85 protein-coding genes and 2 pseudogenes (1 of these 87 running past the window's edge) are annotated in these 94,384 nt (G+C 74.4%); 57 read left to right on the forward strand and 30 right to left on the reverse strand.

Annotated elements, in window-relative coordinates; all coding sequences use genetic code 11:
* The 3 genes in view from IE287_RS26165 to IE287_RS26175 are tightly spaced (at most 47 nt apart) and all read right to left on the reverse strand, a layout consistent with a single transcriptional unit that may run on beyond the window.
* Positions 1–152: the 5' portion of an EF-hand domain-containing protein gene (locus IE287_RS26165; protein ID WP_189851655.1), read on the reverse strand. The gene continues 109 nt to the left of window position 1, outside the view; only the first 152 of its 261 coding nucleotides appear in the window; its start codon is at positions 150–152; the stop codon falls past the left edge of the window.
* Positions 153–199: 47 nt separating this feature from the next.
* Positions 200–394, reverse strand: coding sequence for a DUF397 domain-containing protein (locus tag IE287_RS26170; protein ID WP_189851656.1), 195 nt, complete (start codon positions 392–394; stop codon positions 200–202).
* The gene (locus IE287_RS26175; protein WP_189851657.1) at positions 391–1,230 is read right to left on the reverse strand and encodes a helix-turn-helix domain-containing protein; all 840 of its coding nucleotides are present in this window, start codon (positions 1,228–1,230) and stop codon (positions 391–393) included. Before IE287_RS26175 ends, IE287_RS26170 begins: the two co-directional genes overlap by 4 nt.
* A gap of 94 nt (positions 1,231–1,324) precedes the next feature.
* Here IE287_RS26175 and IE287_RS38750 point away from each other — a divergent pair, with 94 nt between their 5' ends.
* Positions 1,325–1,792, forward strand: coding sequence for a hypothetical protein (locus IE287_RS38750; protein ID WP_229883750.1), 468 nt, complete (start codon positions 1,325–1,327; stop codon positions 1,790–1,792).
* Positions 1,793–1,856: 64 nt separating this feature from the next.
* Here the strand turns inward: IE287_RS38750 and IE287_RS26185 are convergent, their stop codons facing one another.
* Positions 1,857–2,189, reverse strand: coding sequence for a hypothetical protein (locus tag IE287_RS26185; protein ID WP_189851658.1), 333 nt, complete (start codon positions 2,187–2,189; stop codon positions 1,857–1,859).
* Positions 2,190–2,589: 400 nt separating this feature from the next.
* Here IE287_RS26185 and IE287_RS26190 point away from each other — a divergent pair, with 400 nt between their 5' ends.
* A complete protein-coding gene (locus IE287_RS26190) occupies positions 2,590–3,072 on the forward strand; it encodes a hypothetical protein (protein ID WP_229883751.1) in 483 nt (160 codons plus the stop codon).
* Positions 3,073–3,163: 91 nt separating this feature from the next.
* Here IE287_RS26190 and yicI read toward each other — a convergent pair whose 3' ends face one another.
* Entirely contained in the window at positions 3,164–5,425 is a 2,262-nt protein-coding gene (yicI, locus tag IE287_RS26195; RefSeq protein WP_189851659.1) for an alpha-xylosidase, read from the reverse strand.
* Positions 5,426–5,813: 388 nt separating this feature from the next.
* Here yicI and IE287_RS26200 point away from each other — a divergent pair, with 388 nt between their 5' ends.
* The 12 genes from IE287_RS26200 (at position 5,814) to IE287_RS26255 (ending at position 19,627) form a co-directional block, all read left to right on the forward strand.
* Positions 5,814–6,491: a GntR family transcriptional regulator gene (locus IE287_RS26200; protein ID WP_189851660.1), complete on the forward strand. Its 678-nt coding sequence runs from the start codon at positions 5,814–5,816 to the stop codon at positions 6,489–6,491.
* A gap of 2 nt (positions 6,492–6,493) precedes the next feature.
* Positions 6,494–7,396 (forward strand): dihydrodipicolinate synthase family protein, encoded by a 903-nt coding sequence (locus IE287_RS26205; RefSeq protein ID WP_189851661.1) that lies wholly within the window; start codon positions 6,494–6,496, stop codon positions 7,394–7,396.
* On the forward strand, positions 7,393–9,195 hold the full coding sequence (gene araD, locus IE287_RS26210) for an L-arabinonate dehydratase (protein ID WP_189851662.1): 1,803 nt from the start codon (positions 7,393–7,395) through the stop codon (positions 9,193–9,195). Before IE287_RS26205 ends, araD begins: the two co-directional genes overlap by 4 nt.
* A gap of 128 nt (positions 9,196–9,323) precedes the next feature.
* Positions 9,324–10,262, forward strand: coding sequence for a carbohydrate ABC transporter permease (locus tag IE287_RS26215; protein ID WP_189851663.1), 939 nt, complete (start codon positions 9,324–9,326; stop codon positions 10,260–10,262).
* A complete protein-coding gene (locus IE287_RS26220; RefSeq protein ID WP_189851664.1) occupies positions 10,259–11,179 on the forward strand; it encodes a carbohydrate ABC transporter permease in 921 nt (306 codons plus the stop codon). Before IE287_RS26215 ends, IE287_RS26220 begins: the two co-directional genes overlap by 4 nt.
* A 5-nt stretch (positions 11,180–11,184) precedes the next feature.
* Entirely contained in the window at positions 11,185–12,345 is a 1,161-nt protein-coding gene (locus tag IE287_RS26225; RefSeq protein WP_229883752.1) for a Gfo/Idh/MocA family protein, read from the forward strand.
* Positions 12,342–13,250 carry a DUF6807 domain-containing protein gene (locus IE287_RS26230; protein WP_268254996.1) on the forward strand — a complete coding sequence of 303 codons (909 nt, stop codon included), beginning with the start codon at positions 12,342–12,344 and terminating at the stop codon, positions 13,248–13,250. The genes IE287_RS26225 and IE287_RS26230 overlap by 4 nt, the downstream gene beginning before the upstream one ends.
* Entirely contained in the window at positions 13,247–14,803 is a 1,557-nt protein-coding gene (locus IE287_RS26235; protein ID WP_229883753.1) for a glycoside hydrolase family 43 protein, read from the forward strand. Before IE287_RS26230 ends, IE287_RS26235 begins: the two co-directional genes overlap by 4 nt.
* An 86-nt stretch (positions 14,804–14,889) precedes the next feature.
* Positions 14,890–16,224 (forward strand): ABC transporter substrate-binding protein, encoded by a 1,335-nt coding sequence (locus IE287_RS26240; protein WP_189851666.1) that lies wholly within the window; start codon positions 14,890–14,892, stop codon positions 16,222–16,224.
* A complete protein-coding gene (locus IE287_RS26245) occupies positions 16,221–17,051 on the forward strand; it encodes a rhamnogalacturonan acetylesterase (RefSeq protein ID WP_189851727.1) in 831 nt (276 codons plus the stop codon). The genes IE287_RS26240 and IE287_RS26245 overlap by 4 nt, the downstream gene beginning before the upstream one ends.
* Positions 17,052–17,063: 12 nt before the next feature.
* The gene (locus IE287_RS26250; protein WP_189851667.1) at positions 17,064–18,359 is read left to right on the forward strand and encodes a pectate lyase family protein; all 1,296 of its coding nucleotides are present in this window, start codon (positions 17,064–17,066) and stop codon (positions 18,357–18,359) included.
* Between the two features lie 128 nt (positions 18,360–18,487).
* On the forward strand, positions 18,488–19,627 hold the full coding sequence (locus IE287_RS26255; protein WP_189851668.1) for a pectinesterase family protein: 1,140 nt from the start codon (positions 18,488–18,490) through the stop codon (positions 19,625–19,627).
* 6 nt (positions 19,628–19,633) lie between these two features.
* On the opposite strand, the gene IE287_RS26260 is transcribed toward IE287_RS26255, so the two are convergent.
* From IE287_RS26260 to IE287_RS26275, 4 genes are all read right to left on the reverse strand, one after another.
* A complete protein-coding gene (locus IE287_RS26260; protein ID WP_189851669.1) occupies positions 19,634–20,272 on the reverse strand; it encodes a hypothetical protein in 639 nt (212 codons plus the stop codon).
* On the reverse strand, positions 20,272–20,808 hold the full coding sequence (locus IE287_RS26265) for a SigE family RNA polymerase sigma factor (RefSeq protein ID WP_373307904.1): 537 nt from the start codon (positions 20,806–20,808) through the stop codon (positions 20,272–20,274). Before IE287_RS26265 ends, IE287_RS26260 begins: the two co-directional genes overlap by 1 nt.
* A complete protein-coding gene (locus IE287_RS26270) occupies positions 20,801–21,835 on the reverse strand; it encodes a LacI family DNA-binding transcriptional regulator (RefSeq protein ID WP_189851671.1) in 1,035 nt (344 codons plus the stop codon). Before IE287_RS26270 ends, IE287_RS26265 begins: the two co-directional genes overlap by 8 nt.
* A gap of 213 nt (positions 21,836–22,048) precedes the next feature.
* On the reverse strand, positions 22,049–24,964 hold the full coding sequence (locus IE287_RS26275; protein ID WP_189851672.1) for a glycoside hydrolase family 48 protein: 2,916 nt from the start codon (positions 24,962–24,964) through the stop codon (positions 22,049–22,051).
* A gap of 305 nt (positions 24,965–25,269) precedes the next feature.
* Between IE287_RS26275 and IE287_RS26280 the strand changes: the two genes are divergently transcribed.
* On the forward strand, positions 25,270–26,835 hold the full coding sequence (locus IE287_RS26280) for a cellulase family glycosylhydrolase (protein WP_189851673.1): 1,566 nt from the start codon (positions 25,270–25,272) through the stop codon (positions 26,833–26,835).
* An 80-nt stretch (positions 26,836–26,915) separates the two neighbouring features.
* Positions 26,916–28,661, forward strand: coding sequence for a glycoside hydrolase family 6 protein (locus IE287_RS26285; RefSeq protein WP_189851674.1), 1,746 nt, complete (start codon positions 26,916–26,918; stop codon positions 28,659–28,661).
* A gap of 355 nt (positions 28,662–29,016) precedes the next feature.
* Here the strand turns inward: IE287_RS26285 and IE287_RS26290 are convergent, their stop codons facing one another.
* Positions 29,017–30,039, reverse strand: a complete 1,023-nt coding sequence (locus IE287_RS26290; protein ID WP_189851675.1) for a LacI family DNA-binding transcriptional regulator — start codon at positions 30,037–30,039, stop codon at positions 29,017–29,019.
* Between the two features lie 424 nt (positions 30,040–30,463).
* Here IE287_RS26290 and IE287_RS26295 point away from each other — a divergent pair, with 424 nt between their 5' ends.
* The 4 genes from IE287_RS26295 (at position 30,464) to IE287_RS26310 (ending at position 35,372) form a co-directional block, all read left to right on the forward strand.
* A complete protein-coding gene (locus IE287_RS26295; RefSeq protein WP_189851676.1) occupies positions 30,464–31,804 on the forward strand; it encodes an ABC transporter substrate-binding protein in 1,341 nt (446 codons plus the stop codon).
* A gap of 90 nt (positions 31,805–31,894) precedes the next feature.
* Positions 31,895–32,905, forward strand: coding sequence for a carbohydrate ABC transporter permease (locus IE287_RS26300; RefSeq protein ID WP_189851677.1), 1,011 nt, complete (start codon positions 31,895–31,897; stop codon positions 32,903–32,905).
* Between the two features lie 2 nt (positions 32,906–32,907).
* Positions 32,908–33,822 carry a carbohydrate ABC transporter permease gene (locus IE287_RS26305; RefSeq protein ID WP_189851678.1) on the forward strand — a complete coding sequence of 305 codons (915 nt, stop codon included), beginning with the start codon at positions 32,908–32,910 and terminating at the stop codon, positions 33,820–33,822.
* 107 nt (positions 33,823–33,929) lie between these two features.
* Positions 33,930–35,372 carry a GH1 family beta-glucosidase gene (locus IE287_RS26310; protein WP_189851679.1) on the forward strand — a complete coding sequence of 481 codons (1,443 nt, stop codon included), beginning with the start codon at positions 33,930–33,932 and terminating at the stop codon, positions 35,370–35,372.
* An 80-nt stretch (positions 35,373–35,452) separates the two neighbouring features.
* Here IE287_RS26310 and IE287_RS26315 read toward each other — a convergent pair whose 3' ends face one another.
* The 5 genes from IE287_RS26315 to IE287_RS26335 all read right to left on the reverse strand — a co-directional run bounded on the left by IE287_RS26315 (position 35,453) and on the right by IE287_RS26335 (position 40,606).
* On the reverse strand, positions 35,453–35,923 hold the full coding sequence (locus IE287_RS26315) for a hypothetical protein (RefSeq protein WP_189851680.1): 471 nt from the start codon (positions 35,921–35,923) through the stop codon (positions 35,453–35,455).
* Positions 35,924–36,056: 133 nt separating this feature from the next.
* On the reverse strand, positions 36,057–36,785 hold the full coding sequence (locus tag IE287_RS26320; RefSeq protein ID WP_189851681.1) for an IclR family transcriptional regulator: 729 nt from the start codon (positions 36,783–36,785) through the stop codon (positions 36,057–36,059).
* A gap of 214 nt (positions 36,786–36,999) precedes the next feature.
* Positions 37,000–37,878, reverse strand: coding sequence for a geranyl diphosphate 2-C-methyltransferase (locus IE287_RS26325; RefSeq protein ID WP_189851682.1), 879 nt, complete (start codon positions 37,876–37,878; stop codon positions 37,000–37,002).
* Positions 37,879–37,907: 29 nt separating this feature from the next.
* Positions 37,908–39,140 carry a family 2 encapsulin nanocompartment cargo protein terpene cyclase gene (locus tag IE287_RS26330; RefSeq protein ID WP_189851683.1) on the reverse strand — a complete coding sequence of 411 codons (1,233 nt, stop codon included), beginning with the start codon at positions 39,138–39,140 and terminating at the stop codon, positions 37,908–37,910.
* A 56-nt stretch (positions 39,141–39,196) separates the two neighbouring features.
* The gene (locus tag IE287_RS26335) at positions 39,197–40,606 is read right to left on the reverse strand and encodes a family 2B encapsulin nanocompartment shell protein (protein WP_189851684.1); all 1,410 of its coding nucleotides are present in this window, start codon (positions 40,604–40,606) and stop codon (positions 39,197–39,199) included.
* A gap of 560 nt (positions 40,607–41,166) precedes the next feature.
* Here IE287_RS26335 and IE287_RS26340 point away from each other — a divergent pair.
* The 3 genes and pseudogenes from IE287_RS26340 (at position 41,167) to IE287_RS26345 (ending at position 43,122) form a co-directional block, all read left to right on the forward strand.
* Positions 41,167–41,583: an SLC5/6 family protein gene (locus IE287_RS26340; protein WP_189851685.1), complete on the forward strand. Its 417-nt coding sequence runs from the start codon at positions 41,167–41,169 to the stop codon at positions 41,581–41,583.
* 49 nt (positions 41,584–41,632) lie between these two features.
* Positions 41,633–42,022: pseudogene (locus tag IE287_RS39500) on the forward strand (cytosine permease); the annotation flags it as partial.
* 224 nt (positions 42,023–42,246) lie between these two features.
* Positions 42,247–43,122 (forward strand): alpha/beta hydrolase family protein, encoded by an 876-nt coding sequence (locus IE287_RS26345; protein WP_189851686.1) that lies wholly within the window; start codon positions 42,247–42,249, stop codon positions 43,120–43,122.
* A gap of 253 nt (positions 43,123–43,375) precedes the next feature.
* Here the strand turns inward: IE287_RS26345 and IE287_RS26350 are convergent, their stop codons facing one another.
* A complete protein-coding gene (locus IE287_RS26350; RefSeq protein WP_189851687.1) occupies positions 43,376–43,717 on the reverse strand; it encodes a GNAT family N-acetyltransferase in 342 nt (113 codons plus the stop codon).
* A gap of 353 nt (positions 43,718–44,070) precedes the next feature.
* On the opposite strand from IE287_RS26350, the gene IE287_RS26355 reads away from it, so the two are divergent.
* Positions 44,071–44,580 carry an NUDIX domain-containing protein gene (locus IE287_RS26355; protein ID WP_189851728.1) on the forward strand — a complete coding sequence of 170 codons (510 nt, stop codon included), beginning with the start codon at positions 44,071–44,073 and terminating at the stop codon, positions 44,578–44,580.
* Here the strand turns inward: IE287_RS26355 and IE287_RS26360 are convergent.
* On the reverse strand, positions 44,532–45,950 hold the full coding sequence (locus IE287_RS26360) for an MFS transporter (RefSeq protein ID WP_229883754.1): 1,419 nt from the start codon (positions 45,948–45,950) through the stop codon (positions 44,532–44,534). The genes IE287_RS26355 and IE287_RS26360 overlap by 49 nt on opposite strands.
* Positions 45,951–46,021: 71 nt before the next feature.
* Here IE287_RS26360 and IE287_RS26365 point away from each other — a divergent pair, with 71 nt between their 5' ends.
* The gene (locus IE287_RS26365; RefSeq protein WP_189851688.1) at positions 46,022–47,035 is read left to right on the forward strand and encodes a GlxA family transcriptional regulator; all 1,014 of its coding nucleotides are present in this window, start codon (positions 46,022–46,024) and stop codon (positions 47,033–47,035) included.
* A 73-nt stretch (positions 47,036–47,108) separates the two neighbouring features.
* Here IE287_RS26365 and IE287_RS26370 read toward each other — a convergent pair whose 3' ends face one another.
* Positions 47,109–49,349: a glycoside hydrolase family 9 protein gene (locus IE287_RS26370; protein WP_189851689.1), complete on the reverse strand. Its 2,241-nt coding sequence runs from the start codon at positions 49,347–49,349 to the stop codon at positions 47,109–47,111.
* Between the two features lie 449 nt (positions 49,350–49,798).
* On the opposite strand from IE287_RS26370, the gene IE287_RS39605 reads away from it, so the two are divergent.
* Complete coding sequence (locus IE287_RS39605; protein ID WP_308436884.1) at positions 49,799–51,520, forward strand: S8 family peptidase; 1,722 nt, start codon at positions 49,799–49,801, stop codon at positions 51,518–51,520.
* On the forward strand, positions 51,517–53,175 hold the full coding sequence (locus tag IE287_RS39610; protein ID WP_308436885.1) for a hypothetical protein: 1,659 nt from the start codon (positions 51,517–51,519) through the stop codon (positions 53,173–53,175). The genes IE287_RS39605 and IE287_RS39610 overlap by 4 nt, the downstream gene beginning before the upstream one ends.
* 91 nt (positions 53,176–53,266) lie before the next feature.
* On the opposite strand, the gene IE287_RS26380 is transcribed toward IE287_RS39610, so the two are convergent.
* Positions 53,267–54,184, reverse strand: coding sequence for a pirin family protein (locus IE287_RS26380; protein ID WP_189851690.1), 918 nt, complete (start codon positions 54,182–54,184; stop codon positions 53,267–53,269).
* Between the two features lie 129 nt (positions 54,185–54,313).
* Here IE287_RS26380 and IE287_RS26385 point away from each other — a divergent pair, with 129 nt between their 5' ends.
* The 5 genes from IE287_RS26385 (at position 54,314) to IE287_RS26405 (ending at position 57,061) form a co-directional block, all read left to right on the forward strand.
* The gene (locus IE287_RS26385; RefSeq protein WP_189851691.1) at positions 54,314–54,793 is read left to right on the forward strand and encodes a GNAT family N-acetyltransferase; all 480 of its coding nucleotides are present in this window, start codon (positions 54,314–54,316) and stop codon (positions 54,791–54,793) included.
* Between the two features lie 124 nt (positions 54,794–54,917).
* On the forward strand, positions 54,918–55,109 hold the full coding sequence (locus IE287_RS26390) for a hypothetical protein (RefSeq protein ID WP_189851692.1): 192 nt from the start codon (positions 54,918–54,920) through the stop codon (positions 55,107–55,109).
* 179 nt (positions 55,110–55,288) lie between these two features.
* A complete protein-coding gene (locus tag IE287_RS26395) occupies positions 55,289–55,735 on the forward strand; it encodes a hypothetical protein (protein ID WP_229883755.1) in 447 nt (148 codons plus the stop codon).
* An 84-nt stretch (positions 55,736–55,819) separates the two neighbouring features.
* The gene (locus IE287_RS26400; RefSeq protein ID WP_189851693.1) at positions 55,820–56,512 is read left to right on the forward strand and encodes a DUF6766 family protein; all 693 of its coding nucleotides are present in this window, start codon (positions 55,820–55,822) and stop codon (positions 56,510–56,512) included.
* A gap of 72 nt (positions 56,513–56,584) precedes the next feature.
* The gene (locus IE287_RS26405; RefSeq protein ID WP_189851694.1) at positions 56,585–57,061 is read left to right on the forward strand and encodes a hemerythrin domain-containing protein; all 477 of its coding nucleotides are present in this window, start codon (positions 56,585–56,587) and stop codon (positions 57,059–57,061) included.
* An 84-nt stretch (positions 57,062–57,145) separates the two neighbouring features.
* Here the strand turns inward: IE287_RS26405 and IE287_RS26410 are convergent, their stop codons facing one another.
* The 4 genes from IE287_RS26410 to IE287_RS26425 are packed head-to-tail and all read right to left on the reverse strand — an operon-like array spanning position 57,146 to position 59,619.
* Positions 57,146–57,973 (reverse strand): metallophosphoesterase family protein, encoded by an 828-nt coding sequence (locus tag IE287_RS26410; protein WP_189851695.1) that lies wholly within the window; start codon positions 57,971–57,973, stop codon positions 57,146–57,148.
* Positions 57,970–58,233, reverse strand: a complete 264-nt coding sequence (locus IE287_RS26415) for a BON domain-containing protein (RefSeq protein WP_189851696.1) — start codon at positions 58,231–58,233, stop codon at positions 57,970–57,972. Before IE287_RS26415 ends, IE287_RS26410 begins: the two co-directional genes overlap by 4 nt.
* On the reverse strand, positions 58,226–58,876 hold the full coding sequence (locus IE287_RS26420) for a nucleotidyltransferase family protein (RefSeq protein ID WP_189851697.1): 651 nt from the start codon (positions 58,874–58,876) through the stop codon (positions 58,226–58,228). The genes IE287_RS26415 and IE287_RS26420 overlap by 8 nt, the downstream gene beginning before the upstream one ends.
* Positions 58,873–59,619 carry an HAD family hydrolase gene (locus IE287_RS26425; protein ID WP_189851698.1) on the reverse strand — a complete coding sequence of 249 codons (747 nt, stop codon included), beginning with the start codon at positions 59,617–59,619 and terminating at the stop codon, positions 58,873–58,875. The genes IE287_RS26420 and IE287_RS26425 overlap by 4 nt, the downstream gene beginning before the upstream one ends.
* A 195-nt stretch (positions 59,620–59,814) precedes the next feature.
* Between IE287_RS26425 and IE287_RS26430 the strand changes: the two genes are divergently transcribed.
* The 3 genes from IE287_RS26430 to IE287_RS26440 all read left to right on the forward strand — a co-directional run bounded on the left by IE287_RS26430 (position 59,815) and on the right by IE287_RS26440 (position 61,827).
* Positions 59,815–60,402, forward strand: a complete 588-nt coding sequence (locus IE287_RS26430) for an SRPBCC family protein (protein ID WP_308436886.1) — start codon at positions 59,815–59,817, stop codon at positions 60,400–60,402.
* 16 nt (positions 60,403–60,418) lie between these two features.
* A complete protein-coding gene (locus tag IE287_RS26435; RefSeq protein ID WP_189851699.1) occupies positions 60,419–60,847 on the forward strand; it encodes a hypothetical protein in 429 nt (142 codons plus the stop codon).
* 158 nt (positions 60,848–61,005) lie between these two features.
* The gene (locus tag IE287_RS26440; RefSeq protein ID WP_189851700.1) at positions 61,006–61,827 is read left to right on the forward strand and encodes a class I SAM-dependent methyltransferase; all 822 of its coding nucleotides are present in this window, start codon (positions 61,006–61,008) and stop codon (positions 61,825–61,827) included.
* 54 nt (positions 61,828–61,881) lie between these two features.
* Here the strand turns inward: IE287_RS26440 and IE287_RS26445 are convergent, their stop codons facing one another.
* From IE287_RS26445 to IE287_RS26460, 4 genes are all read right to left on the reverse strand, one after another.
* Positions 61,882–63,087, reverse strand: a complete 1,206-nt coding sequence (locus IE287_RS26445; protein WP_189851701.1) for an MFS transporter — start codon at positions 63,085–63,087, stop codon at positions 61,882–61,884.
* Between the two features lie 135 nt (positions 63,088–63,222).
* Positions 63,223–63,510 (reverse strand): hypothetical protein, encoded by a 288-nt coding sequence (locus IE287_RS26450; RefSeq protein ID WP_189851702.1) that lies wholly within the window; start codon positions 63,508–63,510, stop codon positions 63,223–63,225.
* A gap of 132 nt (positions 63,511–63,642) precedes the next feature.
* Entirely contained in the window at positions 63,643–63,921 is a 279-nt protein-coding gene (locus IE287_RS26455) for a hypothetical protein (RefSeq protein WP_189851736.1), read from the reverse strand.
* Between the two features lie 218 nt (positions 63,922–64,139).
* Entirely contained in the window at positions 64,140–65,414 is a 1,275-nt protein-coding gene (locus IE287_RS26460) for an MDR family MFS transporter (protein ID WP_189851703.1), read from the reverse strand.
* Between the two features lie 572 nt (positions 65,415–65,986).
* Here IE287_RS26460 and IE287_RS26465 point away from each other — a divergent pair.
* The 13 genes from IE287_RS26465 to ectB all read left to right on the forward strand — a co-directional run bounded on the left by IE287_RS26465 (position 65,987) and on the right by ectB (position 80,806).
* A complete protein-coding gene (locus IE287_RS26465; protein ID WP_189851704.1) occupies positions 65,987–66,463 on the forward strand; it encodes a hypothetical protein in 477 nt (158 codons plus the stop codon).
* Positions 66,464–66,473: 10 nt separating this feature from the next.
* The gene (locus tag IE287_RS26470) at positions 66,474–66,947 is read left to right on the forward strand and encodes a GNAT family N-acetyltransferase (RefSeq protein WP_189851705.1); all 474 of its coding nucleotides are present in this window, start codon (positions 66,474–66,476) and stop codon (positions 66,945–66,947) included.
* Positions 66,944–68,602 carry an amino acid adenylation domain-containing protein gene (locus IE287_RS26475; protein ID WP_189851706.1) on the forward strand — a complete coding sequence of 553 codons (1,659 nt, stop codon included), beginning with the start codon at positions 66,944–66,946 and terminating at the stop codon, positions 68,600–68,602. Before IE287_RS26470 ends, IE287_RS26475 begins: the two co-directional genes overlap by 4 nt.
* The gene (locus IE287_RS26480; RefSeq protein ID WP_229883756.1) at positions 68,595–69,518 is read left to right on the forward strand and encodes an alpha/beta hydrolase fold domain-containing protein; all 924 of its coding nucleotides are present in this window, start codon (positions 68,595–68,597) and stop codon (positions 69,516–69,518) included. The genes IE287_RS26475 and IE287_RS26480 overlap by 8 nt, the downstream gene beginning before the upstream one ends.
* A complete protein-coding gene (locus IE287_RS26485; RefSeq protein WP_189851707.1) occupies positions 69,512–71,143 on the forward strand; it encodes an AMP-binding protein in 1,632 nt (543 codons plus the stop codon). Before IE287_RS26480 ends, IE287_RS26485 begins: the two co-directional genes overlap by 7 nt.
* The gene (locus IE287_RS38760; RefSeq protein ID WP_229883757.1) at positions 71,134–71,850 is read left to right on the forward strand and encodes a rhodanese-like domain-containing protein; all 717 of its coding nucleotides are present in this window, start codon (positions 71,134–71,136) and stop codon (positions 71,848–71,850) included. Before IE287_RS26485 ends, IE287_RS38760 begins: the two co-directional genes overlap by 10 nt.
* Positions 71,851–71,924: 74 nt before the next feature.
* Positions 71,925–73,181 carry an NAD(P)/FAD-dependent oxidoreductase gene (locus IE287_RS26495; RefSeq protein WP_189851708.1) on the forward strand — a complete coding sequence of 419 codons (1,257 nt, stop codon included), beginning with the start codon at positions 71,925–71,927 and terminating at the stop codon, positions 73,179–73,181.
* Between the two features lie 65 nt (positions 73,182–73,246).
* Entirely contained in the window at positions 73,247–73,798 is a 552-nt protein-coding gene (locus tag IE287_RS26500; protein ID WP_189851709.1) for a DUF3291 domain-containing protein, read from the forward strand.
* A 41-nt stretch (positions 73,799–73,839) separates the two neighbouring features.
* Positions 73,840–75,810, forward strand: coding sequence for a class I tRNA ligase family protein (locus IE287_RS26505; RefSeq protein ID WP_189851710.1), 1,971 nt, complete (start codon positions 73,840–73,842; stop codon positions 75,808–75,810).
* Positions 75,807–76,934, forward strand: coding sequence for an NAD(P)/FAD-dependent oxidoreductase (locus tag IE287_RS26510; protein ID WP_229883758.1), 1,128 nt, complete (start codon positions 75,807–75,809; stop codon positions 76,932–76,934). The genes IE287_RS26505 and IE287_RS26510 overlap by 4 nt, the downstream gene beginning before the upstream one ends.
* 96 nt (positions 76,935–77,030) lie before the next feature.
* A complete protein-coding gene (locus tag IE287_RS26515) occupies positions 77,031–78,314 on the forward strand; it encodes a lysine N(6)-hydroxylase/L-ornithine N(5)-oxygenase family protein (protein WP_189851711.1) in 1,284 nt (427 codons plus the stop codon).
* Positions 78,314–79,480, forward strand: coding sequence for an amino acid:polyamine antiporter (locus tag IE287_RS26520; RefSeq protein WP_229883760.1), 1,167 nt, complete (start codon positions 78,314–78,316; stop codon positions 79,478–79,480). The genes IE287_RS26515 and IE287_RS26520 overlap by 1 nt, the downstream gene beginning before the upstream one ends.
* A gap of 66 nt (positions 79,481–79,546) precedes the next feature.
* Positions 79,547–80,806, forward strand: coding sequence for a diaminobutyrate--2-oxoglutarate transaminase (gene ectB / locus IE287_RS26525; protein WP_189851712.1), 1,260 nt, complete (start codon positions 79,547–79,549; stop codon positions 80,804–80,806).
* 86 nt (positions 80,807–80,892) lie between these two features.
* Here ectB and IE287_RS26530 read toward each other — a convergent pair.
* A pseudogene (locus IE287_RS26530) lies at positions 80,893–81,258 on the reverse strand (winged helix-turn-helix transcriptional regulator); the annotation flags it as partial.
* An 89-nt stretch (positions 81,259–81,347) separates the two neighbouring features.
* On the opposite strand from IE287_RS26530, the gene IE287_RS26535 reads away from it, so the two are divergent.
* The 4 genes from IE287_RS26535 to IE287_RS26550 all read left to right on the forward strand — a co-directional run bounded on the left by IE287_RS26535 (position 81,348) and on the right by IE287_RS26550 (position 86,012).
* Positions 81,348–82,559: a pyridoxal phosphate-dependent aminotransferase gene (locus IE287_RS26535; protein WP_189851714.1), complete on the forward strand. Its 1,212-nt coding sequence runs from the start codon at positions 81,348–81,350 to the stop codon at positions 82,557–82,559.
* A gap of 158 nt (positions 82,560–82,717) precedes the next feature.
* Entirely contained in the window at positions 82,718–84,016 is a 1,299-nt protein-coding gene (locus IE287_RS26540; protein WP_189851715.1) for an ATP-grasp domain-containing protein, read from the forward strand.
* Between the two features lie 328 nt (positions 84,017–84,344).
* Entirely contained in the window at positions 84,345–85,532 is a 1,188-nt protein-coding gene (locus IE287_RS26545; protein WP_189851716.1) for an acetyl-CoA C-acyltransferase, read from the forward strand.
* Positions 85,533–85,658: 126 nt separating this feature from the next.
* Positions 85,659–86,012 carry a hypothetical protein gene (locus IE287_RS26550; RefSeq protein ID WP_229883761.1) on the forward strand — a complete coding sequence of 118 codons (354 nt, stop codon included), beginning with the start codon at positions 85,659–85,661 and terminating at the stop codon, positions 86,010–86,012.
* 7 nt (positions 86,013–86,019) lie between these two features.
* On the opposite strand, the gene IE287_RS26555 is transcribed toward IE287_RS26550, so the two are convergent.
* Both IE287_RS26555 and IE287_RS26560 read right to left on the reverse strand, forming a co-directional pair.
* Positions 86,020–87,861 (reverse strand): alkyl/aryl-sulfatase, encoded by a 1,842-nt coding sequence (locus IE287_RS26555; protein WP_189851717.1) that lies wholly within the window; start codon positions 87,859–87,861, stop codon positions 86,020–86,022.
* Between the two features lie 227 nt (positions 87,862–88,088).
* The gene (locus tag IE287_RS26560; protein WP_189851718.1) at positions 88,089–89,105 is read right to left on the reverse strand and encodes a peptidoglycan-binding domain-containing protein; all 1,017 of its coding nucleotides are present in this window, start codon (positions 89,103–89,105) and stop codon (positions 88,089–88,091) included.
* A 421-nt stretch (positions 89,106–89,526) separates the two neighbouring features.
* Between IE287_RS26560 and IE287_RS26565 the strand changes: the two genes are divergently transcribed.
* From IE287_RS26565 to IE287_RS26585, 5 genes are all read left to right on the forward strand, one after another.
* Positions 89,527–89,922 carry a peptidoglycan-binding domain-containing protein gene (locus IE287_RS26565; RefSeq protein WP_189851719.1) on the forward strand — a complete coding sequence of 132 codons (396 nt, stop codon included), beginning with the start codon at positions 89,527–89,529 and terminating at the stop codon, positions 89,920–89,922.
* 53 nt (positions 89,923–89,975) lie between these two features.
* Complete coding sequence (locus tag IE287_RS26570; protein ID WP_189851720.1) at positions 89,976–90,383, forward strand: peptidoglycan-binding domain-containing protein; 408 nt, start codon at positions 89,976–89,978, stop codon at positions 90,381–90,383.
* A gap of 199 nt (positions 90,384–90,582) precedes the next feature.
* Positions 90,583–92,478: a PhoX family protein gene (locus tag IE287_RS26575; RefSeq protein WP_189851721.1), complete on the forward strand. Its 1,896-nt coding sequence runs from the start codon at positions 90,583–90,585 to the stop codon at positions 92,476–92,478.
* An 85-nt stretch (positions 92,479–92,563) separates the two neighbouring features.
* Positions 92,564–92,866: a peptidoglycan-binding domain-containing protein gene (locus IE287_RS38765; RefSeq protein WP_229883762.1), complete on the forward strand. Its 303-nt coding sequence runs from the start codon at positions 92,564–92,566 to the stop codon at positions 92,864–92,866.
* A 148-nt stretch (positions 92,867–93,014) separates the two neighbouring features.
* Positions 93,015–94,046 (forward strand): DUF2690 domain-containing protein, encoded by a 1,032-nt coding sequence (locus IE287_RS26585; protein ID WP_229883764.1) that lies wholly within the window; start codon positions 93,015–93,017, stop codon positions 94,044–94,046.
* Positions 94,047–94,384: the final 338 nt, after the last annotated feature.

The following is a 94,384-nucleotide window of genomic DNA, read 5'->3' on the forward strand; positions in this document are numbered from 1 at the left end:
ACGATGGCCTGGATGGTCGGCTGGACGACCCGGCCGAAGCCCGCGCCGCCGTTCTCCAGGACGTGCTCCTCGGAGATGTGGTCGAACTGCTCGGGGGGCAGGGCGCCGGTCTGCTCGTCGATGCCTGCCTTGTCGGCGAAGAAGCCCCACATGCCCAGGTAGGCGTCGGTCAGCGCACGCGCGGCCGGGGTGCCGGGGGCTACCGGTCCTTGAGGGCGTCCACGAAGGCGGTGAAGGCGGCGGCGGAGACGGAGACCGTCGGAGCGGCCGGCGTCTTGGAGTCGCGGATGGGGACGACGCGGAGGGAAGGCACGAAGTTGTGAGCGACCTCGACGCACTGGCCGCCATCGGCACTGTAGGAAGACTTGAACCAGAGGGGGGACCCCGTCGTCACAAGATGCCCTTTCGTACTTCCTTGACCATGGCCACGGTGTCCGCCTGCGAGAGCGCCTCCACCGCAAGTTGATGGTAGCCCGTGAGCATGGACGTCACAGTTCCGTTCTTCCGCTCCAAGTGCCCCTGGGACTGGGACTCCGCATAGAACAGCACCGACCGGTCGGGCAGGGTCGCCAGGGTCACCGGCCGGTTGAAGGATCGGCGCTCCCCTATGGCGAACGGAGCCACTTGGAGAATCACGTGTGGGCGTGCCGCCAACTCCACGAGCCGATCGAGCTGCGCAGCCATGACCTCAGGACCACCCACCGATTGACGGATGCAGCTCTCATCCATCACGACGAACAAGATCGGCGGCTGCTCCCGCTCCAGGATCTGCTGCCGCTGGACGAGAACCCTTACCCGCTCGGCGGCGGACTTCACCGAGGTGGCTCCACGCGCGACCGAACCGGCCGCCACAGCCTGCGCGTACTCGGGCGTCTGAAGGAGTCCGGGAATGATCCCGATCTCGAACAGGCGGATCTCCACGGCCTTGCGCTCCTGGTGGACGTACTCCGGGAAGCCCTCCATGAGCACCCCATGCCTCAGCTGCTGACACTCGCGATCGAACGACTGGTCCGTTCCCACCAGCCCGAACGCCGCGTCGAGCGCTCCCGAGAATTTGAGAGTTGAGGATCGGTTACCGGTTTCCACGGCGGAGATGTGCTTGCTGGAGTACCTGGTCCGCTCGGCCAGATCCTCCTGCGTCCAGCCGCGCTCCTCACGCAACCTGCGCACACGCGCCCCGTACGCAGCCAGCGGCCCGCTGTCCGGCTCCAGCGACTTCCGATTGACCACAACTCTCCCTCGGTCACTCGTACGTTGAAGACGACTCGACTGTAGGTCACCCTGGGTGCTCCTGGTAGTGGAACCGCTACAGAGAGGAACCCCCGTGTGCGACGACAGCGGGTCCGTCCCCGACCTCGGGACCTACATGGCCGCCGACATCCCCGGCGCGAGCCCCCGGCTCGGCAGGGTGACCGCCTGGGACGGCGAGCTGGTCCATCTGGAACGGCCCGGCGGAGGTGCCGCCTGGACGGCCGTGCCCTCCGCGCTGCGCCGGCCGACCGGGGACGAGTCCGCGCTGATCCGGGTGCTCACGACACCCGTCGCGGCGGCGGGCCGCGCGCACCGGGCGCGTCCGGAACCGCCCGTGGTGCTCCCGGCGGAGCCGCTGCCGCCGGCCGTACCGACGCCCGGGTGTCCGACGTGCGAGTTCGCGGCGGCCTGGGAGCGGAACGCGCTGCGCAGGCACGACCATTCGAGGGCGGCGGACTTCCGGGTCGAGATGCGCAACCACCCGCACACCCGGCCGAAGCTGCCGCTCCCGGAGGACGCGCCGGCCGGCCGGCGGCCGTGAGGGCGGCCGCGGGCGGGGAAGGCAGTGGCCGTCGCGGCCACCGGCGCCACCCCGCCGGAACCGCTCATGCGGGCCGCGAGAGGCGCAGGTCCCCGGCCTCGACGGCCGGGCGGACCGTGTCGCCCAGGTGCGCGCGGCAGGCGGCCGCGTACGCGCCCTCCCGCTCGGAGACGGCCCTGGCGAACACCTCGACCAGGCCCCCGAGCCGCGCACGGCTCCGGCCGCCGGGGGTCCCATGGAGGACGCGGGCGACGTGCGCGCAGGCGTCCGCGACGCGCATCACCGCGTCCCGGCCCGCGACGTCCCGGCCCCGGAAGCCGGGCGGGAACACCGCGGCCCCGCACGCGGCGGCCCTGCGCGCGAGCGCGCCCCGCTCCTCCTCGTACACGTCGCGCATGGCGACGATCGTGTCGGCGGTCGCGCAGGCGGCCCGCCGGCGCCCGGTCCGGGCCGTCGCGGGTACGACACCGCGCCGCCCCCTCCCCCTTCTTCCACTCTCCACCGGGTGCGCCTCGAAGACAAGACTGCAATTTTTTCTCTCCATACCGGGACAATCGGGTCCGTGGCGGCCGTGCGTGCCGCCCGTTCACGGGGAGGACTCTTGTGGCCGAGGCCTGGGATCCGCACGGCAGCCTGCGCCGGATGCCGTGGAGCGGCGGGGCGCAGTGGGCGGGGAAGACGACGTCTCCGAACTCCTTTTCCTTGAGTACGGACTGACGGGGTATCACTACGATTTCCACGACGCACGGGGCCATCGGGACCGCCGGATCGCGCGGCGGGTGGCACGGGGCGAACCGGTGGCGGATCCGGGGCCCGAGCGGATGTGGACCGAGCGGGGCCCGGAGGAGAAGGCGGCCGAGACCCTGGCGGGGTTCCCGGAGCGGTTCGCCTGGGTCCTGGACGACCTGCGGGCCCTGTCGACCGGGCGGGCGGCCGTCGCCGAGGGGTGGGGGCTGCGGCCCGAACTGGTCGCCCCGCTGGTGGACTCGGTCCGGCGGATGGTGGTCCTCGTGCCCACCGAGGAGTTCCGGCGGCACCAGCTCCGGACCCTCCCCCGCGCGGGCGCCCTGGACGTGGCCGTCCGTGACCCGGCCCGCGCCCAGGCGCACCGGATCGCGCGCGACCGCCTGGTCGCCGAGGACGCCGTGCGCGGCGCCCGGCGGCTGGGCGTCCCCGTGATGGAGGTCGACGGGTCGCGGGGCGCGGCGGGCGCGGCGGCGCTGGTCGCCGAGCAGTTCGCCCCCTGGCCCGGGGCACCGGAGCGGGCCGGCCGGGGGTAGACCCCGTCCGGTCCGCCCGAGGGCCGCGGACGCCGGTCCGGTCGACCGGACCGGCCCGCGGACCCGGAACCCTCCGGGTCCGCGGGCGGGTTCACCCCCGCTCGTCCGCCTCCGCTCCGCCCGGGCCCAGCGTCCTCGCCGAGAAGGGCAGCTCCGTCCCCGTGGCCGTGGCCGTGGCCGTGGGGCCCGCCTCCCCGTGGGTGACGCCGTACACGGCCGCCGGGGCTCCCCGGTGGTCCGGCACCGTGACGGTGGTGGTCGCGCCGGGGGGCGCGCCGGGGGCGACGAGGAGGGTGAGGCCGTCCGGCCAGGTGCCGTCGGGACGGTCGGAGGGCGCGGCCAGTGGGAGGACGGCGCCGGGGCGGACGTACAGGGGGAGGCTGTCGAGGGCGTGGGTCTCGCGGCGCCAGCCGGGTCCGGTGACGGACTCGCCGGTGAGGAGGTGGGTCCAGGTGCCCTCGGGGACGTACACCTCGACCTCGCCGGACGGGTCCATGACGGGGGCGACGAGGAGGTCGGGGCCGAGCATGTACTGGCGGTCGAGGGTGCGGCAGGCGGGATCGGCGGGGAATTCGAGGAGCATGGGGCGCATGACGGGGACGCCGGTCGTGTGGGCCTCGACGGCGGCCGCGTACAGGTAGGGCATGAGGCGGTGCTTGAGGCGGGTGAAGCGGCGGGCCACCGCGACCGCCTCGTCGCCGAACTCCCAGGGCACCCGGTAGGAGTCGCTGCCGTGCAGGCGGCTGTGGGAGGAGAGCAGGCCGAAGGCGAGCCAGCGGGTGAAGACCTCGGGCGCGGGGGTGCCTTCGAAGCCGCCGATGTCGTGGCTCCAGAAGCCGAAGCCGCTGAGGGAGAGGGAGAGTCCGCCGCGCAGGGACTCGGCCATGGCCTCGAAGGAGGCCCAGCAGTCGCCGCCCCAGTGGACGGGGTACTGCTGGCCGCCGGCGGTGGCGGAGCGGGCGAAGAGGACGGCCTCGCCGGGGCCGCGCTCCTCCTCCAGGAGCTCGAAGACGGTGCGGTTGTAGAGGTGGGTGTAGTAGTTGTGCATCCGCTCGGGGTCGGAGCCGTCGTGCCAGACGACGTCGGTGGGGATCCGCTCGCCGAAGTCGGTCTTGAAGCAGTCGACGCCCTGGGCGAGCAGCGGGCGCAGCTTCTCCTGGAACCAGGCGCGGGCGTCCGCGCCGGTGAAGTCGACGAGGGCCATGCCGGGCTGCCAGAGGTCCCACTGCCAGACGTCGCCGTTCGGGCGCCTCACCAGGTGGCCGGCGGCGGCGGCCTCGTCGAAGAGCGCGGACTTCTGGGCGATGTAGGGGTTGATCCAGAGGCCGACGCGCAGGCCGCGGGCCTTGAGGCGGGCGAGCATGCCCTCGGGATCGGGGAAGGTCTCCGGGTCCCAGCGGAAGTCGGACCACTGGTACTCGCGCATCCAGAAGCAGTCGAAGTGGAAGACGGAGAGCGGGATGCCGCGGTCGGCCATGCCGTCGACGAAGGAGGTGACGGTGGCCTCGTCGTACGGGGTGGTGAAGGAGGTGGTGAGCCAGAGGCCGAAGGACCACGGCGGGGGGAGGGCGGGGCGGCCGGTGAGGGCGGTGTAGCGGCGCAGCACGTCCTTGGGGGTGGGGCCCGCGACGACGTGGTACTCCAGGGTCTGGTCCTCGACGCTGAACTGGACCTGCCCGACGGCCTCGGAGCCGACCTCGAAGGAGACGCGGCCGGGGTGGTTCACGAAGACGCCGTAGCCGCGCGAGGAGAGGTAGAAGGGGATGTTCTTGTAGGCCTGTTCGCTGCTGGTGCCGCCGTCGGCCTGCCAGACGTCGACGCTCTGGCCGTTCTTCACGAAGGGGGTGAAGCGCTCGCCGAGGCCGTAGACCTGCTCGCCGACGCCGAGGGCGAGCTGGACGGCCATGTGGTGGGCGCCGTCGGGGGTGGTGACGAAGGCGGTGCCCTTGCGGCCCGAGGAGGTCAGCGGGCGGCCGTCGGCGTCGAGGAAGTCCAGGGTCCAGGGGCGGTCGCGGTCGAGGCGCAGACGGAGCGCCCCGGCGTCGAGCTCGGCGGTCGCGCCGTCGTCGCGGACGGTGCCGGCCCCGGGGTCGGGGTCGGCGAGGACGAAGTCGGGACCCCGGCGGACCCGGCCGGCGTGGTGGGTGATCCGGACGGCGATCACGCCCTCGGCGGGCGCGTGGCACTCGACGGTGAGCAGCGCCGAGTTGAGGGTGTCGCCGCGGGTGCGGACCCGCTTGACGGAGGCGTGCGCGGTGAGGCGGCCGGGGGTCGCGCGGAGGTCGCGGACTTCGGTGGCGTACGAGGCCTGCACGCCCTCGCGCATCAGCCAGAAGCCGTCGGTGAACTTCATGCGGGTCCTTGGGGTGGGGTGGGAGGGGCTGCGCCCCCAATAGTTATCTCAGAAAACAAAACCGGGGAACAGTCCCGCCGGACTCTCGCCCGCACGCCCGCCGCCCCCGCCCCCGCACTTCCGCCCGCGCCCCCGCCGGACCCCCTCCGCACGCCCGCCGGATCCCCGTCCGCACGCCCGCCGGATCCCCCTCCGGGCCCGCGCCGGATCCCCCTGCGCGCACCCGTCGGACCCCTTCGCGAGGGCACGATAGAAAACGCTTTCCCCCAAGCGTGCGCGAAGCATTGACGAAACACCGGCGTCCCTTTAGCTTCATGCCCGTTGCACTTCGTACGTCATATATGAGACGCGATACACCAGACGCCATACGCGAGATCTGAGAGTGCTCATGACCTTCGCCCCCAGCCCCATCCCCTCCCGGACCCAGTACGTCCTGGAGGCGATCAAGCACGACATCCTCACCGGGGGGCTCAGACCCGGGCAGGCGCTCGTGGAGACCGAACTCGCCTCGCGCTTCGGGGTGTCCAAGACCCCGGTGCGCGAGGCGCTCAAGACCCTCGCGGGCAGCGGACTCGTGGTCATGAGCCAGTACAAGGGCGTCACCGTGCGGATGGTGGACGCGGACATGGCCAGGGCCGTGTACGACGTCCGGCTCCTCCTGGAGCCGGAGGCCGTCCGCCGGGCGGTCGCCTCGGGCGCCCCGCTCGACGCCGCCCACGAGGCGCTGGCCCGCGCGGCGGGCGCCGAGGACCCGGCCGAACGCTCCCTGGCCAACCGGGCGTTCCACCGCGCGCTCTACCTCCCCTGCGGCAACCCGCTGCTCGGGCGGATGCTCGACGAGGTGCGCGACCAGGCCGCGCTCGTCTCCACCGTCGCCTGGGCCGCCGTCCCCTCCTGGGAACGCGAGGCGGCCGAGCACGGGGAGATCCTGCGGCTCGCCGCCGCGGGCGACGCCGACGGGGCGCGCCGGGCGGTGCACGCCCACATCGCCTCGTTCGTGGAGCGCGCCTTCCCCGTGAACCCCCTGGAGCCCTCCGCGGGCTCCTCCCTTCTGGACAGCGAGTGACAATGACTCATCAGACCCTTCGGGCCGCCCTCGCCGACGTCGTGGCCATCCCGGTCACGCCGTTCGCCGAGGACGGCCGGGTGGACTCCGACGCCCACCGGGCCCTGCTGCGCCGGCTGCTCGACGGCGGGGTGCGCACCCTCACCCCCAACGGCAACACCGGCGAGTTCTACGCCCTCACCCCCGACGAGCGCCGCGCGATCACCGAGGCGACGGTCGACGAGGCGGCCGGCCGCGCGACGGTCCTGGTCGGCGTCGGGCACGACGTGCCGACCGCGGTCGAGGCGGCCCGGCACGCCCGGGACACCGGGGCGCACATGGTGATGGTCCACCAGCCGGTGCACCCGTACGTCTCCGAGAGCGGCTGGGTCGACTACCACCGGGCCATCGCCGAGGCGGTGCCGGAGCTGGGCGTCGTCCCCTACATCCGCAACCCGCTGCTGAGCGGGGCGCGCCTGGCCGAGCTGGGAGCCGCCTGCCCGAACGTCGTCGGCGTCAAGTACGCGGTGCCGGACGCGGCCCGGTTCGCCGGCTTCGCCCGGGACGCGGGCCTGGACCGTTTCGTGTGGGTGGCCGGGCTCGCCGAGCCGTACGCCCCCTCCTACTTCTCGGCCGGCGCCACCGGCTTCACCTCGGGCCTGGTCAACGTCTCCCCCGCGCTCTCCCTGGAGATGCTGGAGGCGCTGCGGACGGGCGACTACGGGACCGCGATGAAGGTCTGGGAGCGGATCCGCCGCTTCGAGGAGCTGCGCGCGGCCAACGGCAGCGCGGACAACGTGACGGTGGTGAAGGAGGCACTGGCCTCGCTCGGACTGTGCCGGCGCGCCATCCGGCCGCCGAGCCGGGAGCTCCCGGAGGACGAGCGGGCCGAGGTCGCGGCGATCGCGGGCGGGTGGCCGATATGACGGACGGACGGGAGCGGCGCCCCGGGGAGCGGGAGGCCGGCGGCCGCGAGGCGCGCCCCGGGGAGCCGCACGGCACCCGGGAGCGGCAGCCGCACGAGCTGCGCAGCCACCAGTGGTACGGCACCGACGGGCTGCGGTCGTTCAGCCACCGGGCCCGGACCCGGCAGCTCGGCTACCTGCCGGAGGAGCACCTCGGCAAGCCGGTCATCGCGGTCCTCAACACCTGGTCGGACATCAACCCCTGCCACGTGCACCTGCGCGACCGGGCACAGGCCGTGAAGCGCGGGGTGTGGCAGGCCGGCGGCTTCCCCCTCGAATTCCCGGTCTCCACCCTGTCGGAGACCTTCCAGAAGCCGACGCCGATGCTCTACCGCAACCTCCTCGCCATGGAGACGGAGGAGCTGCTGCGCTCGTACCCGGTGGACGGGGCCGTGCTGATGGGCGGCTGCGACAAGACGACGCCGGCGCTGCTGATGGGCGCCGCCTCGGTCGACCTGCCGACGGTCTTCGTGCCGGCCGGGCCGATGCTGCCGGGACACTGGCGCGGGGAGACCCTCGGCTCCGGCACCGACATGTGGAAGTACTGGGACGAGCGGCGGGCCGGCACCATCGGCGACTGCGAGATGGCCGAGCTGGAGAGCGGGCTGGCCCGCTCCCCCGGCCACTGCATGACGATGGGGACGGCGTCGACGCTGACGGCGGCGGCGGAGACCCTGGGCGTGACCGTGCCGGGCGCCTCCTCCGTGCCGGCGGTGGACTCGGGGCACGACCGGATGGCCGCCGCCTCGGGGATGCGGATCGTGGAGCTGGTCCGGCGCGACCTCAGGCTCTCCGCGCTGCTGACCCGGGAGGCGTACGAGGACGCGGTCGCCGCCGTCCTCGCGCTGGGCGGCTCGACCAACGCGGTGATCCACCTGATCGCGATGGCCGGCCGGTCGGGCGTGAGGCTGACGCTCGACGACTTCGACCGGATCGCGCGGACCGTGCCGGTCCTCGCGAACCTGCGGCCGGGCGGGAAGTACCTCATGGAGGACTTCCACTTCGCCGGCGGGATGCCGGGCTTCCTCTCCCGGATCGCGGACGTGCTCCACCTGGACCGGCCCACGGTCTCCCACGCCAGCCTGCGCGAACAGCTCGACGGGGCGCTCGTGCACGACGCCGAGGTGATCCGGGAGCGGGAGAGGCCGCTGGCCGCCGAGGGCGGACTCGCGGTGCTGCGGGGCAACCTGTGCCCCGACGGGGCGGTCGTCAAGCACGTCGCCATGGAGCAGCGCTTCATGAAGCACACCGGTCCCGCGGTCGTCTTCGACGACTACCGGACGATGCAGCGGACCATCGACGACCCGGCGCTCGGCATCACCGCCGACCACGTGCTGGTGCTGCGGGGCGCGGGGCCCAAGGGCGGTCCCGGCATGCCGGAGTACGGGATGCTGCCGATCCCCGCGTACCTGCTGGAACAGGGGGTGCGCGACATGGTGCGCATCTCGGACGCCCGGATGAGCGGGACGAGCTACGGGGCCTGCGTGCTGCACGTGGCGCCGGAATCGCACGTCGGCGGGCCCCTGGCCCTGGTCCGCACGGGCGACACGATCACCCTCGACGTCGCGGCCCGCTCCCTCCACCTGCACGTCGCGGACGAGGAGCTGGAACGCCGCCGGGCGGCGTGGACCCCGCCGCCGGCCCGGTACGAACGCGGCTACGGCGCGCTCTACATGGAGCAGATCTCCCAGGCCGACACCGGCTGCGACTTCGAGTTCCTGGCCCGGCCGGGCACGACCCCCGAACCCTACGCGGGCTGACTCCCCGCCGCGCTCGTCACCGCCCCTCCTGTTCGAGATACCGAACGCCGTTCGCGAAGCGCTTCGCCTCCCACCGGAAGCGCCCGCCGAACCCCTCGCACCGCCCGCCCGAGAACGGAGCCGCCGTCATGGCCACAGCTGTGACCGAACCGCCCCGAGACACCACGCCACGAGGGCGCCGCCGCACGGGAGCGACGCCCCGCCGGCTGCCGTACCTGCTCATCGCCCCCGCCGGCCTGCTGATGCTGGGCTTCATCGCCTACCCCGTGCTGAGCGTCTTCTACTACAGCCTCCAGCACTACAACCCGACCAAGCCCTGGCGGAACGGCTTCGCCGGGCTCGACAACTTCACCGAGATCTTCACGGCCGACCCGCACTTCTGGGGCACGCTCACCTTCAGCCTCAAGTGGGTCGTGGTGGAGGTGACGCTCCAGCTCCTCTTCGGGCTCGTGCTCGCCCTCATCGTCAACCAGACCTTCGCCGGCCGGGCGCTCGGCCGGGCCCTGGTCTTCTCGCCCTGGGCCGTCTCGGGCGTGCTCACCTCGGCGATCTGGGTGCTGCTCTACAACTCCCAGACCGGCATCACCCGTTACCTGGCGGACCTCGGCATCGGCGAGTACGGCACCTCGCTGCTCTCCGACACCGGCACCGTCTTCTGGGCGGCGATCGTCGCGGACCTCTGGCGCGGCGTGCCCTTCTTCGCCATCCTCATCCTCGCCGACCTCCAGTCCATCCCGCGCGACCTGTACGAGGCGGCGGAGGTCGACGGCGCCGGCCGGCTGCGCCAGTTCTTCCACATCACGCTCCCGCACATCCGGGACGCGATCGTCCTCTCCACGCTGCTGCGCGCGGTGTGGGAGTTCAACAACGTCGACCTGCTCTACACGCTGACCGGCGGCGGACCCGCGGGCGTCACCACGACCCTCCCGCTGTACATCGCCGAGACCAGCGTCGACGCCCACGACTTCGGCTACGCCTCCGCCCTCACCACGGTGGCGTTCGTGATCCTTCTCTTCTGCTCGATCGTCTATCTGCGCCTGAGCAAGTTCGGAGGCGACAGCAAGTGACCGCCGCTGCCACCCGCACCCGCACCGCGTCCGACGACGCGCCCGTCTCCCCGGCCGTACCGCCGGAGGGCGCGCCTCCCGCCCCCGCCCGCAAGCGGCACCGGGCCTGGGACGAGGTCCCCCGCTGGCAGATCTACCTGCCGCTCGGCATCTACCTCGTCTTCACCCTCGTCCCCTTCTACTGGATCCTCCTCTTCGCCGTCCGCCCGGCCGGATCGACCTCGCTGCTGCCCTGGCCGATGACGAGCGCGCACTTCGAGAAGGTGTGGACCGAGCGCAGCTTCGGGATCTTCTTCCAGAACAGCCTGCTCATCGGCGTCGCGGTGCTCATCAGCACCACCTTGGTGGCGCTGGCCGGCGGATACGCCCTCGCCCGCTTCGACTTCCGGTTCAAGAAGGGCTTCATGCTGGCCCTGCTCTGCTCGCAGTTCGTGCCGGGCGCCCTGCTCCTCGTGCCGCTCTTCCAGATCTTCGCCGAGCTGCGGATGATCAACTCGATCGGCAGCGTCATCATCGCCGAGACCGTCTTCCAGCTGCCGCTGTCGATGATCCTCATCAGCGGCTTCATCAGGAACGTGCCGCCCTCGCTGGAGGAGGCCGCCTGGGTCGACGGCTGCAACCGCTTCCGCGCCTTCCTGATCGTCGTGCTGCCGCTGCTGCGGCCCGGCCTCGTCGCCGTCGGCTCCTTCGCCTTCGTGCACGCCTGGAACCACTTCCTCTTCGCCCTGATGTTCCTCAGCAGCCAGAGCAAGCAGACCATCCCGGTCGGCCTCAACACCCTCATGGGCGCCGACAGCGTCGACCTCGGCGCCCTCGCCGCGGGCGGTGTCATCGCCGCCGTCCCCGTGGTGGTCGTCTTCGCCTTCATCCAGAAGTGGCTCGTCACCGGCTTCAGCGCCGGGGCGGTGAAGGGATGAGCCCCATGTCCGCACGTGACCCCCTGCCCGTCGTCCTCGCGGGCGCCCGCGGCCACGGCCGCAGCCACCTCCTCAACATCCACCGCCTGGAGCGGCTCGGTCTGGTCCGCCTCGCCGGCGTCTGCGAGCTGCGCCCGCTCGACGCGGCCGAGCTCGACGGCCTCGGCGACCCCGCCCAGTCCGACGACCTGGAGGCGCTGCTCGCCGCCACCGGCGCGAGGCTGGCGGTCCTCAGCACCCCCATCCAGACCCACGCCGACCTGGCGCTGACCGCCGCCCGGCACGGGGCCGACGTCCTCCTGGAGAAGCCGCCCGCCCCGTCCTACGCCGAGTTCCGCCGGATGGCCGACGGGGTCGCGGCGGCCGGCGCCGCCTGCCAGATCGGCTTCCAGTCGCTCGGCTCGCACGCCCTGCCCGCCGTCCGCGCCCTGATCGCCGAGGGAGCCGTCGGCGAGGTCCTGGGGGTCGGCGCGGCCGGCGCCTGGGTCCGCGACGCGGCCTACTTCCGGCGCGCCCCCTGGGCCGGGCGGCGCCGCCTCGACGGCCTCGACGTGGTCGACGGGGCGCTGACCAACCCGCTCGCCCACGCCGTCGCCACCGCCCTCGCCCTCGCCGGGACCACCCGCGCCGAGGACGTGACCGGCGTGGAGACCGAGCTCTTCCACGCCCACGCCATCGAGTCCGACGACACCTCCGCCGTGCGCGTCACCACCGCCGCCGGCCTCCCGGTCACCGTCGCGGCGACGCTCTGCGCCGAGCGGACCGCGGAGCCGTACGCGGTCGTGCACGGCAGCCGGGGGCGGATCACCTTCTGGTACCGCGAGGACCGGGTCCTGCTCCAGCGCGCCGGGCACGGCCCGGAGGAGACCGTGTACGGACGGACCGACCTCCTGGAGAACCTGGTCGCGCACGTCACGGACGGCACCCCGCTGCTGGTGCCGCCGGAGGCGACCGGCGCCTTCATGCGGGTCGTCGAGGCGGTCCGCACCTCGCCCGACCCCCGGCCGCTGCCCGCCGCCCACTGGCGCGCCGCACCCGGCGAGAGCTCCGAACGGCGGGTCGTGACGGGCGTGGAGGCGCTGGTCGACGCGAGCGCCGAACAGCTCCGGCTCTACTCCGAGCTCGGCGCCCCGTGGGCGGCACCGCTGCCGGCGGAGCTCCGGTGAGCGCCCCCGGCGCCACCACCGCCGCCCTGCGGGTCGCGGGCCGCGCGGTCGCCCACTGCGTGACCCGGCCGGCGCTGGCCGCCGACCACTCCCCGCGCCCCTACCTGCACCCGGTGACGACGCTCGCCGGGCGGGCCGTGACCGAGGTCCTGCCCGCGGACCACGTCCACCACCTGGGCGTCTCCGTCGCCGTCCCGGACGTCGCGGGGCACAACTTCTGGGGCGGGCGCACCTTCGTCCGCGACCGGGGGCCGGTCGCGCTCGACAACCACGGCGTCCAGCGGCACGACGGCTTCAAGCTGTGCGACCCGGACGGCTTCGTGGAGGAGCTGAGCTGGACCGCGGGCGGGGAGCGGCTGCTCGCCGAGCACCGCACGGTCGCCGCGGTCGCCCTCACCGACACGGCGTGGGCGCTCGACCTGACCTTCTCCGCGGTCAACGTCTCCGGCCGCGACCTGTCGATCGGCAGCCCGGCCACCAACGGGCGCCCCGGCGCCGCCTACGGCGGCTTCTTCTGGCGCGCCCCCAAGGAAGCGTCCGCACCGAGGGTGTTCGGCCCCGGCACGGACGGTTCCGGGACGGGTTCCGGCGCGGACGGTTCCGGCACGGACGGTTCCGGGACGGACGGCGAGGCGGCCGTGCACGGGGTCCGGGCCGACTGGGTGGCGATGGCCGGCGACGGCTGGACGCTGGTCTTCGCCGGGGCGACCCCGGCCACCCGGCGCGACCCGTGGTTCGTGCGGGCCGCCGAGTACCCCGGGGTCGGCTCCTCCCTCGCGCACGGGGAGCGGCTCGCGCTCCCGGCCGGCGAGACCCTGGTGCGCCGCGTGGTGACGGTCGTCGCCGACGGACGGCTCGACCGGGAGGGCGCCGCGGCCCTGGTCCACAGGGCGGTCGCCCCGTGACCGGGCCCGCCGTGCCCGAGGTCACGGGAGACCTGGGCGACGGCACGTACCGCAACCCGGTGCTGGCGGCGGACTGGTCCGACCCGGACGTGGTCCGGGTCGGCGAGGACTTCTACCTCACCGCCTCCAGCTTCGGCCGCGCCCCCGGGCTGCCGCTGCTGCACTCCCGCGACCTCGTCAACTGGACGCTCGTCGGACACGCGCTGGAACGGCTCGAACCGGAGGAGGCGTTCGCCGTCCCCCGGCACGACCGCGGGGTGTGGGCGCCGTCGCTGCGCCACCACGACGGACGGTTCTGGATCTTCTGGGGCGACCCCGACCACGGGATCTTCCAGGTCAACTCCCCGGCCGTCGAGGGCCCGTGGAGCCGTCCGCACCTGGTGAAGGAGGGCCGGGGACTGATCGACGCCTGCCCGCTGTGGGACGCGGAGACCGGCGAGGCCTACCTGGTGCACGGCTGGGCCAGGTCCCGGGCGGGCTTCAACAACCGGCTCACCGGCCACCGGATGCGCCCGGACGGGACCGGGGTACTCGACGAGGGCCGGACCCTCGTCGACGCCGACCTCCTGCCCGGCTGGTTCACCCTGGAGGGCCCGAAGCTGTACCGGCACGACGGACGGTTCTGGATCCTCGCCCCGGCCGGCGGCGTCGCCACCGGCTGGCAGGGGGCCTTCCGCTCCGACACCTTCTCCGGCCCGTACGAGGAGCGGATCGTCCTCTCCCAGGGCGACACCGACGTCAACGGCCCCCACCAGGGCGGCTGGGTCCGCACCGGCGCCGGGGAGGACTGGTTCCTGCACTTCCAGCAGACCGGCGCCCACGGCCGGCTCGTCCACCTCCAGCCGATGCGCTGGGACGCGGACGGCTGGCCGGTGCCGGGCGACGACGGCTCCCCCGTACGCGTCCACCGCAAGCCCGCCCTGCCCGAGGCGCCGGTCGCCCGGCCCGCCGTGGACGACTCCTTCCCCGGCGGCGTCCACGGACCGCAGTGGCAGTGGACGGCCAACCCCGGTCCCGGCTGGACGGACCCGCGCCCGGGGCCGGGACTGCGGCTCTCCTGCGTCCGCACCGGGCGGGCCGACGACCTGCGGACGGTGCCGCACGTGCTGACGCAGCGGCTGCCCGCCGGGGCCCGGACCGTCGAGGTCCGGCTGCGGCTGGAGTCCGGCGCGCCCGGGGCCCGGGCCGGACTGGTCGTGCTCGGCGACGCGTACGCCTGGATCGGCCTGGAACGGGCCGCCGACGGGCGGGTGCTGCTCGCCCACCGCTTCGCGCCCGGCAGCGCCGACCGCGAGCGGGAGGCGGACCGGCCCCGGCCGCTCGCCGGCGCCGAGGCCCTGCTGCGGATCGAGGTCACCGCCGACGCCCGCTGCCGCTTCTCCTACGACGCCGGCGAGGGACCCGTCCGGCTCGGCCCCGAGTTCGCGGCCACTCCCTGGCGGTGGGTGGGCGCCCTGCTCGGCCTGTTCGCCGCCGCGCCCGGAGGCGAGGGACACGCCGGGACGGGCGTGTTCACGGACTTCCGCACCCGCGCCACCGCCACCGCCCGCTGAACCCCGGCGGGCCCCCGTACTCCCCCCACACCGCACTCCCCTTCCCCGCACGACCCGAGCACCACCCCGAGAGAAGAGAGCCGACGATGACCATCTTCCCCGGACGGCGCAGAGCCGCCCTCGCCCTCGCCCTCTCCGGCGTCCTCGCGCTGACCGCCACCGCCTGCGGTGACGACGGCGGCGGCGCCGGCGGCGAGGGAACCGAGGGATCCGGCAAGGGCAAGATCACCTTCTGGGACAACAACGGCGGTGTCCGCACCGACGTGTGGAAGGAGATCATCGCCGACTTCGAGAAGGCCAACCCGGACATCGACGTCGAGTACGTCGGGATCGCCTCCAAGGAGGTGCAGTCCAAGTACGACACCGCCATCCAGGGCGGCGCCCTCCCGGACGTCGGCGGCGTCGGCGCGGCGATGCTCGCCGGGATCGCCGCGCAGAACGCGCTGGAGCCCCTGGACGAGCGGATCCAGAGCAGCGCCCTGCACGGCAAGCTGAACGCCGGCATGGTCGAGTCCGTCAAGGCGGCCGGCGGCCAGGACAAGCTCTTCACCGTCCCGACCTCCGCCAGCAACGGCGTCCTCTACTACCGCACCGACCTCTTCCGGGCGGCCGGCCTCCAGGAACCCTCCACCTGGTCGGCGTTCTACGCCGCCGCCGAGAAGCTCACCGACAGGGACAAGAACCGCTTCGGCTACACCATCCGCGGCGGCGCCGGCTCCATCGCCCAGGCCCTCGACGCCATGTACGGCCAGAGCGGCATCCAGAGCTTCTGGGAGGGCGACAGGACCACCGTCAACGACCCGAAGAACGTCGCCGCGCTGGAGAGGTACGCCGGCCTCTTCAAGAAGAACACCCCGGCCGCCGACGTCAACAACGACTTCACCAAGATGGTCGCCCAGTGGGACAGCGGCGAGATCGGGATGCTCAACCACAACCTCGGCTCGTACCAGGACCACGTGAAGGCCCTGGGCACCGAGAAGTTCCGCGGCATACCGAACCCGACGCTCGACGACGGCACCCGCGTGATGGTCTCCAACCCGGTCGACGGCCTCGGCCTCTTCTCCTCCAGCAAGAACAAGGCCGCGGCCTGGAAGTTCATCGAGTTCGCCGCCTCGCACTCCTCCAACTCCAAGTGGAACAAGTCCGCCGGCGCCATCCCCGCCAACACCGAGGCGGCGCAGGACCCGTGGCTCCAGGAGGCCGAGCCCACCAAGCTCGCCGCCGAGGTCCTCTTCAGCGGCAAGGCCACCATCGTCCAGCTGCCCTACTACCTGCCCGACTGGAACACCATCTCCAAGGCCGACAACGAGGCCGACTTCCAGAAGGTGCTGCTCGGTTCGATGACCGCCAAGGCCTTCGCCGACAGCCTGGCCGAGCAGCTGAACGAGGCCCAGGCCGAGTGGAAGTCGCAGAAGAAGTGACGGTCGGCCGCCGCGAGGCGGTCGTGGCCGGGGCGGGCCTGGTGCTCGCCCTGGCCGCCCGGCCGGCCGCCGCCCGCACCGGGGAGCCCGCCGCCGGCGGGCACCCCTCGCCCCGCCGCCGCACCCTCTTCCTCGCGGGGGACTCCACCGCCGCGCAGAAGTACGCCGACGCGGCCCCCGAGACCGGCTGGGGCATGGCCCTGCCGTTCTTCCTCCACCACGGACTCACGGTCGCCAACCACGCCGTCAACGGACGCTCCACCAAGAGCTTCCTCGACGAGGGCCGGCTCGAACCGATCGCGGCCGCCCTGCGCCCCGGTGACGTCCTGCTCGTCCAGTTCGGGCACAACGACCAGAAGACCACCGACCCCCTCCGTCACACCGACCCCTGGGGCTCCTACCGGGACAACCTGCGGGTCTTCGTGGAGACCGCCCGGTCCCGGGGCGCGGTGCCGGTGCTCGCGACCTCGGTGGAACGGCGGCGCTTCGACGCCGCCGGCACCGCCCAGCGGTCGCTCGGCGACTACCCGGCCGCCGCCAGGGAGACCGCCTCGGCCCTGGCCACGCCCCTCCTCGACGTCGAGGCGCTGTCCCTCGCGCTGTGGCAGCGGCTCGGCCCCGAGGCGACGAAGACGTACTTCAACTGGACCGCCACCGAGCAGGACAACACCCACTTCAATCCGCCCGGGGCGATCGAGGTGGCCCGGCTGGTGGCCCGCGAACTGCTCCGCACCCGGGTCCTCGCCCCGCGCGAGACCCGCCGGCTCGACGACGAGCTCCCCGCCCGGTGGATCACCTGGCCCCCCGCACCCCCTTCCGCATCCTGAGGAGAACCGCGCGTGAACAGAAGCACGAAGCTCGGAGCGGTGGCCGCCGCCGCCCTCGTCCTCACCGTCACCGCCCCCGCCGCCGGTGCCCACTCCGGCCACCGCCCGCCCGCCGACCCGGCCCGCGCCGTCCTGCCCGCCGGCGACGGCTGGGCCTCCGACGGCACCGGCACCACCGGCGGCGCCGCCGCCGACGCCTCCCGCGTCTTCACCGTCACCACCTGGGCCGGACTCCGGGAGGCGCTCGCCGCCCCCGGCACCGAGCCCCGCATCGTCAAGGTCGCCGGCACCCTGAACGCCACCGAGGCCGGCTGCGCCGCCTTCGAGGCCCCCGGCTACGACTTCGACCGGTACCTCGCCGACTACGACCCCGCGGTGTGGGGGTACGAGACCGAGGTCAGCGGCCCCCAGGAGGAACTGCGCGCCGCCTCGGCCACCGCCCAGGGCCAGGCCATCAAGGTCAAGGTGCCCGCCAACACCACCCTCGTCGGCGTCGGCCGGAACGCCACGATCCTCGGCGGCAGCCTCCAGGTCCAGGGCGTCGACAACGTGGTGATCCGCAACCTGACCCTGGAGAGCCCGCTCGACTGCTTCCCGCAGTGGGACCCGACGGACGGCGCCACCGGAGCCTGGAACTCGGAGTACGACAGCCTGGTCGTGTACGGCTCCACCCACGTGTGGATCGACCACAACACCTTCACCGACGGCCGCCACCCGGACAGTTCGCTGCCGGAGCACTACGGCGAGGTGTACCAGCAGCACGACGGCGAGCTCGACGTGGTGCGCGGCGCGGACCTCGTCACCGTCTCGTGGAACGTCTTCACCGACCACGACAAGACGCTGATGATCGGCAACAGCGACAGCGCGGGCGCCACCGACCGGGGCAGGCTGCGCGTCACCCTCCACCACAACCTCTTCGACGACGTGGTGGAGCGGGCGCCCCGGGTCCGCTTCGGCCAGGTCGACGCGTACAACAACCACTTCAAGGTGCCGGACACGAACTACGTGTACAGCCTGGGCATCGGCCAGGAGTCGCAGCTGTACGCGGAGAAGAACGCCTTCACGCTCTCCTCCGAGGTGCCCGCCGGGCAGATCCTCAAGAAGTGGAAGGACGCGCCGGTCACCACCACGGGCAACTACGTGAACGGCCGCCCGGTCGACCTGCTGGCCGTCCACAACGAGCAGTTCCCCGCCGAGGCCCTGCGCGGCGACGCGGGCTGGACGCCGGTCCTGCGCACCCGGGTGGACCACCCGCTGGCGGTCCCCCTCCTCGTCGGCCTCGGCGCCGGCGCCGGCCGCCTGCGCTGAGCGAGCCCCCCCCTGCCCCGGGCCGGGGCGGAGCGCGGCACCCCCGTCCCGTCGCGCCCGCCCCGGCCCGGCCCTTCTCCCCGTCCCTTTCCCCACTCCTCTGCCTCCGCCTCCGAAGGAGCGCCCGCATGCCCCCGCACCCGCCCCGCACCTCTCCCGGCCGCCGCGCCCTCCTCACCGGCGCGGGCGCGGCGCTCGCCGCCCTCGCCCTGCCGCCGGCGCCCGCCCTGGCGGCGGACCGCCCCGCCGGCCCCTTCGGGCGGTACGGCTCGCCGGCCGCCCGGCTCACCGGCCGGACGCTCTACGTCCACCCCGGCGGGCTCGGGGACCACACCTCCGTGCGGGCCGCGGTGGACGCGGCGGCCGGCACGGGCTGGACGCTGGTGCTCGCGCCCGGCACGTACCGGGAGACCGTCGCGGTGGGCGCGGCCCGGACCGGCATGACGTGGATCGGGGCGAGCGGGGACGCCCGGGACGTCGTGGTCGTGTACGACAACGCGGCGGGGACCCCGAAGCCGGACGGCTCCGGCACGTACGGCACCACGGGCTCGGCGACGGTGACCCTCCAGGCGGCGGACTTCACGGCGCACGCGATCACCTTCGCCAACGACTTCCTCCGCTCCGACCTGCCGGGCAATCCGGGCACCCAGGCGGTGGCGGTGAAGGCGCAGGGCGACCGCTCGGCCTTCTTCCACTGCCGGTTCCTGGGCCACCAGGACACCCTGTACGCGGACTCGACGTCGCTGTCGGCCTTCGCCCGCCAGTACTTCGCGCACTGCTACGTGGAGGGGGACGTGGACTTCGTCTTCGGGCGGGCCACGGCCGTCTTCGAGCGCTGCCACTTCCGGACGCTGGCCCGCACGGACCTGGCGGGCGCCCCGTACGGCTTCGTCTTCGCCCCGTCGACGGCCCGCGCCAATCCGCACGGCTTCCTCGCCTCCCGGTGCCGGGTCACCAGCGGGGCCCCGGACGGCTTCTACGAGCTGGCCCGGCCGTGGGTGCCCGGCTCGGACCCGACGGCGTGGCCGTCGCTGGTGGTCCGGGAGAGCGTGCTCGGGGCGGGCGTCGACGCGGTGGCACCGTACGCGGACATGCGGGCCGAGCACCCGTGGCAGGAGCAGCGCTTCGCGGAGTACCGCAACACGGGCCGGGGCGCGGCGGTCACCGTGCCGGCGAACCGTCCGCAGCTGACCCCCGCGCAGGCGGCGACGGCGACCCGGGCCGTGTACCTCGGCGACTGGAGGCCGGCCGCCGAGGTGTGCCCCTGAGCCGGGTCAGCCGGCGAAGCCGCCGCGCAGGGTGGTGCGGCCGCCGTCGCGGGCGGTGAGGACGACGGCGTACGTGTCGGCCGAGGCGTCCCGGACCCCCTCGGCGTGGTTGTACTGGGCGGCGAAGGTGTGCGGGCCGGGCGGGAGCTCGCGGCCCTCCTTCAGGGTCCAGCGGTAGACGAGGGCGCCGGACTCCTCGGCGACGGTGACGCGGAAGTCGTCGGCGGAGCGGGTCTGCCAGTGGCCGGTGCTCACGATCCCGCCGGTCAGGGCGACCCGCACCTCGACGGTCAGGGCGGTGGCCCCGGTGTCCGTGGTGACGGCGAGGTCGCTCTGCGCCCACCAGCGGTTGCTGCCGGGGTCGACGGTGCCGGCCGCGCGGGCCGCCGGGCCGGGCGCCGCGACGCCCGCCGGGGGCGCGGGCCGGTCCCGGAGCGTCGTCACGGCGAGCCCCCCGAGTCCGACGACGGCCGCGGCGGTCGCGGCGACGGCCACGGCCGCGGTCCACCGGCGGGCCGGCCGGAGGGTGCGGGCGGGCGGCGCCGCGGTCATGCCGCGCTCGACGCGGGCCAGCATCCGGGCGCGGTCGGGGCGGTGCGCGAGGGCCGCCTCGCGCAGTTCGCCGCGCAGGCGTGTCTCGTCCATCAGCGCCCTCCCGCGGCGAGTTCGGTGGCGGCCCGGGCGCCGAGCAGCCTCTGGAGTTCCGCCATGCCCTTGGCCGTCTGGCTCTTGACCGTGCCGACCGAGACGCCCAGGGCCCGGGCGGTGTCCCGCTCGGACAGGTCGAAGGCGTGCCGGAGGACGACGCAGGCGCGCTTGCGGAACGGCAGGGCGCGCAGGGCGGTCCGCACGTCGAGGACGGCGGGCACGTCGGGGTCCTCGGTGTGCTCGGGGCGGCGGTCCCAGAAGGCGGCGATCCGGCGGCGTTCGCGGACGGTGCCGCGGATGCGGGTGCGCACGAGGTTGGCGACGACGCCCCGGGCGTAGGCGGCGGGGTGCTCGGCGGCGCGGACCCGGTCCCAGCGGTGCCAGAGCGCCAGCATGGCGTCGGCGGCGAGGTCGTCGGCGGCGTCGGACTCGCCGGTCAGGAGGTGCGCCAGACGGGCGAGTTCGGCGTAGTGCCGGTCGAAGAACGCGCGGAACTCGGCGGCGGCCTCCCCCTCGTCCCGGGGTTCAGTCACGCCCACGGGCGTCCCCCGGCGCGGTGGGTGCCGGTCCCGAGCCGGCGCGGACGGTGAGGTGGGGGGCGAGGAGTTCGGGGCCCCTGGCGTCCTCGCCGCGCAGCCGGGCGACGAGCCGCTCGACGGCGATCCGGCCCAGGTCACGGGCGGGGACGGCGACGGCGGTGAGCGGGACGGAGGCGTGGGCGGCGACCTGGTCGGGGCAGAGCGCGACGACGGACACGTCCTCGGGGACCGCCCGGCCCTGGTGGCGCAGGACGGCGAGGAGGGGCTCGACGGCGGCCTCGTTCTGGACGACGAGGCCGGTGGTGCCGGGGCGTTCCTCGAAGATCCGGGTGACGGCGGCGGCGACGGCCCCGTAGGTGCCGTCGACGGGCCGGTGGAGCAGGTCGAGGCCGTGCGCGGCGGCGGCGGCGCGGATCCCGGCGAGGGTGCGCTCGGCGTAGCCGGTGCCGCGCGCGTAGACGGCGGGGGGTTCGCCGAGGACGGCGAGGCGGCGGTGGCCGAGGGAGGCGAGGTGCTCGACGCAGCGGGCGCCGGCGGCGGCGAAGTCGAGGTCGACGCAGTCCAGTCCGGTGGTGTCGGCGGGCAGTCCGACGAGGACGGCGGGCCGCTCGGCCTCCCGGAGCAGGGGCAGCCGGGGGTCGTCGAGCTCGACGTCCATGACGATCATGCCGTCGGCGAGGGCGCTTCCCTCGACGCGGCGGACGGCCTCGGGACCCTCCTCGCCGGTGAGCAGCAGCACGTCGTGGCCGTGGGCGCGGGCCGTGGTGGTGACGGCCATGGCGATCTCCATCATCACCGGCAGGTAGAGACCGGTGCGCAGCGGCATCATCAGGGCGAGGACGCTGGTCCGGCCGCCGGCGAGGGCGCGGGCGCCGGCGTGCGGGCGGTAGCCGAGCGCGTCGATGGAGTGCTGGATGCGCTCGCGGGTGGCGGTGGAGATGGAGCGCTTGCCGCTGAGGACGTAGCTGACGGTGCTGGCCGACACACCGGCGTGACGGGCGACGTCGGCGAGGGTGACCACGTGCGCGCTCCTCGGCTGGTCCGGACGTGTCTCCGGAAGGGGTGGGGGTGCCCGTCGACGACAGGGACCTCCGACCCTAGGCGCCCGCTCGGCGCACTGTCCAGGCGGGTCGGCGGTTCGCGGCGCGGGGGCGGACGTCCGGAGGCCGGGCGGGCCCCTGTCGGGGACCGCCCGGCCTCGTCGTACGCGGAGCCCCTCGCGCGGGGCGGGCTGTTATTCGAGCAGCTCCGCGTACGAGCCCATGGCCAGGGCGATGTCCGCCTGGGCCCAGAACCGGTGGTAGGTGAAGACGGGGGCGGCGCCGCCCGCCAGGTAGGCCTCGATCTTCGGCCAGGCCGGGTCGTCCTGGTAGAAGGAGCGGATGGAGGCGAAGGTGGAGGTGCCGTTCACCGTGTCGCCGTTCGGCATCGCGCCGGTCCAGCCGGTCGGCACGTACACCGGGTCGTCGAAGCGGTTGTAGTCGGCGCGGGTCTCCTCCACGGCGATGCCCAGCGGGTCCTGGTGGTGGTCCCACATGCCGTCGAGGAGGGCCTTGGCGACCCGCTTGGCCTCCGCGTGGCCGGACTTGGCCGCGTAGTAGGTGAGGGTCTTGGCGTAGGCGGCGGCGACGCCGACGTCGTTGGTGTAGTCGGCGACGGTGACGTGCAGGCCGGCGTTGGCGCCGGGGTTCGCCGCGTTCCAGGTGTCCGGGGCGCCGGACCACTGGAGGGTGGAGGGGATGCGGTAGGTGCCGTCGGGGTTGATCGTGGTCTTCGACAGCGCCCAGGAGACCCACTTGTCGAGGACGGTCTTCGCCTCGGCGTCACCGGTCTGCTGGTAGTACTCGGCGACCCGCTCCATCGACCAGGCCTGGAAGCCGAACCACTGGTTCGACGCCGGGTCGTGGTAGACGGGCTTCTCGTCGTAGTACATGCCGTGGAAGGTCGGCGTGCCGGCCGGCGGGGTGGCGTAGCGGCCCTGCCAGCTGTTGGTGGCGCCGCCCGCGATCGCGCCCTCGTCGGACTGGAGCCAGCGGTAGAACTCCAGCTGCCGGTCGAGGCTGGTGGCCCAGTCCGCCTGCCCGGTGGCCGACTTGGGCCGGAGCGGGGCGTAGGCGCTGAGCGCGTAGGCGGCGAGCGGGTTCTGGTAGCCGCCGTGGGCGTGGCTGGAGCCGATCCGCCAGGACCAGCCGGCCGAGGTGTCGACGGCGCCGCCCCAGGCGTAGTACCAGGACATCAGGTAGTGGGAGCTGTTCTTGCCGGTGCCGGCGGGGCAGGCCGCCGGGCCGACGCAGTCGCCGACCTTCTTGAAGTACTTGTCGAACATGGCGTACCGCAGGTAGTCGCCCATCTTGGCGGCCTTGCCGACGGTGGTGGAGACCTGCGCGCCCTTGCCCTGCTGCTTGGCCCAGAGGTCGGCCCAGTAGGCGGCCTGGACGGCGCGGGCGTCGGCGTCGGGGGCGTTGGTGTACTTCCACTGCTTGGCGTAGGAGGCGTCCCCGGTGAAGAGGTCGAGGTAGCCGTTCTTCCCGCCGTAGGAGAAGTTGTCGCAGGTCGGGTGGGTGACGGTCTCCCAGACGGACTCCTGCGGGCCGCGCTGGAAGGTGTTGATGTACGAGGGGCCGGTCGCCGTCGGTCCGGCGGAGCACTTCCCGGGCTCGTTGCCGAAGCCGTAGACGTTGTCGACGTCCTGGATCCAGTGCATGCCGTAGATGTCGTCGGTGCCGTAGGCGCTCTTCAGTTCGGCCGCGATCGGGTCGGAGCCGGAGGTGACGCCGGAGTCGAGCCGCGCCGGGTACTGCGAGGGGAGGTCCCACTCGGGGGCGTAGGTGGCCGGCTTCGAGGCGTTGTAGGAGGAGTTCGTCGGCTGGTCCGCGTGGGTCGGGATCATGTACCGCTCCATGATCTCCCACGCGCCGTTGAACCTGGTCCAGTCACCGGTGACCTTGCCGTACATGGCCTGGAGCCAGATCAGGTAGCTGTACGCCTCCGAGGTCGTCTCGTGGCCGTGGTCCGGGGCCTCGACGATCAGGGTCTCGACGGAGTGGTACGGGATGCCCTCGGGCGAGAAGTAGCCGTGGGCGGGGTTGGTGATCTTCCCGTACAGGTCGAGGAAGCGGGCGTCGTAGGTGGAGTCCGCGGCGAGCTGGGTGACCTGGATCTCCGCCGGGGCGTGGCCGGGGGCGGTGGCGGTGAGGACGGCCGTGCCGGTGCCGGTGGCGCCGGCGGTGACGGTCACCTTCTGGGCGGTGTTCCAGTTCGACGGGGTGAAGGTGAGGCTCGCCGGTGCGGCCGTGAGGTCGCTGTTCCCCGACGTACGCGCCACCGTGACGGTCACGTTCGCCGTCGGGGCCGTCGACAGCCGGAGGTCGAAGGTGCCGGTGGCGCCCTGGCGGACGGCCAGCTGCCCCGGGGAGGCGACGAGCGCGGGCCCGGCGGCGACGGTGATGCCCACCGGCGCGGACTCGGCGGAGGCGCCCTGGCTGTCGTACGCCTTCGCGTAGAGGGAGTGGGCGCCGGTGGCGAGGCCGGTGGCGCTGTGGGCGAAGGGCGCGGTGGTGTCGGTGCCGAGGAGGGTCGTGTCGCTGTAGAACTCGACCTTGTCGACGGTGGCCCCGTCGGCCGCGGCGGCCGTGGCGGCGAGCGGGACGGCGGCGCCCGCGGCGTAGACCGCCCCGGCGGCGGGGCTGGTGAGGACGGCGACCGGGGGCTGGTGGGCGCCGGTGCACGAGGTGCCGTTGACGGCGAAGTTCGCCGGGGCGGCGTTGGCGCCGCTGTAGGTGAACTGGCCGCCGGCCGTGACGGCCGCGCCGGCGGCGACGGTGCCGTTCCAGCCGGCGTTGGTGACCGTCACGTTCTTCCCGGACTGGGACCAGACGCCGTTCCAGCCGTTGGTGAGCTTCTGGTCACCGGCGTAGGAGTAGGTGAGCGTCCAGCCGTTCAGGGCGGCGGATCCCCGGTTGGTGAGGGTGAGTTCGGCGGTGAATCCCGAACCCCAGTCGTTGGTCTTGTAGTCGACGCTGCACTGCACGGCGGCGGCCTGCGCGGTGCCGGCGCCCGCCCCGGCGGCCAGCAGGCCGAGGGGGAGCGAGAGCGCGGCGGTCAGGGCGGTCAGGTGCCTGCGGGAGCGGGGTGGTCTCAGGCGTGGCATGCGGGTGGATCTCCTCGCGGCTCGGGAGGTCGGGTGGTGCGAAGAGCGGGGCCGTACGGGACGGGTCGAGCGGGCCGTACGGGAGGTGCGTGAACAAGCCGTGAACCAGTGGGAGCGCTCCCACTGTGCAAGCGTGACGCAACCACGTCAAGATGCGTGAAGAGTCGAAGGCAAACGACGAGGAATTTCCTCAACTCCTCTTTTGCTTGGCTTCCGTTGGCGCTACGGTCTGCCCCGACCAGTGGGAGCGATTCCATCCAGTCGGCACGCCGTAGGGGGCGTGCCCTCGCTGCGAGGACTCGCTCATGCGACATCCCCCACGTCTCACCGCGCTGCTCGCAGGAGCAGCCGTCATGGCGGCGAGCACCGCGCTCGCCGTCGTGGGTACGGCCACAGGAGCCGCGGCCGCACCCGTCTGCACCGTGGAGTACTCGGTCACCAACCAGTGGACCGGAGGCTTCCAGGGTGCCGTCACCGTCACCAACAACAGCACGGCGCTGAACGGCTGGAGCCTCGGCTTCTCCTTCCCGGCGGGCCAGCAGGTCAGCCAGGGCTGGGGCGGCAAGTGGTCCCAGTCCGGCACCGCCGTGACCGTCGCCCACGAGAGCTGGAACGCCCGGCTCGACGCCGGCGCGAAGGTGACGACGGGCTTCATCGCCTCGTGGACGGGGGCCAACACGGCCCCCACCGCGTTCACGCTCGGCGGTGCGGCCTGCACCACGGACGGGCCGACCACCCCGCCCACCGGCACTCCGCCGACCGATCCGCCCACGACTCCCCCGACCACTCCTCCGACCGACCCCCCGACCACTCCCCCGACCACCCCGCCCACCCTCCCGCCGCCGACCCCGGTCGCCGGAGCACCGGAACTCACGGTCACCGGGAACAAGTTCACCGACCAGAACGGCGCGGTCCGCCGGCTCCTCGGCGTCAACCGCTCCGGCGGCGAGTTCATGTGCGTCCAGGGCCACGGCATCTGGGACGGTCCGGCCGACGACGCCTCCGTGAAGGCGATCGCCGACTGGAAGGCCAACACGGTCCGCATCCCCCTCAACGAGGAGTGCTGGCTCGGCCTGGACAACGTCAAGCCCGAGTACCGGGGCGCGAACTACATCGACGCGGTGAAGGACCTGGTGACCAAGGTCCTGGCCCACGGGATGACCCCGGTGGTCGAACTGCACTGGACCCACGGCCAGTACACCGGCAACTCCTCGGGCTGCGCCGACGTGCACGCCACCTGCCAGAAGCCGATGCCCAACGCCCGGTACACCCCGGCGTTCTGGACCTCGGTCGCGAACACCTTCAAGAACGACAAGCGCGTCGTCCTCGACCTCTTCAACGAGCCCTATCCGGACCGGGCGACCTCCACCGCGACCCAGGCATGGACCTGCTGGCGCGACGGCGGCACCTGCCCCGGCATCGGGTACGAGGTCGCCGGCATGCAGGACCTGGTGGACGCGGTCCGCGCCACGGGGGCGAAGAACCTCGTCCTCGTGCCCGGCATCGCGTACTCCAACGACCTCAGCCAGTGGCTGACGTACCGCCCCACGGACCCGGCGCAGAATCTGGGCGCCGCCTGGCACGTCTACAACTTCAACACCTGCTCCACCGAGACGTGCTGGAACGACACCCTCGCCCCCGTAGCCGCGCAGGTACCCCTGCTGGCGGGCGAGATCGGTGAGAACACCTGCGGACACGCGTTCATCGACCGCGTCATGAAGTGGTTCGACGACCGCGGGCTCTCGTACCTGGGCTGGACCTGGAACACCTGGAACTGCAACTCCGGTCCCGCGCTGATCACCTCGTACGACGGCACGCCCACCGCGTTCGGCGTCGGACTGCGCGACCACCTGCGCGCGCTCGCCCCGTGACGTCCGCACCGCCGCACCACCCCGCACATCCCGTGCATCACGTGCATCCCGCACATCCCCCGAAAGGAATCCCCACCCCCATGAGCCGCACCAGCCGTACCGCCCTCCTGGCGGCCCTCGGCCTCGTGACCGCGACCGGAGCCACCGCCACGGTCTTCGGCGCCACCGCCGGCGCAGCCACCCCGGGCTGCAAGGTCGACTACAGCATCACCAACCAGTGGAACACCGGCTTCGGCGCCAACGTCGTCGTCACCAACACCGGTGACCCGACCACCGCGTGGACCCTGGAGTGGAGCTACGCCGGCAACCAGCAGGTCACCCAGGGCTGGAACGCCACCATCACCCAGTCCGGCACCGCCGTCACCGCCAAGAGCCTGTCCTACAACGGCACGCTCGCGACCGGCGGTTCGACCTCCTTCGGCTTCAACGGCTCCTACAGCGGCACCAACGCCGTGCCGGCCACGTTCAAGCTGAACGGCGTCACCTGCAACACCGCCACCCAGCCGACCGACCCGCCGACCACGCCGCCCACCACCCCGCCCACGACGCCGCCGACCACCCCGCCGCCGGCCGGATCGAAGGCGGACAACCCCTACGCCGGGGCGAAGGTGTACGTGAACCCCGAGTGGTCCGCCAAGGCGGCCGCCGAGCCGGGCGGCACCAGGATCTCCGGCCAGCCCACCGGCGTGTGGCTGGACCGCACCGCGGCCATCGCCGGCGCGAACGGCTCCATGGGCCTGCGCGCCCACCTCGACGAGGCCCTGAAGCAGAAGGGCACCGGCGAGCTCGTCGTCCAGCTGGTCATCTACAACCTGCCCGGCCGCGACTGTGCCGCGCTCGCCTCCAACGGCGAGCTGGGCCCGACGGAGATCGACAAGTACAAGACGCAGTACATCGACCCCATCGCGGCGATCCTGGCCGACCCGAAGTACGCGGGCCTGCGGATCGTCACGACCGTCGAGATCGACTCCCTGCCCAACCTCGTCACCAACGTGGCCGGGCGGCCCACCGAGACCGCCAACTGCAACGTGATGAAGGAGAACGGCAACTACATCAAGGGCGTCGGCTACGCGCTCAACAAGCTGGGCGCCATCGCCAACGTCTACAACTACGTCGACGCGGGCCACCACGGCTGGCTGGGCTGGGACTCCAACTTCGGCCCCTCCGCCGAACTCTTCAAGCAGGCCGCGACCGCCGAGGGCTCGACCGTCTCCAACGTCCACGGCTTCATCGTGAACACCGCCAACTACAGCGCGCTGAAGGAGGAGAACTTCAAGATCACCGACAGCGTCAACGGCACCTCGGTGCGCCAGTCGAAGTGGGTCGACTGGAACTGGTACACCGACGAGCTGTCCTACGCCCAGGGGATGCGCGACAAGCTGGTCTCCCTCGGCTTCGACAGCAAGCTCGGCATGCTGATCGACACCTCCCGCAACGGCTGGGGCGGCACCCAGCGGCCCACCGGCCCCGGCGCCCTGACCAGCGTCGACACCTACGTCAACGGCGGCCGCTACGACCGCCGCATCCACCTCGGCAACTGGTGCAACCAGTCCGGGGCGGGCCTCGGCGAGCGTCCCCAGGCGGCTCCCGCCGCCGGCATCGACGCGTACGTCTGGATGAAGCCCCCGGGCGAGTCCGACGGCGCCTCGAAGGAGATCCCGAACGACGAGGGCAAGGGCTTCGACCGCATGTGCGACCCGACCTACACGGGCAACGCCCGCAACGGGAACAGCATGTCCGGCTCCCTCCCCGACGCCCCGATCTCGGGCCAGTGGTTCTCGGCCCAGTTCCAGGAGCTCATGAAGAACGCGTACCCGGCGCTGTAGCGCGCCCAGGGGGTGCCGTCCCCGGCCCGGCGGGTCCGGGGACGGCACCCCGCGCAGACGCGACGAAGGCCGGACGGGCCCGGAGACCCCGTCCGGCCCGGTCGCGTTTCCCGTCGCGTCTCCCGCCGTCCCGCCGCGTTCCCCGCCGTCCCGCCGGACGGTCGGTCGCGTTTCCCGCCGCGTTCCCCGCCGTCCCACCGGACGCACGACCCGCCGGACGGCCGGTCGCGCGTCCCGCCGTCCGGCCGCACGCACGGCCGGCCGGACGGCGGGTCCCTCCTCCCGTCGTCCGGCCGGCCGCCCCGCCCGTCGCCGGACCCGTCGTCCGACCGCTCGCCCGCCCGTCACCGGGCCGTCAGCAGGAGCCCCGCACCACCAGCTCCGTCGGCAGGACGCGCTTCGGGGAGTGCTCCGGGGTGCCGGTGACGTCGTCGAGGAGCATGCGGGCCATGGTGCGGCCCATCTCCTCGATGGGCTGGCGGACCGTGGTGAGCGGGGGATCCATGAGGCGGGCGACCGGGGAGTCGTCGACGCCCACCAGGGCCACGTCCTCGGGGACGCGGCGGCCGGCCTCGCGGAGGGCGGCACGGGCGCCGGCCGCCATGACGTCGGAGGCGGCGAAGACGGCGTCCAGCTCCGGGCGCCGCTCCAGCAGGCCGCGCATGGCGGCGCGGCCGCCGTCCTCGGTGAAGTCGCCGGTCGCGACCAGGCCCTCGTCGGGGGCGTGGCCGGCCTCCGCCAGGCCCGCGCGGTAGCCGCCGAGGCGGGCCCTGGCCACGTACATGTCCAGCGGGCCGGTGACGGTGGCGATGCGCTGCCTGCCGCGGCCGACCAGGTGGGCGACGGCGGCGCGGCCGGCGCCGATGTTGTCGGAGTCGACGTACGGGACCGGTTCGGCCTCGGAGCGGCGTCCGTTCATGACGACCGGGATGCCGAGTTCGCGGATGCGGTCGGGGAGCGGGTCGTCGCCGTGGACGGAGGCCAGCAGGACGCCGTCGACGCGCTGGGCGGCGAGGTACTGCTCGAAGCGCTGCCGTTCCTGCTCGCTGCGGACCAGGGTCAGGAGGAGCTGCTTGTCGGCCTCGGCCAGCTCGGCGCTGACGCCGCGGATCAGGTCGAGGAAGTAGGGCTCCGCGAAGAGCCTCGCCTCGGCCTCGGGGATGACGAGGGCGACCGCGTCGGTGCGGCTGCCGGCGAGCGCGCGGGCGGCCTGGTTCGGCACGTAGCCCAGCTCGGCGACGGCCCGGGCCACGGCGGCCCGGGTGCTCTCGCTCACGCGCGGGGAGCCGTTGATGACCCGCGAGACGGTGCCCCGGCCGACTCCGGCGCGGGCCGCGACCTGCTCCAGGGTGGGTCTGCTGTGTTGCCGTCCGTTCACGCTCGCCGTGCTCCCCTCGTCGGACCTCGTGCCGCTCACCAGGGCCGCGGTGGGCGGAGCCTCGGGCGGGCGGCCGCGAGGACCGTGCCGGAGGAAGGGGCCCGCGGGGGGCCACACCGGGATGGGAGCGCTCCCACCCTAGAGCACCGCGCTCCCGCGGCGCCACGCGCGCGTTCAGGAGATGACGTGAAGACCCGGGCCCCGCCGCCCCGAAACCCGCCGAACACCTTCCGGTAACGAATCCGCGTTCATGTCTTGACACCCCCACCCCCCCGGCGGCAACCTTCCGGCAACGACGTGGGAGCGCTCCCATCATGGGATGCGACACAGCCTGCATCAGGTCCCGGCAGGGCCCGCCGAGCCGCGAGCAGCCGGCCGGACCTCATGGCGCACGAAGAGCACCACCTTGGACGAGGAGAGTGGAATGCGCACTTCCAGCAGCAGACGCGGACGCCGTACGACCGCCGCGGCGGTCGCCGCGGTGGTGACCGGCACGGTCCTGCTCACCGGTTGCGGAAGCGACGGGGACGACAAGGACGGGGGGAAGGCCGGCGGCACGATCACGCTGCGGGTCGGCACCTTCGGATCGTTCGGCTACGACAACAAGACCGGCGCCAAGCTGTACGCCGAGTACGAGCGGCTCCACCCGAACATCAAGATCGAGGAATCGAACGTCGCCGACGGCCAGAAGTACTGGGACACCCTGAAGCTGCGCCTCTCCCGGAACAGCGGCGTCGCCGACATCCAGGCGATCGAGGTCGGCTACATCGCCGAGGCCACCGGCGCGACCATGGCCGACAAGTGGCTGGACGTCGTCAAGGACGGCGGCGCCGACACCTCCAAGTTCCTGGACTGGAAGGTCAAGCAGGCCACCACCGCCGACGGCAAGGTCATCGGCCTCGGCACCGACATCGGCCCCATGGCGGTCTGCTACAACAAGGACCTCTTCGCCAAGGCCGGGCTGCCCACGGAGCGCGACGAGGTCGGCAAGCTGTGGAGCGGCGACTGGGCGAAGTTCCTCACGGTCGGCGAGACGTACAAGAAGAAGGCCCCCGCCGGCACCGCCTTCCACGACTCCGCCAGCGGCCTCTTCAACGCGGTGCTCTCCAGCGACCCCGTCCAGTACGCCGACTCCAGCGGGAAGCTGGACTGGGAGAACAGCCCCGGCGTGAAGAAGGCGTGGGAGCTCGGCGTGAAGGCCGCCGAGGGCGGACTCACCGCCAAGCTGCGCCAGTTCGACGAGGCGGGCACCTGGAACGCGGCCTTCAAGAACTCCAAGTTCGCCACCGTCGCCTGCCCGTCCTGGATGACCGGCATCATCAAGGACCAGGCCGGTCCCGCCAACCAGGGCAAGTGGGACATCGCCGCGCCGCCCGTCGCCGGAAACTGGGGCGGCGCCTTCCTCGCCGTGCCCAAGGCGGGCAAGCACACCAAGGAGGCCGCCGAGCTGGCCGCCTGGCTGACCGCGCCCGAGCAGCACGCCAAGGTCTTCGCGGTGAACGGCAACATCCCGTCCTCCAAGGACACCCTCATCTCCCCCGCGGTGCAGAACGCCAAGCTGCCGTACTTCGGCGACACCCCGGTCGGCAAGATCTTCTCCTCGGCGGCGGCCGGCATCACCCCCGCCGTCATCAGCCGTTACGACGGCCAGGTGAAGACCTTCCTCACCGACAACGGCATCCTCGACATCGAGCAGCGGGGAACCGACCCGGCCAAGGCCTGGGAGAACGTCAAGAAGCTGGTCGACGACAAGATCCAGCAGTAGCGGGGACCGTGCGCCGGCCCGCCGCCACCTGCCGGCGGCGGGCCGGCACCGTCCGCACCACCGCACGCATCGACCTGGAAGGACGCCCCCGTGGCCACCTCCGTACGGGCGACGCAGGACGGCACCCCGCCGCCCGCCGCACCGCCCTCCCCGCCCGCCCCGCGCGGCCGGCGCCGCCGCCCCGGCCCGGGCGGCTGGCGCAGCACCCTGTACCGCTGGGACGTCAAGGCGATCCCGTACGTCTTCATCGCCCCCTTCTTCCTCACCTTCGCCGCGTTCGGCCTCTTCCCGCTGATCTACACCGGGTGGCTGTCGCTGAACCGCGTCGAGCTCGGCGGCACCCCCGAATGGAAGGGCCTGGAGAACTACACCGACCTGGCGACCAGCGAGTTCTTCTGGAACGCGCTCCTCAACACCTTCACCATCGGTGTCATCTCCACCGTCCCGCAGCTGCTGATGGCCCTCGGCCTCGCCCACCTGCTGAACTACAAGCTCCGCGGCCGCGGCTTCTTCCGGGTCGCGATCCTCGCCCCGTACGCCACCTCGATCGCGGCGGCGACCCTGGTCTTCGCCCAGCTCTTCAACGCCGACTACGGGATGATCAACAGCCTCCTGGACTGGTTCGGGATCGACCCGGTCGACTGGAAGAACTCCAAGTGGCCCGCGCAGATCGCGATCTCCGTCATCGTCACCTGGCGCTGGACCGGCTACAACGCGCTGATCTACCTGGCCGCGATGCAGGCCGTGCCGCAGGACCTCTACGAGGCCGCGTCGCTGGACGGCGCTTCCCGCTGGCGCCAGTTCATCAGCGTCACCATCCCCTCCATCCGGCCGACGATCTTCTTCACGATCATCGTCTCCACCATCGGCGCCACCCAGCTCTTCGGCGAGCCGATGCTCTTCGGCGGCAGCGTCGGCATCAGCGGCGGCAGCGGCCACCAGTTCCAGACGCTGAGCCTGCTCATGTACGAGAAGGGCTGGATCACCGGCTCGCTGGGCTCCGCCTCGGCGATCGCCTGGGTCATGCTGGCGCTCCTGCTGCTCGTCGGCGGCGTCCAGGCCCTCGTCTCCCGCCGCAACCGCAAGAAGCAGGGGGACTGACCATGGCCCGCACCCTCGACACCACCCCGGCCGTGGAGCCCCGGACGGCGGGAGAGCGCCCGGCTCGCCGCCGCTTCCGCCAGACGGCGGGCCGGCAGCACCACGCGGGACCGCTCACCTACGTGCTGCTGATCGTCGCCACGGTGGTCTCCCTCTTCCCGCTGTACTGGAACGTGGTCGCCGCCTCGCACACCGGCGACCGGGTGGTGCAGGCCCCCGCGCCGCTGCTGCCCGGCTCCCGCCTGCTCGACAACCTCAGCTTCGCCTGGGACCAGGTCGACATGGGCGAGGCGCTGATCAACACCACGGTCGTGGCCGGTCTGGTGGCCGTCTCCACCGTCCTCTTCTCCACCCTCGCCGGCTTCGCCTTCGCCAAACTGCCCTTCAAGGGCCGCGGCATGCTGCTCTCGCTCGTGGTGGCCACCATGACGATCCCGCCGCAGCTCAGCGTCATCCCGCTCTACCAGATCATCACCGACCTCGGCTGGTTCGACCAGCTCCAGTCGGTGGTCCTCCCCTCGCTCGTCGCGGCCTTCGGCGTCTTCTTCATGCGCCAGTTCCTCGTCGAGGCACTGCCCGTGGAGCTGGTCGAGGCGGCCCGGATGGACGGGGCGCACAGCCTGCGGATCATCTGGCACGTGGTCTTCCCGGTGGCCCGCCCGGCCATGGCCGTGCTCGGCATGCTCGTCTTCGTCCAGGCGTGGAACGACTTCTTCTGGCCCTTCATCGCCCTCACCCCGGACGGCAACCCGACCCTCCAGGTCGCGCTCGCCGGGCTCGGCGCGGGCAACCACACCGTCGACCACGCCATCGTGCTGACCGGCGCGCTGATATCGACCGTGCCGCTGCTGCTGGTCTTCGCCTTCCTGGGCAAGCACATCGTGGGCGGCATCACCGCCGGCGCCGTCAAGAGCTGACCGGACCGCCCCACCCCTTCCCGCCCTCCGCTCGGCTCCGTCCGGGTCCGTCGCAGTCGCCGGACCCGGACGGGCCGCCCCGTACCCCGTGTTGGGAGCCCTCTCCTATGACCGCGTCCGAAACCCGGCCGCTCACCGCCGTCCGCCAGTTCCCCTCCGACTTCCTCTGGGGCGCGGCCACCGCCGCGTACCAGATCGAGGGGGCGGCCCGCGAGGACGGCCGCACGCCGTCCATCTGGGACACCTTCTCGCACACCCCCGGCAAGGTCTTCGAGGGCCACACCGGCGACGTGGCCGTCGACCACTACCACCGGTTCCGCGAGGACGTCGCCCTCATGGCCGAACTCGGCCTGAACGCCTACCGGTTCTCCGTCTCCTGGTCCCGCGTCCAGCCCACCGGCCGGGGCCCCGCCGTCCAGAAGGGCCTGGACTTCTACCGGTCCCTCGTGGACGAGCTGCTCGCCGCCGGCATCGAGCCCGCCCTCACCCTCTACCACTGGGACCTGCCCCAGGAGCTGGAGGACGCGGGCGGCTGGCCCGAGCGCGCCACCGCCGAGCGGTTCGCCGAGTACGCGGGGATCGTCGCCGACGCCGTCGGCGACCGCGTCAAGCGGTGGACCACCCTCAACGAGCCCTGGTGCAGCGCCTTCCTCGGCTACGGCTCCGGGGTGCACGCACCCGGCCGCACCGACCCGGTCGCCTCGCTGCGCGCCGCCCACCACCTCAACCTGGGCCACGGCCTCGCCGTCCAGGCGCTGCGCGCCTCGCTGCCGGCGGACCGTCAGATCGCGGTCTCGCTCAACCTGCACGAGGTGCGTCCGCGCAGCGGCTCCGCCGAGGACCTGGAGGCGGCCCGCCGGATCGACGCCGTCGGCAACCGCGTCTGGCTCGGCCCGATGCTGGAGGGCGCCTACCCCGAGGACCTGATCGCCGACACCCGGCACCTCACCGACTGGTCCTTCGTCCAGGACGGCGACACCGCGGCGGCGCACCAGCCGCTCGACTTCCTCGCCATCAACTACTACGCGCCCACCCTGGTGGCGCACGTCGCCGACGGCGAGGAGAAGCCGCAGGACGACGGGCACGGCGACAGCGCCCACTCGCCCTGGCCGGGCGCCGACCGGGTGGCCTTCCACCGGGCGCCGGGCGAGCGGACGGCGATGGGGTGGCCGGTCGACCCGAGCGGCATGTACGACCTGCTGCGCCGGACCTCCGAGGCGTACCCGGACCTGCCGCTGGTGATCAGCGAGAACGGCGCCGCGTACGAGGACGTGGTCGGCGAGGACGGCGGGGTCCACGACCCCGAGCGCACCGCCTATGTGCACGCGCACCTGGAGGCGGTGCACCGGGCGATGGACGACGGCGTCGACGTCCGCGGCTACTTCCTGTGGTCGCTCCTCGACAACTTCGAGTGGGCGTACGGCTACGCGAAGCGGTTCGGCATGGTCCACGTCGACTACGACACCCTGGTGCGCACCCCGAAGACCAGCGCCCGCTGGTACTCGGGCGTGGCGCGCTCGGGCGGGCTGCACGCGCCCGACGCCGTCTGAGCGGGGACGGTCCGAGCGAGGACGTGCCCGGGGGCCGTGCCGGATCACCGGCACGGCCCCCGGGGCCTCTCGGAGCGGGATCAGATGTCGACGACCCGGTAGCCGATGACGTAGACGCCGCCGGAGCCCTCGACGCTGCGCCACTGGGTCTCGGAGCCGGCCTCGCTGCCGGTGACGAGGGTGGCGCCGAGCTTGTCGTCGCCGCCGAAGGTGTCCTTGTCCCACAGGGTCAGGGTGCGGGCCTGCTCCTTGCCGAGGATGAGGGCGGCGTTGCCGTTGCCGTCCGCCATGGAGCGGACGTAGCCGGTGCCCATGGTCTGGTAGCCGATGCCGTTGCCCGGCCAGACCTTGACGGCGTTGCCGTTGGCGTCGGTGATCTTGAGGTAGGCCTCGTCGTGGTCGCCCTCGCTGTTCTTCTGGCAGTGCAGCTCGACGAGCTCGATCCGGACGTAGTCGATCGGCTCGGCGTGGGCGGTGCCGGCGAAGGCGGCGATGCTGCCGATCCCGAGGAGGGCGGTGGCGGCGAGGCGTGCGGCCCGGTTCTTGCGCATGGTGTGTCTCCCCCGAAGGTGTGCGTTCTCGTTCTTCCGGTGTGCCGTTCCCCCGGCACGTCCCTCACTCTGCCGCGGCTCCCCCGTCCCGTTCTACGCGCGTTCCGCTCAACGGAACCCGTCCCGGGAGCGGTCAGGGGGCGAGCGCGGCGGACGGGACCGAGCGGTGCGGTACGCCGCGGGCCAGCGCGCGGCCGAGCGCGGCCCCGGCATCGGCGACGGAGGAGGCGAGCGCGTCGAGCGGCCGGCCGGCCGGCACCATCGCGGCGAGCGCGGCGACGGTCCGCCCGTCCCGGCCCCGGACCGGGAAGGCGGCGCAGCACACGCCGTCCACCACGTCCTCCCGGTCGAGGACGGGCCCGCCCACGAGCGGTCCGCGCAGGGCGTGGCCGGCGGCGGTGTCGAGGCGGAAGGCGGTCCCGTTCCGCACCGGCACGAGCGGCTCCAGCTCGCCCGGGGCCGAGGCCACGACGATGGCCTGGTCCTCGCGGAGCACGGCGAGGACGACGCTGGCGCCGGTCGCGGCGCGCAGCCGCTGCACCGGCAGCCGGGCGGCGAGGCGCAGTCCCGGGTGCGGTTCCCAGGCCTGGCCGAGCCGGTAGAGCTGCGGTCCGACGCGGTAGCGGTTGCCGCGCCGTTCGACCGCGCCGACGGTGACGAGCTGGTCGAGCAGCCGGTGGACGCTGCCCTTGGGCACCCCGCAGACGAGGGCGAGTTCGGTGACTCCGGCCTCGTCGCCGCACCGGCGCAGCGCGTCGAGCAGGGCGAAGGCCCCTTCGAGCACGCCCCGGCCGCGGCCGGGGCGCCCCGCTCCGGCGGCGGGCTCCGGGTCGGCGGGTCTCGGACTGGTCCCGTGGTCCATGGTCGTGTTCCCCCTGTCCTGGCGTCCGGCCGGTGTCCCCCGATGGCCCGGCCCCGGACCCCCTTCCACGATGCCGCAGACCCGGACGCATCACCGAAGGGTTCCGCGCCGGTGCGTCGCGGCCCGGCCGCCGGGCCGGAGGGCTGCGCGGACGCGCGGGGGGCCGGGCCCGTCGGGTGGACGGGCCCGGCCCGGTGACCGGCCGCGCAGGGGATCAGACGCGGTCGGCGGCGATCAGCACGTACTGGAAGGAGCCGTCCTTGTACGACTCGATGAACGCCTCCTCGATGCCGGTGACCAGCGACGAGGTGGCGCGCAGCTCCCAGTAGGGCAGCGTGTCGGGGGTCAGGTCGATCACGGCCTGGGGCACCAGGCGGTTGTCGGCCATCGCCTTGAGGTACTCGCGGCGCGAGTGGATGTTGCACTCGAAGTGGGCGTTGATCTGGGAGACCCACTTGGACGGCTGACCGTACTTGGGGTTCCAGCAGCCGGTGATGGTGACGTAGCGGCCGCCGACCTTGAGGAAGCGGGAGTGCTCGGCCATCAGGTCGTCGAGGTCGACGTACATGCTGGACTCGTTGTTCCAGGAGGCGGCGACGGAGCCCTTGTCGAACGGGGTGTCGAGCATGTTGCAGACCCGGGCGCGGACGTGGCCGTCGATGCCGAGCTCGCGGGCGCGCTTGTTGGCGAACTCGGCCTGGGTGGTGGAGAGGGTGACGCCCTCCACCTTGCAGCCGAAGCGCTGGTGGGCCATGACGCTCGATCCGCCGCGGCCGCAGCCGGCGTCGACGAGGGTGTCGGCGGCGGTGACCGGGCCGAGGTGGTCGAGGAGGACCTCGGCCTGGGCGGACTCCAGGCGGTGGAGCTCGGCGATCAGCTTCTTCTCGTACTCGCTGTCCTCGGGGGTGCCGAGGGAGGCGTGGTCGACGGCGCCGATGCCGTAGTGGTGGTGGTAGAGCCCGTCCACGTCACCGAGGCGCAGGTTCACGGGCCGGGCCTCGGCGTTCCAGTAGCGGGCGATGTCGCCCTGGTACGGAGTCGCCGGGCCGGGGATGAGCGCGGAGGCTTCGGTGGAGGTCAGCTCGGTGGTCACAGAGGAATCCATTTCTCGGTGGAAGTCGTCTACCAGAAGTCGGGCAGGCTGTAGCGGAACGTGTTGGTCTGGTGCCAGTGGTGGTTGCCGTCGACCCAGGTGGCGACGCCCTTGAGGAAGCGGAGCACGGTGGGGACGGCGAAGGTGGCGGCCACTTCGGCGGCGGCGGCCTCGAAGGCGCGCATGAGGTCGTTGTGGACCTCGATCGCCTTGAGGTAGGCGTCGCGTTCGGAGAGCTTCTCGCGCTCCGCGAGGACCACCGGGAGGTTGAGGTGGACGCCGGGGCTGGAGAGTTCCTTGGTGTAGGAGTAGAGGTCGTTGACGATGGTCGTCGCGTTGCCCGCGAGGGCGATGACCCGCTGCATCTCCGGTCGGGCGTGCAGGTCCGCCGGCAGTTCGTAGCCGCCGACGGTGTCGGTGATGGTGGGGCAGGGGCGGAAGTTGTTGAACTGGCGCATCGCCAGGTACTCCCACACCTCGGGCATGTGGCCGGTCTCGGCCCAGGCCGCCTCGGCCAGGTAGCCCAGGTGGAGCCGGGCCATGTCGTGCCGGTAGCGGTCGGCCTGGGAGGGCGAGGCCGCGCGGACGAAGTAGTCCATGGCGGAGCGGTAGGCACGGCGCGGGGCGTCCGAGCCGAGCGATTCCGCCCACGCCGGGGCGTACTCCGGGGTGGTGTGCAGGTGGTCGAGCGCGGTGTGCGCCATGAGGAGGCGGCCGCCGAGCCCGATCGGGGAGCCGCCGTGGTCCTCGCAGTAGCAGTCGTCGACGGCGTTCTCCGCGACCATGAGCCGGGTCGCGAGCATGACGTGGTCGACGGTCGGGGCGTCGGGGTGGCAGCCCACCATGTAGCTCCCGACGGAGAAGCCGTCGAACTGGCCCTCCCACTCGTCGGGGTAGAGCTGGACCTCGTCCAGCGCCCACTCCTTGATCCGCCGGCTGACCTCGTCCACGCGGGCCGGGTCGGGGTCCGCGACGGGGTGGAAGTAGAGGCCGGGGATCGGCCGGCCCCGCGCCGCCGGCGGGGCGGAGGGCTCCGCCGGTCCCGGCGGGGCGTCCGGCACCGGGAGGGGTGCCGGACGGGCGAAAGAGACGCTGGCCGTGCCGAGTCCGCTGGGTCCGCCGGGGATCCAGCGGGGCGCGGCCTCCGGCGCGGGCGCCTCGGCGGCCGGGCCGGCGGGGGCCCGGTCGAGGACGTCGGCCCCGAGGCGGGCCGCCGCCGCGGGCAGGTGCGCCGGCAGGGGGGAGAGCCCGGGGTCGGGCATCCGTGACTCCTTGCTGGGTGGTGTGGTCCGTCCCGGAGCCGGGACGGACGGGGGCGTCAGTCGCGCCGGCGGGCGATCTGCACGTTCTCCATCACGCCGAGGGCGTCGGGGACGAGGACGGCGGCGGAGTAGTAGGTCGTCACGAGGTACGACATGATCGCCTGCTCGCTGATGCCCATGAAGCGGACCGAGAGGCCGGGCTCGTACTCCTCCGGGATGCCGGTCTGGCGCAGGCCGATGACGCCCTGGTTCTCCTCGCCGGTGCGCATGGCGATGATGGAGCTGGTCTGCTCCTTGGTGATCGGGATCTTGTTGCAGGGGAGGATCGGGACGCCGCGCCAGGCCGGGACGGACTGGCCGCCGAGGTCGACGTGGTCCGGGTAGAGGCCCCGGGCGTTGAACTCGCGCCCGATGGCGGCGATGGTGCGCGGGTGGGCGAGGAAGAGCTTGGTGCCCCGGCGGCGGCTGAGCAGCTCGTCCATGTCGTCCGGGGTGGGCGGGCCGGAGTGGGTCTGGATGCGCTGCTTGAAGTCGGCGTTGTGCAGGAGGCCGAACTCGCGGTTGTTGACGAGCTCGTGCTCCTGGCGCTCGCGCAGGGCCTCGATGGTCAGGCGGAGCTGCTCCTCCGTCTGGTTGTGCGGGCCGTTGTAGAGGTCGGCGACGCGGGTGTGGACCTTGAGGACGGTCTGCGCGACGGAGAGCTCGTACTCGCGGGGCTTGAGCTCGTAGTCGACGAAGGCGCCGGGGAGGACGGCCTCGCCGACGTGCCCGGAGGACATCGCGATCTCGGCCTCGCCGTGCTTGTTCTGGGCCTGCTCGGGGAGGGTGCTGAACGCCTCGATGTGGGCCTGGAGGGCCGGGGAGTTGGCCTTCACCGAGGCGAAGTCGGCGCGGGAGAGGGTGAGGAGGGTGCCGCTGGTCTCGGCGGTGGCCGTGTAGTCCCAGGTGGCGTCGGCGTCGAGGAGCGCGTTCTCGCCGAAGCGGTCGCCGTCGCCGAGCACGGCGACGGTCACGTCGTCGCCGTAGGGGCCCTCGGAGGTCTGGCTGACGCGGCCGTGGGCGAGGAGGTGGATCTCGCCGGCCGCGTTGCCGCGGGTGACGATGATGTCGCCGGCGGAGAAGTCGCGCTGGACGCAGCGGTCGGCGAGCGCGGTGAGCACGTCGACGTCGTCGAAGCCGCGCAGCAGGGCGAGTTCGCCGAGCTCGCGGGGGATCACGCGGACGGTGGCGCCGTCCTGGACGAACTCCACCCGGCCGTCCCCGACGGTGTAGCTGAGCCGGCGGTTGACCCGGTAGGCGCCGCCCTTGGTCTCCACCCAGGGGAGCGTCCGCAGCAGCCAGCGGGAGGTGATCTCCTGCATCTGCGGGGCGGACTTGGTGGTCGAGGCGAGGTTCCGCGCGGCGTGGGTGCTGAGGGACTGCTGCGGGGGTGCCGCCTGGGCTTCCGGGCTGGTGTCGACGGTCATCGGACCGGGCTCTCCTTAGCGAGGGTGGTGACCGGGCACGGCGACACGCCGGACCCGTCGAGGAGGGGGAATGGAGGGAGGTCGTCTGGCCATCCGTCCAGACCGGGGGAACAGTAACGGCCCGTCAGCACGGCCCGCCCGGAGAGACGAGGGGCATTACCTCGATGCAGTGATCTTGTTCCGGCGCCGGTTTACCGGTGGATCCGTCGGCTTTCCGCCACGCGTTCGCGCGCTGCGCGGCATGAGGGCCGGTCGGGGGTCCCGGGGCGGTCCGGCGCCCCGATCGGACGGCACGCGTTCCGGCCACGTCGTTCCCGGTGACCCCCTCTTGACAAGCCGCCCCACCCGTCACACAAGTCAACCGACGGCGTCAACGCGGGCCCCGCCCCCTCCCGCACCCCGGCCGGAGACCCTCCCTGCACCGCCCCCTCCCCTCTCAACTCTCCCTGTCTGCAAGGGAGTTCACGGGGCGATGCGGAGCTCGCGACCACGACGGCCACGGGGGTGCGGGGCGTACGGAGGGAAAAGCGGCGGGCCCGGGGGCGGGGCGGCGGCGGCCCGTGGTGAGCGGACCGGCGCACCCGTACGCGGAGGGGGCGCCGGACCGGCGGTACGCCAACGCGGACCTGCTGCCGGCCGGGACCGGCGAGTTCCGCCGGCGGTGGCGGGACTTCGCGGCGGTCCGGGTGCGCGTCTCGTGGAGCCCGGCCCATCTGATGCCCTCCGGGATGCCGGGGCAGGACCGCTTCACCTGGCCGCGGACCCTGCTGATCTGCCTGGTCGCCCAGGCCGCCGTCCTGCTGCCGTCGCTGCTGGTCGAGCCCGCGGGCGACCGGTACGGAGTGCCGTTCGCGGTCTTCGCGCGCAGCGCCTTCGGGGTCCGGGGGCCGCCCTGCCTGCGCTACTGCGGTTCGTCCCGGCGTGCGTCCTCTTCGGCTTCCGGGCCGACCTCGGCGTCCGGGGCGTCGAGCTGCTGACCGGGGGACGGGCGGCTCCGGCGGCCAGGACTTCCTCGGCCTCAACCCGGTGTCGGCCGGGTACGACCTGTCGAGCACCGCGCCGTCCCTGATCGGCTTCAGGGCCGCGGCGGTGCCGGCGGCGCTGGCGGGCACGGCGGTGGCGTGGTGGGCGCGGAGCAGCAGCGACTACCGGGTGCCGGCCCGGGCGAACCTCGCCGAGGGCTTCTTCGGCACCGTGTCCGGGATCCTCGTCGTGGAGTACTGGATCGTGCGCCGGACCCGGCTGCGGCCGGACGCGCTGTACCGGGCCGGGGGGCCGTGCCGGTACGCGGGCGGCTGGAACCGGCGGGCCGTCGTGGCCTTCCCGGTGGGCGGGGCGCCGGCCGTGGGCGGCTCGCAGCGGGCCGGCGCGGAGGGTCCGCTGCTGCCCTTCCTCGCGCCGCTGGACGACTTCGGGTGGCTCGTGGGACCGGTCGCGGCCGGCGGGGTGTACGCGGTGTCGACCCTGCGAACGCGGGCCCGCGCGGCGGACGCCCGAGGCGGTCGCCCTGGGCATCCGCACAGGGCGGCCGGCGCAGGACTGGGCCCGCGCGCACAGACACGCGGGCCGGGCGGCTCCACGATGTCCCTGGCCACGGTTGCGAGGACGCGCGACCGTACGGAACCACAAGAGGAGTTCCCATGCCAGGGAGTAGGAGCCGCCTGTTCGGCGGTCTGGTGCTCGCCGTGCTGCTGGCGCTCGGCACGACACCCGCCGCCACGGCGGGCACCGCCGTCGCGGCGGCCGGCGCGGTCCCCCCGGTCGGCACCGCCTGGGGCGAGCCGGGCCCGTACGAGGTGGAGGTCGACATCGAGGCGGTCCACACCTTCTACCGCCCGAGGACGCTGGGCCCCTCGGGCGAGCGGCACCCGGTGGTGATCTGGGGCAACGGCACCGGGGCCGTGCCCGGGATCTACAGCTCGCTGCTGCGGCACTGGGCGAGCCACGGCTTCATCGTCGCCGCGGCGAACACGCCCACCTCGAACTTCGCCCTCGGCATGCGGGCCGGCATCGACCTGCTGGAGCGGCGCGACGCCGACCCGCACAGCGTCTACCACGGGAAGGTGGACCTGGAGCACATCGGGTCGGCGGGGCACTCCCAGGGCGGGGCGGCCGCGGTCAACGCGGCGATCGACTCCCGCGTGGACACGGCCGTGCCGATCCAGCCGGGGCCGCTGACCGACCCGGACCTCACCGACGTGCCCACGTTCTACCTGGCCGGGCAGCGCGACCTGACGGTCTGGCCGGCGCTGGTGAAGGCGCTGTACCGGGACTCGGGCCACCTGCCGGCCGTGTACGGGGAGGTCCGGGGCGCCGGACACCTCTCGTCCATCGGGGACGGCGGGAACTTCCGCGCCCCGACGACCGCGTGGCTGCGGTTCTGGCTGATGGGCGACGAGAACGCCCGGGGCTTCTTCTTCGGCCCGGGCTGCGGCTACTGCGAGGACGACGGCCTGTGGTCCGGCTGGGACCGCAACGACCTGGCCCAGCTGGTCCCCGGACCCGCCGGCACCTGACCCCGCGACGCCCGGGGACCGCCGGTCCCCGGCCCGCGACGGCGGGATCCGCCGGTCCCCGACCGCGCGACGGCCGGGACCGCCGGCCCCGGGCCCGCGGCCGGCGGTGGCCGCGGGGCCGGTCCCGGGCCGCCGGGAACCACCGGCGACCGGTCGCGCCGCCCCGGTCCTCCCGCTGCTCGTCGCCCGCCCGCCGGGGGGGCTGAGGCGCCGGAGGTCCGAGGTGCCGGGGCGGGGCGCCGGGGCCGGAGGGTCAGCGGCCCAGGGTCGCGTCCAGCCACTGGAGGACCTCGGGGGTGACCGGGTCGGTGATGTCGGCGAACTCGTCGTGCTTCTTGAGGAACTTGGCGACGTACGGGCAGACCGGCACGATCCGCATCCCGGCGGCGCGGACGTCGGTCAGCGCCTCCTGGACCAGGATCCCGGCGAGGCCCTGGCCCGCGTAGGCCTCGTCGACCTCGGTGTGGAAGAACACGCGGCGGTCGTCGCGGTCGCGGTAGGCGGTGAGCCCGGCCCGTGCCCCGTCGACGAGGATCTCGTAGCGGTGGCGTTCGTCGACGCGACGGACGACGGGGACGGCGGTCTGCTCGCTCATGGGGGCCTCTCGGTTCGTGACGGCCGGCCGCGCTGCGGCCCGGACCGACGCGACCTCGGGCGCACGCCCCCGGCGCGCGTCGGCGCGGTTCACCCTACTCCCCGGTATCCGCAGGTGGGAGGGGCGACCGGAGGGGCGTCCTCCGGCCGGGAGGGGTGCGCGACGCGTCCGAAACGCCTGTCCACGCCGGGCGGGGTGGCTCGTTGAACCCGGCGGAGTCCACGCCCCGAACCCCCGTGTCCGCGGACTCCCCGATCCCCGCCCGCCCCCGCCCCGGAGGCCGACATGCACCCCTTGCCCGCGCCCGCCCCCGCCTTCGCCCCCGCCCGTCCGACCCTGGTGGGGTGCTGACGATGCTTCCGGTCGACGAGTTCGTCGCGACGCTGCCGAAGGCGACCCTCTTCGGGGCCGTGTACTTCACCGACATGGACGAGCGGCCGGTGCAGCTCCACGCCGTCTACAGCGCCGAGCACCCCTGGCAGCTGCCCGGCGGCACGGCCGAGGAGGGCGAGCGGCCCTGGCGGACCGCCGTGCGGGAGACCGAGGAGGAGACCGGGCTGGTGGTGCCCGGGCCGCCCCGGCTCCTCGCCGCCGTGTTCGGCCTGCCGGGGGCCGCGTGGCCGCTGGCGACCGCCGGGTACGTCTTCGACGGCGGACGGCTGACCGACCGGCAGATCGCGGAGCTCGTCCTCGACCCGGAGGAGCACGACGAGGTCCGGGTCCTCGCGCTGCCGGAGTGGCGGCCGCTGATGCCCGCGCGGGACTTCGCGCGCCTCGCCGCCTTCGCGGAGGCCCGGCGCACGGGCACCGCCGCCTATGTCGGCACGTGGGACTGGGACGAGCCCGGGGCCCCGGAGGAGTAGTCCGTCCCCCGTCCGCCCGCGCACCCTTCCGCCCGTCCGGCCTCCTCCGACGGGCCGGCCTCCTCCGCCCGCCCGTCCTCCTCGCCGGACTCCTCCGACGGGCCGGGGCCGGAGGCCGGGGCGCGGCGGAGGGTGCGGATCGCTGGCACCGCGAGCAGGGCCGCGCTCGCCGCCACGCAGGTGAGCGCCGACAGGAGGAGGAAGTGGTGGGGGGTGGTCAGGCCGGCCGCGGGACCGGCGAGCAGCTGGCCCGCCGAGATGCCGGAGACCGAGCCCGCCAGCTCGTAGGCGCTGACGCGGTTGAGGACCTCCGGCGGGGTGTGGGTCTGCACGCTGGTGGCCCACATCACCGACCAGAAGGCGAGGGCGGCCCCGGCCAGCGCGTGCGCGGCCAGGAGTACGGGGAGCCGGGCGTCCAGGGCCACGGAGAGCGGCAGCGCTGCGTACAGGAACATCGCGGCCGCGCCGGCGGCGAGGGGCCGGGCGGGGCGGAGCCGGAGGGCGAGCAGTCCGCCCAGGACCGTCCCCACGCCGAGGAAGGAGACGGCCAGGCCGTACGCGTTCGGGCCGAGGCGGGCGCCGATCAGGGCCGAACCCAGCGGCACCAGCGGGCCGAAGACGAGCACCCCGTGGACCAGCCAGACGAGGATCACCGCCCACATCCAGGTGCGGGCGCGGAACTCGCGCCAGCCCCGGAGCAGGTCGCGGCGGAGTGAACTCCCCGTCCGCCGGGCGGGGTCGGCGGCCGTCGGGGCGGGGCGGAGGAGGGCGAGGCAGAGGGCGCTGACGAGGAAGGTGGCGGCGTCGATCGCGTAGACGGTCCCGGCGCCGGTCAGGGCGATCAGCAGGCCGGCGGCGGCGGGGCCGAGGAGGTGGGCGAGCGCGTCGGCCACCTTGAGGGTGGCGTTGGCCCGCTGCGGGTCGCGGGCGACGAGCGGCACCATGCCGTTCACGCCGGGCAGGAACATGGCGACGGCCGCGCCGGCCGCCGCCGCCATGGACACCAGGAGCCAGAAGGGCGGTCGTCCGGCGAGGAACGCCACGGCCGGCACGCCCTGGGTGACCACCCGCGCGAGGTCCGCGCCGACCATCATCCGGCGTGCGCCGAAGCGGTCGGAGAGGACCCCGCCGAAGAGGACCAGGAGGACGAACGTGCCGGTCCAGGCGCCGAGGACGAGCCCGACGCCGGTCACTCCGTACAGCGCGCCGACGGCCAGCGCGGCGGCCACGGGCATCATCGCGTCGCCCAGGAGGGAGACCGACCGGGCGGTGAAGTAGAGGGCGAACCGGCGGTCCCACAGGGGGGCGGGCGGCGCGGGGGGTCCGGCGGGGACGGCCCGCGCCCGGGTGTCGGGGTGCGTGGTGGTCACCCCACCGATGCTGGCCCGGCCCCCTCCCGGCCCCCAGTGTCGCGAACGACACGATGGGGTACTTTCGCGCCATGACCCCCTCTCCCCCGTCCCGGTCCCGGACCCCGCACCGGGTCGTGGCGCTGGTCCTGCCGCCGCAGCCGGCCTTCCCGCTGGCCTCCGCCTCCGAGGTCTTCGGCGGGCCCGGGCCGGCGGGCACGGAGCGGTACGCCTTCGGGATCTGCGCCGAGCGGCCGGGGCCGGTCGGGACCGGGGCCGGCTACGACATGCTGGTCGCGTCGGGGCTCGACGCCCTGGAGCGCGCGGACACCGTCCTCGTGCCCGGCTGGGGGCCGCCGGCCGGGCACGAGGTGCCGCCGGCCGCGGTCGCGGCGGTGCGGCGGGCGCACGCGCGCGGGGCGCGCGTCGTCGGCCTCTGCGCGGGCTCCTTCGTGCTCGCCGCCGCCGGGCTGCTGGACGGGCGGCGGGCCGCCACCCACTGGGCCCGCGCCGCCGAACTGGCCTCCCGCTTCCCCCGGGTCCGGGTCGACCCGGCGGTGCTGTACGTGGACCACGGCGACGTCGCCACGAGCGCCGGGGGCGCCGCGGCGGTGGACCTCTGCCTCCATCTGGTCAGCGCCGACCAGGGCGCGGCGCACGCGACGCGGATCGCCCGGCGGATGGTGACGCCGCCGCACCGCGAGGGGTGCCAGCTGCAGTACGCCGAGCCGCCGGCCGCCGGGCCGGTCGCCGACTCGCTGGCGCCGCTCCTGGACTGGCTGGGCGAGCGCCTCGACCAGCCGGTCGCGGTGGCCGACATGGCGGCCCGCGCGCGGGTCTCGCCCCGGACCCTGACCCGGCGCTTCACCGAGCAGCTGGGCATCAGTCCGGGGCGGTGGCTGCTGGACCGGCGAATCGCCGCGACCCGGGCCCTGCTGGAGGAGACGGACCTGCCGGTGGAGACCATCGCCCACCGGGTGGGCCTCTCCTCCGCCGTCAACCTCCGCCGCCGCTTCCACGAGGCCCTGCGCACCACGCCCGCCGCCTACCGCCGCGCGTTCCGGGCGGAGGGGGCGGGGGCGGGGCGGCCGGAGACCGGGGGGTGACCCGGGACCGGGCCGGGCCCGGCCGGCCCGATCCGGAAGGGACGGCCCGGGGCGCCCCCGTGGGTGCGGGCGCTCACCCCTGGTCGGCCGCGTAGGAGGCCATCCAGGTCAGGGCGGCGTTCCAGTTGACGGTGATCTCGTTGGTGGACCAGGACTGGATGTCGTCGATGTAGCAGAACTGGCCGACGCAGCCCTTCAGTTTCTCCTGGGCGAGCGGGTCCTGGATGCTCGAGTTCGGGCCTCCGGCGAGCGAACCGGCGGGCGGGTGGGGGGAGTTCGGGTCGAGCTGGCGGGCGTACCAGCGGCTGTGCTGGTTCCGGGAGGCGACCTCGCCGTAGCCGGTGACGTAGGAGACGTTCAGGGCGTTGCGGCCGAGGACGTAGTCCATGCTCTGGAGGGCTCCGTCGCGGTACTTCGCGTCGCCGGTGAGGTCGTGGGCGGTCGCGAGGACGACGGCGTTGTTGAGGATCTGGTGGGTGGAGCCCCAGTCGTACTTCTGGCCCTCGGGGGCGTACGGCATGCCGTAGGGGTGCGCCTTCAGGGTGGCGAGGTAGCGGTCGGCGCCGGCGCGGACGGAGCGGCGGACCCGGTCGCGGTCGGGGAGGCGGCTGGGGACGGTGGCGAGGTCGAGGCGGGCGGGGACGGCGGTGGCGGCCCAGTCGAAGGCGACGGGTCCGAAGAGGTCGGCGGTGTGGACCGGGGAGTCCAGGACGTGGTCCCGGTACTCCCGGGCGCCGGTGGTGAGGTAGAGCTCGGCCGCGGCCCAGTAGAACTCGTCGGCCACGTTCCGGTCGGGGTAGGCGCCGCCGCCGGTGCCGTCGCTCTCCGGGGCGAGGACGTCGGGGTGGGCGAGGGCGGCGGTCCAGGCCTTGCGGGCCGCGGTGAGCGCGGTCGCGGCGAAGCCGGGGTCGTACGCGGCGTAGAGGCGGGCGGCCTGGGCGGCGGTCGCGGCGAGGTTGAGGGTGGCGGCGGTGCTCGGCGGGTGCAGTTCGCGCTTCTGCGGGTCGTCGGAAGGAAGCAGCGGCAGGCCGGTCCACTGCTCGTCGTGGATCTTGTGGTGGGCCATGCCGGCGAGGGGTTCGCCGTCGGGCACCTGCATCTTGAGCAGGAACTCCAGCTCCCAGCGGGCCTCGTCGAGGAGGTCGGGGACGCCGTTGCCGCTCTCGGGGAGGGCCAGGGTGCCGTCGCCGAGGGCCCCGGGGTCGCCGGTGCGGGCGTGCAGGGCGCGCTCGTGGGTGGCGAGGAGCTGCCAGACGGAGATGCCGCCGTTGACGACGTACTTGCCGTGGTCGCCGGCGTCGTACCAGCCGCCGGTGACGTCCAGCGTGTAGGCGCAGACGCCGGGCTGACAGGGGACGCTGCCGTCGCCCCGGTTGGGGGCGACGTCGACGTGGCCGGCCGCGCGGCCGTAGCCGGGGCGCAGGTCGTCGCGGACGGGGGTGCCGCTGCGCTGGGTGTAGTAGAACTTCGCGGCGTCCAGGCGGAGCCGGTCGTAGGCGGCGGTGCCGATGTCGAAGGGGTGGCTGGTCTCGCCGTCGGCGACGAGGGTGAACCCCGTCCCGGAGCCGCGGTGCCGGCCGAAGTCGATGGAGTGGACGTTCTGTCCGGAGGAGGGGTCGACTCCGCGCGGGACGGTCCGGCCGCGGGCGACGGCGGTGCCGCGGGCGTCGTCCAGCCGCCAGGGCAGCGGCCCGGCGGCCTCGGTGACGAGGGTGGCGTTCTTGGGTCCCCGGGGGAGGTAGGCGACCTGGTTGACCCGGACGCGGGGGCCGGTGTCGGGCTCGTACGCCTCCGGCGGCACCCCGCCGAGGAGGGACACGTCGTCGAGGCAGAACCGCCAGGGGGTGGCGGCGCCGCCGAGCTGGAAGGCGACCTGGCCCTGGGCGGTGTCGACCGGCGAGGTGAAGGTGTACGTGTGGGTGTCGCCGTCGGCGTCGAGCGCGGGCACGGCCTCGTGGTAGGCGTCGTACGGGGCGACCTGGAGGCCGACGACCGCGCGGACGGAGTGGCCCTCGGGGGCGCCGGAGGCGCGGAAGGCGATGCGGTAGGTCTCGCCCTTGACGAGCGCGAGGTCGTTCTGGCCGACGGCGGCGTCCCAGCGGTTCACGGTGCCGCCGGGCACGTCGGCGCAGAGGCCGCCGCCGGCCGGGCCCGCGGTGACGCCGCTGGTCCACCAGGACGCGGCGCCGTCGTCGAAGGTGCCGTTCCTGATCCGTTCCACGGCGTCCGCTCCGGCCGGTCCGGCGGGCAGCGCGGTCAGGCCCGCCGCCAGCAGGGCCGTCAGGGACAGCAGGGCGGTTCTGCGTCGGTTCACGTCCGGACTCCTCGGGGGGTGGCGGAACACGTCGATGGGAGCGCTCCCAATCGGGCGGTGGACATCCTGGCGGCCGGAGCGCGGAGACGTCAACGGCCCCGACGGGACCAGACTCCCCCGGCTCGATTACGGCCAATCGGAGAGCACCCCTCCGGTCGCCCGCGCGCCGGAGGGGAAAAGACCGCGGCACCTGGCCTCCGGGGCCCCCGCGGACGCCGCTGTCGCACGGGCATCGCACGGGTGTCACGGACCCGTCACACGCCCGTCGCGGCCCCATCGAACTCGCGTCCCCCGGCGTGGCCGGAAACCACGGGCGCCAACCCCGCGCTCCCCCACCGGCGTTGATCACACCCCCGTGACCTCCCATACTGCGCTGACCGGCCGCGGGCGCCGTCAGCGCCGCCGGCCGGAAACACCACTCCACCTCGTCCCTAGCTCCTGGGGGAGACTTGCGCGCACACGTGCGGAAAGCACGCGCCCTGACGATCGCGGCGGCCACCTCGGTGGCCCTCGTGGCGGGCACGACCGGCCCGGCCACCGCGATCACCCTGACCACCCCGCCCGCCTCCGCCCCGCAGCACGCCCGGCTCGGCGGCGACCAGCGGATCCCGCTCGTCACCGGCGACCACGTGGTCGTGGACGCCGAGGGCCGCATGGTGCGGTTCGAGGCGGCCCCCGGCCGCGAACGCATACCCGTCGAGGTGCGGCGCACCGGCGACCGCACCCTGGTGGTGCCCGCCGACGCCGGGCCCCTGATCGCCGACGGGCGGCTCGACCAGCGGCTCTTCGACCTCTCCGTGCTCACCGACCCCCGGCTGCGGGCGAGCCACCGCTCCGGGCTGAAGCTGATCGTCCGGTACGAGGGGGGTGCCGGTGCCGCGCGGGACCGGGTCCGCTCGGCCGGCGACACCGAGCTGCGCCGGACCTTCCCGACCCTCGGGGCCGACGCCCTGCTCGCCTCCCGGGACGACCTGACCCGGGTGTGGGAGGCCCTGACGGACCGGCGGGCGAGCGGCGCGCGGACCGCCGCCACCGGCATCGCCGCGGTGTGGCTGGACGGGGTCCGGGGCGCGAGCCTCGACCGCAGCGTCCGGCAGATCGGCGCCGACAAGGCCTGGGAGGCCGGCTACGACGGCACCGGCGTGCGGATCGCCGTCCTCGACACCGGCGTCGACCGCACCCACGCCGACCTCAGGACCCGGGTGGTCGGCGAGCGGAACTTCTCCGCCTCCCCCGACGCGGTGGACCGCGTCGGCCACGGCACCCACGTCGCCTCGATCGCCGCCGGCACCGGCGCCGCGTCCGGCGGCCGGTACAAGGGCGTGGCGTCCGGTGCCGAGCTGATCAGCGGGAAGGTGCTCGACGACGAGGGGTACGGCGACGACTCCGCCGTCCTCGCGGGCATGGAGTGGGCGGCCGCCGAGGGCGCCGACGTGGTCAACCTCAGCCTCGGCGGCGCCGACAGCCCCGGCGTCGACCCGCTGGAGGCGGCGATCGACCGGCTCACGGCGGAGAAGGGCGTCCTCTTCGCCGTCGCGGCGGGCAACGAGGGCGAGTCCGGCCCGTCGAGCATCGGCTCCCCGGGCAGCGCGGACGCCGCGCTGACCGTCGGCGCCGTCGACCACGAGGACCGGCTCGCCCCCTTCTCCGGCACCGGTCCGCGCCTCGGCGACGGCGCCGTGAAGCCGGACGTGACCGCGCCCGGCGTCGCCATCACGGCGGCCGCGGCCCCCGGCAGCGCGATCGACACGCGCCCCGGCACCCCGCACCCGGCCCCCGGCTACCTCCGGATCGACGGCACCTCCATGGCCACCCCGCACGTGGCGGGCGCGGCCGCGCTCCTCAAGCAGCGGCACCCGGAGTGGACGGCCGCCGAGCTCAAGGGCGCGCTGACCGGCTCCGCCGAGGGCGGCGCCGGGCTCACCGCCTTCCAGCAGGGCGCGGGCCGGGTCCGGGCCGACCGGGCGCTCGACCAGACCGTGATCGCCGAGCCGGGGTCGCTGGACTTCGGCACGGCCCCGTGGCCGCACGCCGACGACGCGCCGGTCACCCGGCAGGTCGTCTACCGCAACCTCGGAACCGCCGACGTCACCCTCGACCTGTCGGTGTCGGGCCTGGACCCGGCCGGCCGGCCCCGGCGGGCTTCTTCGCCCTCGGCGCCCCCCGGGTGACCGTGCCGGCCGGCGGCACGGCGGCCGTCGGCCTCGTCGCCGACACGCGTCTCGGCGACGCCGACGGCGCCTACTCGGGCTACGTCACCGCCTCCGGCGGGGGCGGGCCCGTGCGGACCGCCGCCGTCGCCGTGCGGGAGGCGGAGTCCTACGACCTCACCGTCCGCACGCTCGGCCGCGACGGCGGCGACGCCGCGCACTTCGCCACCACGCTGACCGGTGTCGGCGGCCCGGCCGCCGGCCACCAGTCCCGGATCGACGACGAGCCCGGCAGCCACACGCTCCGCGTCCCCAAGGGCTCGTACACCCTCAACACGGCCGTCTACGAGGACCCTTCGGACTACGCCAGGGGCACCGACTGGATCGCCCAGCCCCGTCTGGACGTCTCCCGCGACACCACCGTCACCGTCGACGCGCGCACGACCCGGCCGGTGGAGCTGACCGTGCCGGGGATCGACCGGGCGGACTACGCGGGCACGTACTACGAGCGGGACACGGAGATCGGCCGGGTCGGCAACGGCTGGGTCCTGCGGGGCTTCACCGGCTTCCGCACCGCCCACCAAGGGCCCGCCGTCACCGACGGGTCGCTCCTGCAGACCTGGGACGCGCACTTCCTGAAGGACGCCACGACCCAGTACGCGGTGGCCTTCGGCGGGAAGACGGCGACCGTCGCCACCGGCTACGCCCGGCACGTGAAGGCGGACGGGTTCGCCACCCTGAAGGTCGGCCTCGGCGCCTCCGCGCCCGGCAAGACGGCGCTCGCCTCGCCCTACGCGCACCTGCCCGGAGCCCCCGAGGGCAACGGCTTCTCCGCCCGGCAGGCCGCGCCGGGCGTCCGCACCTTCCACGTCTCGACCGCCGACGGCGTGCGCTGGCTCACCCGCTACAACCAGCTGGGCGCGCCGGACGAGTGGGGGTACCCCGCCTTCGAGGGCGGCTACGAGATGGCCGCGCCGAAGCGGTACGAGGCCGGCCGGACGTACCGGGAGAGGTTCAACACCGGTGTCCTCGGCCCGCTCCTGGGCGAGGGCACGGGCGTGTTCCGCACCGCGCCGGACCCGGCGACGGGCGAGCAGCGGCTCGTCGGCGCCGTGCCGCTGCTGGCCGACGGCCGGGGCCACACGGGCGCCTCCCGCCACTCCTCGGCGACGACGACGCTCTACCGCGACGGCGTCCGGGTCGCGTCGAACACCGATCCGCTGAGCGGTGGGGAGCCCTTCGCCGTGGACGGCTCCGACGCCGCGTACCGGCTGGTGACCTCGGTCGAGCGGCCGGCGGAGGTCGGCGGGGCGTCGACCCGGGTCGAGACCTCGTTCGCGTTCCGCTCACGGCAGGTGGCGGCGACGACGTCGCTCCCGGTGTCCACGGTCCGCTTCGCGGCCCCCGTCGACCTCGCCACCCTGGCCCCGGCGCGGGCGCGGGTCACCGTCCCGGTGACGGTGCAGGGTTCGGCGGCCGGCGGCAACCTCGCGTCGCTCTCCGTCAAGGTCAGTCACGACGAGGGGAAGACCTGGCTCTCCGTGCCGGTCGTCGACGGCCGGATCACCGTGCGCAACCCGGTGAGGGGCGGCGGCATCTCGCTCTTCGCCGAGGTCACGGACCGGCAGGGCAACACGTCGACGGTGTCGATCCGCAACGCGTGGTCCGGGAGGTGAGGGGGTGACCTCCGCCCCCGGGCGGAGGGCGTGACCGGGCCGGCGCCACCTCGTGGGGAGGTGGCGCCGGTCCGGCGCGTCCGCGCTCCGGTCAGCCCGGGTTGCGGCGGGGCTTGAGCGGGGTGGTGGGGAGTTCGGGGGCCGGGAGGCGGTCGCCGGGGTAGCCGGCGACGGCGCCGAAGCGGTCGGAGGCGGCGGCCCAGTCCTCCCTGGCCCGCCGGATCTCGGCGTCGGTGCGGGCGATGAAGTTCCACCACATGACGATCTCCTCGCCGAAGGGCGGGCCGCCGAGGAGGACCGCGCGGGCCCGGTGCGGGGAGGTGTTGGCGAGGGTGAGGGCGGCGCGGCCGGGAGCGGTGTAGCCGAGTTCGGCGGGGCGCAGCGCGGTGCCCTCCAGGGTGACGTCGCCCTCGTCGACGAGGAGGCCGTGCTCGAACTCCGGGTCCACCGCGAGGGTCACGGTGGCCCCGGGGTCGAGGAGGACCTCGGCGCCGAGGAGCGGGGTGAAGGCGGGGACCGGGGAGGTGTCGCCGGCCAGGGTGCCGAGGAAGACGCGGAGTTCGGCGCCGTCGACGCGCACCGGGCGGGGGGCGTGGTGGGTGAAGTCGCGCGGGGTGTCGCGGTGGGCGTCGGGGAGCGCGACCCAGAGCTGCACGCCGTGCAGCACGGTGGTGTCGGGGGTGGAGACCTCGGAGTGGGCGATGCCGTGGCCGCCCGTCATGAGGTTGATCTCGCCGGGGCGCACGGCGGCGTGGCTGCCGAGGCTGTCGCGGTGCTCGATCTCGCCGCTGAACAGCCAGCTGACGGTCTGGAGCCCGATGTGGGGGTGGGGCGCGACGTCCATGCCGCCGGAGGCGGCGACCGGGTCGGGGCCGTAGTGGTCGGCGAAGCACCAGGCGCCGATCAGGGTGCGGGCCCGCTGGGGCAGCGTGCGACGGACGGTCATGGCGCGCGGGCCGCCCAGCGGGACGTCCCGGGGCGTGAGGATCTCGACCTTCGTGTCGCCCATCTCCGACCCCTCCTCTTTTAGTTCGACTTTCAACCATTGTGGGCGACGGTCCGCGCCGCCGCAAGTCCATGATCCACCGGCGCCGCGTACCCTCGGCCCGACAGCCCTCCCCTCCCGACAGGAACCGGCATGGACCTCCTCCCCTGCGCCCCCGGCCACGCCGCCGCCGTCGCCCGCTGGCCCGCCTCCGCCACCGAGGCGCTCCACTGGTGCGGGCACCGCGGCCACCCGGTGCCCGCGGAGACAGTCGCCGGGTGGAGCCGGGACCCGGACAGCCACGCGTACGTCCTGACCGACGGGACGGAGCTCCTCGGCTACGGGGAGGTCTGGCACGACCACGAGGAGGACGAGGCCGAACTGGCCCGCATCGTCGTCGCGCCGGACGCGCGCGGCCGCGGCCTGGGCCGCGCCCTCGTCCGGCTGCTGCTCGCCGAGGCGCGGGCGGCCGGCTTCGCGGAGGTGTTCCTGCGCGTCCACCCCAACAACGCGGGGGCCCTGCGCTGCTACGAGGGGGCCGGCTTCGGGCGGGTCGACGCGGGGACGGCGGCGGCCTGGAACGCCGCCCAGCCGGTGGCCTACGTCTGGCTCCGGAACGAACCGTCCGCCTGAGGACCGCCTCGGACCTCCCGTCCCCCGCACGCTCCGGACGTCCGGCGTCCGGCCCGGCTGTTCCCGCCCGGGGCGGGTAGACGCCCCCACGAGAACCTCCGGGGGACGGAAGGCGGCGAGGATCGTGCGAACACACGGCGGCGCGGGCCACCAGGACCACGGCGGACGGCACCGGCTCACCGACGAGGAGTTCAGGACGCTGATGCGGGAGGCCAGGTCCATGGCCCGGCGCGGCTCCCTGGGCCGGCCCCCGCCGGGCGACGTGGACTTCGCCCTCCGCACGCAGCACGCCGAGTTCGGCGCCGCGGCGCACTGAGCGGGCTCGGAGGAGACGGGCCGCCCCGAGCGGTCGCCCTCCGGCGCCGCGGACGGGGCGCCGGAGGAAGCGGGGGCACCGGAGGGAGCGACGGCAGCGGCGGCGCGATCGGGTGAAGCCGCCGCCGGGCGCGGCCCCGCGTGCCGGGGCCACCGGCCCGGTGCGGGCAGGGTGGGCCCATGACGGCGGCCTCCAGGACACGTGCGGGAAGAACCGGCCGACGCCTGTCGGGCGGCCTCCCGCACGCCCTGCTGTGCGCCCTCCTCGTGTCCGGCTGCGGGGCCTCCGCGGCCCGCGTCGACGGCGCGACCGACGCCGGCCGGCGCTTCGCCGCCGCGCTCGCCGCCGGGGACCACCGCGCCGCCTGCGCGCTGCTCGCCCCCGCGACCCGCGAGGAGATCGAGGACGACGGCCGGATCCCGTGCCGGACGGCGCTGTGGGAGGCCGGACCGCCGGTCGCGGGGCAGCCGCGCGGGACGGACGTCTACGGGAACGAGGCACTGGTGCGGATGACGGGCGACACGCTGTTCCTGTCGCGGTTCGACGAGGGGTGGCGGGTGACGGCGGCCGGCTGCGAGCCCCAGGGCGGCGACGAGCCGTACCGCTGCTCGGTGAAGGGGGGCTGACGGCGTGCGGGGCCTCTTCCTCGGCTGCGTGGTGACGATCCTCGGCGGTCTCGCGTACTTCACGGTGATCGGGGCGATGCACCGGTGACGGGCGCGCGCGACCGCACCGGGTTCTGGCGCTCCAACAGCCTCACCCTCGTCTTCGGCGGGGCCTTCCTCGTCGTCCTCGCCGCCCAGGCGGTCGCCGGGCGCGCCGAGTTCAACGAACAGCTGGCCCTGGCCGGGCTCCGGCAGGTCGGCCTCGGCGCCTACCTCGCCTCCTCCGACTTCGCCGTGGACGTCACGGAGAACTGGCAGTCGGAGTTCCTCCAGTTCTTCCTGTACGTGTACGGCACCGTCTACCTCCTCCAGCGCGGCTCCCCGGAGTCGAAGCCGCTGGACCGGGTGGGGACCGAGAGCGAGCGGGACCAGCGGATGGGCGAGCACGCCCGGTCCGACTCGCCCTCCTGGGCCGGGACGAAGGACTGGCGGCAGTCCCTCTACTCGCGGTCGCTGGGCCTGACCATGGCCGCCTTCTTCGTCCTGTCGTGGTTCGCCCAGTCGGTGGCCGGGGCCGCGGCCTACGACGGCGAGCGGCTGCGGCAGCTCCAGGAGCCGATCGGCTGGGGCGCGTACCTCCTCTCGGCGGACTTCTGGAGCCGCTCGCTGCAGAACTGGCAGTCCGAACTCCTCGCCGTGGCCGCGATGGCCGTCCTCTCCGTCTACCTCCGCCAGCGCGGCTCCCCCGAGTCCAAGCCGGTCGGCTCGGCGCACGCCTCGACCGGCGTCGAGGGCTGAACCGGGCCGGACGGGGCACTCGCTCCGCAGGGCCGGCCGCGGGCCGGGCAGGACACCCCCAAGGAGGGACCCATGGACGGGATCGTGATGCTCCGCGAGGACCACAAGGCCGTGGAGAAGCTCTTCAAGGAGTTCGAGCGCGCGGACGACGGCGACCACCGCCGCAAGCGGGAGCTCGCCGACGACGTCATCCGGGAACTGACCGCGCACGCCTGGATCGAGGAACGGGTCTTCTACCCCGCCGCCCGGGAGGCGGCGCCGGACACCCGGGACCACGTCCTGGAGAGCGTCGAGGAGCACCACGCCGTGCTGTGGATGCTGTCGGAGCTGGACGGGCTCGACCCGGAGGACGAGCGCTTCGACGCCAAGATGGCGGTGCTGATGGAGAACGTCCGGCACCACGTCGAGGAGGAGGAGAGCGACTGGTTCCCCGAGGTCCGCAAGGCGATGGGCCGCAAGCGGCTCCTCGAACTGGGCGAGCGCATGGCCGAGGAGCGGCACCACGCCCCCCGCAGCCCGCTCGACGTGCCCAGCGCGGAGGCGGCCTGACGGCGCGCCCCCCGCGGACCGGCGTGCGGAAGGCGGCCCCGGGAGACGGGGCCGCCTTCCGGCGCGCGGCCTGGCCGCGCGGTGTCAGCCGAGGCCGTAGCGGGCCGGGACGGGGGCGGGCGCCGAGGCCTCGGACGGGTGGGCGGAGCGGCCGTCGAGGGGGAGGCGGTAGAGGGCGAAGGCGTGGTCGATCACCGGTTGGGCGACGTTGCGCACGCGGACGCCGCCGGCCGTCATGCCGTGCTCGGTGCCGAGGTGCGCGTGGCCGTGGACGGCGAGGTCGGCGCCCTGCGCGTCGATGGCCTCCGCGAGGAGGTAGCTGCCCAGGAAGGGGTAGATCTCCGGCGGTTCGCCCGCGAGGGTGTCGGGCACCGGGGAGAAGTGCGTGAGCGCGATGCGGACGGCGCAGCCGTGCGCCTCCAGCTCGGCCAGGGCCCCGGCCAGGCGGTCGGCGCTCCGCCGGGCCGTCCGCACGAAGGCCTTCATCTCCGGTTCGCCGAACTCTCCCGCGCTGCGCCCGACGAACCCCCCGCAGAACCCCTTCACCCCGGCGACGCCGACCTTGTGGCCGGCGACCGGCAGGACGGTGCTCTCGCCCTCCAGGACCCGCACCCCCGCGTCGCGGAGGACCCGGACGACCTCCTCCGGCTCGTCCGCGTGGTGGTCGTGGTTGCCGAGGACCGCGACGACGGGCACCCCGATCGACGCGACCTCCGCGGCCACCACCCGTGCCTCGGCGGCCGTGCCGTGCCGGGTCAGGTCGCCCGCGAGCAGCAGCAGGTCGGCGCAGCCGGGGAGCGTCTCGAAGGCGGGGCGGAGGAGGCCCGCGCAGTCCTCGCCGAGGTGGATGTCGCCGACCGCGGCGACGCGGACGACGGGCCGCCCGGTCCGGTCCGGGCCGAGGAGCGTCATGGCAGCTCCTCCCCGTGGTCGGGGGCGTCCCGGCCGGCGAGGGCCACCTCGGTGCGGACCGTGAGGCCGGGAAGCGTGTCGCGGGCGAGGTCCAGGATCTCCTCGCGGCGGGTCGCGTTGGGGACGGTCCCGGTGAGCAGCACGCCGCCGCCCCGCCGCTCCACCCGGACCCCGAGCTCGGCCTGGCCGCCCCGGGCCAGCCGCTCCCGCAGCAGGGCGATGCGGTACTCCTCCTCGTACGGCTCAGGGCGGTCAGTCACGGCGGTCCGCCCCCTCTCCGGCGTCCGGGTCGGACGGGAGCACGTCCAGGAGGCGGAGCAGGTACAGGAAGGCGACCGCCATGGGCCGGTCGCGGGTCTCCTCCGCCACGCGGTCCCAGTCGACGCGTTCGCGCAGACCGCGCGCGACCGGCAGCAGGGCGCCGTAGTCGCAGTGGTGCTCGGAGAGCGCCGCCAGCCGCCCGGTCATCAGGTCGGTGGGGTCGATCACCGGCAGGTGGACGGAGTCGACGGGGAGGGTCCAGGCGCGGTCGAGGAGCTCCTTGGTGACGGCCCGCCCGGCGAGGGCGAAGATCAGGTCGATGTGCTCGCCCCCGCTGCGGGCCTTGACGAGCCAGTCCTCGGGCGGTTCCACGATCTGGATGCCGCGTCCGCGCAGCAGCCGGACGACGGTCTCGGAGTCCTCCGCGCGCAGGGCGAAGTCGGTGTCGTGCTGGAGCCGGACCGGGATGCCGTACGCGTACGCGGCGACACTGCCGACGAGGGCGAACGGGCAGCCGGAGGCCTTCAGGACGGCGCCGACCTCCTTGGTGACCTCCAGGATGGCCTGGGTGTGGTCGGGGGGCAGCGGGGTCGTGCCGGTGCCCTCGTCGCGGGTGTCGGCGGTGCGGGCGATGAGGTTCATGCCTCCTCCTCGGTGGGGGCTCGGCCGTGGTGGGCCGGTGGGCGCGGGGGGCGGGCCAGGGGGCCGGTGTCGAGGTGCCGGAGGAGGGTCAGGGGGTCGTCGTGGACGAGGACCGCCCCGGCGTCCTCCAGCTCGCGGCGGGTCCAGCCGCCGGTGAGGAGGCCGACGCACGGCACGCCGGCGCGGCCCGCGGCCTCGACGTCCCACACCGTGTCGCCGACGAGAACGGCCTCCTCCGGCGCGGCGCCGACCTTCTCCAGGGCGGCCCGCACCAGGTCGGGGGCGGGCTTCGTGGCGGAGACGTCGGCGCTCGTCGTCGCCGCGTCGATGACGTCGTCGGCGCCGAGCCGGGCGCGCACGGCGGCGACCTCCTCGGCCGACGCGGAGCTGGCCAGCACGATCCGCCAGCCGCGGGCGGCGGTGGCGCGGAGCAGCTCCGCGGCGCCGTCGAAGGGGACGAGGGTGTCGTACCAGCTGGCGTAGAGCGTGCCGTGGGCGCCGGCCAGGGCGTCGTCCTCGCCGGGTCGGCGGCCGGGGCCGAGGACGGCGTCGAGCAGGCGGTCGGCGCCCATGCCGATGGCCCGGTGGATCCGGGCCATCGGCACCGTGTGGCCGTGCTGCCGCAGCGCCTGCCACCAGGCGAGGGTGTGCAGGAAGGTGGTGTCGACGAGGGTGCCGTCGACGTCGAAGAGCGCGGCGCCCCGGCGGTCCGGGGCGGGGCGCGGGGTCGGGGTGCGGGTCATCTCGCCTCCCGGGCGGGCGGTGGACGCCGGGCGCTTCCCCGGCACGCTGCGCCTGCCCGGGATCGCGCGGCTGAACCGCGCGGGCCGGTGCGGGCGGCCTCCGGGGCCGTCCGGGGCCCGCGGCGCCCGGATCGCGGTTGCGGAGCGGAGGCGCGGGTAGCCGCGCCCCGACGGACATTCCGGACGGACAGGGAGATGACCGAGATGGTGCACGACACGATCGAGGTGGAGGCCCCGCTGCGCGAGGTCTACGACCAGTGGACGCAGTTCGAGGAGTTCCCCCGCTTCATGGACGGGGTCGAGGAGGTCCGGCAGCTCGACGACCGGCACTGCCACTGGCGGACCAAGGTCGCGGGCGCGACCCGCGAGTTCGACACCGAGATCGTCGACCAGCTGCCCGACCAGCGCATCGCCTGGCGGACGGTCGGCGGGGACGTGAAGCACGAGGGCGTCGTCACCTTCGAGCGCGTCGACGACGCGCACACCCGCGTGCGCCTCGCCATGGAGGTGGAGCCCACCGGGGTGATGGACAAGGCGGCGAAGGCGATGGGGGTGGTGGAGAACAGGATCGAGGGCGACCTCCACCGCTTCAAGGACTTCATCGAGGACCGCGACCGGGCGAGCGGCGGCTGGCGCGGCCGGCTCCGTCCCGGGGACAGCGCGGACGCCCGCCCGCCCGCCGACCCGGCGGCGCCGTCCGACGACGTGCCCCCGCACGGCCTGGTGACGCCCCCGTCCGAGGACATGCGGCGGGGCGGCCCTCCGTACACCGGCCCCATGTAGGCGCGGGCGTGTCGTCATGGGCGCCTCCGGCTCCGGCTTCCGCCTCCTGGACGTGTCGCTGCACACGGACGGGCGGGGCCGCCTCAGGGTGGCCCTGGGCGGCGGATCGGCGGACACCGCCCCGCTGCTCCTCGCGGAGGGCTCGGTGGTGAGCGTGGGGCTGACCTTCCGGCTGGAGCGGGAGGTCGACGGGCTGGCCTTCGAGGCGGAGCGCGCCCGGGACGGCCTGGTCCTGGCCGCCACCCGGACCCTGCTCGGCGGCTTCCGCCGCGGCGGGCCCTACGAGGTGCGGCTCCCGCCGGAGCGGATGCCCGTCGGCCGGACGCACTGCGGCCTGTACCGGGTGACCGGCAGGCTGACCGACGGGCGCGGGCACGAACTGGCCCGCGAGTCCCATCGGGTCCGCCTGGTCCACCTGGAGGGAGCGCCCGTCGCCCCCGCGTGAGCGGGCCGGCGGAGGCCGGGAGCGGCCCGGACGCGTCGCCGGGCCGCTCCCGGCGGCCCGGATGCGGGCGGGGGCGCCGGGGTGGACGATCGACGGGACGGTGGCGCTCCGGGGTGGGCGCCGTTCCCGTCCTCGCCTCCGCGTGAAGGGACCTCGCCATGGAACCCCGCGATCAGGACGCGGCCGCCGGGCCGCCGCCGGCGCGCCCCCGGTACGGCGAGGCCGTGTTCCGGCCCGAGGAGGCCGGGGAGGGCGAGCGGATCGACTTCGGGGCGCTCGCCTACGACGACGTCACGATGGCCCGGCTGAGGGCGCTCGGCGTCGGACCGGGATGGCGGTGCCTGGACGTGGGGGCGGGTACGGGGACGGTGTCGCGCCGGCTCGTCGAGGAGGCCGGGGTGGCGGGCGTGCTCGCCGTCGACCGGGACGTCCGCTTCCTCGCCGCGCGGCCCGTGGCGGGGCTCGACCTGCTGGAGGCCGACGTCACCGCCCCCGGCTTCGACCCGGGCCGCTTCCGGCTGGTGCACGCGCGGTTCGTGCTGATGCACCTGCCGGAGCCGGAGCGCGTGGTGGCCCGGCTGGCCGGGCTGGTGGAGCCGGGCGGGGTGCTGGTGCTGAGCGACGCCGTGGACCTGACGGGCGGGACGGCGCCCGGGACGCCGTACGCGGTCGCGATGCGGGCGATGTGGCGGGGGCTGCGGGACACCATCGGCACGGACGTCTCCTGGGTGCCCTCCTATCCGGCCCTGCTGCGCGCGGCGGGGCTGCGGCGGGTGGGCGCCGAGGTCCACGTGCCGCCCCTGGTGCCGGGCAGTCCGATCAGCCGGTTCTGGGCGGACACCTGGGAGCGGAGCCGGGCGGCGATGGTCTCCACGGGGCTCGTGGACGACGCGGCCCTGGACGGGGCGGTGCGCTACCTGGAGTCGGAGGAGTGCGCGGCGCTGTCGGCCGGGATGCTCACGGTGTGGGGCCGGCGGTAGGGGCCGGGAGGCCCCTCGGCGCGCGGGGCGGCCTCGGCGGGCGCGGGGCCGCTCTCACGGCGTGGGGCCGGTGCCGGCCCCCGCGCCGGTGCGCCGCAGCAGGTACGCGGCGGCGGAGGCGACCAGGACCAGCATGCAGGCGATGAAGACCAGGCCCGCGCCCTCCAGGCCGAGGGGGTCGGCCAGCAGGCCCACGCCGATGACCGGGATCGAGATGCCGGTGTACGCGACCACGAAGAGGGACGAGATGACGGCGGCCCGCTGGTCGGGGGGAGAGGCCCCGGCGACGGCGGAGAGCGCGGCCCGGAAGGCGAGGCCCTGTCCGGTGCCGCCGACGAGGGCGGCGAGGACGATGAAGACCAGGTGGTCGGTGGCGAGGGCCAGGGCGAGCAGGACGAGCCCGGCGAAGAGGACGGCGCACCCCAGCGGCAGGGAGCGGGTGGCGCCGACGCGGCCGGCCGCGACCTGCCCGGCGGTGGAGGCGAAGAAGGCGAGGGCGACGACGAGGCCGCTGACGGCGTGGTTGTCGACGTGGAGGTAGCGGGCGAGGAAGGCGGGGCTGACGGAGGTGAAGACGCCGAAGAGGGCGAAGCCCACGAAGGAGGCGACGGCCGCCGGCACGAAGACCGCCCGCACCCGGGCCGGCAGGGCGGGTCTGCGGGGGCGGACGGCGCCGAGGGGCCGCCGGTCGGCCACCGTCTCGGGCAGCCACCGGAGGACCAGGGCCGAGACGGCGACGAGCGCGAGGTGCACGGCGAAGGGCAGCAGCAGCGGCTCGGGGGCGTACTCGGCGAGGAGGCCCGCCAGGAGGGGGCCGCAGCCGAGGCCGCCCATGTTGGCGGCGGTGGCCACGAGGGTGGCGCGGGCGGCGTTGCCCGGCGGGGCGAGCTCCATGACGTAGGCGGTGGCGGCGCCGGTGAACAGTCCCGCGGAGAGGCCGGACAGCAGCCTGCCCGCGTACAGCCAGCCCAGCGCGTCGGCGCAGAGGAAGCAGACCGCGCTCGCCGCCGCGAAGGCGAGTCCCCAGAGCAGGGTCGGGCGTCTGCCGATGGTGTCGGAGGCGTTGCCCGCGAGGAGGAGCACCCCGATGACGCCGAAGGCGTACACGGCGTAGACCACCGTGACGGTCAGTTCGGAGAAGCCGAACTCCTCCTGGTAGAGGGGGTAGAGCGGGGTCGGGAGCGTGGTGCCGGCCATGCACACCACGAACACCGCTCCGCCGAGCAGACACCGCAGCCACCCGCGTCGATCACCGGCCATACCGGCGACCGTAACCCGCGCCGCGGCCGGGACCCGGTCGGCGCGGCGGTCCGGCCACACCTCCGGGCGCACCGGCGCCCGGGACGGTGCCGCCGGAGGCGTCGGCGCGCCCCGGTCCGGTGGGGCGGGGCCCGGTCAGCCGTCGGCGCCCGGCACCCAGTGGTGGTGGACGGCCAGCACGCGGGGCCTCGACCGGTCCCGCCAGCCGAGGCCGGCGGCGACCGGCATCATCTTCTCCACGAAGGCGTTCATCTGCTCTTCGCTCGCCCAGAGGTCGAAGATCTCCAGGCCGTCGTCGGTGCCCACGCACGCGTGGGCGAGGCAGCCGTCGAAGATCTCCGGGGTGGTCTGGAGCTCGGCGTTGAGCGCGTCGTACTGGTCCGTGCCGACTCCGTCGAGGACGGCGTGGACGAGGATCGCCATGACCCTTCCTCCTCGTGGGGCGACGGTCCGCCCCTCCCCACCAGCACACCACGCCGGGGCGGGGACGGCACCCGCTGCGTCCCCGCCCCGGGCGGCCCCTCGTGCGCGCCCGGGCGGCCCCTCGCGCGGCGCCTACAGGGCGAAGCCCAGGAGGGCCACCTCCAGGGGGAGGGCGGGTCCTTCGGGCAGGGCGGGCGGCTCCTCGCCGCGGCCGGTGTGGGTGGGGCGCACCGGGCGGAGGGCCGCGACGCCGTCGGCCGCCCAGCCGGTGCCGCCGGCGGGGAGGGAGAGCGTCATCCGCCGGCCGTCGGGCAGCGTCGTCTCCAGCTTGTCCGGATCGGACCCGGCCGGGTCGGGCCGGTTCGGGTCGTGCTCGATCGGGTCGTGTCCGGTCGGGTCGTTCGTCCGCATGGCACCTCGCTCGGGTCGCGCACGATGGGTCACCGCTTCTGGAGGGAACGACGGCCGCGCGGGCGGAAGAGTTCCTTCCGGGGCGGATCCGTCGCCCGGCGGCGGGTCGGGCCGTCCTCGCCGCCGGGGCGGACCCGGCCCCCAACGCCAGGGGGTTCGTACCGCCGCCGGGGCGGGTCCGGCGGGTTCGCCCCGGCGGCGGGTGGTGCCGCGGGAGGTCAGCCCGCCTCGGAGGCGGGGGCCGCCTTGGCGGGTTCCGGACGGTCGGCCGCTTCCGCGGCGGCGGCGCGGCGGGTGAGGTGTTTGCCGATGACGAGCTGGGCGCCGGCGGCGGCCACGGCGACGGCGAGGCAGCCGGCCCAGAGGGGCGCGGCGCCCCAGGTGTGGATCACCCAGCCGCCGACGAGCGGCGCGACGACGGCGGAGCCGGTCCAGGCGACCTGGTAGAGGCCCTGGTAGCGGCCGCGCAGGTGGGCCGGGGAGATCCGGGCGACGAGCGCGAAGCTGGTGGGGGTGTTGCCGATCTCGCCCAGGGTCCAGACGACGATCGAGGCCGCGTAGATCCAGGCGGTGTGGCCGAAGAGGAGCACGGAGTAGCCGACGCCGATGAGCGCCGACGAGCCGGCCAGCACCCAGGATTCGGGGAAGCGCTTGTAGAGGCGGGTGAGCGGCAGCTGCACGGCGACGATCACGATGCCGTTGAGCGCGGCCACCTGGCCGTAGGTGCTCGGCGAGAAGCCGTCCTGGCCCATCGCGATGGGCAGGCCGCTCTCGGACTGGAGGAGGATCGTGAGGACGAGGAACTGGGCTCCGACGAAGGCGACGAAGCTGCGGTCGCGCAGCACGGCGCCGAAGCCCTCCGACTCCTCGGCCCCGGTGGGCGCGGTCGTCCCGGCGCGGCCGGGGACGCGGGTCGCGATCATCACGGCGCCCATCAGGGTGGTGGCGCCGTTGAGCCAGAAGAGCGCGGTGTAGCCGGTGAGCGAGACGAGGCCGACGGAGAGCATCGCGATCGAGTAACCGACGTTGATGGCCCAGAAGTTGAGCGAGTAGGCGCGGACCTGGTCCTTGCCCGGGATGACGTCGGCGATGAGCGCGTTGTGGGCGGGCCGGGTCGCGTTGTTCGTCACGCCGACGACGAACGCGCCGACGAGCAGGGCCCACGGCGAGCGGGCGTAGGCGAGGGCGATCATGCTCACCGACGTGGCGCCGAGCGCGCCGACGAGGGTGGGCTTGTGGCCGAAGCGGTCGCCGAGGGCGCCTCCGAAGGGACCGGCCACGAGCGAGCCCACGCCGATGCCGGCCACGACGGTGCCGGCGAAGGCGGCGCTGCGGTCGAGCTCCTCGGTGATGTAGAAGGCGAGCAGGGGCATCACGAAGCCACAGGCGCGGTTGATGAGCTGAGCGGTCCAGAGCCACCAGAAGCCGGACGGGAGTCCGCCGAAGGTCGCGACGAAGGAGGATCGGGCCCTCGTCAGTGGCTGGAATCGCATGCGTTCCCCTTCAGGTGTGACGCCGTCGAACGTGGCGGATGGTACGAGACCGGAGTTCCGCCGGTCCGAACACCGAATGAATACCGGTCGGAACGGTTCCGCGAAAGGCGGGATCGCGCCACGCATCGTCGCGGTCGGACGAGTGAACCGCCCGTGAATGGGGGCCACCGGGGGGATAGTGAACCTTTCGGCGGATGAGTGACGGTGTTCTCCGCTTGGCGCTACCTTGGTCTGCGGCCGATCCCGGATGTCACGGGATTCTTTGTCAAGTTGATGAGGTGTCATGCAAATGACCAGGTCAGAGGGGGCTTTCGCGTTGCCCCCTCAATCTCTATGATCTTACTCGGCACCGGCCCAATGAACCGATCTAGCGCCATATATGAGGATCAGCCAGATGTTTTGAGCCGCCGTCCGGAACGGACAAGGCATATGCGGCTCGCATGAGTTCTTCCCGTCGTCCAAGGCACTTCCGTTGTTCAAGGAACTTCCGCACAGGTGGCCCCACGACAGTCCGGAGGCGAAGAGCCAGTGTCCGACCAGGAGCAGTCCCCGCGCGTGGGGAACGGCGCCGGATGAATCCACTGACCTACACACCGCGCCTGGTGAAGGCGCTCCCCCCGGTCCGGGCGAACGGCCGGACGCTGAAGGCGTACGCGATGTTCGCGGACCCCGAGCGGTCCGGCGAGCCGCCGAAGCCGGACTGGCTGGAGCGGCACGCGGCCGCGGTGCTGCACGAGCCCCTGGCCGGGGGCGACCATCCGGCCGGCTTCCTCATCCTGCACCGCGGCGCTGAGGGAACGTATCTGCTGGTGAGCCAGTGGTATGACGCCGACATGCTCAAGCACTGGGTGCGCGGCGCGGTGGTCGACGCCGAGGGGGAGACGTCCTTCGCGCCCCTCCCCCAGCGGGACCTGATCGCCTGCGTGTGGGAGCTGGAAGTGGTGAAGTTCGAACGCGACGCATGGGTCAACACCGTGCTGGCGCGCGGCAGTACCGGCCGGGACGCCCTGGAGGCGTACCTGGGGACGACCTTCTCGGGGTGGGTGTGAGCCGGTGGGCGTGAACCACGACATCGAGGTCCGGCCGATCGGGCCGGACCACCTGGACGCGCTGCTCGCCCTGTGCCACGAGCACGCGGCGTACGAGAAGGCGGAGTTCCACGAGAACGGGCAGGTGGAGCGCTGGCGTTCGGCGTTCTTCGGGGAGCGGCCGGCCCTGCACGGCTGGGTCGCGCTGGACGGCGGCAGGCCCTGCGGCTTCATGACCGTCACCACCGACTACGCCACCTGGAGCGCCGAGCGCTTCGCCTACATGGACTGCCTGTACCTCCAGGAGGCGTACCGGGGCCTGGGGCTCGGCCGGGTGTTCCTGGAGCGGCTGCGGGAGTTCGCGCTCGCCGAGGGGTGCGGCTGGGCCGAGTGGCAGACGCCGCCGGACAACGAGATCGGCATCGGCTTCTACCGGCGCATGGGCGCCGCCGCCAAGAGCAAGATCCGCTTCCACTACGACGTTGGGGTGCGTGGCGTCTCGTGACGAAGACCTCCGAACCGCCGGCCGCGCCGCTCGCGCTGCCGCCGTGGTCGATCGACCCGGCCGACCAGGCCGGATCCGCTCCCGCGCTGGGCGACCTCGTCCGCGCCGCGGTGGCGCTCGGGCCGGACCGCCCGGCCCTGCACGACGGACGGCTCGGCCTCACCTTCGCGGAGCTGGAGCGGCGGGCCTCGACGCTCGCGGCCTGGCTGGCCGGGCGGGGGGTGCGCCCGGACGACCGGGTGGCGGTCCTCGCCGAGAAGAGCGCGCTGATGCCGGTGCTGGCCCTCGCGATCTGGAAGTGCGGCGCCGTCTACGTGCCGCTCGACGGCACGGCTCCGGTGCCGCGGCTGCGCGGGCTGCTCGGCCGGCTCTCCCCGCGGGTCGTGCTGGCCCTCGACGACCGCGAGCCGGTGGCCGAGGGGGTCGTCTGGGCCGGCCGCGCCGAGCTGGACGCGGTCCTGTCGGGTCCGGACCGGGAGTGGGCGACGGTGCCGCACGGGCCCGCCTCCACGGCGTACATCATCTTCACCTCGGGCTCCACGGGTGAGCCCAAGGGCGTCGAGATCACGGTCGCCAACCTGGTCGCGTACTTCGGGAACCACAACGAGGTGCTCCGGTTCACCCCGGACTCGCGGGTGTTCAGCCTGTCGCCCTTCCACTTCGACGTGTCCATCGAGGACACGCTGCTGCCGCTGTCGCTGGGCGCCTTCGTCCACCAGTTCCGCGGCATGCACGCCGGCGCGGTGATGCGGGCGGTCGTCATGCGCGAGCGGATCACCCATCTCATCGCGGTCTCCACGCTGCTGACGATGATGACCGAGGGCGGGCGGCACGTCACCCGGGAGAACTTCCCGAGCCTGGAGATGGTGATGACCGGCGCGGAGGTCTGCGACCCCGGGGTCATCAACGTCTGGAAGGACGGCCTGCCCGAGGTCCGCGTCATCAACGTCTACGGCCCGACCGAGGCGACGATCGTGTGCGTCGCCCACGAGATCGTGCGGGTCGACCCGGAGCGCGTGAGCTCGTACCCGATCGGCCGGCCCCTGCGCGGGGTGGAGGCGCGGATCGTGGACGAGGGCACCGAGGTCCCGGTCCACGAGGCCGACCGCGTCGGCGAGTTGTGGATCGGCGGCGAGCAGGTGATGCGCGGCTACTACGGGCAGCCGGAGGAGACCGCCCGGCGGGTGGTGGAGGTGGACGGCGTCCGCTACTACCGCACCGGCGACCTGTGCAGCTACGACGGGAACGGCGACATCGTCTTCCGCGGCCGGAACGACGACGAGGTGAAGCTGGCCGGCCGCCGGATCCACCTGGGCGAGATCCGGCAGACCGTGCTGAGCTGCCCCGGTGTCGAGCGGGCGGCCGTCGCGCTGGTCCAGCGCCTCGGCCACGACGTGATCGCCCTGGTGGTGACGGCGCCGGACCGGTCGGTGGTGGCGGACGCGGAGAAGCGGCTCGCGGAGCTGCTGCCCGCGTACATGGTGCCGGCCGTCGTCGCCTGGTCCCCGGCGACCGCGGTCTCCTCGACGGGCAAGACGGACGAGAAGCTGCTCATGCGGCGGCTCGCCGACGCGGCCCGGGAGTCGAGCGCCACGCGCTTCGCCTTCACCCCGGCCGGGGACGTCGCACCCGTCGACGGGGACGACCATGCCTGAGACCCGCGTCGCGGCGCTCCACCCCGAGTTCGGCCGGCTGACCGCCGCCCGCAGGCTCATGGGGGTGCGGGGGTCGACCGGCTCGGTCGCGACCGACCGGGCCAACGCCGAGCGCTGGCTCGCCCGCTTCGGCGGCGCCGTGGATCCGTCGGACGGCGCCGCGGTGGAGCGGGACGCGCACGGGCTCACCGTCCGGCCCGCCGTGGAGGACCCGGACGGCCCGTGGGTCCTCTACCTCCACGGCGGCGGGATGGTCCACTACTCGACCGCCGTCTTCGAGCCCTTCTTACGCACCCTGGCGGGCGGCCTGCGGGCCCCCGTGGAGGCGTTCGACTACCTGAAGGCGCCGGAGCACACCGTCGAGGAGTCGGTGGAGCGGCTCGCGGAGCACGTGGCCGCCCGCTGCCGCGCCCTGGCGGACCGGCCGATCGTCCTCGCCGGCGACAGCGTCGGCGGACTCCTCGCCCTCCATCTGTGCCTGCGCGTGCTGCCGCCCGGCACCCTCGCCCGGATCGTGCTGATCTACCCCGTCCTCGACCTGCGGACGGAACGCGGCTCCTACCGGGAGTACGGCGAGGGGTACTTCCTCGACCGCGAGGCGATGCGGCTCTTCACCTCCCGCCTCGCCCCCTTCTTCGCCGCCCGCTCCCTCGACCCGATGCGCCTGTCCGAGGACGACCTCGCCCGGCTGCCGGAGTGCTCGATCGTGACCGCCGGCTGCGACGTCCTGCGGGACGAGGGGCTCGCCTGGGCGGAGCTCATGGCCGGCCGGCCGCCCGGCCCGCGGCACCTGCACTTCCCCGACCTCCCGCACGACTTCTGCCTGTACGCCGGACGGCTGGCCTCGGCCGGGCAGGCCGTCGCCGAGATCGCCAGGACCGCATTCCCTCTCGTAGAACGGGGTCGACCGTGGTAGCCCGAACCCATCCGGCGACGCTGCCCCCGTGGTCGTCCGACCCGGCCGGCGCGGCCGCCGCGCCGCCCGCCCTCGGCGACCTGCTGGCGGCTCCGGCCCTGAAGTGGCCGGAGCGCGTCGCCGTCGACGACGGATCGGCGTCCCACACCTTCGCCGAGCTGGAGGCGGGCGCGCTGGCGGTCGCGGGCGAACTGGCAGGCCTGGGGATCGGCGCGGGCGACCGGGTCGTGGTCCTCGCCGAGAAACGTGCTGTCATGCCCATGATTATCGTGGGCATCTGGAAGCGCGGCGCCGTCCACATCGCCCTCGACGCCGCGGAGCCCGAGCCCCGGCTGCGGGAGCTGCTCGCCCGGCTGCGGCCCGCCGCCGTCGTCACCCTCGGCGACCGGGAACCACCGGCCACCGGTGCCCGCCTGCTCGGCGGCGCGCGGCTCGCCGAGGTCCTCGCCGCGCCCGCCGCCCCGCACACCACCGTGCCGCACGGGCCCGACTCCCCCGCGTACGTCGTCTTCGCCTCGGGGGCGACGGGCGAGCCGCAGGGCGCCGAGGTCTCCGCCGACGCGCTCCGCGCCCACTTCACCGGCCACAACGAGGTGCTGCGCCTCACCCCGGACTCCCGGGTCCTGAGCCTCTCCCCCTTCCACTTCGACGTCTCGCTCCTGGACACCCTGCTGCCGCTGTCGGTGGGCGCCTTCGTCCACCAGTTCCGCAGCCTCCCGGCCGGCGCCGTCATCCGCTCGGTGCTCGCCCGGCAGCGCGTCACCCACCTGATCGCGGTCACCATGCTGCTCGGCCTGATCACCGGCGACGGGCGGCAGATCACCCGCGCCAAGCTGCCCGCCCTGGAGCTGGTCGCGACCGGCGCCCAGGTCTGCCCGCCCGAGGTGCTGCGGCCCTGGATCCGCGAGCTGCCCGGGACCCGGATCGTCCAGGCCTTCGGGCCGCCCGAGGCCACGGTCTTCGCCTTCACCCACGCGGTCGGCCCCGCCGACGCCGACCGTGACGCCCCGCTGCCGGTCGGCCGCCCCCTGGCGGGCGTCCGGGCGCGGCTGGTGCGCGGGGACGGGACCGAGGCCGGCGCGGGCGAGGAGGGCGAGCTCTGGGTGGGCGGGCCGCAGGTCATGCTCGGCTACTTCGACCAGCCGGAGGAGACCGCCCGGGTGGTGGTCGAGGCCGACGGCACCCGCTGGTTCCGGACCGGCGACATCTGCGCCCACGACGCGGACGGGTCCCTGGTGCTGCGCCGGCACGGCGACGGGATCACCTGGCTGGCGGGGCGCCGCACGCACCTGAACGAAGTCGTCCGGGCCGCCCTGGGCTGTCCCGGCGTCGACCGGGCGGTCGCCGCCGCCGTCCGGCGCGACGGGCGCGACGCGGTCGCCCTCGCCGTCGCGCCGAAGGCGCCCGGCACGCTCGCCGAGGTCGCGGAGCACCTGCGCGGCCACCTGCCCGAGCCGCTGCGTCCGGTCCTGCTGGCCCGGACGCCCGCCGGGGCACCGGAACCCGACGAGGGGCAGCTGGTCCGGTGGCTCACGGCGGCGGCCGGGCACACGCACTCCCCGTACGTCGCGCTGTCGGCCGACGGCGCCGCCGAGCCTATCGATGAGGTGGAGACATGCCCGTAGCGGTGAACGACACGGTCAAGGACAAGGTCGCCGAGTATCTGGACGCGGCGCTGGGCAAACCGGTGGACCTGGCCCCGCTCCCCGACACCACCCCGCTCAACACGCTGGGTCTGGACTCGCTCCTGACCATCAGCGTCCTGGTCACCCTCCTGGAGGACGCCGGGGTCGACCTGGGAGAGCACGCGGACTCCCTCGTCACGCCCAGCACCCTGGGCGACCTGTACGAGATAGCCGACCGGTTCCTGGGCGGACCGGAGGCCGAGCCCGTCGTCGCGGTCCCGGTGGAGACCGCCGCCGAGACCCGCGAGCACAACGCCCAGCTGGCCCACTACCAGGCCAAGCTGGCGTACGAGATCGACTCGGCCGACCTGCGGGACGCGCTCGCGGCCGGCCAGGACCTCGTCGTCGTCGACGGGCGGAGCAGCGAGTCGTACGCGGCGGAGCACATCCCCGGCGCGCTCAGCATCCCGCACCGCTCGATCTCCCAGGACTCGCTGGCCGGCCTCTCCAGGGCTCCGCTGTACGTGACCTACTGCGACGGCATCGGCTGCAACGCCTCCACCAAGACGGCGATCAAGCTGGCGACCGCGGGCTTCCGGGTCAAGGAGCTGATCGGCGGCCTCGACTGGTGGAAGCGGGACGGCCACCCCACGGACGGGCACGCCGGCCAGGAGCACAGCCACCACGACGCCGCCTGCGGGTGCTAGCCCGGCGGCGCCCGTCCCGGAGCGCCGCCGCAGTCGACCGAGTCAGCCCGGACAGAGAGTTGGGGAGCCGTACCGTGAGCACCCAGGAGCACGACGACGCGCCGCTGGACGTGGCGGTGGTGGGCGGCAGCCTCGCCGGCTGCGCCACCGCCGTCCACTTCGCCACCATGGGGTACCGGGTGGCGGTCTTCGAGAAGAAGGCGACGCCCGAGGAGTACCACAAGCAGCTCTGCACCCACTTCGTGCAGCCGCACACCGTCCCGCTGCTGAACGCGCTGGGCCTCGCCCACCTGCGCGAGCCCTCCTGGTCGGTGACGACCAAGGCCGTCTTCGTGACGCCCGGTGGCGTCGTCGAGACGCCGGGGCCGGGATACGACCCCGAGGTGCCGGACTCCTACGCGCTCAACCTGGAGCGGCGGGTGCTCGACCCGGCGATCCGCGAGTCCGCGCGGCGCCACGGCGTCCGCTTCGTCGAGGCCACCGGGGTGGAGCACGTCGAGGAGGACGCCGAGGGCTGGATCCTCCACACCCGGGACGAGGACGGTCCCCGGCTCGGCCGGGCCCGGCTGGTGGTCGCGGCGGACGGCCGCCGCTCGCGGCTGGCGGGGCTGCTCGGCAACGAGGCGGAGAGCCGGCCCAACGAACGGGCGGCGCTCTTCGGCTACTTCCGGGGCATCGAGGCGCCCGCCGACAACCGCTCGGTCTTCGTCATGAACGACCGCGACCTGGCGTGCAGTTACCCGCTCGTCGACGGCAGGACGGAGCTGGTCCTCTTCGCGGAGAAGTCGCGGGTCGAGGGGTGGCGCGGCGCCGACGGCCGGATGCAGGAGTTCCTGAAGTACTTCGACGGGCTGCCGGACGCGCCCTCGGTGACGAACGCCGTCCCGGAGGGTCCGCTGCTCGGGTACGGCGACTATCCGAGCCTGATCCGGCGGCCGGTGGCCGGTTCCGTGCCCTTCGTCGGCGACGCGGCGCTCTCACTGGACGCCATGAGCGGCGTCGGCTGCGGCTTCGCGCTGCTCACCGCCCAGCTGCTGGCCCGCTCCTTCACCGGCCGGGCCCTGGACGCGGAAGGCGTCCGGGCCGGTCTCGACGATTACCGGCAGCGTTTCGAGAAGACGCTCCTGCCGCACGCCGAGGGCATCTGCGGGGATTCCCTCGTCGACAAGGACGAGGCCACCCGCAAGAGGATGTTCGAAACCATCTGCGGAAATCCGGAACTCAGCCGGAAATACCTGGCGCTGACCGGTCGCATGGTCATGCCGGCCGAATTCCAGCGCGCTTTCATGCGCGGTCTGATGGCCCGGGGTTCGGGCGCGGCACGGAAATAGCGTCCGCGTCCCGGCATCACCGCCTCCCGAAACCGGAACATCTCACGAGGGAAGGACAGAGAGCGATGGCGCGTGTCGCCTTCACGACGTTCGCGATTCTCAAGCAGCCGTACGGGCACCCCGAGGTGCAGGAGTTCGACGACCTGACCCCGCCCACGTTCGAGGAGGCGGAGAACAGCCCGGGATTCGTCGCCCGGGCCAAGGAGGACCCCGGTCAGAGCCACCTCACCAACTTCGAGCGCGACTGGGGTGCGTGGGGGAAGTTCGAGGTGCCGCGGTTCTACACCGGCGGGCGGACCGACGACACCGACAGCCGGGCCTGCACCCTCTCCCTCTGGGCCGACCTGGACTCCGTCTTCGCCTTCTCCTACGGCGGACTGCACCGCTCCACGCTCAGCCGGCGGCACGAGTGGTTCCTGAAGCCGGAGTGGCCGACGTACGCGGCCTGGTGGGTGGCCGACGACGCGGTGCCCACCTGGGCGGACGCCTGCGCCCGGCTGGAGCACCTGCACGACCACGGCTCCTCGCCGTTCTCCTTCTCCTTCCGCCGGCCGTTCGACGCCGACGGCGAGCCGACCCGCGTCACCCCGCCCGGCCGCCCCGGCGCCGGATCCTGACGCCGCCCAGCCCGTTCCTTCCACTCCACCAGGGGGTCCCCGTGATCACGCGCGCCTTCGACCGTTCGGCGATGAGCTGGTCGTACGAGATGCACCTGCAACCCATGCTGTCCGCGACCGACATCGAGGGGCTGCCGTTCGGCTCCGTCTTCGGCAGCGTCCCCGCGCACACCACCTCGAAGCGCCACGCCCACCAGGACGGCGAGATGTTCATCGTCCTGGCGGGGAAGGCGGTCGTCCTCCTCGGCGACGAGGAGCGCGAGCTGGGACCGGGACAGGTCTGCTACCTGTCGCCGTTCGGCTTCCACGAGATCCGCAACGACCACGACGAGCCCTTCGACATCGTCTCGGTGTACTGGGAGCACATACCGAGCGCCGTCGCCGTCCTGGAGAAGGCGCCCCCGCGCGACCTGCTCGCCGACCGCACCCTGGTGTTCTGCCCGCCGGTCACGCCCAACGGCGGCCTCCACCTGGGCCACCTCGCCGGTCCCTACGTCCGCGCCGACATGCTGGTGCGCGCGCTGCGCAGCATGGGCCGCGAGGCCCGGCACGTCACCGGCACCGACGACAACCAGTCGTACCTCGCCACCGCCGCCCTGCTCCGCGGGAGCACCCCGGCGGCCGTCGCCGCGGCCGAGGGCGACGGCATCGTGGCGACCCTGGCCACGGCCCGCGTCGACGTCGACCGGGTCACCCGCCCCCTGACGGACCCGGGCCACGCCGAGCGGATGCGCGCCCTGCTGGACCTGGTGAAGGCGGCGCCGACGGTGCGGGAGGAGGAGCGGGAGACGGCGTACTGCCCGACCTGCGACCTCTCCCTGCACCAGGCGTTCGCCAGCGGGGCCTGCGCGCACTGCGACGCGCCCAGCGTCGGCGAGATCTGCGAGGCGTGCGGGCGGCCCAACGAGGCCCGGGAGCTGCTCGACCTCCGGTGCCGGATCTGCGGGACGGAGGCCGCCCTGCGCACGGAGCGCGGGCTCTGGCTGGACATGAACGCCTACGCGGACGAGCTGCGGGAGTACCTGCGGGTGTCCGCCGCCGCTCCCGACCTGCGGATCCTGGTGGAGCGCCTGCTGGACGAGGGGCTGCCGCCGTACCGGCTCGACCGGACCACCGACTGGGGGGTCGACCTGGGCGGGGGCCGGGCCCTCGACGCGTGGGCCGACCTCGCGCTCGCCTTCCTCGACGCCGCCCGCACCGAGTCCGAGGAGAACGGCCCGGCCCGGATCGCGCTCTTCCTCGGCTACGACAACAGCTTCTACTACGCGGTGCTGCTGCCGGTGCTCGCCTTCGCGGCCGGACTCGGCGAGCACCTGCCCGCCGTGTTCGTCACCAACCAGTTCCTGCACCTGGGCGACGAGAAGTTCTCCACCAGCCGCGGCCACGCCGTCTGGGCCGACGAGGCGCTCGCCGCGTCGGGCCCGGACGCCGTCCGCCTGGCGCTGCTGCGCGACGCCCCGGAGGGGCGCGTCACGCGGATCACCGAGGAGCGCGCCGGCCGGCTCACCGAGGACCCGCTGTACCTCGCCGCGCACGCGTGGCTCGACGGCTTCGCCGCGCTGGACGGGAAGGGCGACGGCGCGGTGCCCGGCACGGGCGCCTGGACGGACGCGCACCGCGAGTTCTACCGGTACCTGAACCTGACGACGCGCCAGATGGACGGCGTGGTGCTGCCGGAGGCCTTCAGCGCGCGCGGCTACGTCGAGCTCCTGGAGTCCTTCGTGAAGCGCTGCGCCGAGTTCCGGGCGACGGAGGAGGTGGCCCGCAGGGTGCCGTCGCTGGCGGAGGAGGCCCGGACGAGCCTGGCGCTGGAATACCTGGCGGCGAAGGTGTTCGCCGCGCTGGCCTGGCCGGTCACGCCCGGCATCGCCGAGCGGGTCTGGGAGTGGCTGGGCCTGCCCGGTGCGCCGGCCCGCGAGGCCGACTGGTCCTTCCTGCCCTCCGGCACCCGGGTCGCCGCGCCGGCGCCCGCCCGCGCCGCGGCCGTCCCCGCCGCGAGCGGGCGATCGTGAGCGACACCGGCCCGGCCGGTCCCCGCGACGGCGGGGAGCTCCCCGTCGTCGCGGACGTCGTGGTGGTGGGCGCCGGGATCACCGGCGCCGCCGTCGCGCACCACCTGGCCCGCGGGGGCGCGTCCGTCGTCGTCCTGGAACGGGCGCCCCGGCCCGGCGTCGCCGGGGCGACCGGCCGCTCCGGCGGCATGGTGCGGGCCCACGATCCCGATCCGGCGATCGCCGCGCTCGCCGCGGCCGGTCTGGCCGCCTACCGCGACCCGGGCCGCTGGGCCTCGGGGCGCGCCCCGCTGCGCGCGGTCGGCGCGGTGACCGTCGCGGACCCCGCCGAGGAGACCGCCCTGCGCGAGGCCGCCGCGCGGATCAACGCGGCGCTCGGCACCTCGGCGCACGTGGTGGCGGGGCCCGCCGAGGCCGCGGGCGTCCGGCTGGACGGCGGGATCGCCCTGGTCGAGCCGGAGGCCGGGTGGGTGGCGCCGACGGAGGTCACGGCCGACTGGCTGGAACAGGCGCGCGGCGACGGCGCCGTCGTCCGCTGCGGGGTCCGCGTGCGGGCGGTGGAGAGCCGCGGCGGACGCCCGGCGGTCTTCACCGACGCGGGCACGGTCTCGGCCGGGGCCGTCGTGTCGGCGGTCGGTCCGTGGGCCGCCGAGCCGGTGCCCGGGCTGCGGCCCGCGACGCCGGTCCGTTCCCGGTCCATCCAGGTGAGCATCGTCGGGCGCCCCCCTTCCGCGCCCTCCCACGCCACCTTCGTCGACCTGCGGACGGGTCTGTACGCCAAGCCGGTCGACGCGCACCGGACGCTGGTCGGCATGCCGCACCTCGTCTGGGACTCCCCGATGGGCGCCCCGGCGGATCCCGGCCACGCGCGGGACACCGTCGCCGCGCTCACCGCCCACTTCCCGTGGCTGGCCTCGGCGCCCCACCTCGACACGATCCGCGCCGCGGACGCCTACGGCCCGCCGGACGAGGGCGGGCCGGCCTCCGGGCTGCTCACCGGGACCGGCGTCCCGCGGGTCTGGGCGGTGCGGGGCTGGAACGGCGGCGGCGTCAAGACCGCGCCGGAGGCCGGCCGTCTGATCGCCGGCGCCCTGCTGTCCGGTTCCTGTCCCGGCACCGTCTGACGGCGCGAGCCGGCTCCACCGCCGGCGGGCGGCGTCCTCCGGGCGCCCGTGCCCCCGGCCGCACCCACTCCTATTCGCTTTCGTCAAGGGGGAACAGTGTCACGCTGCCACGATGTGCTCGGCATAGGTTTCGGTCCGGCCAACCTGGCTCTGGCCATCGCCCTGGAAGAAGAGGGCCACGACCTCGACATCCGCTTCCTGGAGGCCCGTCCGGGTCCTTCCTGGCAGAGCGCGATGATGCTCGACGGGTCGGACATCCAGAACCACCCCGTGCGCGACCTGGTGTCGCTGCGCAATCCGCGCAGCCGCTACAGCTTCATCAACTACCTCTTCGAGAACGGGAGGCTGCTCGACCACCTCAACCTCCCGATGGAGTTCCCGCTGCGCAAGGAGTACGCGCAGTACGTGACGTGGGCCGCGGGCCACTTCGACCGGCTCGTCGACTACGGCACGCACGTCACCGGCGTGACCCTCGGGAAGGACGCCGAGGGCCGGCCGCGCTACACCGTCACCACCTCCGCAGGGGAGACCCTCCAGGCGCGCAGCCTGGTCATCGGCACCGGGCGCGCCCCGTTCGTCCCGGAGCCCTTCGACGCGGTGGACTCGCCGCGCGTCTTCCACCTGACGCGCTACCTGCCGGCCCTGCGGGAGCTGGAGGAGGCGGGCGTCGAGCCGCGCCGGGTGACGGTCGTCGGCGGCAGCCAGAGCGCCGTCGAGCTCACCCTGGACCTGTCCCGGCGCTATCCGAAGGCCGAAGTGACCACGCTGGTGCGGTCGCTGACGCTCCGTGAGAAGGACACGAGTCCGTTCAGCGAGGAGGGCTACTTCCCCGGCTTCACGGACTACTACTACGCGGCCCCGCGTGAGCGGAAGGATGCCATCGACCAGTTCATGCGGCTGACGAACTACTCGTCCGCGGACGGGGACGTGCTGCGCGAGCTGTACCGGCTGATCTACGAGCAGCGGCTCGACGGCGAGCAGCGGGTCTTCGTCAGCGGCAGCCGTCAGGTGCGGTCGCTGGAGGTGGGCGAGGACGGCGTGCGGATGAGCGTCGACGAGCTGAACACCGGGGAGTCCGAGGAGCACGAGGCCGACTTCGTCGTCCTGGCGACCGGCTTCCGGGACCTCGGTCCCGCCCCGCACCAGGAGCGGGTGCCCGCGCTGATGCGCGGGGTCGCCGACGGGTTCGCCTTCGACGCGCACGGGCACCTGTCCGTCGGCCCGGACTACGAGGTGCGGCCGGTGGCGCCCGAGACGCCGGCGCTGTTCCTGAACGGCCTGTGCGAGTCGAGTCACGGCATCGGCGACGCGGGCTCGTTCAGCCTGCTGTCGCTGCGGGCCAAGGTGATCGGGGAGAGCCTCCGGAAGCGTCTGACGTGATGGAGCCCCCCGCGTCCTCCGGGACGGCGGCCGGCGACCGGCCGGCGCACCCCGGGCGGACGATCGCCGGGCAGCTCGCGCGGGGGGTCCTGGGCGCGGGACTGCTGGTCATGCCCCCCGTCGTCGCGGCCCTGTCCGGCGGGGACGGACTGCTCGTGTGGACGGCCCACCTCCTGCTGGGCGGCACGGTCGCCCTGGTGCTCGCGGAGCTGGTCCGGGCACGGCTCGGCCCGGCCTCGCTCGCGGCGGCGGTCGGGTCGCTGCTGGGCGTCCGGGCGGAGCGGGTGGTGGACGGCGTCTTCGCCGTCGCCTTCACCGCGGGCCAGGCGGCCATCGCCTGGTTCGCCGCGACCGCGCTGCTCACGGCCGCCGACGGCACCCCGCCCGCGGCGGGGACCGACGGTCTGCCGCTCGCCCTCGGCGTGCTCGCCGTGGGCGTGGCGGGGGCGCTGTCCCCGCTGGAACCGCCGGCCGCGCTGCTCCGCTGGCGTCCGTGGGCCGCCGGCGCCCTGGCCCTGGCCTGCGGGGTGCTGCTGTGGCCCGCGGTGCCGGAGGCGGGCACCGCGCTGGCGCCCGCGGGCCTCTCCGACGGGTCCGCCCGGTGGCTGGCGCTGGCGGCGCTGTTCTTCGCCGGGGTCGGCTGGGAGAGCGTCACCCACGCCGTGCCCGCGGCGGGGGCCGGGGCGCGGCGCACGGCCGCCGGCGTGGCCCTGGGGACGGCCGGCGTGGCCGTCGTCTCCCTCGGGCTCGCCGCGGCCCAGGCGCACGGTGCCCGCGCACCGGCGCCGGAGCCGCTGCGCTGGGGGCTCGCCGTCGCGACGGCGGCCGTCCTGGCGTCCTACGTCCTCACCAACGTGCGCACCGCCGCCCGGATCGCGGCGCGGCTCCACCCCGCCGGCCGGCGGTCCGCCGCGCGGCGCCCGGCCGGGGCGCTCGTCGCGGGCGTCGGCGCGGTCTGCTGCGCCTTCGCCTGGGCGGGGGCGCGGGACGGCGGCGTACCCCTGCTGCTGCTCGGGCCGGCCGCCGCGGCGGTCGTCGGTTACGCGCTGGGCGCCGTCGCGGCCGTGCGCCGCGGCGGTGCGGTGCTCCGGTGCGCCGGGGCGCTGCTGCTGGCCGTGCTCGTGGGCCTCGCGGTGCTCGCCGTGCCGTCCCTGTCCGGTGTCTGAGCGCGCCGGGCACCCCCTCCGTACCTCACCGCTCCCTTTCCACCCCCCTCTCCGAGGAGACCCCTCATGAACGCCTCCACCCTCGAATCCGAGGTCCGCAGTTACAGCCGGAACTGGCCGGTGGTCTTCGACCGGGCCCGCGGCAGCCGGCTGACCGACCGTGACGGCCGCTCCTACCTGGACTTCTTCGCCGGCGCGAGCGCCCTCAACTACGGGCACAACCACCCGGTGCTGAAGCGGGCGCTCCTCGACCACCTGGAGCGGGACGGCATCACCCACAGCCTGGACATGCTGACGGTGGCCAAGGAGGACTTCCTCGCCGAGCTCGGGGCGCGGATCCTCGGCCCCCGGGGCCTGGACTACCGGGTCCAGTTCCCCGGCCCGACGGGCACCAACAGCGTGGAGGCCGCGCTGAAGCTGGCGCGGAAGGTGACCGGGCGCCAGACGGTGGTCGCCTTCACCGGGGGCTTCCACGGGATGTCGCTGGGCGCGCTGGCGGTGACCGGGAACGCGTCCAAGCGGGGCGGCGCCGGGGTGCCGCTCGGGCACACCTGGCGGCTGCCGTACGAGGGCTTCGCCGGGGGCGGGTTCTCCGGTCCGAGGCTGCTCGACGCCATGCTCGACGACAGCAGCAGCGGCATGGACCTGCCCGCCGCGGTGATCGTGGAGACGGTGCAGGGCGAGGGCGGCGTGAACCCGGCGTCGCCGGCGTGGCTCGCCGACCTCGCGGAGCTGTGCGACCGGCGGGGCATCCTGCTGATCGTGGACGACATCCAGATGGGCTGCGGGCGCACCGGTCCGTTCTTCAGCTTCGAGGCGGCCGGGGTCACGCCGGACATCGTCTGCCTGTCCAAGTCGCTGAGCGGGTACGGGCTCCCGATGGCCCTGACGCTCTTCCGCACCGAGCTGGACGTCTGGCAGCCGGGCGAGCACAACGGCACCTTCCGCGGCAACAACCCGGCCTTCGTGACGGCGACGGCGGCGCTGCGGGAGTTCTGGGCGGACAGCACCCTGGAGAAGCAGACCGAGGTGCGGGCCGCGCTCTTCGAGGAGCGGCTGGGCGAGCTCGCCGGGCGGCACGCGGCCCGGGTGTCCGGCGTGCGGGGCCGGGGTCTGGTGTGGGGCCTGTCCTTCCGGGAGGCGCCGCTCGCCCGGCAGGTCGCGGACGCGGCCTTCGCCCGCGGCCTGCTGGTGGAGACCGCGGGCTCCGACGACGAGGTGGTGAAGCTGCTGCCGCCGCTCACCGCCACGGACGACGAGCTGGCCGAGGGGCTGGACGTGCTGCGGGAGTCGGTGGAGGCGGCCGTCGCCGACGGCTCCCGGTAAGGCGCCGCGCACGGGGGTCACGGCCGCGCTGCCGCGGCCGTCTCCTCCAGGCCCGCGACGGCCTCCCCGTCCGGGCCGCGTCCGGTGAACCAGTGGGTCCGCACGGCGTCCGTCGGCCGGGGCTCGCCGAGCGCGTCGAGGCCCCAGGCGGCCAGGGCCTCGACGACCGGGCGCAGTTCGGCCCCGCGCGGGGTGAGCTGGTAGACGGTCGCGCTGGCGGGCCGTTCCAGGCGTCGCCGCTCGACCAGCTCCTCGCCCTCCAGCTGCTTGAGCCGGCTGGCGAGGATGTCGGTGGAGACGCCGGGAAGGTCGGCGTGGAGGTCGGTGTACCGGCGCGGGCCGTGGAGGAGCTCCCGGACGATCAGCAGGCTCCAGCGCTCTCCCACCGCGTCCAGGGTCCGGGCGACGGCGCAGTACTGGTCGTAGCTTCGGCGTGGCATGGTGGCCAGCATAGCCAAAGGGTTGGACTTTCCAAGTAGGAACTTGGTAGAACGAAGCAGCCACGGCGGCGCGGATGACGGTCACGGTCGGGAGGCCGCAGATGAATTTTCGACAGTCCAGCAAGTTGAAGGACGTGTGCTACGAGATCCGTGGCCCGGTCGTCGACCAGGCCAACGCCCTGGAGGAGGCGGGGCACAGCGTCCTGCGGCTGAACACGGGCAATCCGGCGCCGTTCGGCTTCGAGGTGCCGGAGGAGATCCTCCAGGACATCATCCGCAACCTGCCCAACGCGCACGGCTACAGCGACGCCCGGGGCATCCTGCCGGCCCGGCGCGCGGTGATGCAGTACTACCAGCAGCGCGGCGTCACGGGCGTGACCGTCGACGACGTCTACCTCGGCAACGGTGCCTCCGAGCTGATCCAGATGGCCGTGCAGGCCCTGGTGGACGACGGCGACGAGGTGCTCGTGCCGATGCCCGACTACCCGCTGTGGACGGCCGTGGTGCGGTTCGCCGGCGGGCGGGCGGTGCACTACGTGTGCGACGAGGAGGCCGACTGGTTCCCCGACCTCGACGACATCGCGTCGAAGATCACCGACCGCACCAAGGCCATCGTCGTCATCAACCCCAACAACCCGACGGGCGCGGTCTATTCGAAGGAGCTCCTGGAGGGCATCCTCGGACTCGCCCGCCGGCACGGGCTGATGGTGCTCGCCGACGAGATCTACGACAAGATCCTCTACGACGGCACCGAGCACCACTGCCTGGCCTCCCTCGCCGACGACGTGGTGACCCTCACCTTCAACGGCCTCTCCAAGTCCTACCGGGTGGCCGGGTTCCGCAGCGGCTGGCTGGTCGTCTCCGGCCCGAAGGAGCAGGCCGGCGACTACCTGGAGGGCCTGACCATGCTGGCCGGCATGCGGCTCTGCCCCAACGTGCCGGCCCAGTACGCCGTCCAGGCCGCGCTCGGCGGCCGCCAGTCGATCCACGACCTGACCCTGCCGAACGGCCGGCTCACCGAACAGCGCGACGTGGCCTGGCGGGCGCTGAACGAGATCCCGGGCGTGAGCTGCGTCAAGCCGAAGGGCGCCCTGTACGCCTTCGCCAGGCTCGACCCCGAGGTGCACAAGATCGTCGACGACGAGCGGCTCGTCCTCGACCTGCTGCTGCGCGAGAAGATCCACCTCGTCCAGGGCACCGGCTTCAACTGGCCCCGCCCCGACCACTTCCGGTTCGTCACGCTGCCGCGTGCCGACGACCTGGAGACCGCGATCAACCGCATCGGCCGCTTCCTCTCCACGTATCGCCAGTAAAAGGGGGAGGCCGGGCGTCCGGTTCCGGCCAATTCCAAGACGGCGCAGTTCGATTGGCACATCGCCGGGCCGCGGACGCCGCGGCCGGGCAAGCTGGATCATCAAGTGACCGTTCCTCGCACCCGACACCCGTGGTGCATCCCACCGGAGGAGCTCCGTTGAACCGTCAGAGCGAACGCCAGCCCGCCGTGATCGTCATGAGCGACCTGGCGGCCCTCGCCCGCCAGCACCGCCTGATCACCGACATCGCCGCACGCGGGCTGGCGCCGCTGGTCGTCGTCGGCCCCACCACCGACCTGACGAAGCTGACCGGGCACGTCGCCGACCCGGCCCACCCGCTCTCCCGGATCGAGGCCGTCCGCCAGTTCCCGGACGCCGCGATCGCGGGCGTCCTCGCCTCCGTGCAGGACTGGATCGCCGACTACGACATACGCGGCGTGATCTGCAGCGGCGAGGTCTTCGTCGACCCGTGCGGCGTCCTCTCCGAGGCCCTCGGCCTGCCGGGCCCCGGCGCCTGGGCGGCCCGGGTCTGCCGGGACAAGGTCATGCAGCGGGTCATCCTCCGGGACCACGGCCCCGTCTGGCGGGCCTTCGCCCCGCACCAGCGGGAGTCCGCCGCCGCCGACTCGTACCCCGCCGTCGTCAAGCCGGCCGGCCGGATGTTCAGCTCGGGCGTCGTCCGCGTCGAGAACGACGAGGAGCTGCGCGCCGCGCTCACCGCCTACGAGCCGGACGAGACCATCCTCGTGGAGGAGCTCGTCACCGGACCGGAGTTCTCCGTCGAAGCCCTCGTCCACCACGGCGAGCTGATCTGGAGCGGCGTCACCGCCAAGCTCACCAACGAGGACAGCAGCCGCTTCTTCACCGAGATCGGCCACACCAGCCCCGCCGACCTCCCGCTCGCCCACACCGACGCCCTCGTCGCGGCCAACGCCGCGATCCTCAAGGCGCTGCGCTTCGACAGCGGCATCACCCACGCCGAGTTCCGCCTGCGCGACGGCCAGCCGGTCCTCATGGAGATCGCCGCCCGCCTCCCCGGGGACGCGATCACCATGATGTGGCACCTCGCCACCGGCCGCCCCATCGAACCGGCCATCGTCGACCTCGCCCTCGGCGTGCGCCCCGACTACCCGACGCCCACCCGGCGGGCCGTCCAGCGCTTCGTCGAGCACACCCCCGGCCGCCTCACGGACGTCCGCTACGAGGGCGAGCCGGTGTCCTGGATCGTCGACGACGCCTTCTGGCCCAGCGTGGAGGCCACCACCCCCGACGCGCCGGCCCGCTGCGCCTCGGTCATGGTCGCGCTCCCCCGGGGCGCCCGCCTCGGCACCCTCAACGACTCCTCCGGCCGCTCGGCCTACGTCGTGGCCGACCTGCCCTGGGACGCCGACCCCGTCGCCGAGGTCCTCGCCTACACGGACCGCGTCGAGCTGACCGTCGAGGCCGACCCCGCCTGACCCGCACCGCGGCAGGGCCCGGCCCGCCCCGGAAGGGGCGGGCCGGGCCCTGCCGCGTCGGGGCCGGGGAGGCGGGGCCGGGAAAGCCGGAACGGAAATGAGGGGAGGCCGGGAGGTGGGGAGGAGGGGAAGGAGACGGGGAGAAGGGGAAGAGCAGGAGGAAGGGCTTGACCTCCGCCCCGGGACGGCCGCTACAGTCCGGAGAAAACTTGCGCCGCTAGTTTCGGCGGCGGCCGGCCGTCCACGCCGGCGGACGGAGAGACCGCCGCCCCCACCCCGGCCGGCGTCGACGCCCGCCGAACCCTCCATCACCCCGGGAGTCCCGACCATGCGTCCCGTGTACTTCGCCGCCGCCCGGCGCACCCCGATCGGCCGGCTCCGCGGCGGCCTGTCGTCCGTCCGCCCCGACGACCTCGCCGCGACCGCCGTGCGCGCGGTCCTGGACGCGGTACCCGGCCTCGACCCCGCCCGGATCGACGACGTCTACTGGGGCGCGGCCAACCAGTCGGGCGAGGACAACCGGAACGTCGCCAGGATGGCGGTGCTGCTCGCGGGCCTTCCGGAGAGCGTCCCCGGTGCCACCCTCAACCGGCTCTGCGCCTCCGGCCTGGAGGCGGTCACCACCGCCGCCCGCGCCATCGCCTCCGGCGAGGCCGACGTCGTCCTGGCGGGCGGCTCCGAGTCGATGAGCCGCGCCCCCTTCGTCCTGCCCCGCCCGGACCAGGCCCTCCCGCACCAGCAGGAGATCCACGACACCAAGCTCGGCTGGCGGATGACCAACCCGCGGATGAAGGAGCTCCACGGGGTGCTCTCCATGGGCGAGACGGCCGAGGAGGTCGCCGCCCGGTACGGCGTGAGCCGCGAGGACCAGGACGCCTTCGCGCTGCGCAGCCACCGGCTCGCCGCCGCGGCCCGCAAGGACGGCCTCTTCGACGCCGAGACCGTGCCGGTGACCCTGCCCGACGGCAGCGTCTTCGCGCACGACGAGTCGATCAGGCCCGACACGACGCCGGAGAAGCTGGCCGCCCTCAAGCCGGTCTTCCGGCCGGGCGGCACGGTGACCGCCGGCAACGCCTCGCCGATGAACGACGGGGCGGCCGCGCTGCTGCTGGTGAGCGAGGAGGCCCTGGGCGGGCTCGGCCTGGAGCCCCTCGGCCGGTACGTGGCGGGCGCCAGCGCCGGCGTCCACCCGGACGTCATGGGCATCGGCCCCGTCCCCGCGGTGCGGCGGGTCCTGGCCCGTACCGGCCGGAGCCTGGCGGACGTCGACACCGCCGAGTTCAACGAGGCCTTCGCCGCCCAGGCGCTGGCCTGCGTCCGCGAACTGGGCGTCGACCCCGAGCGGGTCAACCCCCAGGGCGGCGCGATCGCCCTCGGCCACCCGCTGGGCGGCTCCGGCGCCCGCATCCTGACCACCCTGCTGCACCGGATGGCCCGCACCGGCGACCGCCGCGGCCTCGCCACCATGTGCGTCGGCGTCGGCCAGGGCACCGCCGTCCTCGTCGACCGGGACTGACGCCCTTTCGGACCTCGTACCGCGCCGCACCCGCCCCGACCGGCGAGGCTCACCCTCAGTGACGACACGGTGACCCTCCGCCGGTCCGGTGGCGGGCCCGCGGAGGGCGGGAAGAGGGAGAACGGCATGGGCGGCAGGCCCGCGACCGTCCTGGCCGGCCCCTCCTACGGCGGCGCGGTCATCACGGAGGCCGGCGACCTGCCGAACGGCGCCGCCCTCGTCATGGCCGTCACCCGGAAGGCGCCCCTCGGCTCCGCCTCCGGCGACGCCGCGACCGCGCCGGCCTGGCGCGACAAACCCGTCCGGTACCAGGTCTCCACCGAGGACCGCATGATCCACCCGGACAACGAGCGGCGCACGGCCCGGCGGATGAGCCCCCGCAAGGTCGTCGGACTCGACGCGAGCCACGCCTCCCCCGCCTCCCGGGCGAAGGAGGTCGTCGACCTGGTCGAGGAGGCCGTGCGCGCGGCGGCCGGCTGACGCGCGGTCAGGGGGTGACGATCGGGAACCCCGGGTCCGGCTTCACGCGGTAGGCGAGGAGCCGGGCCAGCAGCGCGGGATCGCCCTCCGCCGCCACGCCCAGCTCGTCGGCGGTCCGGCCGGCGAGCAGGCCGAGGAGCTGCGCCTTGGCGAGGGTCAGGGTGAGCCCGGCGGGGGTGCGGGGCGGGGCGACGGCCTCCCGGTGCGTGAGGGCGCCGTTGTGCAGGGTGAGCCGGTGCCGGGCGCCCGCGCCCGTGGGGCCGTCGGTCAGGACCAGGTCGATGACGAGGTCGTCGTCCCAGGCGCGCGGGCCGTCGATCGCGATGGCGATCGAGTCGATGAGCATGGGGACGGTGAGCGCCATCGCCATCTCGGGGTTGGTCGTGTCGACCACGTCCCCGGTCGGGCCCTCCCGGAGCTCCTGGGCGCCGCGCAGGTAGAAGTTGCGCCAGGTCGCGTTCTCGGCGCCGTACCCGAGCCGCCGGTAGACCCCGGCCAGCGCCTCCTTCGCCTCCCGGTCCTCCGGATCGGCGAAGACCACGTGGTTCAGGAGGGTGGCGGCGAAGCGGAGGTCGCCGTCCTCGGCGTAGGCGCGCGCCCGGGCGAGGGCGTCGGCGGGGCCCCCCGCCACCTCCACGTACCGCCGCGCCAGCTCCACGGGCGGGAGCTCCCACAGGTGGGCCGGGTTGCCGTCGTACCAGCCGAGGTAACGCTGGTAGACCGCCTTGGCGTTGTGGCTGAGCGAACCGTAGTAGCCCCGGGCGTGCCAGGCCCGGCGCAGCGCGGGCGGCAGCTCGATCAGCTCGGCGATCTCGGTGCCGGTGTGCCCCGCGTTGAGCAGCCGGAGGGTCTGGTCGTGCAGGTACGCGTAGAGGTCGCGCTGCTCCTCCAGGAACCGGACCACGTTGTCGTGGCCCCAGGTGGGCCAGTGGTGGGAGGCGAAGCCGACGTCGTACCGCCCGTGGAAGTACTCGACGGCCTCGTCGAGGTAGCGCGCCCAGATCCGGCTGTCGCGGACGACCGCGCCGCGCAGGGTGAGCACGTTGTGCAGGGTGTGGGTGGCGTTCTCGGCCAGGCACAGGGCGCGGTGGTCGGGGAAGAGGAAGTTCATCTCCGCCGGGGCCTCGGTGCCCGGGGTCGGCTGGAAGACGATCCGCACGCCGTCGACCGTCTCCTCCTGCCCGGTCCGCGTGATGTCCACGGTCGGCGGGATCAGGCTGATCGTGCCGGTGGAGGTCGCCTGGCCGAGCCCCACGCCGATCTGCCCGTCCGGGGCCTGCGGCAGACCGGCGCCGTACATGAAGGCGGCGCGCCGGGTCATGGCGTTGCCGGCGTACACGTTCTCGCTGACCGCGTGCTCCAGGAAGCCCTCGGGGGCCAGGATCGGGACGCCCTCCTCGGTGCCGTGCGGGAGGACGCCGCGGACGCCGCCGAAGTGGTCGCCGTGCGAGTGGGTGTAGATCACCCCGGTGACGGGGCGGTCGCCGCGGTGCTCCCGGTAGAGGGCGAGGGCGGCGGCCGCGGTCTCGACGGAGATCAGCGGGTCGATGACGACGACGCCCCGCTCGCCCTCGACGAGCGTCATGTTGGAGAGGTCCAGGCCGCGGACCTGGTAGATGCCCCCGGTGACCTCGTACAGGCCCTGCCGGGAGTTGAGCCGACCCTGCCGCCACAGACCGGGGTGCGCGGTGTCCGGGCAGTCGGCGTCGAGGAAGGCGTAGACGTCGTTGTCCCAGACCACCCGGCCGGCGTCGTCCTTCACCACACCGGGGACGAGGGCGCCGAGGAAGCCCCGGTCGGCGTTCTCGAAGTCGGTCGCGGACTCGAAGGAGGGCTGGATCTCGCTCATGTACCCGGTGCTCCGTTCTGCACGGTCTCTCGGACGGCCCGTCGGCCCATCCGACCATTCGGGGGGAAATCCCGCATGTCGGACGTGCGCGGGGCCCGCTGTCCGGGCAGCGCCCCGGGACGCCGCCGGCCCTCCGGATGGGGATCACGTCGGTGGACGGGGGAGGGGCGGGTGGGAGAGGCGAGGTGGAGCGGGAGAGGGGAGCGGGAGAGGGGGGTGGGCCGGCGTCAGCCGAACCAGCCGCCCAAGCCGTCCCGGTCGCCGCGGTCGTCCCGGCCACCGCCCCAGCCGTCGCGGTCGTCGCGGTCGTCGCGCTCCGTCTCCGCCCACAGGGCGGCGCGGGTCAGCGGACCGAGGACGCCGCGCTCCCCCTGGATGCCGCGCGAGACCTGGAAGCGGACCAGGGCGGACTCCAGGTAGGTGCCGAACGTGCCGTCGGCCGAGCCGAGGTACAGCCACAGCCGCTGGAGGCGGCGCTGGAGCTCCTCGACCTCGGGGCCGGTGCTGCCCACCTTCAGGACGTCGGAGTCCGGCCGCTCGGGCGGCGGGGTGACACGGGTCGGGGTGGGGTCCGGCCGGTGGGTGGCCGGGGGCGCGGAGGGCGCGGGGGGCGCCGAGGTGCGCCGCGGGGCGCGCGGGGCCGTCGTCGCCGAGGCCGCCGCCGACGGCGGGGCGGCCGTGGTCGCCGAGGCCGTCGCCCTCGCCGTCGGCCGGGCGGTCTCCGCCGCCGGGGGCGGGGTGGTCCCCGACGGGGGCGCGGGGGCCGGAGTCCCGGTGGCCGGGGTGGCCTCGGGAGACGGGAGGTCGGGCATGGTCAGGGTCAGCCTGTCCGCGGGCTCGTGGTCCAGGCCCGAGGTCAGGCCGACCGAGAGGCCGAACCCCGCGGCGAGCGCCCCCGTGATCAGCAGCGGGAGGGACAGGCCGCCCCGGCTGTCGTCCCGGTCGCCTCTCCGGCCGTCGTTCCGGTCGTCCCTCCGGCTTTCGCCCCGGGGCTCCCGCGCCGCCCTCCGCGCGATCCGGGGCTTCCCCGCCCCGTGGCGGGCGCGGTGGCGCCCGGACTCCCCGGAGGCCGTCGGCAGGGTCGCGGCGGCGTCGAAGAGTTCGAGGTCCTGGACGCGTGCGCCCGGGCCTTCGCCGCCGGGCCCGGCGACCTTCCCGAAGACGTCGTCGGCCGGGCCGGCGGGCGGCTCCGGTGCGGGGGCGCCGGACGCGACTGCTTCGGTCAGGGCAGTCCTGTTGCGCATGCGGGTGCTCCAGGTGTGGTGAAGCCGTGGGCGAGGAGGAGGGAGGAGGGAGAACTGGGGGGAGTCGAGGAGACTTTGACCGCCGGTCAAGGCAAGCGTCAACTGCGGACGAGGCACCCAAAAGCGGGCGCTCTCGACGTTGATTCTTAAACAACCATTAATAAGTGACGCACGTCACCTTTCCGTCCTTCCGGCTCCCCCTCCGGCCCCCCGCGCCCCGCCGCGCTCTCCCCCGCCCTCCTCGACCGTCTCGCGGTCGTCTCGCGGCCGTCTCGCGGTCGTCTCGGGAGGCATCCCAAAACGCAGGTCAGAGGGGGTGGAGACGACTGGGACATCCCGCGCCCCGCCGATCCGTCGAGGAGGCCGCCGCGGCTGCCGCATGGTGGAGGCCGCACAAGATCGACCCTCCGGAAGGAACCCCATGCCGAGGACCTTCGTCCGTCGTGCCGCCGTCCTCGCGGCGACGCTCGGACTCGCCGCCGCGGCGAGCTCCACCACCGCCGGCGCCTCCACCACCGCCTCGTACATCGGCGACGGCTACCCCAACAACACGCACGGCGTGTGGTGCGTCCAGGAGATCGTCAACAACTGGTACGAGGGCTGGGGCCCGGGCTCGCCGCGCATCGCCGAGGACGGCATCTGGGGCCCGCGGACCAAGCAGGCCCTCCAGCAGTTCCAGGAGGCCTTCGGCGTCAAGCCCGACGGCGTCGTCGGCCCGCAGACCGGATACCGGCTGCTGACCTCGGACCCGGCCGATCCGTACCAGGGCCGCAACGGCTACTGCTACGGCTACCTCCCCACCCCCGCGGGCTTCTGAGTCCCGCCCGCCCCTTCGCCCTTTCCACGCTCTTCCCGATCGGGAGTACACCCATGTTCCGCACGTTCACCGGCAAGGCCGCCCTCCTCGCCGTCTCCACGGCCCTGCTCACCGGCGTCGTGACCGGGGGCACCGCGAGCGCCTCCACCACCGCCGCCTACATCGGCAACGGCTACCCGAACAACACGCACGGCGTGTGGTGCGTCCAGCGCATGATCAACTACGCCATCGACCGGGGCCGCTACTGGGGCGTCGCCAAGGTCGCCGAGGACGGCGTCTGGGGCCCGAAGACCCGTCAGGCCGTCATCGACGTGCAGAAGGGCACGGGCGGTTTCCTCACCCCCGACGGCGTCGTGGGCCCGCGGACCGGCGACATGCTGATGTTCGAGGGCGACCCGTACTACAGCGGCGGCGGCGCGGGCAACGGCTACTGCCACGCCTACGTCCCGACGACCTACTGAGCCCACGGGCCGCCGTCCCGCCGGGACGGCGGCCCCACCGGCCGAGGGCGCACCGGACCGGCACGTCCGGCGGACCGGCATCGGACCGGCGACACGTCCGGCGGACCGGTGCCGTCCGCACGGTCCCGGGACCACAGGGGAGTTCCGGAGCCGGCCGCCTTCCGCACTCCTCCGACCTCCTTTGGGGTGGGCACCGCACATGTCCGAACTCGACTCCTCGGCGCCGTTCCGGAAGCTCATGGCCACCGCCGCGTCACGGCGCCGGGTCATGGCCGGCGGCACGGTCACCCTCGCCACGTTCCTCGGCTTCTCCGCCCCGGCGACCGCGACCGCGGCCGCGGTGCCCGGCCCACGGCGCGCGGAACGGGCGCTGCTCGGGTTCGCGGCCGTCCCCGCCTCCGACGCGGACGCCGTGACCGTGCCCGCCGGGTACGCGACGCAGGTCCTGGCCCCGTGGGGGCAGCCGCTGCGGGCGGGCGGACCGGGCTGGCGGCCGGACGGCTCCGGCTCCGCCGCCGACCAGGCCCGGCAGATCGGCTCGCACCACGGCGGCCTGCACTTCTTCCCGTACGACGACGGCGCGCGCGGCAACCGCCACGGCACCCTCGTCGTCAACCACGAGGCCGCCGACGCCGGCCTCCTCCACCCGTCCGTCCGGCCACCGGTCCGGGAGGCGCACGCCAAGTCCCTCGCCGCGCAGGGCGTGAGCGTCGTCGAGGTGCGCGAGTCCGGCGACTCCTGGCGGATCGTCGACTCGCCGCGCAACCGGCGCGTCACCGGCACCACTCCGGTCGTCTTCTCGGGCCCCGTCGGCACCTCCCACCCGGCGCTGCGCACCGGCTCGGCGCCGCGCGGCACGCTCGGCAACAGCGCCCACGGCGTCACCCCGTGGGGCACGTACCTGAGCTGCGAGGAGAACGTTGCGGGCCACTTCGGCACCGCCGACCGGAACTGGCGCCCCACCCGCACCCAGGAGCGGTACGGCCTGAGCGCCTCCGGGCACGGGCACCCCCGGCACTCCGCCGACCCGCGCTTCGACCTGGCCGCGACGCCCAACGAACCGCACCGCTTCGGCTGGATCGTCGAGATCGACCCGCACTCCCCCGCCGCGCCGCCGGTCAAGCGCACCGCCCTGGGACGCTTCCAGCACGCCGGGGCGTACGTCGGCGAATCCGGGGGGCGCGCCGTCGTCATCGGCGGCGACGACGAGAACGGCGGCTACCTCTACAGGTTCGTGAGCGCGGACACCTGGCGGGCGCTGCGCGCCCGGGGGCTGAGCCCGCTCGACTTCGGCACCCTGTACGCCGCCCGCTTCGAGGCGGACGGCTCCGGCCGCTGGCTCCCGCTGACGCACGGCACCGGACCGCTGACGGCCGCCCACGGCTGGCGGGACCAGGCCGACGTCGTCCTGCGGGCCCGCGAGGCGGCCGACGCCCTCGGCGCGACGCCGCTGGACCGCCCGCGGCAGACCGCCGCCGCCCCGGCCGGCGGGGCCTTCTACTGCGCCCTGGCCGACGGCCCCGGCGGCGGCTCCTGCGGCGGCGCCGGCCGCGCCCGCACGGCCGGCCCGCGCGCCACCAACCCGTACGGGCACATCGTGCGGTGGCACGAGGAGGCCGGCGACGCCTTCCGCTGGGACGTCTTCGCCCTCGCCGGGGACCCGGCCCACGACGCCGGCGTGGACCTGGACGGGACGGGCATGTCCGGCTCGCCCAAGGGCCTGTGGTTCGACCCGGACGGGCGCCTGTGGATCAGCACCGGCACCTCGAAGCGGGCGCAGAACAAGGCGGAGTGCGGGCACGAGCGGCTCGGCAACAACGCGCTGCTCGTCGCGGACCCCGCCACCGGCGAGATCCGCCGCTTCCTGACCGGCCCGCGCGGCGCCGAGATCACCGGCGTCGGCTCCACGCCCGACGGGCGGACGCTGTTCATCGCCGTCCAGCACCCGGGCGAGCGGACGGACGCCTGGGGCGCGCCGTCGCCGGACCGGCCGAACGCGGTCAGCGACTGGCCGGACCGCGACCCGTCGGGCCGCCCGCGCTCCGCCACGGTCGTGGTCCGGCGCGCCGACGGGGGCCGCGTCGGCGGGGCCTGAGGCCGCGTCGGACGGCCCCGGCCGCGTCGCCCACGACGCGCACTCCCGGTGCGCCGGCTCGATCCGCGACATCCAGGAGGCGGTGATGCACCACTCGGTGCTCGACACCGTGCTCGACCGGGTGGACCTGAGGACACAACAGCAGTCACACCGGCGTCTGCTGCGTCGGCGCGGCGGCATGACCCGGGTGCGGCCGGTGGCGAAGCAGCAGCGCGCCGTCGACGAGCTCGGGCACAGCCCCGCGCCGGCCGTCGACGGCCTGTGGGGTCCGCTCACGGACGCGGGCGTCCGCCGGCTCCGGGGCAGGGTCGGCACGGCCGCCGACGGGCAGTGGGGACCGGCCACCGTGCGGGCGCCGCAGAACGCGCTGAACCCGAACACGTTCTGACACACGGAGGCGGGGAAGGGTTCGGTCACCTGTTCCCCCTGGTCGTAACCTTTGGGCCGCACGCAGAGATTCCCAGGGGGTACAGGTGGGTGACGACCGTTCGGTCGCGGGGGGCACGTCCACGGCGCACGACCGTCTCGTGACGGAGATGCGGGAGATCAAGGAGCGGCACCGGCTCAGCTACGGCCGGCTCGCCGCCATGACGCACTACAGCCGTTCGTCGTGGGAACGCTTCCTCAACGGCAAACAGCTTCCGACCCGGGTGGCGGTGGAGGAGCTGGCGGCCGTCGGCGGCGAGGGTCCCGAGCGGCTGATCGCGCTGTGGGAGGAGACGGTGGCGGCGGAGCAGAACGGCGAGGCGCCGGCGGCCGGGACGGAACCGGACGGCGGAAGCGGTACGGACGGCACCCGCGTCGCGGACGGCACGACCCCCGCGAACGGCGCGGACGGCGCGGACGGTTCGGCGGGCACGGCCGGGACGGCGGGGTCGACGGCCGGGGACGCCGGGGCCCGCACGCTTGTCGGCGCGGCGGCCGACTCGGCGGCCGGCGGGGGCTCCGCCCCGTCCGCGGGACCGGCGGATACCGGGACCGCGCCCTCCTCCGCCGTTCCCCCGCTGCCCGGCAGGGGTCCGCAGCTGACGCTGCGCCGGCGGCTGTCGCGGGTCCTCGTGGCCGCCGCGTACGTCACCGCGGGCGCGCTGCTGGGCAGCCTCCTCACGACCCAGCTCGACAAGGACCCGGCCGGGACCTCCGGCGCGCAGGCGCCGGCGCCGGGCCGGACCGCCCCGGGGGACCCGGTGGCCCCGGCCTCCGGCGAGACCGAGGTCGGCTGCGAGGGGGACACCTGCCTGCGGCGGGAACCCCAGGCGATGGACTGCCACTGGGACGCCTCCACGGTCCGGGAGACCTGGCTGCGGGGCCTCCAGGTGCAGTTGCGCTACAGCAAGGCGTGCCAGGCGGTGTGGGGCCGCATCGAGAACGGCACCGTCGGCGACCGCGTCGTCATCGACGACCAGCACGGGCGCTCCGAGGAGGCCACCATCCGCGTCGGCACCGACACCTACACCCGCATGCTGGCGGTGTCGGCCACGACCGGCCCCGAGACCGTCCGCATCTGCGGCGTGATCAAGGTCGACCGCCGGGCGGAATGCGACCCGTTGGGCCCGGTCCAGCCCTGACGGTGTGCCCGCCGCCCGCCACACATGCGTATAGAGTCCCGTTGATGCCATAGATCAACAGGAGGCAGAAACACATGCCATGGCGGGTCACATCGAGCCGGACCGGCGCGCGCCGCGGGGCGCGGCGGCGCCGCCGCACCGCACGGCCCTTCGGCTCCGCGCACGGCAGGACGCCCCCGGCCGGTGCCCCCCGCGGCACCGGCCGGCACGGCGGCAGGCGCCGCAGGGGTGCGGGGGGTGCGGAGCGTCCGGCCGGTACCGCCACCGGCGCGGGGGCGGCCGCGGGACGGCCGCTGTCACGGGTGGAGGCCCGCCGGGCCGCCCGGGAGGCCAAGGCC

It is taken from the genome of Streptomyces omiyaensis, from assembly GCF_014650895.1.
In the GTDB taxonomy this organism is placed as follows: domain Bacteria; phylum Actinomycetota; class Actinomycetes; order Streptomycetales; family Streptomycetaceae; genus Streptomyces; species Streptomyces omiyaensis.

Bases quoted from the DNA above. Each gene is read 5' to 3' on its own strand.
- IE287_RS26185 (WP_189851658.1), bottom strand. From the start codon at position 2,189: ATGCGCGACGTGTACGAGGAGGAGCGGGGCGCGCTCGCGCGCAGGGCC.
- IE287_RS26545 (WP_189851716.1), top strand. From the start codon at position 84,345: ATGCGTCCCGTGTACTTCGCCGCCGCCCGGCGCACCCCGATCGGCCGG.
- IE287_RS38765 (WP_229883762.1), top strand. From the start codon at position 92,564: ATGCACCACTCGGTGCTCGACACCGTGCTCGACCGGGTGGACCTGAGG.
- IE287_RS26345 (WP_189851686.1), top strand. From the start codon at position 42,247: ATGCCAGGGAGTAGGAGCCGCCTGTTCGGCGGTCTGGTGCTCGCCGTG.
- IE287_RS26280 (WP_189851673.1), top strand. From the start codon at position 25,270: ATGCGACATCCCCCACGTCTCACCGCGCTGCTCGCAGGAGCAGCCGTC.
- IE287_RS26500 (WP_189851709.1), top strand. From the start codon at position 73,247: ATGGCGCGTGTCGCCTTCACGACGTTCGCGATTCTCAAGCAGCCGTAC.
- IE287_RS26385 (WP_189851691.1), top strand. From the start codon at position 54,314: ATGGACCTCCTCCCCTGCGCCCCCGGCCACGCCGCCGCCGTCGCCCGC.
- IE287_RS26535 (WP_189851714.1), top strand. From the start codon at position 81,348: ATGAATTTTCGACAGTCCAGCAAGTTGAAGGACGTGTGCTACGAGATC.
- IE287_RS26315 (WP_189851680.1), bottom strand. From the start codon at position 35,923: ATGCGCAAGAACCGGGCCGCACGCCTCGCCGCCACCGCCCTCCTCGGG.
- araD (WP_189851662.1), top strand. From the start codon at position 7,393: ATGACGGACGGACGGGAGCGGCGCCCCGGGGAGCGGGAGGCCGGCGGC.
- IE287_RS26275 (WP_189851672.1), bottom strand. From the start codon at position 24,964: ATGCCACGCCTGAGACCACCCCGCTCCCGCAGGCACCTGACCGCCCTG.
- IE287_RS26260 (WP_189851669.1), bottom strand. From the start codon at position 20,272: ATGGACGAGACACGCCTGCGCGGCGAACTGCGCGAGGCGGCCCTCGCG.
- yicI (WP_189851659.1), bottom strand. From the start codon at position 5,425: ATGAAGTTCACCGACGGCTTCTGGCTGATGCGCGAGGGCGTGCAGGCC.
- IE287_RS26405 (WP_189851694.1), top strand. From the start codon at position 56,585: ATGGACGGGATCGTGATGCTCCGCGAGGACCACAAGGCCGTGGAGAAG.
- IE287_RS26305 (WP_189851678.1), top strand. From the start codon at position 32,908: ATGGCCCGCACCCTCGACACCACCCCGGCCGTGGAGCCCCGGACGGCG.
- IE287_RS26575 (WP_189851721.1), top strand. From the start codon at position 90,583: ATGTCCGAACTCGACTCCTCGGCGCCGTTCCGGAAGCTCATGGCCACC.
- IE287_RS26410 (WP_189851695.1), bottom strand. From the start codon at position 57,973: ATGACGCTCCTCGGCCCGGACCGGACCGGGCGGCCCGTCGTCCGCGTC.
- IE287_RS26585 (WP_229883764.1), top strand. From the start codon at position 93,015: ATGCGGGAGATCAAGGAGCGGCACCGGCTCAGCTACGGCCGGCTCGCC.
- IE287_RS26430 (WP_308436886.1), top strand. From the start codon at position 59,815: ATGACCGAGATGGTGCACGACACGATCGAGGTGGAGGCCCCGCTGCGC.
- IE287_RS26310 (WP_189851679.1), top strand. From the start codon at position 33,930: ATGACCGCGTCCGAAACCCGGCCGCTCACCGCCGTCCGCCAGTTCCCC.
- IE287_RS26425 (WP_189851698.1), bottom strand. From the start codon at position 59,619: ATGACCCGCACCCCGACCCCGCGCCCCGCCCCGGACCGCCGGGGCGCC.
- IE287_RS26320 (WP_189851681.1), bottom strand. From the start codon at position 36,785: ATGGACCACGGGACCAGTCCGAGACCCGCCGACCCGGAGCCCGCCGCC.
- IE287_RS26520 (WP_229883760.1), top strand. From the start codon at position 78,314: ATGGAGCCCCCCGCGTCCTCCGGGACGGCGGCCGGCGACCGGCCGGCG.
- IE287_RS26440 (WP_189851700.1), top strand. From the start codon at position 61,006: ATGGAACCCCGCGATCAGGACGCGGCCGCCGGGCCGCCGCCGGCGCGC.
- IE287_RS26550 (WP_229883761.1), top strand. From the start codon at position 85,659: ATGGGCGGCAGGCCCGCGACCGTCCTGGCCGGCCCCTCCTACGGCGGC.
- IE287_RS26350 (WP_189851687.1), bottom strand. From the start codon at position 43,717: ATGAGCGAGCAGACCGCCGTCCCCGTCGTCCGTCGCGTCGACGAACGC.
- IE287_RS26225 (WP_229883752.1), top strand. From the start codon at position 11,185: ATGTCCGCACGTGACCCCCTGCCCGTCGTCCTCGCGGGCGCCCGCGGC.
- IE287_RS26465 (WP_189851704.1), top strand. From the start codon at position 65,987: ATGAATCCACTGACCTACACACCGCGCCTGGTGAAGGCGCTCCCCCCG.
- IE287_RS26455 (WP_189851736.1), bottom strand. From the start codon at position 63,921: ATGCGGACGAACGACCCGACCGGACACGACCCGATCGAGCACGACCCG.
- IE287_RS26335 (WP_189851684.1), bottom strand. From the start codon at position 40,606: ATGACCGTCGACACCAGCCCGGAAGCCCAGGCGGCACCCCCGCAGCAG.
- IE287_RS26435 (WP_189851699.1), top strand. From the start codon at position 60,419: ATGGGCGCCTCCGGCTCCGGCTTCCGCCTCCTGGACGTGTCGCTGCAC.
- IE287_RS26565 (WP_189851719.1), top strand. From the start codon at position 89,527: ATGCCGAGGACCTTCGTCCGTCGTGCCGCCGTCCTCGCGGCGACGCTC.
- IE287_RS26365 (WP_189851688.1), top strand. From the start codon at position 46,022: ATGACCCCCTCTCCCCCGTCCCGGTCCCGGACCCCGCACCGGGTCGTG.
- IE287_RS26560 (WP_189851718.1), bottom strand. From the start codon at position 89,105: ATGCGCAACAGGACTGCCCTGACCGAAGCAGTCGCGTCCGGCGCCCCC.
- IE287_RS26285 (WP_189851674.1), top strand. From the start codon at position 26,916: ATGAGCCGCACCAGCCGTACCGCCCTCCTGGCGGCCCTCGGCCTCGTG.
- IE287_RS26200 (WP_189851660.1), top strand. From the start codon at position 5,814: ATGACCTTCGCCCCCAGCCCCATCCCCTCCCGGACCCAGTACGTCCTG.
- IE287_RS26380 (WP_189851690.1), bottom strand. From the start codon at position 54,184: ATGGGCGACACGAAGGTCGAGATCCTCACGCCCCGGGACGTCCCGCTG.
- IE287_RS26295 (WP_189851676.1), top strand. From the start codon at position 30,464: ATGCGCACTTCCAGCAGCAGACGCGGACGCCGTACGACCGCCGCGGCG.
- IE287_RS26240 (WP_189851666.1), top strand. From the start codon at position 14,890: ATGACCATCTTCCCCGGACGGCGCAGAGCCGCCCTCGCCCTCGCCCTC.
- IE287_RS26255 (WP_189851668.1), top strand. From the start codon at position 18,488: ATGCCCCCGCACCCGCCCCGCACCTCTCCCGGCCGCCGCGCCCTCCTC.
- IE287_RS26450 (WP_189851702.1), bottom strand. From the start codon at position 63,510: ATGGCGATCCTCGTCCACGCCGTCCTCGACGGAGTCGGCACGGACCAG.
- IE287_RS26420 (WP_189851697.1), bottom strand. From the start codon at position 58,876: ATGAACCTCATCGCCCGCACCGCCGACACCCGCGACGAGGGCACCGGC.
- IE287_RS26445 (WP_189851701.1), bottom strand. From the start codon at position 63,087: ATGGCCGGTGATCGACGCGGGTGGCTGCGGTGTCTGCTCGGCGGAGCG.
- IE287_RS26460 (WP_189851703.1), bottom strand. From the start codon at position 65,414: ATGCGATTCCAGCCACTGACGAGGGCCCGATCCTCCTTCGTCGCGACC.
- IE287_RS26395 (WP_229883755.1), top strand. From the start codon at position 55,289: ATGACGGCGGCCTCCAGGACACGTGCGGGAAGAACCGGCCGACGCCTG.
- IE287_RS26355 (WP_189851728.1), top strand. From the start codon at position 44,071: ATGCTTCCGGTCGACGAGTTCGTCGCGACGCTGCCGAAGGCGACCCTC.
- IE287_RS26570 (WP_189851720.1), top strand. From the start codon at position 89,976: ATGTTCCGCACGTTCACCGGCAAGGCCGCCCTCCTCGCCGTCTCCACG.
- IE287_RS26205 (WP_189851661.1), top strand. From the start codon at position 6,494: ATGACTCATCAGACCCTTCGGGCCGCCCTCGCCGACGTCGTGGCCATC.
- IE287_RS26330 (WP_189851683.1), bottom strand. From the start codon at position 39,140: ATGCCCGACCCCGGGCTCTCCCCCCTGCCGGCGCACCTGCCCGCGGCG.
- IE287_RS26555 (WP_189851717.1), bottom strand. From the start codon at position 87,861: ATGAGCGAGATCCAGCCCTCCTTCGAGTCCGCGACCGACTTCGAGAAC.
- ectB (WP_189851712.1), top strand. From the start codon at position 79,547: ATGAACGCCTCCACCCTCGAATCCGAGGTCCGCAGTTACAGCCGGAAC.
- IE287_RS38760 (WP_229883757.1), top strand. From the start codon at position 71,134: ATGCCCGTAGCGGTGAACGACACGGTCAAGGACAAGGTCGCCGAGTAT.
- IE287_RS26215 (WP_189851663.1), top strand. From the start codon at position 9,324: ATGGCCACAGCTGTGACCGAACCGCCCCGAGACACCACGCCACGAGGG.
- IE287_RS26480 (WP_229883756.1), top strand. From the start codon at position 68,595: ATGCCTGAGACCCGCGTCGCGGCGCTCCACCCCGAGTTCGGCCGGCTG.